The sequence below is a fragment of the Flavobacterium sp. IMCC34518 genome, from assembly GCF_027111095.2.
GTDB classification, from domain to species: domain Bacteria; phylum Bacteroidota; class Bacteroidia; order Flavobacteriales; family Flavobacteriaceae; genus Flavobacterium; species Flavobacterium praedii.
This window is the reverse complement of sequence record NZ_CP114284.2, coordinates 3,246,803-3,362,145: the sequence shown is the minus strand read 5'-3', so window position 1 is coordinate 3,362,145 and position 115,343 is coordinate 3,246,803. Positions and strand designations below refer to the sequence as shown.

Below are 115,343 nucleotides of genomic sequence, written 5' to 3'. Positions count from 1 at the left end.
CGTCAAATTGTACCGGAAGAAAAGTTCTCGCACCATCAGGATGAGAGAACTATGGCAACTTTTTTAACTTATCATAATCCTGACAAATATACATTATACAAACATTCATTTTATCAAAAATATTGTGCCCTTTTAGGAATTAAAGCTAAAAAGAAAGGACAAAAATATGTTCATTATCTTGAATTATTAAATGATTTTATAGATGATTATGTAAAAGATGACCAAGAATTGATCGATTTAGTCAAAAGCAAAATTCCCTTAAATTCATTTGAAGATATCAATCATAAAATGTTAGCTCAAGATATTTTATATCAATCATTAGATAAACAGCTTGGCTCTGAAAAAAAATATTGGAGAGTAGGTACCAAAGACGACCATCAAAGTTATTGGAAAATAATGAAAGCAGATGATAAGATAAGTATTGGTTGGTCTGAAATAGGAGATTTAGATAATACAACAATAACCTCAAAAAATCAAATTATACCATTATTAAAAGGACAAGGTTTTTTTCATAATGATAATTTAAACCTAAGTAAGAAGGCAGGCGAAATTTTTAATTTCTATAGTAATATTAAAATTGGAGATGTAATTTTAGCACAAGATGGGGAAACCATCTTAGGTATTGGAGTTGTCAAGGATAATTATTATTACAATCCGAGCGATAAATTTTCACATCAAAAATTGGTGGATTGGAAAATTTTCAAACCCAATTTAAAAAATAGCCAGGGTAACCGGACAACAGTTTATGAGGTTACGAATTCAAATATGATTAATAAAGTTGAAGCTCTTTTGAATAATACAATTACAACAACAATGACAAATCCTAGTTACCAAAAAGATATTCCATTAAACCAAATTCTATATGGCCCTCCAGGAACTGGGAAAACATATGCTACCATAGAAAAAGCGATAGCTATTGCAAATCCTAACTTTGATTTCAAACAAGAAAGAAAAGAAATTAAAGCTGAATATGATAGGCTAATTGTTGAAGGTCAAATTGTATTTACTACTTTTCATCAAAGTATGAGTTATGAAGACTTTATTGAAGGAATCAAGCCTGAAACTTTTGAAAATGAAGTCGTTTATAACATTAAGAATGGTATTTTTAAAAACATTTGCCAAGCATCACTTACTCCAAATCAACTCGATTTTAATACTGCTTATGACCATTTAAAAAAAGAATTAAGCGAAATAGATCAAATAACTCTTAAAACGCCAACAGGTAAAGAGTTTTCAATTTCTTTAAATTCAAATGATAATCTAACATTACATACTGGTGTTAATAAAGAAAAACAAGGAACTTTAACAAAAGAGAAAATCCAAAAACAAATAAATGGTGAAAATCAATTTGTAGGGTGGGAAGGTTATTTTAAAGGTGTAGTTGGTTATTTAACAGCCAAATACAATTATACATATCAATCAATTAAGAATACTCAAAACTTTGTTATCATTATAGATGAAATAAACAGAGGAAATGTTTCCCAAATCTTTGGGGAATTAATTACTCTTATTGAAGAAGATAAACGTTTGGGGGAAGTAGAAGCTCTGGAAGTTACGTTGCCTTACAGCAAAGATAAATTCAGTGTTCCTGCTAATCTTTATATCATCGGTACCATGAACACAGCAGACAGAAGTGTTGAGGCTTTGGACGCCGCTTTGAGAAGACGTTTTCATTTTGAGGAAATAAAACCTAAACCCCATCTAATCAAAACAGAAAGTAAGTCCGGTAAAGTAAATGGCGTAGTTGACGGGATTGATTTAGAATCTCTTTTAACTACAATTAATACTAGAATAGAAAAACTGATTGATAAAGATCATAGAATTGGTCATTCCTATTTTTTAAAAGTTAATGACTCAGTTTCTTTACTACATTCATTTAAGAACGAAATTATCCCTTTACTGGAGGAATACTTCTTTGGTGATTTCGGAAAAATTGGTTTGGTGTTAGGCTCAAGCTTTGTAGAGAAGGTAAATGGCAATTTTAGTTTTGCCAAATTTGAAGAATATGACAATGATATACAGGAAGATTTAAAGCAAAGAACAGTGTATAAAATCAAAGAGGAATCAGAATGGAAATTTTCTGAAATATAGGTTATGAATAGACTAATCCGTGTTTTTGAGCATGATAAATTAACTTCCAAATCGCACTGTGTCAAAGGTGAAGAATTGGGAGATAAAATCATTGATAAATTGTGGCAATACAATGATGCAAACAAAAATATCTATTTTGATGCAATTAGACACGGTGTGAAATTCAAAAACTATGTTGGGGTTATCCAAATTGGAAATACCACAATTGAAATACTGCCTAAAGCTGATAAAAACAATACTTCTAGCGAAGATGAAAAAGAGATATGGCACAAAGTATTGCTAAAAATGCTAGCCCATTGCAAGAAAATCAAAGTGGATGCGGTATCAGAAGCATCATTAAAAAAAAGGTATCATTCATTACTCGATTTGTATTTTGAAATATTTCTCAATGAAGTCAGTCAATTACTTCAACATGGCTTAATAAAAAAATACGCTAAGAATAGTGGCAATGTTACTGCATTAAAAGGACGATTGGATTTTGCCAAAAACATCCAACAAAATCTAATTCGTCAAGAACGATTTCATACAACCCATCAAATCTATGATTGTGACCATTTGATTAATCAAATTCTATTCAAAGCATTACAAGTTTTGAAAACAATTACGACTAACACTTATCTAATTGATGGCGTTAATAGATTACTATTGAACTTTCCAGAAGTAAAAGAAATTCAAATCAACAAGTCTCATTTCGATAAGATAATTTCCAATAGGAAAACAGTCCCTTATAATGAAGCGCTTAAAATTGCTAAAATGATTTTGCTTAATTATTCTCCTGATATAAAAGGCGGTGATGAAAACATGTTGGCATTGCTATTTGATATGAATAAACTCTGGGAAGAATACATTTACAGAATGCTTTTAAAAGTAGATGATTCAGGTATAAAAGTTAATTTTCAAAATCAAGATAAATTTTGGAATAATAAACTTATCAAACCAGATATTGTGATTTCTAAACCTTTCCTGAATGATGGTGCAATAGAAATCAAACATTTTGTAATTGATACCAAATGGAAAATCAAGGAAGTTGCCGAATCTGATGATGATGATTTAAAACAAATGTATGTTTACAATATGTATTGGGAGTCAGAAAAAAGCATGTTACTCTATCCCACAACCAATATTAAAAATACTTCTTTTGGAAAATTTCATAAAGGAAGAGATGGTGAGAATCTATGTAAATTAGGTTTCGTAAAAGTGATGAATGGAAAGGATCTTAATTTAGAAATTGGAAAGGAAATTTTTCTTTTATTGGATATAAAAAGCCCCCCTTAATATTTTAAACAACTAATCTCTTCATACTACCTATAATATGAAAATCCAATATTGCTCCGACCTCCACTTAGAATTTTTAGACAACCGTAAATGGGTTCTGAAAAATCCGATTATCCCAAAAGGAGACATTCTAATTTTGGCGGGAGACGTTGTACTTTTTAAAGAAATACACCAACATCAAAAATTCTTTGATTATGTTTCCAATCATTTTGAACATACTTTTTGGATTCCTGGTAACCACGAATATTATAATTCGGATATTGCCCAAAGAAGTGGTTCTTTTGAAGAAAAAATCAGAGACAATGTAACTTTATTGAACAATACAGTAAAAACCATCAATGGAGTAAGACTTGTATTTTCAACCTTATGGTCACAGATCTCGGCTGATAAGCAATTTCTAATTGAACAAAGCCTTTCGGATTTCAGAGTAATTCGAAAAAATGAAAAACGATTAACCGTCCAAGATTACAATCAACTCCATCTGGACAGCAGATTATTTTTGGAAGAAACATTACAAACTAAAACAAATAATCCAACTATTGTTGTTACTCACCACCCACCAACTTTTATCAATTATCCTGATAAATATGCCCATAGCAACATCAATGAAGCTTTTGGAACAGAAATGTCATCCGTTATAGAAAACAATGAAATAGATTATTGGATTTATGGTCATCATCATTGTAACGTAGAAGATTTCAACATTGGTAAATCCCAATTAATTACCAATCAATTGGGATATGTAAAATACAAGGAGAATGAAAACTTCAATAACGGTCGTGTGTTTTCAATATAAACTACTAAACACAAATATAATAATCTGCTCTTGAAAATCTCCCACTGCATGAAACTGAAAGTCATCTATTATGCTGAATTTATGACAAGCGTATATGGTATACAAAATACATTTTACATGAATTTTTAATAAAAATACTTGCAACTAAATAGTATTTCACTAACTTTGTAACCATGAATAAGTTACAGGAATTAAAAAAACATTTAAAACGAGGAAAAGTATACCGCAGGGCTGATTTGTCTAAATGGTCCAAATCGGTTGACCGCCATCTTGAAGAGCTTGTAAAGGACGGCACTTTGCAAAAGCTTTCACAGGGACTTTACTTTTATCCTGAGTTAACCGTTTTTGGTGAAACACCTCCCGAAGAAGAAGTACTAGTGCGCTCATTTCTCAAAGACAAGCGCTTTTTGGTTACTTCCTTAAATGCTTATAATGCATTGGGGGTAGGAACCACACAACTCTACAACAGTAAAACCGTTTATAACCACAAACGCCATGGCGATTTCAATCTCGGTGGAAAAATATTTTCTTTTAGGGTAAAACCACATTTTCCACTTAAGACCACACCCGAATTTCTGTTGGTAGACCTGCTCAACAATTTGGATCAGCTCGCGGAAGATTCAAAAGAAGTACTCGAAAAAGTACGGTTTAAGGCTACTACCATGGATACTAAAAAACTGAGGTATTCGCTCAGGGAATACGGGAACGCCAAAACAAAAAGACTGTTAGAACCATTTATAGCAGTCCAGTATGCCTGATTACCTTCATAACCATAAAGATTTCGCTGCATTGCTGCGAATTGTAGGTAAGGAGTTGGGCATTGAACCTGGTCTTATCGAAAAAGATTATTGGATAATGCACACCCTATATGGTCTAAAAAAACAGGGGTATGAGTTCGAACTCAAAGGGGGTACCTCCCTCTCCAAAGGCTACGAAATAATTCAACGCTTTTCCGAAGATATCGACATCCATATAAAACCTCCTGCAGAAATGGACATAGACGAGAATCCAAAAAAAGAGAAGGAACCAAACATCAAAGCTAAAAAACACTTCTATGATTGGCTGGCAGCTGACATAAAAATTGACGGGATTATAGCTGTAAAAAGAGACACTGCTTTTGACGATACCAGATATTATCGCAGTGGTGGTATCAGGTTGTATTATGATGATATATCGGAAGTAATAGAGGGTGTCAAGGAAGGAATTTTACTTGAGGCAGGTTTTGATACAGTAACTCCCAACAATAGTCTCACTATTTCTTCATGGGCTTACAATAAAGCTGTTCAGCAAGAGGTCGATATAATTGACAATCGGGCAAAAGAGATTGCATGTTACCATCCTGGTTATACTTTTGTAGAAAAATTACAAACGATAGCTACTAAATTCAGACAGGAACAGGAAACTGGCGAAGAACGTCAAAACTTAATGCGCCAATATTATGACGTATATAGCCTATTAGGAAATAAGCAGGTTCAGGCCTTCATTGATACAGAAGAATACCAAATACACAAAAGGGCTAGGTTTCCCAAAACAGATTACAATATTCCTATTGCAGAAAATGAGGCATTCCTACTAACTGATAAGGAACGTAGAAATCGTTTTAGACAACGATATGAAAAAACAGCAGCACTTTATTATAATGGCCAGCCGGATTTTGACAAAATGCTCACCGAGATTGGCAAGTGGGTTGAAAAATTATAATAAAGCGCAAAAAAAGCGTAGTAATTTACATCTGAATTATAAATAGATAACATTCAACTGTGCTATAGGATTCATTCCCCTAGCTAATGAGAATTAAGTAAAACGAGCGCTAGAGCAATGCGTTCTACTTCTACACAAGCCGAGTATATACATTTTTATACGCAATTACATATAATTTGCGATTTTTATTCTTTTTTATATGCAAAAACATATAATTAAGTGGTTTTTATTACTTTTATATGCAAAACCATATAAGATGAATGCAATAGCAGATTTTGTAAAAAAGAGACGAAAACAAGCAGGGCTTACACAAGAAGAATTTGCCATGAAATCTGGTGTAGCATTAACGGTTATCCGAAAAATTGAACAAGGTAAGGACAACTTAAGTTTATCTAGAGTAAATCAAGTATTGAAAATGTTCGGACATGTTTTGGGGCCCATAAACGAAAAACAATTAGGTGACAAGCCATAATAAAATACAACAACTTTAAATCTGCATTTTAAGAGAGTTTGATAGCGAAGAATATGAAATTGGAGTATTCTAAAAATTACATTCAAAACTATCTCTATTTATTTATAACGTTCAACAGGCCACTCCATCTCTTCGTGGTCTCCCAACCTCGGATTTCTCTTGTAACACTGCCCATATTATTTTTGTTTCAAACAAGAAACAAAACTCAAATGTTTATTATTTAAAACATATAAGCAATTTATGTTCATCAACAAAAGTATTTATTTTCTAAACATCATTAGGATAGAATCATCTTTCAATAAAATAGTTTCAAGAATTACAGCATAGATAAAATTTATTTCCAGTTGAACTTTTTCGTCAAACATCACTGGTAAACTAAAAAGATTATATCCTGCAATTTCCAGCAATCCACTTCAAAAATATAAAACAGTCGGAAAAAAAAACAACAAGAATATATTAATTTTAGACCGCCTTTTTTTGTCGGAGTAAACCATTACTTTAGCTAAAAATAAACAACCCATTATGGCAAAAGTTGGATTTTACAAACGCTATTTATACATCGTCGACAGACTAAGATCAGTTCCGAGCAATTTTCAGGATTTACAAGAACATGTAATGACTAAATTGGAAAATGATGATTTGTATACTAAAATAAAAAATACTAGTACATTTTTCGAATTTTCAGCTCGTACATTCGACAGAGATAAAAAGGATATTTTAGATTTGTTTGGCATTCTGGTCCAATACAATCGAAAGGACAAAGTCTATTATATCGATGAAGAAGAAATAGAAGACCAATCCGTAACCCGAATGATGGATGCTTTTTCGATTCATCACGCACTGCAAAAAGGAAATAAATTGTCGCCAAGTGTGTTTCTTGAAAAGCGAAAATCATTGGGAACCGAACATATTTATGGCATCATTCACGCCATACAAAATGGTTGTGTTTTACAATTTACGCATCAAAGCCATTGGAAGGATAATAGTACCCAACGTGAAGTAAAACCAATCGCTATCAAAGAATCCCAACAACGATGGTATTTGGTCGCTTTGGACAAAAAAAATGACACTGTAAAAACTTTTGGTTTAGACCGAATCTCCAACTTAAAAATCACCGATACCAAATTCAAACCCATTGTTTATAATGTAGAAAAAGAGTTTCAACACGCTTTCGGAGTCGAGACTTATGAACCTGCCGAAAAAGTGGTTTTGCAATTTCCAAAACAACAAGGGAACTATATTAAAACTTTTCCGTTACACGAATCCCAAAGCGTTCTGGATGAAAATGAGAATATCGTCATATTGGAAATGTACATTCATACCACCAATGATATTAAAATGGAACTTTTGAAATACGGCAGTGATGTAAAAGTAATCTCTCCTATTTCACTTCAAAATGAAATCAAAAATAGAATTTCGGAAATGTCAAATCTTTATAAATAATTATGGAAAAAGAAGAGTTTGTGCGCTTGTTTTCAAAACGCATTGATAAGCTAGAGTGTACTTTTAAGGAAAAATTCCCTGATGGGATAGATGATAGATCAACAGCGTCTATTCCACTGGGGTTTATGAATCGATTAGTAATTGATGGTAGATTATATAAGATAGAAATTACAAGAATGAATATTACAAATTGTAATGAATAGCAATTAAATTTATGGATACTTTTACGGCTTTAGATTTTGAAACGGCAAGCGGATATAGAAACAGTATTTGCCAAGTTGGATTGGTTAGAATGGAAAACGGAATTATAGTCAAAGAAATTAACATACTAGTTCAGCCCCCTGATAATTATTATTGGAGCCGTTTCACAGACATTCACGGAATTACCGCCAAAGACACTGCAAATGCTGCAAAGTTTGACCAAGTTTGGTGTCAAATCGCTCCTTATATCGAAAACCAAAATGTAATTGCTCACAATGGTTTTGGATTTGATTTTCCTGTTTTGGCTAAAACACTAGAATACTATAATATACCTATTTCTAATTATAATAAATTTTGCACCTATAAAATTTATAAGAAAAATTTAGCTAAATTGTGCGAAGAACATAACATTCTGCTGAATCATCACGATGCATTGAGTGATGCTAGGGCTTGTGCGGAGCTGTATTTTAGACATTTAAATAGAAACAAAAGATGATTTATATCAGGATAGGTAGACAATGATTTACTTAGCTTTAAACATGAACTAGAAAATAATATTCCGATGTGGTATTTCAATGCATTGTAGATGTAAAGACATATTCGGAGTTGTATTTAAAAACCTTAAGAAAACAGAAAACTTTTATAAATAACAATATATGACTAATTTATCAGAAAAACCGATAGCAGAACTATTGGGAATTAATTTTTTTATCCCATCATACCAAAGAGGATATAGATGGACAGAAAGGCAAGTTGAAGATTTATTGGATGACATTAATTCTTTCACACCTTTGTCTATTTGTGATTCAAATAAAAAAACTTGGTATTGTTTGCAACCCATTGTTGTAAAGGAATGTGATGAGCAAACAAAAATTGAAAATAAGCTACAAGGAACTTGGTATGAAGTTATTGATGGACAACAAAGATTGACAACAATATTCCTTATTATTCACTATGCAAATGAAATGTGGATTGGAAAACAAAAAATTAATGAATTTAATTTAAAATATGAAACTAGAGATGAAAGCTTTGAATTCCTAAAAAATCAAAAAATTGATGACGAAAAAGACGAAGCTATAATTAACAATAGTAATATTGATTTTCATCATATTTCAAAAGCTTATGATACAATCCATAAATGGGTAAAAAAGTATAAAAAAAGATTCAATATTGAATTTGACAATAATAATTTCCAATCAAAATTAAAATCAGATTCTAAAATAATTTGGTATGAAGTTGCTACCACAAAGGATACTATTGAAATTTTTACACGCATCAATATGGGAAAAATTCCTTTAACAAATGCTGAATTGATTAAAGCTCTATTCTTAAATAGCTCAAACTTTAAAGACTCAGACAAAGAAACAATTAGATTGAAACAACTAGAAATTGCTTCTGAATGGGATAGAATTGAATATTCTTTGCAAAATGATGAACTTTGGTATTTCATAAAAAATTCCGAAAATGAGTATCCAACACGAATTGAGTATCTTTTTCAAATTATGGAAAATATCCAGGATGTTCAAGGCATAAAAGACAAAAATTCTACCTTTCGCTTCTTTTCTGAAAAATTCAAAACAAAATCTAAAGATGAAATTGATGAGAATTGGATAGAAATAAAAAGAATATTTCAAACAATTGAAGAATGGTTTTCTGACAGAGAATTGTACCACAAAGTTGGTTATTTGATTACAACAAATACAAATATTAAAGACTTATTAAAAGAAGTTAAAAGCAAAAAAAAGAATGAATTTAAGACTTTTATTGATGCAGAAATTCAAAAGAAAGCAAATGTTGACTTGGCTAATTTAGAATATAAAAATGGTCCAGTAAAAAACATATTGCTACTCCACAATATCCAAACAATGTTGAATTTAAAAAAAGAAACAAGCAGATTTCCTTTTAATAGATTCAAAGACAAAAAAATTGGGTGGGATATTGAACACATTCACGCAATTGCAACAGAAGTTAAAGTAAAAAAGGAAGAACAAGTAAATTGGTTAAATCTCAATTTTATTAAAACAAGCCTTCATACAAAAGCTGAGCTTAATAAACAAATTGAAAACATAATAACAAATGAGAAGCCTATCGATGAATTTGAAGAAATCATTAACTATGTTTTAGGAGAAGAAGATAACAATATCAGAAATCTTTGTTTATTAGACAGTGGAACAAATCGTTCCTACAAAAATGATTCTTTCAAAGAAAAAAGACGTAAAATAATCGAAAATGAAAAGAAAGGAGTATTTATTCCTATCTCAACAAAAAATGTATTTATGAAATATTATTCTGAAGAACTAAAAGATTTGGAATTATGGAATGAAACAGATAGAACCTCATATTTCAAAAATATAGAAAATATAATTTTTTAAACCAAAAATCTAATTAAGATGAACGAAAATATAATAGAAAATGGAATAGGTTTTTGGCAACTAATTTCAAAAGATAAAATTCAAATTGAAATCCCCATAATCCAACGTGATTACGCACAAGGAAGAAATGATGAGAAAACTAAAAAAATTAGAAATAGTTTTTTATCCAGTATAATTGAAACTTTAGAAAGTGAAAATAATTCTTTAGAATTAGACTTTGTTTATGGAAATATTGAAGGTAATATTTTGCAACCCCTTGATGGACAGCAACGCTTAACAACACTTTTTTTGTTGCATTGGTATCTTAGTTTAGCGACCGATAATCTAGCAAAAAACAAAAGTACTTTGCTGAAATTCACGTATGAAACACGAATTTCATCTAGAGAATTTTGCAATGAATTGGTTAAAAAAGGGGATGATTTAGGAGAAGGGGAAAAATTAAGCGAAAGAATATCCGATTCAAAATGGTTCTTTTTATCTTGGAAAAAGGACCCAACAATCAAAGCAATGTTAACAATGCTTGATGCTATTGAAGAAAAATTAAAAGATAAAAAGCAAGAAAATTTAATGCTGTTTTTACATAAGTTTATCTCAGAAACCCCACCAGTCACATTTCATTTCAAAGAACTCAAAGATATCGGTTTAACTGATGACCTTTATATTAAAATGAATGCTAGAGGTGTACCATTAACTGATTTTGAAAACTTTAAAGCTAGATTTGAGAAACATATTGAAGAAAACAAATGGCAATCAAATGACCTTAAACCTACAGAAAAATTCTCGCATAAAGTTGATACAATTTGGACAGACTTATTTTGGAAACATCGTGGTAATGATAATTTAATTGATAATGAATTTATTAAATTTATTTCTGGCATTGCAATAACTAACTATGCTAAAAATAAAGAGATTATTGAGAATGAAAATGATATTCAAGAAACTAAAAAATCACTTCACGAAAAAGGGAAATCTAGTTCTGTCGACGCAATTAATAGTGAAATAATTGAACGTAGAATTCAACAACTTTTTAATAATCCAAACGAGGTAAATCCGAAAGATTTTCCAACAAAAAAAGCTTTTGATTACTTAACTAGCTGTTTAGATATTTATTCAAAAAATAATAATGACGAAATTACATCATTTAACTTACCTCTTTGGGATTATTGCAAAAAAGGAATCGTTGAAATAAATAGTGACACAAAAGTAGAAAACAATTTATTTGTAGAGTTTGTCAAAAATAGCGAAACAACATACAAGCAAAGAGTTTTATTCTTTTCACAAACATTATATTTATTGAATTCTAAAGAGTTTAATCACGAATTTTTCTCGGAATGGATGAGAGTAATACGAAATATAGTCCAAAATGAAACAATTGATAGCGCTTCTAGATTTATTCGTGCCATAAATTTGACAAATGAATTATCACAAGGAGTTGAAAATATTTACAAATATTTAGTTGAAAATAAAATTGAATCAGATTTCGCTAAAACTGAAACTATAGAAGAGGTTTTAAAATCTTCAATTATTACAAATTTTTCAAATGATAAAACATCTATTTTCGCAATCGAAGATTCTAATTTCTTTAAAGGTAAAATCAAATTTGCGCTATATTGTATAGGCTATGAAAACAAAGAGAACGTGTTCGATGCTGTCAAATTAAAGTCGATTTATAAAGTTGTTAGCGAACATTTAAACTCTGATAACATATCAATCAAGTTTAGATCTGCTATGCTTACAGTTAAAAATAATGATTTTTACGATTATTGGCGTACATGGAGTTATGGGACGGATTCTCATAAAAGATGTTTAATAGAGGATACTTCAGATTTAAAGAGGAATTTTACAAAAGGTTATTATATTGACTACCTGAAAGAATTATTACTAAAATTGGTTGACAAATCTTTAGATGAAATCATAAATGAATATTCTTGCCCTGAAGAAATGCCTAATTGGAAACGTAGGTTAATTAAAGAGCCTCAATTACAAGAAAAACATTGTCAATCACATTATTTTGGTTTTACAAATGACCACAAATCCGCTTTGCTTTTTTATAATAAAAAGCGACCAAGTAGTCGTCAAGAATGCAAAAAAATTGAATAAAGACTACCTTTAAATTCATTAAACGACACTCCCACCTGAGTGTCGTTTTTTTTATGGAGATATTTTCTACAACGACACATATTGACATCATCGATTAATTACTTTGTATAATACAAAATAATCCAGTTATGAAAATAAACAAAGAACTCGAAATAGATTTAGGGTTTTGCAAACGTTTGGTGGCTGAATCAAGCTTTAACAAAGAGGAAATAACTTTTGCATTAGCTATGACATTAATCGAAAAACTAAAAAACTAATATGCACGCTGAAGTAATACTTATTGAAGTAAAAAATGCAGTCACTAAACAATGGGAATTTCTCCCAGATTCAAATTCTGCATTCGGGAACAACAATATGGGTATCCCGGAAAAAATAAACCAGAAGCTTAATATTTGTGATTGCGAACTATTTGATTGCTGTAGTTCTTATTTTCATGAATTGTTTTCTGCAATAGAAAAGAAAGCTAATACCTCATCCATTTTTAAAGGCTTACCGGTTGATGTTTCGAAAAAAACAGCTTTTCAACATAATATATGGTTCGAAGATATCAAAATGGGACAGGATGCTTCTTATCTATATTTACAGGATTTAATGGCATTTGAATATAACCAAACCATCGATAAAAAATCAGGTTGGGAAGAAATTAGCGGCGTACATTGTACACAATCTTGGTCAAGAGTAATTAAAAATTCACATGATGAGAATCTTACATACAGAAAAGTACTTGGAGAAAAATTCTTTACCGATTTGGGCTTTTTGCAAACCATTGGCAAGCCCGATCAAGTAAGAATCGTTTATTGGTTTTGGAACAATACTAATAATGATCCTGAAATAGAAGATATCCTGAAGGACTGGACATGTTAGCTTTATCTCAAAAAGCTTCTAGTTTATAAAATTCTATCGGCAACAACTTGGCTTTTTTATAAAAACAAATTTCAGCCCGACACATTCTGGCGTTGACTACTGATAAGTTTGTATATCTAGTAAATTAAAAATTAAAGAAAGATGACCACAAACGAAATTAAAATCATAGGAGTTGGCGGATGCGGAATCAACGTCTTGAAGTCCATTGCACCAGCTAATATCAAAAATGCAGATTACATTGTATGTAATACCGATGCCCAGTCTTTGGAAAATAGCCAACTGCAACATAAACTACAGATAGGGACTGCAACGACAAAGGGGGCCGGAACTGAGGGAAAAATTGAACTCGGAAGACTTTCAGCAATAGAAAGTAAACAGCAAATTAAGCAGTTGTTTGATGAGAATTCGAAAGTGGCCATTTTTATTGCTGGCTTAGGAGGAGGAACCGGAACCGGAGCCACTCCACTCATGGTACAGATTGCCAAAGACAAAGGGCTATTTACCATTATAATCGTTTATACACCATTTACGTTTGAGGGCAAAAACCGTGATAAAATAGCAGAAGAAGGAATTGCAGAACTACAAAAACAGGCTGATTTTACATTTGTCATACACAATAATAAAATTTTAAAAGCCTATGGTAATCTTGGTTTTAAAGCAAGTTTTGGCAAACCAGATAGAGCTATTGGACAATTACTAAAATTGTTGATACCATCTGGCTCTTCAAAGATTGATAGTATTGATTTGAAAATCATTACAAAAAAAATACAGCAAGGCCAATCTGTTTTCTTTGGATTTGCAGAAGCTCATGGGGAATACAGGGAGAGAAAAGCAATTGATGAAGCTTTGAAAAATGCTTTATCTGATAGAGAAAATATTTGTGGTGTCAAAAATATCTTTGTCAATTTTGGTAGTGGCACAACCGAAATCACTATTGATGAAATAGCTGAAATCAACGAAGTTATTCAGCACAATGTAGGAAGCAACGCCAATATAAACATGTCGGTTGAAGAAGATATCACTCTCGGCGATTCTATTTCAGTGGCGATAATTGCTTCTTAATTGCGTTCAATACTTGAATCTTTTTAGAAAAAAGTTCTTTGTTTTAACCACCTAACACAATTAAAACAAAGATTGCTTTGTAGAAAGAGATAGAACAAACGAGTTTTTCACAACGTAATCTTTGAATCTTCACAAAGCTTCTTTCTACTCTACGACTTTCAATTTTTGACTTATATTTTTTCTCTCTGTCCTCTCTTGGCAGAGTAACAAGATACTTTTGCTGTACTAATAATTTAAAAACACTATTTTATGGGACTTATGATTTCCAGGGGAAAGGAACTAATCCGAATTAACCCTGCCAACAGACAAAAATTGGAGTATTCAACCAATGAAGGTAGAAGCTGGATGCTTCGTCATTCTGGTTCCTCCAACGGAGATTTTATCGAACTAAATGACAACGGCAAAGAAATTCTGGCAACCACCACAAAGGGAGTTTACTATTCCACTAACGACGGTAGAAGCTGGATGAGGAGAGGATAATCCAATATTCTTTTGAGAGAATATGTTATTGTAATAAAGTCCAAATCGTCATAATATGCTATTGCGGCGGTTTGGCTTTTATATGATTTTTAAATAAATCATTGACTACCATAACTAGGCCAGCATCACTATAATATTTAGTTTTATAAAGCCTTTTTTATTTCAACCCATAATTTCAATGCAAAACCTCAAAATCAATCTTCACGGGGAAAGTTGGACTCTAAAAAAATTCGAGTGCAGTGCAGATGATTTAAACGAGTGCTTAAAAGTAGCATCTAGAATGAAAGTTTCTTTGGCAGAAGCTTTATTAGACCCATTTTTCTATTACAATCTTAAAATTAATACCATTCCATCGGTTGAACATTTACCGGGTAATATAATTAGTGGCTTATTAAACTCTCCTAAAAACCAAATCGAAATAGTACTAGATGGCAAAAAAATAAAAAAGCTTCACTTCAAAGACCTAAACCAAGAATTATTGCTTTTTCCATTGTACAATATCCACAAAACTGAAATTATAGAAAATTACAGTCCTGGAATGTATGTAGAACAAAAAGCTATTGGGTTTATTGCCAGCTATGAAATAAAACTGGATAGTTTTGATATTGAGAATTTGCAATTTAATTTGTTACAATTCAAGGACAAACAGTTATTGCAACAACCAACCTATCAAAATAAAAATTTCCGCTTTAGAAAAAAGGAAACATTACTTATTTATCAAAACAGTTTTGAAATCCTATAAATAACAAAACACCATCACGTATAACATCACGGGCAATCAAGCGGTCTCTCTCCGGTCCTTCGCTTTGTTCCGTTCGGCTGTTCCAGTCGGTCGTCGGCAGAAAAAGCCTCCTCCCTCCATTCCACTGTCCACTTGTCAGCATAGCATCGGCCAGCCCGGAAAAAGGGCAGGCCGCCACTACGCTTCCTCGCCCTCATCTCCACACGCTCTCTTCCTGCGTTCGGCGGGGCTATCACATCCACAATACAGCTTCATTCATTCCGCTTCACTCCGCGTGCCCGCTTCGTAAACTACGCAGTCACACTCCGTTCAGCTCCATTCATTCAGCAGTATTATGTCTGTCGCCCCTAGTTTTTTCAGCGGTTGCTCCTTCGCACAGCCATCGGGGTTGGCTCCACTCCCTACGACTGCGTTTTTATTATCTCAGGATATTATTGCAAAAATAAAACCGATTTGAATTCAATGATACTTTCGTTCGCAGTCGTAGCTCGCTTTGCCCTAAATCAAGGAACGCCCCGCAGAAAAAGCGGGGCTGATTATATAGTTACCCCGCCGTTTCACGCTCATATCCGCTTCGTTTCGCTCCGTACCTCCGCTGTACTCCCGCGTCTATGGTGGCAGTTCGATTGCCGCAACCCCGCCACTGCGCTCCTCGAAAAATAATAATTTCCGCTATCGCTACAATCATTATTTTCTGCGGTGCTTGGGGGTGTTTGATTGCCGTTTCCATAAGAACCCCCTCGAAAAGTGCTAAACAACAACATGAGTCTTCGAAAAAAAATAAAAAAAGAAAGTAAAGGTAAGTTCCGGTTTTATAAAAAATACAAGTTCAAGCCCTACGGGTTTTAGAAAAAATCTCCACCCTCAATCAAATTTCTGCATTCCATAGTGTCAATCGGTTCGGGTAGTATTTTTTCTAAAAAACTCGATTTTTTAAAAACCTCCATTAGAGCGACGACTTTCTTTTTTTCTTTTTTCTTTTTGAGAAAATTTTAGGAAAGGCGGTTTCGATAGATTCAGCATTTCGAAAAACGGAAAATTGAAGAAAAGCTAATTTTTAAATTCCGAAACCATGCTAAATTTTATTATCAAAACCCACCAAAAAGAAACGATTTATAAAGGGAATCAAATCTTTATTCTCAATAAAGGGATGAATAGTGGGAAACCCCAAAAAGAGCCATTTACGAACAGTTTTGTAATTCAAATTCCAAATGAAGAAGATACAGAAACAATATATTGGTTGGCCTACAGTCTTTGGAAAGCCAAATTCTGGCACCAATCACTTTTCGGTTCAGTAATTCCATTTTTACGAATTCGAGATTTCAAAAAGGAATTTTATTCTAAAGTCAATGAAATGCTACAGGATTTCGAGCTGCACAAAAAACAGATCCAGGCACTGAGGTTACTGGAACAAAAAGAGGACCAGTTGCATAAAAACATATCACTTATAAATGATATGAGAAACATTATTCTACATCGTTACTGTAAGAAATAATTTAAAATAAAAGTTCATACATAAAATAATAAAGATATTTTCTTATTTTTGGTCGCTCTGAAAAATCTTAATTTTGAATTTGAAAGATGAATTATAGGCTCGGGATTTATCATAAAACTAAGTAAAATACGATTATTAATAAGTTTAATAAAGAAAAAAATATGAGTTATATTGTAGTTGATATAGAAGCAGACGGACCAATACCGGGAGATTATTCGATGATTTGCTTTGGTGCTGTTATAGTTGATGAAAATCTTAATAAAACCTTCTATGGTCAGTTAAAACCAATTTCCGAGAATTTTAATCCCGAAACATTAGCAATTTCAGGTTTTAGCAGAAATGAAACTTTAGAATTCAACGACCCCGTTAATGTGATGCTGGCGTTTGAAGAATGGATTCAAAATAATTCCAAAGGAAAACCAATCTTTATAAGTGACAACAACGGATTTGATTGGATGTTTATATGTTGGTATTTTCATCACTTTATCAAAAGAAATCCATTTGGTTATTCATCAAGAAGAATCTCTGATTTATATTGTGGATTAGTAAAAGATACTTTTGCACAATGGAAGCATTTAAGAAAAACGGCATCCACTCACAATCCAATTGATGATGCCAAAGGGAATGCAGAGGTAATACTTCATTTGAGAAATGAGATGGGACTTAAAATAGCTCTAAAATAATAACAAAGGAATTTGTTTTTTATAAAAAATGCCCAATCCAACGGGAAAGGGCATTTTAAAGGTTTAATTCTAGGTCACCACAACTCGAATTAAACTATTTTTTGTGCTTCTTGATAAAAAATTTAAGTGCCATTGATAATGCAAAACTCACTATTGCTCCAATTGAAGCCAATAAAACAGTTTTCAAAATATCTTCCGAATGCAAATTCGGAACAACACTTAAAAACGTACCACCTGCGGTACCAATTAATGTTGGACTACTGGATTGCATTTTTATGATCGTTGATTGTCGTAATCTGACTTACTGCAGATAGTACACCACCAGCAACTGCCAAATAGCCTCCAATTGAACTTACCACAACGGGTAAAGCAATTGGTGCAGCCAAAACAGTTCCTCCTACTGCTGCCAAGGCTAGTCCAATATTTCGAAGCACTTTGAAAAATTTTGGAGTTGGAGCTTTCACTCTTTTAACTATATTCATAATTTATTTACTTGTTTTTCAACCTTGTCATCCTGAGCGGAGTCGAAGGATTAGATTGAACAATTAATGAAACCGTTTCTGAACAGTCCAAAGTTTTATAAACCAAATTTTTTAATTTAATAAAAGCTTGTTTGGATTGAAGACCTAAACCAGGTCCAGAAAGTTTCGTTACGGGAGCAATACAGCCATTCAATTCTTTTTGAGCATTATTGGCAGGATGCAACAAAATAAAACTTCTATTTTTTACATCTACCACCTCAATATGCCACTGAAATTTCCGACTGTAACGCTTTCTTAATAAATATTTCCCTTCTGGAATGCAGGAAACCCTTTTCTCGTTATTTATCCAAGGCAATTCAATAGTACAACAGATGAATTTGCCCTCACATTCGAGTTTTCCGTTAGTTCCGTCAGAGAAATAAGTTCTGGATAGTACTAAAACCATCTTACAATCCGCTTACTTGAGCCAATGCCAATGGATTATAAGATCCATTTTTCAACGGATACATTCTACCATTTACCTCTTGGTAATACTCGACTCCAAGAGCCAAAAACAATGGGCTTACACTGTTTGGTGTTACCGTATTCAAATGATTGATCACAGCAGTTGGAGTCATATCCCAAGGGAGAATAGCCGTTTCAGAACTGGAAACAACAAAGGTTTCTGCCTCAAAATCAATTTCTGCACCTGCAGATATGATTTTGAAATGAGTTGTTCCTCCTGGAGCGGCTATCATATTAGCAGGAACAAACGATGCCAAATCAACTGAGATTTCGCCTGTTACTCTATCAATTGCCCCCACAAAAGGAGCAAATAGGGTAGTACCCAATTTACCTTTGATATTAAAATCAAATCCTGTAAGTAATTCCGCTTCTCCATCAATCACATTACGTAAACCACGAACATTAGTCAAATCCGCCTGGATAACTTTGACCATGGCTTGAGTCAATCGGCTTACCATTCTACTGTCCGCAGAATTCAAAAGCAATGTTCGCAATGCCGTTCTTAAAGTTTTGCCCGCCTTACCCGCTCTACCAAATTCAGAACCGTTTTCACGCGTTCTTTGAAACGCTGGATCACTTGCAATTCTACTCGCGTCTATGCCTCCTTTTTCTCTGGCCAAATGCCCGTCTTTTGTTTTGTAAAAGGTTATATCTCCGATAGTCCCTTTTAATTTAATTATGCCTTTCTGTCTTGCCATAATTCCTAAAATTTAGATTAATTTTTCACTTAAAACTCTTTCAATCATCATCCTGTTGCAACATCTTTCGATTGATTATGAAACAAATTTTAGTCAATTAAACCAGATAAAAAAATACGATTATACTAGATGTCGCGTATTGCCATAAATGACAGAAATAGGTACTTTTGTCACACATAAAAGGGTAAAATAGAAATAAATAGCAGATTAAAATCAAATGAGAATATTTACTATTTTTATTCCTGTAATAGTACCAATCAAAAGTTACTCAAAGCCTACCCATAAGTATAGATAATGTATGAAAACAGAACCAAAGAGAGTGTGCATCTACCCAAAGGACATACAGCGCATAACTGGTAAAAGTTATCGTCAAAGTATCAGATTGATGCAGAATATTAGAAAGGACTTTAATAAGCTCGAAAAAGAGTTTGTGAGCATAGAAGAATTTTGCCAATATACCAGTTTAAAAATGGAACTAGTTCAGCCATTAATTATTGGTTAAATTACTATATCTAATTCATTTTTTGAACCAGTTAATCAGTTAAAATTCTTATATTTGTACTATAAGATTTGTCTAAAAAAGAACGTCTTTTTTGAGGTTTAAAATCGAGACCCTAGAATATTATTTTGCTAAACCCCTATAAAATATAGGCTGAACGAGGATTTTCGAATCCCTCTTTCTCCGCAGAATAACTTTCAAAAGTTATCAAAACCTCGAAGATCTTATGATTTTTGGGGTTTTTTCTTTTAAGGAACTTTCAAATTAATCATTAAATGACAAAGTTCAAGGAGTCTATCAAGGAGTCACCTAGGATCAATTCTAAAAAACTTTTATTTTTTACATCTACTATCCCAATTTGCCATTGAAATTTCCGTCTGTAACGCTTTCTTAATAAACATTTCCCTTATAGAATGCAGGAAACCTTTTCTATTGAATTGACATGAAATAAATTCAAAACCAATTAAAAAATACTGTTACTTCCTTTTTTTAACAAATCAACAACAAACGATATTCCCCTTCCATTTCTATTGGCGCTCTGTGAATACAAGGTAACACCTGTTGATTGGGATGATCTACCGCCAAACGCCAAAGATGTCCTAATCCTAAATTAATAGGTATTGAATGGGGTTTGGCCTGATAATGCAAATCAAAATAATTTTCCTTCAAAAAGTTTTCAAATTCCTCAACTGGTCCGTTATGCAATTCATTAAGCTTTTTCCGAATTTCAGGTATTAGAATTTTTTGCTCTACATGATCATTTGAAATAATATCACTTGCTGCTCCGTGATACGTACATAAAAAGGTATCTGTAGCGATGGGTGAACGATCTACATGATAGGAATACACATCTGTGGAGATGAAATCAAATTCATCATCGCGTTCATAGCATTTAAGTAAATTAAGAGAGGGAGAAGCTCCAAAATCGGTTAATAATTGTAAATCATTTAAAATAATTTCCCTTGCAATATTCCCCTTTTCTGATAGCTGAAGTGCCACTAGATCTTTAGGATAAACCTCTGTTATATTTTCTTTTAGTTGCAGTTGACCTACGATTTCTTTAAAATCGCCTTCCAAATTTCTGTACCAGCATAGGGCATTCTTTTCTCCCTTAAAATCCGTTTGTACAAGTTCAGAAAAAGTGGAGATCATTCCAATTTGACTGTAGTCAGAAAATGTATTGCTCATAGTATGTTATCAAGAAACTAGTTACTTCGTGTACTACAAAAATAAGGAATTGCAAGCAGCCGCAGCAATTATATAACTATATACTTTAGACTGTAATAGGTTTTCAAAATACCAACACTTTCTAAAACCCACTAGCGATGCCCTAATTTTTTCACACAACGTACACATTACCGAATGGGCACAAGTAAAAATATAAGCTTCAAAAATATTATAATACAAAATAAAATTTGAATTCTAATCACTTTAATAAAATATAAAGAGTATGATTTATATTGTAGTTGATATAAAAAAAACGGAACAACAACAAGAAATTAACTACAATTAATGCAAGCAATCTATGTTTCTTGATAACTATCCATTTTGTTTGAAATCTATATGCAATCTGAAATTTTGAAACCCTTACATTTTAAACTGCAAAAACATTATAATTAATTATATTCCTATCATCCAATCCGAACCAAATTCACAATAAAATTTCAGCAATATAAGTTGGAATTCATATAAAAGTTGGGAAACATTTTAATAATCAAAGAACAATTTTCAATTAAATTTGTATTCATGAAGGAACGTTAAGGAATTACGGGAAAGTGAATATAAAATATCCAAGATGAAAATTGAAAAATTAACTAAAGAATTAAATGATATACTGCAATGTATCATTGAAAATGAGTCAAAAATAGATCAAACCATCTCAGGAATACACGAAAATTATCGATTAAGTGCAAAGAATTTATGTCGTTATTTAATCTTGCGTAGTTTTGATTTAAGAAAATACCACAACAGTCTTTCTGATTATGGAGTGTCCTCTTTGGGAACATCCGAAGGATATGTATATAGCAATCTTTATAATGTAATCAAAAATTTAAAATTAATTCAAGGTCTTCCATTTCAAGAAAAATCAAAAATAGAAATCATTGGCTACCAAAGAAGTAAGAAATTAGTAAAGAAAAATGCCAATAAATTATTTAATGCCGTAAGGAAAAATCATTTTACGGAAATAATGGTTACGCTCCCGAACGAAGCTGCAGAAGACAAATGTATTATTGAACAAATGGTTCAAAGTGGAATGGAAATTGCAAGAATAAATTTGAGTCATGGTGACATTACTATTTGGACAAAAATGGTTCAATTTATTCAAGAAATCAAAAAAGAATCTAAACAAGAAATTAAAATTTACATGGACTTATCGGGTCCAAAATTAAGAACTGCCTCTATTGAAATACCTAAAAAGAATGGTGCTATAAAAAACAGTATTCCAATTAGAGTTGGCGAACATATCATCTTGACCAAAAGAGAAACTTTAGGTAAAAAATCAAAATTCGGAAAAAATGATATTCAACTTTCAAAAGCAGAAATCGGTGTATTACTTCCCGAAATAATCGATGATGTCCAAATAAACGACACCGTCCTATTTGATGACGGCATGATAAAATCGATTGCCATTTCAAAAACTGAAGATGAAATTGAACTTCTTATAACCAATTGTTATAAATCAAAATTATCAGCTCAAAAAGGGATAAACTTACCTGACACTAAATTAAATCTCCCTGCTTTAACCGAAAAAGACATTGAAAACTTACCATTTATTTGCAACAATGCTGATATAGTGGGGTATTCTTTTGTACGAACGGCAAAAGATGTTCACTATTTATATGAACAATTAGATCAAAATAACGCAAAGGATTTGGGTGTTGTTTTCAAAATCGAAAATAAAGAAGCCTTTGAAAACCTACCTTTTATACTACTCGAAGGCATGAAAAGAGACAAAATAGGCGTTATGATAGCAAGAGGTGATTTAGCCGTTGAAATAGGTTTTGAACGAATTTCGGAAGTACAAAATCAAATTCTATGGCTATGTGAAGCCGCTCATATTCCGGTAATTTGGGCAACTCAAGTATTAGATAATCTTGCCAAAACAGGAATTCCTACTAGAGCAGAAATAAGTGATGTCGTTCAAGGATTACAAGCAGAATGCATAATGCTAAACAAAGGACCTTATATAAATGATGCGATCAAAATGTTAAAAAACATTTTGATCCGGATGGAAGCCCATTCTTTCAAGAAAAAAAATGCTCTAAGAGCTTTAAACATTGCAAAAAATGCATTAAATCAAATAATTGGCGATAATAGTTCTACTCCAAAAAGTTAAAAACAATCCTGATTAATTTTAATTATAATTCACTAAACTAGACCCATCTCATAGTAGTATTGTATAAAAAATGGAAAACAGTCAATTTATTTTCTGCCTCGAAGCCGTTCCTGATATAGAGAACACTACCAAAACTGCCGTTATCAAAAACCTCGAAAACCTAGTTTTTGAAGAAGGTATCGCCAGTATTTACAAAACTTGCGATACTATAGAAGGTTTAGTAGATGGTTTAAATGCCTTACTTTATGACGACCATAACTTCAAAGATTATGAAATCATCTATTTTGTTATGCCTGGCGAAAGAGATTCTATTTGCCTGAATGACTATTATTATAGTTTTCAAGAATTAGCAGAGCTTTTTGAAGGTAAACTCAAAGGAAAAATACTGCATTTTGCAAATGCCAAAATTGTAGATTTAAATGAAGATGAAGCCCAATATTTTTTGGATATTACTGGTGCGGCCGCAGTTTCTGGCTATGGAGTGGAATTCAATAATGTTAGCAGTAATCCTTTAGACAAAGCATTTTTTAGTTTATGTCAAGAATATGATGATGTCACCGAAATTGTAGAAGAATTACATCAAAAACACTACGCTCTTTGTAAATTATTGGATTTCAGATTGTATTATTAAAAGGAAAATTACAACGGTCAAATCATCCTTTTAAAGTACCTTTATCACTAATAAACGTTTGAAAATATGATTCTATATATCAAAAATATGGTTTGCAACCGATGTAAAATGGTAGTCAAATCTGAATTGGAAAAACTAGGCATGGTCATTCAAAAAGTCGAATTGGGCGAAGTTACGATTGACAAAGATTTAGATCATACCGAAAAAGAACAACTAGACCATGTACTTAAAGAATTAGGCTTTGAATTAATTGATGATAAAAAAAGTAGGTATATTGAAAAAATAAAATCTTTAATTATCGAATTAATCCAAGAGCAAAACAATAATTTAAAAATCACCTTATCCGATTATTTGAGTCAAAAAGTACATCACGATTATTTCTATCTTTCGAATCTTTTTTCAGAAATTGAAGGTACCACTATCGAGAAATATTTTATTGCCCAAAAAATTGAAAAAGTCAAAGAATTATTAGCTTACAAAGAATTGTCTTTGGGCGAAATTGCATTTCAATTGAACTATTCGAGTGTAGCACACCTAAGCAATCAATTTAAAAAAGTAACAGGCCTTGCTCCTAGCCATTTCAAGAACATACGATTGGGAGGTAGAAAATCTTTGGATGAAGTATAAATGAATAAAAATTCTGCTATTGCCTATTTTTTTTATTACAAAGTATTGCAACACTTTTACAAAAAGCTGTAACTTCTTTGGATAAAAACTCCTGAACTTTGACGTGTAAATCAAATTTATACAAAATGACAACTGATCAAAGAATTACATTTCATATTCCATTGGAGAATGTAGAAAGCGAACATTGTGCGCTTATCGTCGATAAAGGTCTAGATAAAATAAAAAGTATCAGTTCCCATAAAGTGGAACTTAACAATAATAGAGCCATTATTACAGCAACAAAACCCGAAGCGTTGTTTGACGCTGTTGCTGCAATTCGGAATTTAGGATATGGCGTGACTACCCTAAAAAAAAACATCCCCGTTCTCGAAATGAGTTGCGCTTCCTGTGCAATTGGTGTAGAAACGGCTATAAAAAATCAACACGGAATCGTTAGCGCGTCGGTCAATTTTGCCACAGCTACGGTAGCCATCGAATATTTGCCCAACATAATTACTGTAAACGAAATTAAGAAAGCAGTCCAGTTGGCAGGTTATGATTTATTTATAGAAGAAGGAAATAAAGAACAAGAATCGCTGGAAGAAATACACGAAAAAAAATTCAGCCAGTTGAAATTGAAAACCTTTTGGGCTGGATTGCTTACAGTACCATTGGTAATCATTGGGATGTTTTTTATGGATATTCCGTACGCAAACGAAATCATGTGGATTTTATCAACTCCAGTAGTCGTTTGGTTTGGTCAAAACTTCTTCATCAACGCCTGGAAACAAGCCAAACATCGTTCGGCTAATATGGACACCTTGGTGGCATTGGGAACAGGAGTCGCCTATGTTTTTAGTGTATTCAATACTGTATTTCCAAATTTTTGGCACGAAAGAGGTTTACATGCCCACGTCTATTTTGAAGCCTCAGCAGTAATCATTACTTTTATTTTACTGGGAAGGTTACTTGAAGAAAAAGCCAAAGGAAACACCTCTACAGCGTTAAAAAAACTTATGGGATTACAACCCAAATCGGTTACTGTGATAACCAAAGATAATCAACAAATTACAATTGCAATTGATAGTGTAAACGAAGGAGACATTATTCTCGTCAAACCAGGAGAACAAATTGCAGTTGATGGCATCGTAACCAAAGGAAACTCTTATGTAGATGAAAGTATGCTGAGTGGGGAACCTATTCCTATCTTGAAAAAAGAACATGAAAAAGTATATGCTGGAACGATTAACCAAAAAGGAAGTTTTCAATTTTGTGCAGAGAAAGTTGGTTCCGAAACGATGTTGGCTCACATAATTAAAATGGTCCAGGAAGCACAAGGCAGCAAAGCGCCTGTACAAAAACTAGTCGACAAAATAGCAGGAATTTTTGTTCCTATTGTAATTGGGATTGCAATAATCACATTTGTTACATGGATTATTTTTGGCGGTACAAATGGTTTCTCTCAAGGATTGATAGCTTTTGCTACTGTTTTGGTGATTGCCTGTCCATGTGCCTTGGGATTGGCAACTCCTACCGCAATTATGGTTGGAATTGGTAAAGCTGCCGAAAAAGGAATTTTGATTAAAGATGCTGTGAGTTTGGAATTGGCACATAAAGTGAATGCTGTTGTTCTGGACAAAACGGGTACAATTACTGAAGGCAAACCAATTGTAACCAATTCACATTGGATAAACGATACAACAGCTCTAAAACAAATCTTAGTCAGTATCGAAAAACAATCCGAACATCCATTGGCGGAAGCCGTACTACACCATTTTGATGACAACAATAGTATTGATTTAGAACATTTTGAAAGCATCACTGGAAAAGGAGTTGCTGCAACTGTAATGGGCAAAACGTATTTGGTAGGAAACAAAAAATTATTGCAGGAAAAAAATATTGAAATTTCAAATGACCTTATTGCAAAAGCAAACGAATGGAGTGGCGAATCAAAAACTGTAATTTGGTTTTCGGATGATACTCATGCAATTGCAGCTATTGCCATTGCCGATAAAATTAAAGAAACCTCTATAGCTGCTATAAAACAATTACAAGAATCTGGAATAGCCATTTATATGTTGACAGGTGATAATGAAACTACGGCATCGGCAATGTCTAAAAAAACAGGAATTTCGAACTATAAAGCCGAAGTATTGCCCGAACAAAAGGCCGCTTTTGTAAAACAATTACAAAACGAAGGAAAAATTGTAGCAATGGTTGGAGACGGAATTAACGACAGTACCGCTTTGGCACAAGCCGATGTCAGTATTGCAATGGGAAAAGGTAGCGATATTGCAATGGATGTGGCCAAAATGACCATCATTTCATCAGATCTCAATAAAATCCATGAAGCCATTATACTATCCAAACAAACCGTGGCCACGATTAAACAAAACTTATTTTGGGCATTATTTTATAATGTGATCAGTATACCAGTTGCGGCGGGAATTTTATATCCCATCAACGGATTTCTGCTGAATCCCATGCTTGCAGGAGCAGCAATGGCGTTGAGCAGTGTAAGTGTAGTGAGCAACAGCCTTAGACTAAAATGGAAAAAATAATACAGCTTAAGGTCAATAGTAATTATACCTGCTAAAACTAAAAAAATTAAAATAACAATAAATTAAATAGCAATGAACATTAATCTAAACGAAAAAGAAACCACATTTCATTTCAAAACAAATATAAAATGTGGCGGTTGCATAACTACAGTAACACCTTTTTTAAATGCTGCAAAAGGAATTACTAAATGGACAGTAGATACTACAGCTAGTGACAAAATACTTACTGTAACATCCAATGGTATTTTGGAAAGTGAAATTATTGAAATAGTTCAAAAAGCAGGTTTTAAAATTGAAGTTTTAAACTAAAGAATGTTTTTTCTGTTATCGAAAAAATGAATTGGTTTCCGACTCATTGGATTAAAAATAAGTGGTTTTAGGGCTTCACTTGTAGTAAATTCTATTTTAGGAGTTACACGCAATTTGGCTCTAAAATGATCTTTTAATTCCTGCATAAAAACAGGTGTTGGATTTTTAACCACAATCTTTATCAGAATTTCATCTGTTCCCAAATCATTGGTCGAAATTTCGATAATGTAACTTTCAATGTTATCAAAATCGTTCAAAACATCATTCATCGCAGGCGGATACAAAGTTGTTCCTTTGTATTTAATCATTTGTTGTTTTCTTCCAATAACGGGTCCCACTCGCATTGTTTTTCGACCACACAAACAAGGTTCGGTATGCAATTGTACAATATCACCTGTTTTAAAACGGATCAACGGCATGGCTTCTATTCCCAAAGTGGTAAATACTAATTCACCAGATTCACCATTTTTTACTGGATTATTTGCAGCATCCAGTACTTCAATAATAATCAATTCGGGATGATGATGCCCTCCTACTCCATGTTCACATTCTGTAAAGGCTGTACTCATTTCGGTAGAAGCATAGGTTGAAAACAACTTGATGTTCCATTTATCCGTAATTTTTTTGGATAACACATTCATGCTGAAATCTTGATTTCGGAGAGGTTCTCCAATACAGATAGCTCCTTTTACACTCGAATTATTCAAGTCAATACTGTGATTTTCGGCATATTCGATCATTTTTAATAAAAAGGAAGGAACAGTAATTAAATACGTAGGTTTGTATTTCAAAATAGAATCCCACTGCAATTCTGGAATTCCCGCACCAACACGAATCACTCCTACTTTCATTTTTCGAAGACCCAAGAAATAAGCCAATCCTGCCATAAAACGGCGATCAATAGTGGTCATTAGTTGTACAACATCGCCTTCTTTTATACCCGCACAATCAAATGAAATGGCTTCGTTATAAGCCAATCGGTCCAAATCATTATCGGTCAATCCAAAAGTAACAGGATCGCCCAAAGTTCCAGATGTAGTGGCATAATCTATAATTTTATTTGCAGAAACACACAAAAAATCGTCATTATGCTTTTGTAAATCTTCTTTTTTGGTAAGGGGCAAAAGCGATAAATCCTCAAGGGTTTTTATACTGGAAATATCAATATTTTTTTTAGAAAAAAGAGCTTTATAAAAAGGAGAATTGCTATTGACATAGTTTAATATTTCTACTAATTTTTGCTCCTGAAACGATTTTATTTCGGTTGTAGTGGCTAGTTCTATCTTTGGAATCATAATCGTTTTGTTTTTATTTTCTTAATATAATGGCTAATCTTTTCTCTTTCAGGAAGTGTGGAAATCTCTTTGGTCAATGTTTTTTCAAATTGTTCTTTAGCCAAAGTATATTTTTTATTTTGATAAAAGTACAATCCAACTTTATAATAAACAACCCAATAATCAGGATTTAACGATTGATAATAGTTGATATAATCAGGAGATAATTCTTTTTTGTTTTCTAAAAAAAAGTCTATTTTTTTATCTTCTACCCGAAATTGTTCATAGTTTTTGTATTCGACTGTTTCTAAAAAAGGATCAGCAGCAATATTTTTAATTTCATCTTCTAAGGAAACTAAGTTGCCATTTGCATTGCTGTTTTTAAAAATAGCAGACAAATCATAACAGACAAATTCTCCCAATTGATAAGGACTAGACGAAACCCAAACTAATTGTTTTGCAGGCTGAAAGACAATTCCATGATGAGCTAATAAATGATTTAAAGCCTTATCATTCCCGAAGCCCAAAGGTATATTATTTAGTCCCTCTTTGTTTCGTAATATATCCACTGCAATTTGAGGAGTAATTTTTGAACTTTGATCCAATAACTGGTTCATTCGATCAAAACGATATTGGGAATGACTATTTTTAATTTGATTTTTATTACGTTTATTCTCTTTTAAAACATCACTTTGAAAATGATTGGTACTAACCAACTGTGCGCCATTTGACACTTCAAAAACTTCCAAATTATCAGGTGCAATTTCAATCAAAACAGCCTTATTATCTATGGCACTGCCCACCATAATTGATTCTGATACAAATACTTTTTTCTTTTTTGCAATTGCAATTGCTTCATCAATGCTTTTAGCATATTGCACTATTTCTCGAGTCAAAATAGAGATTGGAGTTTTGGCAATCAATGGAATTTTTGACTTACCCGCATTTATGGTTACTGTCAAACCTTCGACATTCATACCAGAGCAGACTCCTATCATTCCAGGCCAAGTTAGCATCATAAAAGGGTAGCCGTCTTTTGGATTGACAAATGCCACTATTTTATCTTTTGCGAAAGCATCACCAACATAAAAATCAAAATTTCGTCCAAGAATTAAATTTCCATCTTCGGTTTTATCTCCCCAAGCAGCAAATGATGAACAACCTACTAAAGCTAAGTCCTGAACAGCATGACCAATATCATGAGCACCATGCAAATACAAATCTCTTAAAAAACTTGGAGCAATATAGTTTAAATCCTGAGGTGAATATTGTGAAAGCCCATAAATTTCGGCTTGAAATTCATTTTCTACATTTAAGAATAACTTCCGATTGTACCAATTTAAAAAGTCAACCATTACACGTTTTTTAAAATTGGAAGGAACCAAATCATTTACTTTTTCAAAGAAAACATACTCTTGTTTTTTTAATAAAGAATCCGTCAAACTGCCAATAGCCAAACCACGCTCCAGAGGATCTCCTTCAACGTAGAGTTCCCACAATTTTTGTTTGTTTTTAAGTAAAAAATTATGACCTGTATAAAAAGCAGTATTGGACTTTTTTTCAACAATGGGGATGGTGCTGTTGTAATTTGCGATATTAGGTTGGTGTCGCATCGATTTTGAAGTGCCACAAGAAGCAACCATAAAAAAGAGAAATACAATATAACAAAGATGTTTTTTCATGCACTTTAAACTAATGTCATTAGGCGTTTTGATTGATTTTATTGACCAAATATGTTTTTCCTAAAATCTCTGAGCAAGTAACAACAGCACCTATTGTGACTCCCAAAACACCGTGCATATTAACACTTTGACCTGTAAGATAAAGATTATCTAACTTTGTTTTGGAAGGAATAAAAGTTTTCATCGGATTATTGGAATCCTTTTCGTAACCATACATATTTCCGTTATGCCCTCCTATATAATCTCTATAGGACAAAGGTGTCGAATTATGTACTGATCTAATACAAGTTTTAATTCCAGGAAACTTTTGTTCTATTGCTTCCAAAAAACGATTTGTTTTTCGAGTTTTGAAAGCTTCATAACTCTCCCCTCGGTCATTTTCATTTGCAACAGTATTGAATGTTTCTTTCCAAGAATCCATCTCAGAAAATTTCATATAAGTTATAAATGTCATTCCCTCTGCCCAACCATCATCATTTTTTGAAGCATTCATCGAAGCCATAAATGCTTTTGGCCAAGTATCCTCCGTATAGTCCTGTGCTGTCCAAACCTCGTCACTATGTGTAAAATGGTAATAATTTCGATTGGAATACTTAAAAGTTTTTGGTTTAAATACGATATACAAACTAAAGGCTGAAACTCCTCCTTCTAAACTAGAAATTCTATTAACGAAGGCTTTCCTAAAATGATCTTCACCTGCCATTTTCAAGGTGGTTTTAGGATCCACATTAGATATGAAATACTTTGCAGAAACACTCGTACCGTCTTTTATTATAGCTTTTGTAACAGCATTATTCTCAATGGCCAATTCTTGTACTTCTTTATATTTAAAAACTACTCCACCGTGTTTTTTGAGTTGTTTTAATAATTGTTTTGTTATTTGGCTACCTCCATTTATACAACGCCATGCACTTTGCATATAACTATTCACCGTCAATGCATGTACATAAAATGGGGATTTATCGCCACTCCCGGCATATAGAAAATTACTCCCCGAAAAAACGGATCTCAACAATTTATTTTCAGTTAATCCGTCAATAAACACTTTGGCATTTACCCCCAAAATATCAGTATCATATTGCCCTTCCGATCTTAAATTATAAAGTGGAAAAGAATTACAGGTTGCTATTATAGCATCACAATATTTGCGTATTGCTTCTTCTTCCTCAGGAAAAAAATGAGCCAATTGTTGTATAAAATTTTGATAGCCTTGCGCATGAGGAAACTCCTGACTTACATCACCGAAAGAAATCATATCATGTCCATTCTCGTCTAATTTCTTTAAATTTAAATCATCCATTATTCCAATATATTTGAAATAGCGATACAGATTCTGACCTTCACTTAAACCACCGATGTAATGAATACCGGTGTCAAAAATAGTTTTGTCCCTTACAAATGTTTGCAGATTTCCACCATACTGATTGTTTTTTTCCAAGACACAAACACTATAACCTTCTTTGGCCAAAATGATAGCCGAAACGAGCCCGCCCAATCCGCTTCCAATTATAACGACATCATAGTGTTTCTTTATTCTCATTCTACTTTTTTCTTAAGAATAATTAAATTTTCCATCTCAAATTCAATGCTAAAACCAAATTTCAATATTGTCGGTTTTAGATTATCTGCTTTTAATAATAGGACTGTTGATGCTAAATTGCAAATGGTTTCCAAATTGTAATTGTCAATTGAACTTTCATCTGAAATTAAAACAATATCATATTTCTTTAGAACAATTAACTCCATTGGCGCCCCATAAAGTATCTTTCTTTTCCCTACAATATAATTGGTTTGGGCAACAGCACGATTTTTATCCGAAACGAGTATCGCATCAATTTTTCTCTGTGGTTCCTGCAAAGCTAATAAAACGTCTAATTGCCCATAATCATTGGAAAAATGAACTATTTTAGCTTTAGCATCAATCCATTTATTTAGATCATAGTATAATTCTAAAAACTGATCTAAGTCTACTTTTACCGCTTGTATAATTTCAGATTCTTTGAAAGCATAACTATTGATTAACTTTGCTCTAAAATAATCCTTTCCTTCTAAATCCAAACGTAATTGTTTATAATGTAACTTAAAAAAAGTACTTATTTTTTTGGTACGTTCTGCCAAATTATTTCCAAAACTGGTATCATTAAATGAAATACGATCCAAAATAGTCACAGTTGTAACACCTCCGTTAATTACAAAATCCCCTTTGGGCAAAACCTCCGAATAGCCATGAATAACTATCGGTACAATGTCTAATTGCAATTGTTCTGCCAAATAAAAGGCTCCTTTATGAAAACGTTTAATCGAATTATCTTCAGATCGTGTCCCTTCTGGAAAAACCATAATAGAAAATCCTTCGGCTACTTTGGTTCGTAAATGTTCTATTCCATTATCCATTCCGCTGGACACTGGATAAAATCCTGCCAATCGAACTCCTTTGCCAAAAACAGGTGAGTTATACACCCAATCACTGACCAAAAAAATGATTTTTGGGTTCAACATACCAATGGCTAATATATCCAGAAACGAACTGTGATTGGCAATAATTACAGCTGGTTTATCAAACTTTTCGTTAGAAGCGTTTGTGATTTTGCGTTTTATCGAAGGATAAGTCATCAAGACTGAATGCATAAACTTGGATAAAACAAAATGAAAGCCTCTGCGTTTTGTTTTATCCGAAAAAGGAATAATTCGCATCAAAATCCAACTGACCATTGACAATAAAAACCCACCTAAACCAAAGTAAGAAAATGACAAAACCGAATGTAATAATCGTCTGATTTCAAAAGGTGCTTTTCCTTTTTTTACTTGATTGGTAACAAAAAAATGAAACACCAAAGGTTGTAGAATAAAGGTAATCATCAATGCCGAAAATATTCCAATTATCGCAATTAAAGAAATGGATTTTAAGGCGGGATGATGAGCAAAAATAAGTACACCAATCCCTAAAATTGTCGTAGCTACCGATAATAAAATTGAGGTTCTATAACTAGGCAATTCAATTTTTCCAAAAGTATATTCCTTTTGCAAAGCCGAAGTCATAAAAATGCTGTAATCAACTCCTATTCCAAATATCAAGGTACAAACAATGACATTGACCACATTAAATTGCAAACCAAAGATTCCCATTAGCCCTGCTGTAAATATCCAACTTATCAAGATTGGAATAATGCTAATAATAGCCAATTCTACTTTTCTAAATGCCAACAACAATACAATAAACACGGCAATAAAAGAATAATTAACCAAATCTTCAAAATTTGTTTTTAGCGTACCCAGAAATGTTTCATTGGTTTGTTGTCTATCAATAACAACTAGATTGGGTTGTTTTTTAACTTCGTTTACAAACCAATCCCTTTTTTCAACAGGAACTTTCACCAAGGTAGAAATGGTATAAAATCCATTCTTTTGAGCTATAAATTCATCCAAATAAAAAGATTTCACTCTAAGATATTCTTCAATGGTTATTGGCTTAAAACTTTTATTCAATAACTCATAAAAACCATCAAATGTAGTGGCTTTAAAACCATATCGACTGCCTTCGCTTTGTAACGATTGAGTTAAACTGGCTTTTTTTTGGGTGTCCCAGAAAGTATTCCACTCTACAATTTTTTGTTTTTGCACTTCGGCCGAAAAAACAATTCCACCTATCGAGCTAAAATTTAAAATTCCGTTTGCTTGTTTGTCTTTTACCAAAACTTGGAAAAGAGTATTATTATTGGCTACGACTTCATTATAACTTTTTCCATATGTTGCTAAATAAATGGATTTTGAGGAGTCACTATTGGCAATATGGTCCAATTGTTTCTCAGCCATTTTCAATTTAGGTGTCATAAAATTCAAAGCAGAAAGATCATTATTGAAAGTCACTTTTGAATAAGTAAAAAGCGACACAACCAACAACAATAGCATGGAACCAATCAATACTTTATTTTTGTGATAGGAATACCCTCCCAATGTATCAATTATATTTTGCCCTTTTGCCTCTGAAAATAAAAATTGATGAACTGAATTAGAATTTGATAGCTTTACAGCTGTTTCGATATTTTGTTTTGAAGATTGCGGACGATACAAAATTGGTATCAATACCAATGAAAACACAGATGTTGAGACCACGCTTAAGGCTGCAAAAATCCCTAAATCTTGTAAAGCTTCCGATTTGATAAAAAACAAACACAAAAAAGTAATCGACGTTGTGATTCCGCAAAGCAACAATGGTTTTGTAATGTCTTTATATAATAATTTGACATCTTTATTATTTCTCAAATGTGTCAAAACATAAATAGAATAATCTGTAGTTTCTCCTAATAATATCGAACTTATTCCCAATGAAATTGCCGAAATACTACCTTTGCAGAAATACAAAACAGTCAAAGCAAAAAGAGCTCCGAGTAATGATGGAATGAAAATAATTATTGGCGTAGACAAACTTCGATAGAAAAAAGCCAAGAGCAAAATCAATGTAATTCCAGCAAAAATGGAAGTGTTTTGCACATCAGCTTTGATTTGAGTGGCGTTGGCAACAGCAACAGGTGTTGACCCAAAATAAGTCATTTCAACTTTGCCTTTGAAATGTTCATTCAAATTTATTCTAATTTTTTCCAGTTTTGAAATGAAAATGGAATTTTTATCTGTTTCATTTGTAGCCAATTTTGGAGTTAGAAAAAGTAATAAATGCTGTTTATCCTTGGTTAACACAAAACCATTTTCAATTGCAAAATTATCTCCAATGCTGAGTTGTTGCATTTTCTTCAATGCAATAAACGAAATACCAAGCGGATCACGAAGAATAAAATCTTTGGAAACCAATCCCGCAGGAGAAATTAATGATTTATAATCGCTGGCAACGCTATTTGCAATACTATCCTTTTGCAATTTATTTTGAATTGCCACATAATCCTTTTGATCTAAAAATAACGGCAAATTGGCATACACAAAATCAAAAGTCTCTTGTATATTTTCTTCTTCAATTTTACCTTGCACTTTGGCCACAAAAGGCTTACAATTTACATCTAGACTGTCTTTAAAAGTATTGGCAAATGCTGTTAAATCCTCGGTCGAACCCTGCTTCTTATTGGAAATAATAACAGTGATTTTATCAGCAAAATTAACCTGATCCAATACTTTTGTAGTTATACCAGATGTATCGTTCGAAGGAATTAATTGATTTATATTCTCCTGAAATGAAATTTGGGAAGCAAAGAATCCCAAAAACAAAACTATAGCAACTGCTATACCAATTGAAAATAATTTTCTCTTGGCGATGAATGAATTTAAAAAGAATAGATATTGGTGCATACTGCTACTTTTTATTTTTTAAATTATCCATCAAAGTGAGTAACAAATAACTCGTTAAGCCGAATAAAATAGCCATAAAAGTAGCTAGAACAAAACTACCAACAACGTATTGCATAATATTCTTTTGAATATCTGCCAATGTCATATTCATATTAAGAATCAATGGTTTTTCATTTGTTATAAAATAACTGCCGATTGTTAACGATGCATAAATAATAAATGGAATGAAAGGCGGGAAACTCACATTGGAAAAAGCAAAAGCAATTGCTTTATTCAACTTTAACAAAACAGCCAAAAACAAAACTAGAATCGTTTGAAATCCCCAAAAAGGTGAAATCCCAATAAAAACGCCTAATGCTATTGAAAATGATTTACGGGCATTTGAATCATTGCTTTCTAGTACATTTTCAAGGAAAAATTTCTTAAGTCCTTTTTTTTTTAATTTCTGAACAAAATTTCGCGGTTTTATATAAATCAAAGTAATAGTTACCAAAACAGTATTGAGAATACTAATTCTCGTAAAATCCTTGAAAGGTCTAAAATGAGAAACTCGTTCTACGGGGTCATACAAAACCTGTACCGGTATGTTCTTGACAGGAATATTTTTCCAAGCTGAACGTACGATTATTTCTATTTCAAACTCAAATTTATTGGTAAAAAAACGATTTGGGATTTTTTGCAAAGGATACAATCTAAAACCCGATTGGGTGTCTTCTAACTTATTACCAGTTTCAAACCAAAACCAAAAATTAGAGAACTTATTACCAAAACTACTTTTTTTGGGTACATTTTCCTGAGTCATATTGCGACTTCCTATCAAGAGTGCATCGGCATCTTTTTCAAGAGCTGCGATAAAACTGGGAATATCCGAAGCAAAATGCTGACCGTCTGAATCTATAGTTATGGCATAATTGTACTTCAATTCCAATGCTTTTTTTATACCATTCCGTATCGCCCTTCCTTTTCCAGTATTTTTAGTATGGTGAATTTGTTCCAAATGCGAGTAAACTTCCAAAATTTCATTCGTGCTATCGGTAGAGCCATCGTTGACCACAATAACATTTGAAGTATATTGCAAAACCGAATCTAAAACACGTTTCAATGTTTTGTGATTATTATAGGTCGGTATAATAACACAAACTTTTAATTGCTCCATTCGTTCTGTTTCTGGAAAACTAGCACTCATTTACTCTTTCTTTAAACTTTTTAATCCAATGTTGTTTAAGTTACAATTTTACTTCTTTTGTAAACAATCAAAATATCTGCTAAACCTAGATTGCGATCCATTTGAAGACTTCAGCTATTTATCAAATAATTATTTTACCAAAAGTTTTTCGGTAGCTGTAAAACTTTTTGATTGCGTAATAAAATCACCAATATAGGTTTTCAAAGCTCCTGATTGTTCTTTAAAATGGTCTAATAGGAACTTTTTATCTTCCTTTTTATTTCCTCTATAATTTACAATCTTAGGTACATTTTCCTGAACACTCAATCGGATCATTCTAATTTCTATTGAATTTGGCTCATTTGCAACAGCATATGCAATTAAACTTGAACCTTCTTTAAACTTCTTAGATTTATCTGAAATCTTTTTTTCTAATTTAGAAATAATTGCCAAAGAAGCTCCTTTGTATGCAACCATCGTTTTACTATCTTCTTTGCCTACCTCATTTAGTTTTGCGGCAAACTCTTTAGCATTAATTTCAGAATCAGTAGCGGTTGTATATAATTTCCTGATTTCAGTTATAGAAGGAGTACTGGAAAGAAATAAAAAAAGAAATAAAAAAATAGTTTTCATATGTAGATCATATTTGTTTTTTATAGGAATATGGTATCGCCAGATCTTCATAGGTGTTTGAGACAGCTTCTGTCATGGCGATTTCATTTTTATAAATTAAAATTTCATAAAATTATACATTGATGACCAATTATTCTCTAAGACAAAAAAAAGTTTGTTATTTATCTCGAAATAACGAAATGACATTAAGAAAAAAAATCATTACTACATAAGTATCGAGAGGTTATAAAACTAAACTTTTCTATATACACTGCTTAATTTCAAAGCCACAGTTTCACCAAAATAACTCACATTTTTCACTTTTATCAAATTATCTTCTGTAGCGGTGACATCCAAATCCAAAAGTAATTCTGGTGTATTAAATGGATTAATCAAAGCCATGAATTTAACATTTGATAATGATTGCATAAATAGTGCACTTCCTGTAATTTGCTCTGTCAGTTCTTTTATAATTTGCATCATACAAACTCCAGGCATTATCGGATTTCCAGGAAAATGTCCTTTGAAAACTTCATGCTTTTCATTGACTAAAATTACAGCTTTGTATTTAGAATCTGCAATGTTTTCCAACGAAATTATAGTATAAAAATCTTTTAATAACATAGCTTATTTTACATCAAAAGTATAAGTTCCTCCTAAAGAAAAAACGACATTAGTATGGTTCTCATTAAAATCAGCAACTGGAATAATACCTTTTTTTACTCTAGCTTCTATTCCAAAATTGGGTGTCAAATTTAATCCCACACCTAATACAAAAGCCATATCAAAATTGGTATCTGTATCAAAGTTTTTATTTGTAACAAAATCAAGTGTTGGACCTAAATGCACGTTGAATCGATCTGCAAATGTAAATTTATTTACTACTCCTATCGATAAATAATCAACATCTAAAGTAGTATTCGTATTTATTGATCTATACTTTGATCCTTGAGCAGAATAATTGATTTCTGGCTGTAAAGTATAAAATCTTGAAAGTTTTATTGCACCATAAAAACCAATATAAAAATCTGTTTTTGTATCAAACTGAATATTCGTTGTACCTAGATTTGATGGATTATTAAGGTCAGTATAATAATTGTCTCCTTTTGTGAAGTGGCTAAAATTGGCTCCTCCACGTAATCCAGGTCTGAAACTCACTTGAGCATGCGCTTGAATTGTTCCAAAAAAAGTAAAAAGTAAAATTAATAATCCTTTGGCAATTTTCATTTTAGAATTCATAGTAGTTAATTGTCTTGTTGGTTAAAATAATTTAGTGCAATTGTTAATTTAATATTTTTATGTTGGATGCTAATTTTTTCAGCAAAAATATTGTTTTCCGAACTAAAAAAAAGGTTTATTATTTCTTTTCTTTTAGATGCATGTACAATTTTACTTAATTTATTTGTTGATTTGGAAAAGAACAGATAATTCATTTTAGTTTTATCTAATGATAAATAAACACTATTCTCAGCATTTTCATATTGTTCGCTAATCGTGTAATGACATCTTAAAAGCAATCTAAAATCAGTTATTAATGTATTTATCACAATATTTCTATCCAATTCCTCCAAAATATAATTGACTTTGAAATCATTCTCTGAAATTTCAAAATCCATGAGTTTATTGCCAAATTCTGTTGTAAAAACGACTCTGTGCGTACTGTCATCAATTTTTTTTGCGATAAAAATACCGGTTAATTCTTTTCCATAAACTGTTATATTAGCCTTGTAAACATAATCCAATTGAGAATTAGAAAAATAAGGCACTTCCAAAAAAGTTTTTTCTAAAGCTACAGTTTTATATTCCTTCAACACTTTATTTGTAGAACAAGACGACAATACAAGAACCAGAATACTACTAATTTGTAAAAGAAGCTTCATCTACTTTGGTATTGATTATTTTGTTCTTAAATACAATTCGGGTAAAATCTGCTGAGGATTCCAATAACTTAACTTGTATAACCGTTGCATCGCCTTTGTTAAAAGTCAATTCTATTTGTTTGATATATTTCTTTAGTGTCGCCTCTTTTGGAATAAACTTGGCTGTATTTTGGTCTTTATTTTTAAAGTATGAAATAGAAAATTCCTTATCATCAAATAAATCTCCACTCACACTACCCACAATTAGCTTATTTATTTTTCCGAATAATTTACTGTTTCCAATATCTACGGCGCTTTTCTTTCCTTCATCATTAATCAATATTTTTCCGTTTTTAAAAACTATCGAATAATTATAGGGTTTTTTGTACTGCCAAAGCAATAAATTAGGTTCTTTGAAAACCATTTTACCAGATGTTTCAATGTCTTTCGAAAGAAAATCAAGATGCTTGTATTGAATAAAATCTGTACTTAAAGTGTTGATTTTTTTAGAAACAACAGCAACAGATTGTTTGAAAGCAGCAATCTCACTTTCGCTCATTTTTTGCTCTTGCGCCAATGATTTAAAAGGACTGACACTCAAAAATAGTAATAGCAGAAAAAATTTAGTTCGCATAAGCTTTTATATTCAGGAGTTCCTCTAAGGGAACAACAGTGTAATTATTTTTTTGTAAAAACGACAACAATTCTTCTAAGACGCTTACCGTTTGACTCGACGTATCGTGCAAAAGTACAATTCCTCCAGGTTTAATTCTTTTTACAATTCGATCCAAAAGAAACTTTTCGTTTTTGATAATTCCATCCAATGATCGAATATTCCAACCAATCGTTTGGTGCTCGGTTACCTTCAATGCTCTTCGAATGGAAGGATTGGTAACTCCATAAGGCGGTCTGAATAATTTTGGTTTCAAACCCGAAACAGATTCAATCAAAGCATCGGTTTGTTTGATTTCTGAAATTACTTGATTTTTTCTGTAAAAATCAAAAAAAGGAGAATGACTATAGGAATGATTCCCAATGGCATGCCCTTCCTTTATCGTCTTTTTTAAAATATCGGGGTGATTTGCTATATTTTTTCCAATACAAAAAAAAGTGGCTTTAGCATTGTACTTCCGTAATACATCTAAAACCGTAAGTGTCATTTCATTTGGGCCGTCATCAAAGGTAAGTGCAATTTTCTTTTCGTTTTCCAATGGATTACTGCAGTAGGTTTTGACATGATAATTGGAAGCCACAAACGTAGAGCCACAAAATACAATCAAAAACCAAAAACAAGCAACAATAATAAAAAAATGGACATCTATTACTACAAAGAAGCTAATCAAAGTGAGTAGTATTAGAAACAAAATAAAAAAAACAGTTACAATTTTATGTTTCAACAGCTTGATATTAAAGTAAAACTATGATCTTTTCCATTGCGTTGATTGTACAAAAGTATAGTTTTATACGTTGCTTTATCTAGTGCATTTATTTTTACAATATCGGGAATATTTTGCGTTTGGATAATTTTTGAACCAACCCATAACCCAAATGCAGAAGCAGTATCATACTCCCCACTTAAATGTTTGTAATATACTTGTGGGATGTTTGCAAAAGTAATTTTTGAAAGATTTTTATAATACAAATCAGATTCAACATCGCCATTATATCCTAAAATTATAGCGTCCATTTCATTAATTTTCAGATCATTTGAAGCTAAAAAAGAAATAATCTTTCCTTCAACCTCGGATACATCCAATTTATTCAGGATTTCTACATCTAAAATTTCGGCAATTGTATTTTCTTTTATTTCATTTTCTAAAGCAAAAAAAGTAGCCCCTTCCCCAAAAACAACTCCATTAGTGGTTGATTCTAAAACGGAATAAGGTCCTTGATTTTCCTTCTTTAAAAATCCAGCCAATTTAAACAAAGACATCGTATAATCAGCAGTTTCATCAATTCCTCCAACTAATATAGAAGATGCTTCCTGTTCTTCAATCTTCATTTTTGCATCAAAAAGAGCAGATTCAAAAGATACAGAACCGTTTACATAGGTCAAATTATACGATTTGCATTGCAAGCCCAAAGCAATTTGTCCTCCAACCGTATTGTGTGTCGATTGGATAAACGAAGTGGGTGTTAAAAACTGTTCATCATTATCTAAAATAGCTTTCAAAAATTTTTCAGAATCTTCAATACAACCCATTCCGGTTCCAGTTATTATGGCATCAACAGTTTCTAACTTGGCTTCACGCAATGCAAGAGTCGAAGCTACAATTCCGTTTTTGACTCCTTTTGCCATTCTTCTAATCGCAACAGGAGGAATAAAATCTTTATAAATGGGACCTTTTAAAGCAAGAACAATGTCATTCTCGTTTAATTCTGCTTCTTCCAAAAAAATAGTATCGAACGTTTTTTGAGCCGAAATACAACCTAGTCCGTTAATATATGTCTTTTTCATATTGAAATACTATTCGCTTTTTGAAAATATAAGAGTCGAACAATTTCCTCCAAATCCAAAAGAATTAGAAAGAACATGTTCTATCTTTTTATGTTTTAAAGTAGTTTGAGGTATCAAATTGAATTCCTCCATTGGTGTTTTAAAATTCAGATTTGGAAAAACCACATTGTTTTGTATTGCCAATACGCTATAAACCGCTTCAACAGCCGCTGCGGCCGCTAATGTATGTCCGGTAAAAGGTTTGGTTGAACTAAAATCTGGAGCGTTATTTTCACCAAACAATCTAACAATCGCTCTTCCTTCGGATAAATCATTATTGGGTGTTGCAGTACCATGAACATTGATATAATCGATTTGTTCTGGTTTTAATTGGGCTATTTTAAAGGCTTTTTCCATTGCCAAAAAAGCACCGTCTCCATTTTCGGAAGAGGCAGTTTGATGAAAAGCATCATTTGCATTTCCATAACCAGAAACTCTAGCCAATACTTTTTTATTTTCTTTTTTGACCAATTCCTCCGATTCCAAAACCAAAAAAGCAGCAGCCTCGCCTAGATTCAAACCCGTTCTTTCATTATCAAAAGGTTTGTTGTAACCATCTGATAAAATCATAAGTGTTTTAAAACCATTAATGGTAAATTTGGATAAAGCATCGGTTCCTCCAACAATAACACGATCGAGTTTTCCAGACTTTATCAATCGAGCGCCTAACATAATTGCATTTGCGGCAGAAGAACAAGCTGTACTTATCGTAGTTACCATGCCTTTCAATCCCAATTCATGCGCCATTTTATCGGTATTATCTCCGGCATTGTGACTGCTAATGTATTTTACAACTTCTGGATTTTCAAAGTATTCATGATAATAACGTTCCGTCATATCCATTCCGCCGACACTCGTAGCCGAAATCAATCCTGTTCTATATTCATTTATTGAAGTTATACCAGCATTTTTCAAGGCTTGTTTCGCTGCGATTGTACCCAGCATAGCCGTTCTTGTAAAATTATTGTCTTTGTCTAATTGCAATTCTTCAATTAACTCCTGATTGCTTTTTTTTATTTCACCAACCTTTATTACATCAGCATGCACTGTAGTAATATTTTCGATAGTGGTGATCCCAATTTGACTATTCAATAATGCATTGTAATTCTCCTCAACCGTATTACCGATTGAAGAAATAATACCCATTCCTGTTATGGCAACTCCTTTAGACATTTTAGATTTTAGATTGCAGATTTTAGATTAATTTTAGACTCCAATTGATCTAAAATCTATACTCTAAAATCTTAAATTATTACTTAACTCTGTTTTCAGAAATATAAGCAGCCATAGTTTCTATAGACTTAAAAATAGTTTTCCCTTCTTTTGGGTCAACCAATTTGATCCCGTAATCTTTATCCAACATTACAATAAGTTCCAAGGCATCAATAGAATCCAGCCCCAATCCGTCACCAAATAAGGCATCATCATCATTTATATCTGCTATTGCAATATCTTCCAGGTTTAAAACTTCAATGATTTTACTTTTTAATTCTTGCTTTAATGCTTCCATAATTAATGTTTGTATAATTTTTTTAATAATTCTTGATTGTGTTCTAATTCACCTTTGGTATCTACTACATACAGAAAGGCTTTATACTCTTCCTTATAATATTCAACCCAACCGCACAAAACTTTATCTGCTTTTTGGGTTTTCAAAAGTATGTTGCTGTACTTTTCCATAAATTCAGGATTGTAATCCGCAAATATAAAGAAAGAATTTTCGCTTTTCAATTGATGTTTGATACTAATTTCGCCTAAACAAATATTCGGCAATGTATAAACAAATACCGCTGGACTCGGATAATAATTTTCGGTGTCAGAAATTGAATTTTGATATTTCACATCAGTATCCAAACTTGATGATTTGTTGGCAAATACCAATGCCGTATTATTCTCTTTTGACGATTCAACTTCAGTTCTCAAAAGCAATTCTGCTCCTAAAAAAGCCAATTTACTCAAATTATCCATTTTAAAAAATTTAGGATAATTCATTTCCAAAAACTGATAGGCTTTCTTTGAAAAATCGGTAAACACAGTCTGTTCCGTACCGAAAACAGTTTCACCATTCAGTGAAATTTGATTATTCTGAATCGTACAAAAGGATTTTATATAGGTTTTGTTTGCTGCCATTAGTTTACTTTTTCGAATAAAACTGCTGTATTGCAACCACCAAAACCCGAAGCTGTTTTTAGAAAATAACGAATATTTTTATCCTCATTTTTTTCAATAATATGAATTGGCTGACTCACTCCAATAGTGTCAAATCCCAAGGAAACAAACAATTTGCTTTCCTGTACCGATTGAATTCCGATAACGGTTTCTAATAATCCCGAAGCTCCCAACGTATGTCCATAAAATCCTTTCAGACTATTGACTGGAACATTTTCTAATCCTAATATGTTCAAGGCTATAGCTTCCATTTCATCGTTAAAAAGAGTTGCTGTACCATGTGCTGAAATATAATCAATTTGACTGCTGTTTATTTTGGCTTCCGCCAAAGCACTTTGAATGCTTCTAAAAAGACCTTCGCCAGTTCTAGATGGTCCCGAGATATGATTCGCATCATTGATAGAGCCATCTCCTATTACTTTTATTTTGGCGTTTTCTTTATTCGAAGAAACCAAAACCGCAGCAGCAGCTTCGCCTAATGTAACTCCAGTTCTGTTTATTGAATAAGGCTTACACGGCAAATCACTCATGGCCTGAAAAGAGTTGAATCCTGATAAAATAAATTTCGAGATTTCATCACCTGCAACTATGAACACATTGTCATAGGCATCCGCCTGAATTATTCTTTTGGCTACCGAGACCGCCAATATTCCGGAAACACAAGCATTGGAAACCACAATAGGCTCTGTTTTGAATTCAAAAAAATCAGCAATTGTTTGGGCTAATTGATGTAAATAAGCAGATTCTATATTTTGATTTTCTAAAGCCGTAATATTGCCTTTTGTAGTTGATAATATAAAAGCCGTTCGCTTATTTAAATCAACTTTGGACTTTTTAACGATTGGTTCCAAAGCCAAAATCATCATTTTTTCCAATCTTGAATAGTGAGTGGCTGTGGTAATTTTGGCGAAAGCTAAATCCAAATCGGCATCATCAATTATAGAAGCGTAAAATGGCACATGAAACAACTTTGGTTTATCATGCAATTGAATACCAGAAACTTCATCACCAATATTTTTTATATTGGAGGTCACATCAAACCCTATGGGTGTAATGCAATTCGTTTCGGTTATGTAAACTTCTTTTATCATTTTATTTTATAAGGCCTACTTTTCGTTTCCACTCTTCAAAAAAAGGAGGATTTGTTAGCATTAATTCTCCATCTTTATCCAAAAAAACCTGAACAGTTTCTCCTGAACAAGCAATTTCGTTTTTGGCATCAAATATTTTGTATCTGTAAATCATTTTTGCTGCAGGAGTATCAACAATAGTAGTTTCTATTCTAGCGACATCACCATAACGCAATGATAGTTTATGTTCACAAGTCGATTTTACAATTGGTGTTGTATAGCCACTATCAAAAATATCCAAATAGGAAATCCCGTGATGACGACCAAAAGCCTCTCTCCCATCTTCAAAATAGGTAATATAATAGCCGTGCCAAACTATTCCAAGCGGGTCGGTTTCATTGAAACGTACTCGAATCTCTTGTGAAACGGTTAAAGCGGTTGCTTCGTCAAACTGCTCTTTTCTTCTTTTCATACAGCAATGCTATCGTTGTGGTAACTATAAAAAATAAAAATAACAAACTCAATTCTGGAACTAAATCCCAAAAGGATGCGTTACGCAAAAGTACATCATAAAAAGCTTCAAGTCCCCAGTTCATTGGTGAGGATTGCGCAATAACTTGCATTATTTTAGGCATGGCAAATACGGGAACCCAAACGCCACCTATAGCTGCTAAAATAATCACGGCTGTAGCACCAAAAGGAGCCGATTGCTCTTGTGTTTTGGCAATAGTACCCAATAAAATACCAAAACCAATTGCCGCTAATCCAGAAAATAAGGCTACAACACTCATCAATAATAGATTTCCTTCTACATTCAGAGCCGGTAATCCCAAATGAGGAAATAAAAATATAGCAACTGCAATCATCATATAAAACTGAATCAAACAAATGATTAAATACATAACTGTTTTACCTCCCAAAACAATCATATTAGAAACTGGATTGGTTCTTAAGCGAATAAAAGTTCCTTGCGTTTTTTCCTTTACTATATTGATTGACAATGGAATAACAATGAAAAATATAGCAAAAAGTGTCCAAGCTGGAACATTGTGTTGCACAGAATTTGGTTTATTATCTTTATTGTTGATTTTAGGAACGATTTCTTTGAATGTAATAAAACTCTTTTGTTCAAATTTACCATCTCCTTCTCCTAATTGATCTTGAAAAGTACTGTAAATGGATTTGGTTTCAATTTGAGAAATCATTTTATCAATGCCATTCATAACGCCATTTTTAAAACTCAATTGCACTGCTGGATCAAAATAGAGTTTGACTTCTTTTTGATCAACTAGTTTCCTTTTTGAATCGGTTGTCAAAGAATCGGTAAAACCCAAACTACTGACAATTTTTTGAACATTTTGATCGATCTTAGCTTGTAAATCAATACTTAAATGGGATGGAATAATAATTGCCATCTGATATTTTCCTTTAAAAACAGCTTCTTTGGCTATAGCCTCAGTAATCGGAATTTTATCTATGGTTGTAACTACACTAAAAACGTTGTTTTTTTGTAAATTATCAAAAATCGTTTTGGAAACATTTCCTTTGTCATAATCAACCAATAGTATTGGGATTTTAACCTCTTCACCTTTTTTATAAGTACTATCCTGAATAAGTGTAACTGTTATAATTAATACCAACGGCATCAAAAACAATGTCACAACCCCTCCCATATCTCGTTTCAGCAACAAGAATTCTTTATAAACTGACATCCAAATTTTATATAGCATCTCTCAATTCTTTTCCGGTTAATGAAATAAAAACATCTTCCAGATTTCTGGCATTTGGTGTAGCAGTAATTAAATCCTTTGGCGTTCCCTCAGCATATATTATACCTCTATCTACTATGGCAATGTTGGTACAAAAATCCTGCGCTTCGGATAAATGATGTGACGTATAAATAATGGTTGTACCCGTTTTATTAAGTTCCTTTAAATAATCAATAATAACATTTTTAGAATGTACATCAACGCCTACGGTAGGTTCATCCAGAAAAAGAATCTTGGGATTGTGTAGAATTCCAGCAATCAAATTGACGCGGCGTTTCATTCCTCCCGAAAAAGTTTCGATTCGTTTATCTGCAAACTTCAATAATCCTAAAAAATCAAGATTGTTAATTACTTTTTCTTTAAGGTCATTCCCTTTTAAACCATACATACTTCCAAAATACAGTAAATTTTCCCTTGCGGTTAATGTTGGATATAAAGCATATTCCTGTGGTACAACTCCAATTATTTTTTTTATACCATTGGCATTTTTTGCATACGTCAAATCATCAATGGTAAAAGTACCCGAAGTAGGTCTAACCAATCCACAAAGAATTGAAATCAGAGTGGTTTTACCAGCTCCATTTGGACCAAGTAAACCAAAAATCTGCCCCTCTTTTATATCCAAAGAAAAATTATCCAAAGAATACATTTCGGCATCTTTGTACATTTTGGATAAATTTGATATTTGAATGATGGATTTCAAAATGATATTTTTTTAGCTTATTGCATTTTTCAACTTCTTAAAAAAAACTTCTTCTTTATCGGCAATAGCCAAAAGCTCGTCCGAAAGTGTATTGTAAACATCAACTTTGGTGCTTCTATTTTTATAAACACGAGACGCTTCTACAGCAAAATCCCTCCACATATCACCAATAGCAGTCATTTCCAATGATAGGGTTTGGAGTTCGTCGTTTTCTAATATAACAGCAGCTTCTTGTAAAAAAGCGGCATATATAAATCGAAAACCACCACCACCAGTTCCTATTTCTTCCTGCATTCGAACAATTTGCGCCAAGTAATGATTGGCTTTCTTAGTTCCTTCTTTTACTGGCCATTTCTTAATTAGTTTGGCCACATATCGAATGCCTCGCACTCCAATTATTGGCATTGGTGCCAGCATATCGCGACAAGTATTTTTTATACCTTTTAAAATTGCACCTTTCAAATCTACATTAACAGGAATCTGAATAGGATAATACATTTGGCCTCTTGGAGCAAAGGCCCCTTTTGCAAAACGTACTTTATTTAATTCGGCATGCGTAAGTGTCGTTACGTTTTCCATAACGGGATCGCTAATCAAATAATCGGTTTCCGTTTTACCATAAACCACTAAGTTGTGGGCATTGAAATGAAAACGATATTCATCTGGAAAATAAGTCAAATTATACACTCCTACCTGCAATCCAGAAGGAATATTATTCTTTAAATTTTCGTCTAATGCTTTGATGGCATTGGTTTCGCTAGAGAATTTTTGTCTTTTGATTTTTAATCCCAAACGTTTCGCCAACTTATTAAAAATTAAACCTGGCATGGGTCTGTAACTGATAGCAGGAGCGTAATTTACTTTTAGAAATGGGATATAAACAAAGAAAAGTCCTGAACCGATTCCAAAAACCATTGGTTCACTAATATTCAATCCATTATGTTTTAACAAATTGGAAGCAACTCCATTTTCACAATGAGCCGATTGATGATGTGTAAAATTTGTTTCCATTAACTTGTTTTAATCTGTTTTAATTCTGCAATAGTGATATTGAAAGTTTCGGCATATTTTTTCAAAACAGATTCGCTTAAACCAGCAAAAACTTTGGGTTTGAAGTGTCTTTTCACCCGCCATTGCCACATCCCCACATAACTGGAAAGTACACCAATATCCATTCTACATAATTCCATATAGTAACAAATAGGGCTAACTTCATTATTCTCGACTTGTAATTTTGCAATTGCAATTCGCTCACTTATCTCTTCAATAGAATTTGATAACGCAATAGTTTTGGGCTCCCAACCTGTACTCAAAGCAGTTGTATAATTGCCTTTTTCGTCTGTGGCATATACCAACTCTTTCATGTTTTTGTTGGAAAGATTGCCTTTATCTTGGGGAACTTCTTCTGTTTTCATGGTATCTGTCTATGATTTATTTTCTTGAATAAACAAAGTAATCTCGCCTTCTAATAGCAATTCATCTTTATTAAAACTTTCACATTTCATCGCACATAAACTATATGAATCAGTAATAAATTTTGAAACCAATACTGCTTTTGTAAAAATAACATCATTCACTTTAGGTGAAGAATGGATTTTTAATGTTTTGATACCACTAATGAAACCAACAACGTATACACCTGTTTTGTCCTTCTTATTTTCATCAATAAAATAATCTTTTGCAACAACAGAGGAACATGTTTGCGCCATATTTTCTACCAAACCTGATTCAGTAAGAAAACCATTTTTAAGAAAAATATTATCTTCTTTAATTTCAAAAATAGTTTCGACTTTTTCGTCATCCATTTCCAAAATCATATCCACCATAAGCATTGGTGCACGATGAGGCAAATATTTTTTTATATCAACCAAATTTGAAGTTTCTTTATAATTCACGTTGTTCTAATTTATTTAGCCAAAACAGTCTTCATTTGACCTTTGGCTATTTCAACATCGTTTAACGTGGTCACAACATCAACCAAAGTAATACCGGCAAACTCCTGTAAAATAGAAACCGTTGTTCTTATTTCATCCTGAACTTTGGGCAAAGCTATAATTTCGATACTTTTTATGGAACCAATGTAACCAGTAGGAGCTTGTTCTTTTCTTAAATAAAACTGATATCCAGTATGTAAGGCTACTGATTGCGCCATGTGTTCTATTATCCCAGACTCAACAAAGGATTTATTTTCGAAAAAAATTGCCTCTTCTTGTATCGTAAATCCAGAAACCAATTCTGTTTCGGAATAGGAGTACAATTTATCAACCATTACAAATGGAAACTGTTGCGGAATTAAAGATTCGACAAAATCTTTATCTCCTAATAAATTATTTCCAACCGTTCCCATTAACAAACCGTTAAATAAGCATACGCATACGAGAAACGTCCACTTTCTGGAACCGATAAAAGAATTTTATTTCCTTTTATTAATTTACCTGAATTCATCAATTCCTCTAAAGCTAAATAAATGGATGCTGCACCAACATTACCAACATGTGCCAAATTCATAAACCATTTTTCCATAGGAATATCCATTCCTCTTTCTGCCAATGATTTTCTTAATCCTTCAACAAAATAATGTGATGATACGTGTGGCAAGAAGTAGTCAATTTCATCTGATGAAATATTGTTTTTGGACAAAGCATCACGCATACTTTCGGCTCCTTTCACCAAAATAAATTCGTCTAATAATTTAACATCTTGCTTGAAAGCAAATAATGATTCATTCAGCCATTGATCTGGTTCGTAGTCATTCCAAGGTTTTATTTCGCCATTTTCTAATTTATCCCCACCAGCATACATACAAGTTTCTAGTTCGAAAGCATATGAAAAAGCTTCCATCCATTCCATCTTTAAAGAAATAGTACCACTTGGTTTATTTTCCAACAAAAATGCGCCAGCACCATCAGATAACATCCATCTCAAAAAATCTTTTTTGAAAGCTAGAATTGGTTGTTCTTCTAAATTTTTTAAATTAACCACTTCATTTTCATACTTTTTGGCTAACATCCAATTAGATATTTTTTCTGAACCTGTACAAACTGCATTTTGAGTATTACCAGACTTTATAGATAAAAAACCAAATTTTAAAGCATTCATACCTGCACAACACACTCCTGAAGAGGAATTTAATTCTAAGCTTTTATTTTTCAACAATCCGTGCACCATTGCAGCATGAGAAGGTGCTAAAACATCTGGAGTGGTTGTACCACAAGATAATAATTCCATGTCTTGTGGCCCAAAACTATCATCAAACAATCCTTGAATAGCATTAGTAGTCAATTCCGCATTATTATGAGTACTTTTCCCTTTTTTATCTAGAGCATAATACCGGCTAACAATCTTGTTGTTTCTTAGTATTAGTCTTCGGGCTTTGGACGCGGTTTCATTTATTAACCCTAAATAACCTTCCATTTCATCGTTAGAAACAGCGTCATTTGGTAAACATTTAGCCGCTTTTGTAATATATACATCAAACATAATAATCTAATTTACTCCTTTATAATATTCTAATTCTTTTCTTATTTTTTGGATCTTTAATGGATAAGTAAGAATGTGCAATATATAAACTATTGGTGAGATTAACCAAATAGCTAGTAACAAATACACTTTAAAAACTTTCAACCAAGTTTTTCTAGATTCTCCCTTTTTTATGATCAAATTAGACCATTTATTAAAAATCTTATTTGCAGTTCTATCAACCGTTACCAAATAAGAACTAACCCTAACTGCATCAATACTAATTAATTCTGATTGTAAATTATCTAAACTATTTTGTTTCAAATTCGATAAAATTACAGCTCCAAACTTCGAAGATTCATTAATATCTTTATCTGAAACTCCAGGTAAAGGAAAAATACCAAGATATTTCTTTTTTATTCCTGAAAACATCCACTCTACAATAGTAATAACACTAATTAAATTACCCGCTCTATCGACCAATGCTATATTTCCTTTAAGCGATGCATTGTTAAGTTTTAATAATCCTTTCACTTTTTCCTGAGCCATAATCCACATGTTTCTTGAACCATTTATGGTAACAACTGGGGTATTATTCAATAAAATTTTAGCTTCTGAACTTTTCAAAAAAGAATTTATAGGAATAGATGGTGTTAAATACCAAACTTGATAATTCAAAAGAATTAAGTCAAATTTTGTGTTCATTATTTCTTTGGAAACTGGCAAAAGTGGCGCAGGAATTTGCAAAAATGTTTCAGGAAAAGCACCAAAAAAAGCTTCATTATCCCATGGAAATGGAAAAGGCTTTTCTAATTGAATTTCATGAAAAAAAACATTTACGTTGTCAGAATCTAAAAGTGGTTTTGCAATATTTCTAGCAATAGACTCCAATTGTCCCGATTGAGAATAGTAGATTACGAGGACGTTTTTCATTGCGGTTTTCGATTTAAAAAAGCGAAAATAACCTAAATTTATAATTTATACTAATAGTCTATTATTTCTTTAATGACAAAAACTAGCCTAGTTAAAAATAAAAAAAGTATCATTTTACTTTAACTATCTGTATATCAAAAATAAATAAAATAAAATCAAAAATTAGGTAAATAAAAATTGAGTTCCATTTACAAATCAACCTTTTTGTTTTTATTTATAAAACAATAAAAATCAAACTGTTAGCATTACAAACTTAACAACCTCCCTTAAAATGAAATAAAATGTAAATAAATTGTTATTAATCTTCGATTTGATTCCAGAAATCAAAATAATTAAACCATTGCAATGGGTATTTTTTAATCATACTTTCAAGGCTTTGAGTATATTCTCTCAACAATCCTTTTTCATCACGATGTTTAACTTTGGCTTCAATCGTATAAAGATGATAATGCAAATTGGGTTCCTTCATGACATATACAAAAACAACCGGAACTTTTAATCGAGAGGCAATTAGAAACGGACCTGATGGAAAAAGAGCTTCCTCACCTAATAGATTGTCGCTTAATGCTTTTACTCCCTCAAAATATCTGTCTCCTGTAAAACAAACTAATTCGTTTCTTGCTAGAGCCGAATTAATTTCAAAAATATGAGACATATCATTACTAATGAGTATAAAATTTATTGTGGGCTTTTCGGTAATACTTTCTAGATATTTTTTAATGGTCGAATGTTCCAAATCGGTAGTGACCAGATTTATTTGAAAATTAACATCTAACTCACTAAAAAAATGTTCTGCTATTTCAAAATTTCCAATATGGGCACTAATAAGAACACCTCCTTTTTTTTCTTCCAAAAGTTTGATTAGAATTTCTCTTCCTTCATGCTCATAAGTAAACTTACTTTTCAATCCGGCACCAATAGCAATTTTATCTATAATCGTTTGCCCAAAAGTGTAATAACTATTAAAAACCATTCTTTTTGATTTAAAATAGGAATACCCCAGTCTTTTCCTAAAGTAATAAAAGATGGAGGCATTACTTTTTTTTAGAAAAATAAAATAATAGCTAGCAACAAAATAAAGAATGAGATAAGCTGATTTGACTCCTACATTTTTTATAAAAAAAACAAAGATTTTATATCCTAAAACAGTGCCTTTAGATTTCCCATCCCATTGACTCATTTTAAATTTTAGATTTTAGATTGCAGATTTTAGATTAATTGTCACATCTAAAAAATATAAATTATGCTTTAAGTTTTAGTTTGTTTTCTATTACATCATAAAAAGTTTGAAATGTAGAAACACCAACAAAATCAGCCTCTACTAATTTTACACCAAAGTTCGATTCTATCGAAACAACTAGATCAACATAGTCTAAACTATCCAATCCTAAAGTATCTTTTAATATAGCATCTGACTGAATATCATCACCATCCACCTCAAATTCATCAATTAAAAAACCATTAATTTTCGCTACGATTGCTTCCTTGTTCATTACTTTTTTTATACTTTTTAACTACTAATGCTGAATTCGTTCCTCCAAAACCAAAGGAATTCGACAAAAATATGTCAAATTTTTTATTTAAAGTGGTTTTAACTAAATTTAATTTTGCGGCATCTTCATCTGGAGTTTCCAAATTTATATTTGGAGCGATAAAATCATTTTGCATCATTAAAACGGAATAGATTACCTCACTGGCTCCAGCCATCCAACATTCATGACCCGTCATTGACTTTGTAGAACTTACATAAGGATTGCTTTCGCCAAAAACTTGAAAAATAGCTTTCGCTTCGTTTTCATCACCTACTGGAGTCGATGTTGCATGTGCATTGATATAGTCTACTTCACTAGGCTGCAATCCTGCTTCATCCAATGCCCGTTGCATTGCAATAGAAGGACCATCAACATTTGGAGTAGATATATGCCCCCCATTTGATGAAAATCCATACCCAACAACTTCGGCCAAAATAGTTGCCCCTCTCTTCATAGCTGATTCGTAGGATTCTAAAATCAAAGTAGCACCACCACCACTTGGAATTAAACCATCACGATTAATATCAAAAGGTCTCGACGCTTTTGTAGGTTCATCTTCTCTAGCAGAAAAAACACCCAAACCATCAAAACTACTCATGGCATATTTATTGATTTCTTGTGCACCTCCACAAATTATGATATCCTGAAACCCACTTTTTATCAAAAAATAAGCCAATCCTATGGAATGAGATCCGCTAGCACAAGCTGCACTAACTGTCAAATTAATCCCCCTTAACTTAAAAATTGTTGAGAGATTCATCGTAACTGTAGAATTCATGGATTTGAAAATAGCTCCTGAACCTATCAAAGTAGTATCTTTTTTTTCACGAATAATATCTGTGGCTTCAATAACAGCCTTAGAAACACTATCGTTGCCATACATAATTCCTACTTCGTTTGTTTCAAAAAAAGCATCGTCGATATTCGCATTTTTTAATGCCTCTACCGTCGCCATATAGGCATATTCTGTTTCTTCCCCTAAACTTATTCTTTGTCTTCTGGTAAGTAAATTTTTTAAATCTGGTTTTGGAACCATACCGGTTAAAGCGGATCGAAATCCGAATTCTTTGCGTTCTGTATCAAACGAAATACCAGATTTTCCTTGGTACAAAGACTCTTTTACCTCATCTAATGATGTTCCTATACAAGAATAAATTCCCATTCCTGTGATGACAACTCTCTTATTCATTCTCTTTATACTATTTTATGAATAAATTCCACCATTTATATTTATAATCTCTCCCGTAATATAGCTTGATTTTTTGGAAACTAGAAAACTAACCAAATCCGCCACTTCTTCTGCTTCTCCAAAACGATTTACAGGTACCATCTTTATTAATTCTTTTTCGTCTAGAGCACTAGTCATATCCGTTCGTATAAAACCTGGCGCTACCGCGTTTACAGTAATATTTCTTTTGGCCACTTCTTGTGCCAATGCTTTGGTTGCAGCGATTACGGCTCCTTTTGCAGCAGAATAATTAGTTTGTCCAGCAGTTCCTTTTACCCCTGAGAGCGAAACGATATTTACAATTCGACCGTATTTATTGCGTAGCATTTTTTGCATAAAAAAGTTGGTCACATTAAAAAATCCGTTCAAACTCGTATTCACAACACTAGACCAATCTTCTGGACTCATCCACATGAACAAACCATCCTTTGTTATTCCTGCATTATTTATAATTGCTTCAACAATTGCTTCTGGATTTGCTTCTTGCCATTGTGTCAATACCGATTGTACTTCATCAAAATTGGCTACATCAAATTGAATGATTTCACCAGTAGCTCCATTTGCGATTACTTTCTCTAAAGTTTTTTCGGCAGCTTCTTTATTGGAATGATAATTAATCAAAATATGATAACTGCTATCATGTGCTAATTTTTCACAAATAGCGCTACCAATTCCTCTAGAACCTCCTGTTATCAATGCACATTTCATACTTTTATTTTAAATTACTTCGTCAGTTCACCCTTTGGATTCCTGTCTAGATTTTAGATTATTATGGAGGGATTAGTTATTAATCAAATATTCTTTTACTTTTTGTACAAAAGGATACATAACCTGATCTTTTTCAAACTTTGGAATAATGACACGAATATCATCGTATATTTTTCTGGTTACAGATGAAATTTGATCTTTTTGTTCCAAACAATCGATTGCTTGAACAATGGTTATCAATTCGATAGCTAAAACTTCAAATGCATTTTCAATCACTTTTGATGTAATTACGGCAGCATTGGTTCCCATACTTACAATATCCTGATTGTCATTGTTATTTGGAATACTATGAACATACATCGGATTCGACAACATCTGATTTTCTGCTGTTGTTGAAGTGGCTGTAAATTGCACACCTTGCATTCCAAAATTAAATCCTAAAGTTCCCAAATTCACAAAAGGAGGTAGAATTTCGTTTATTTTTGAATTCAGCAAATAATTCAATTGACGTTCAGCAAGCATTGTTAACTTGGTAATTACGATTTTCAATTTATCCATTTCCAAAGAAATATAATCACCATGGAAATTTCCACCATGATAAACGTGCTGATTTTTTACATCAATAATTGGATTATCATTTGCAGAATTGAACTCTTCTTCCAAAATAGAGGCTACATTATTTATGGTTTCAAGCACTGGCCCCAAAATTTGAGGAACACAACGCAACGAATAATACTCCTGAACTTTTTCTTTAAAAATATCTTCGGTATTTTCTCCAGAATACAAATGATCTTCTCTCTTTCTGATTAGAGTACTGTCTTCAAGGTTTGTTCGCATTCTTTGCGCTACTTCCCGCTGACCATTATGGCGTTTTGTATTGTTTAATTCTTCTGAAAAATGATCGTCATACGCTTGCACGATTTCATTTATTGCGCAAGAAAATTTAATCGACCAATCTAATAATTTATTAGCATGATACACATTAACAACACCAATCCCTGTCATTACCGAAGTTCCATTCATTAAAGCCAGCCCTTCTCTAATTTCAACTTGAATTGGTTCTAATTTTTCTATGGCAAAAACCTCTGATGTTGGTCTTCGTTCTCCTTTATAAAAAACTTCTCCTTCACCAATAAGAACCAAAGCCAAATGAGCCAATTGCACCAAATCACCACTTGCGCCTACTCCACCATGTTCAAAAATTAAAGGAGTAACATCTTTATTAATTAATTCTTTCATCAACAGAATCAATGAAGGATGAACTCCAGAATTACCTAAAGAAAGTGTATTAAGTCTAGCTAAAATTGCTGCTTTAACACAAGTTGCATTCAAGGGTTTTCCTGTGCCAGAGGCATGACTTCTAATTAAATTATATTGTAATTGTATGCGATCTTCATCTTTTATGCGGTATTGAGCCATTGGTCCAAAACCTGTATTTACACCGTAAATAATTTTATTAACTGAAAATGCTTTTAGAAAATCAAAACTTTCATTAACTCGATCTAAAACAGCTTCACTTATAGCTATTTTTTCATTATTAAAAATTACAGTTTCAAACTCTTTTAGACTTAAATATTCGTTTATAGTATTCATTCAATTCGTATTGTTTTTTTACAACTAAATAAATTAAAAATTTATTTTTATTTAGAATATAATTTGGTTAATTTGAATAAACAAATGTAGCATAATATCGCTAAAATTTGTAATTCAAAATATTTTTGTTTTCCTATTATCAAATACACATTTAACTACAATAACTACAACAACTTACAACACAATTTAAAATAACAAAATACGAATGAAAGATTTTGGTTCTGACAAAAAAAATGTTATTCAAGCTAATTTAGATGCTCAAAAAATTGCTTTTGCCCCAATTATGTTTCAAGCAGCAAAGTCGCTAAGAAATCTTGGAATTTTGGAATATTTATTCAACAACAATAAGGCAACTATTGAAACTATCGCAACCGAATTGAATTTATCTGTTTACGGTGTAAAAATTCTACTCGAAGCTGGACTTAGTCTAGAGATGGTGTACTTAAAAGACAATGAATTCTTACTGACAAAAACGGGCTATTTTATCTTAAGAGATAAAATGACCAATATTAACATGAATTTCACGCAAGATGTCAATTATCTAGCAATGAATCATCTTGAAGAATCCATTAAAAATGGAAAACCTGAAGGATTAAAAGAATTAGGAAATTGGGATACCGTTTATATTGGCTTATCTGAATTACCCGAAAAAGTCAAAAAAAGTTGGTTTGACTTTGATCACTTTTATTCTGACTATACCTTTCCGGAAATTATGCCTATTTTATTTGGAAATAACCCTAAATCGCTTTTGGATGTTGGGGGAAATACCGGAAAATTTGCATTACAATGTGCCAAATACGATCCAAATGTAAAGATTACTATTCTGGATTTGCCTGGACAAACAACAGTGGCGCGAAAAATCATTGCCGAGGCTGGTTTTGAAAACAGAATTAATACAGTAGACATCAATTTATTAGACAATTCATCAACAATTCCAAAGGATTTTGATATTATTTGGATGAGTCAGTTTATTGATTGTTTCTCAATGGATGAAATTTTCACTCTTTTTAGAAAAACATACGATGCTATGAATGCCAATACCAGTTTTTATATTTTGGAAACATTTTGGGACTTACAAAAATTCCAAGCTTCGACATACAGTTTACATGCCACCTCTTTATATTTTACAGCAGTTGCCAATGGAAACAGTCAAATGTATCATTCTACAGATATTATAAAAGTTATCGAAAAAGCTGGGTTTATAGTAGATGAAATTCACGAAATGATCGGCATGAGTCATACTTTGATTAAATGTAAAAAAAGAATTATATAAATTGATAAATCTCTAAATTTGCATTTTATACAACGTATTTCTAGTATTGACTATAAATCATTGTTCAAATCTTTACAAAACTTTAATTGCAATACATAAATGTTACAAGAATTCGTAGATGTTTTAATCATAGGGGCTGGACCATCAGGATGTGTTTCTGCTTCTTATCTTCATAAAAAAGGAATCAAAATTAAGGTCGTTGAAAAAACAAAATTCCCTCGAATTGTTGTCGGCGAAAGCCTAATTCCCAGAGTGATGGATCATTTTGCAGAAGCCGAATTGTACGATTGTTTGAACGCCATGAATTACGAGAAAAAACTGGGTGCACGATTTATACGAGGCGAAGAAATTTGTGTATTTGACTTTAGCAATAAATTTTCCGAAGGTTGGGACTGGACATGGCAAGTACCAAGAGCCGATTTTGACAATACAATGGCTCAAGAAGTAATCCGAAAAGGAATTGATTTAGAATTTGAATCGGAAGTGATTTCGGTTACTTTCGAAGGAAAAAATTCGACAACAGTTGTAAAAGACAAAGACGGGAATTTAAAAGAAATCCACGCTAAATTCATCATAGATTCTAGTGGTTACGGAAGAGTACTCCCTCGCCTTTTAGATTTAGACACCCCTTCAAAACTAGATCCCCATTCTTCTATTTTCACTCATGTTGTTGATATCAATCGTCCCGCAGGCGAAGAAGGAACAATGATTTCTTTTGACATTCTAGAAACCGAAGTTTGGTTGTGGGTAATTCCATTTTCGAACGGCAATACCAGTCTTGGAGTTGTGGGGCCTACTCATTTCATCAATTCTCTTTCAGAAAATAAGGATAATGCCGAAGCATTAAAAAATGCCATTCAACTTTCAGATTATTATATCAAGCGATTTGCGGGAGTGGATTTTTTATTCGAACCTATCAAATTAGAAAATTACTCCAGATCTGTAAAAAAAATGTATGGAGATGGTTTTGCTTTAACAGGAAACAGTTCTGAGTTTTTAGATCCTGTATTTTCATCGGGTGTAGCATTTGCCACGGAATCAGGAATGCTTGCTGCCAAGTTATACTTCAAGGAAACACAAGGAATCGCAGTAGATTGGGAAGCCGAGTTTACAGCATACATGAAGAGAGGAATTGCTGTTTTTACGACTTATGTAAAAGAATGGTACACAGGAAACTTACAAACTTTATTCTTTCACCAACCTGAAAATCCAGATGTAAAAAGAAAAATATGTGCTGTTCTTGCTGGGTATGTTTGGGATGAGAGCAATCCTTTTGTAAAAAAACATGATAATCTAATCAAAAATATGGCTCACATACTCCAAATGGGAGGCGAATAAACATTAAGACTCCTAGTTCTGCTAGGAGTTTTTTTATTTAAATTGTTTGCTTTTCTTTCAAATTGCGTTATTTCATCAATTCATTGGCTATTAAATAGTTAAATAGACATAACCATTTAAAAATCGTCCATTTTTTTATATCTTTATATTTCGTACAAAACAAACAATTAAATACGATCATTTATGAAAAAGAAACTTTTTATCACAGCCGTTCTTCTATTAGGAAGCTTTTCATTTGCCAATGCACAAAGCTTAGGAGACATTACAAAAGCAGCAAGCACCGCCAACAAAACAGCTGCAGCAGCCTCAGCCACTTCGTTTGATGTCGGTAGCATTTCCAATCAGGTAATGGGAGTATTATCACCAAAATTGAAATTAACTGATGCCCAAAAACCAGCAGTGAATTCACTGGTTAGTGAAATGCTAAACAAAAAGAAAAACATTTTACCGACTATGGCTACAGACAAAGCAGGCTACACTTCAAAAATGACAGCCAACAGAGAGTCCTTTACTACCAAAATAAAAAAACTAATTACTCCAGCTCAATTCAAAACACTTACACCTTTGTTACCTAAATCGGCTCAATCTCTTTCGCCTTTAGCACAAATGTTATTTTAGCACCAAGAAAATACCTGATACTATTTCTTGAAAAGCAAAATTTATTCGATTTTGCTTTTTTATTATCAATCTATATCGTAATATTGCAATATAAATATATAACAATGGGCGCGACTAAAACAGAACATTTTACAGACGAGCAAAACGAATTGGCAATTTTAGCAAAAGCATTAGGTCATCCTGCCCGAATTTCCATTATTGAATACCTGATTAAAGTCGAAAGTTGTATTTGTGGAGACATAGTAAACGAATTGCCTCTCTCACAACCAACCATATCCCAACACCTGAAAGAATTAAAAAATGCAGGTTTAATAAAAGGAAACTTCGAAGGAAACGCCATCTGCTATTGCTTGAACGAAGTGGGATTCGATAAAATAAAAGGCTTTTTTCTAAATGTAAACACATATCTCGATAAAAGAAAAGACCGTTGTTGCTAAAAACTTTAAACTATTAAACTTTCTTCATCATGAAACTATCAGAAATTAAAAAACACTTAAGCACTGCTACGGGAGTAACTTTTCAGTTGCCAAACGGCACATTTGTTCCAGAACATTTCCATGTAACTGAAGTTGGAATGATTACCAAAAACTTCATCGATTGTGGTGGAACCGTTCGCAAAGAATCGGTTGTGAATTTTCAATTGTGGGATGCCAATGATTTTGACCACCGTTTGAAAGCTCAAAAACTATTAAATATCATTGCTCTTTCCGAAAAAGTATTGGGACTTGAAGATCTTGAAATAGAGGTCGAATACCAAGATACTACTATCGGGAAATACGATTTGGATTATAATGGTGAGACTTTTTTACTGTTGAACAAACAAACTGCTTGTTTGGCATTAGATCAATGTTGTCCTCCACAAGAAAAACAAAAAATACAACTCTCCGAAATAGGAAACGAAGCCAACTGTTGCACTCCTGGTGCAGGTTGTTGTTAGAACACTTCCTCCTACAAGGTCTTTTTCCAGACCTTGTAGGTGTTTTTGCACTTAGCAATATCCACAAGTTAAAAAATAGCCGACATATGACGCGGATTAAACGGATTGGCGCGGATTTTTAAAAAAGATATTTAATCTGTGTGAAATCAGTTCAATCGGTGTTATCAGTGACAAATATCCACCTTACAAGTAATAAACCAATAACCAATTCCAAATGACCCAAACCAAAAACACCCTATTCGCTCCCATCCAGAGCACCATCAATACTCTAGATTTCAAAAGCATTTCAGCCGAACGCTTAGTCATTTTGCAACCGCTTATCGATTTTATCCAATCCAAAGTAACAGCAGAACAAGATATTCGACTCAATTTTATCTGCACCCACAATTCGCGCAGAAGCCATTTGTCCCAAATATGGGCACAAACCGCAGCCGCTTTTTACAACATCAAAAATGTATTTAGTTATTCGGGCGGAACCGAGGCCACTGCTTTATTTCCAATGGTAGCACAAACATTAACGAATACTGGTTTCCAGATCAAAACCCTTTCTGAAGGTAACAATCCAGTCTACAGTGTAAAATACAACGAAAACGATCATCCGTTAATTTGCTTTTCCAAAACGTATGATGATGCTTTCAACCCACAAAGTGAGTTTGCAGCGATTCTAACTTGCTCTTCCGCCGATAGCGGTTGTCCGTTCATAGCAGGAGCCGAAAAACGAATTCCAATCACCTTCGAAGACCCAAAAGCCTTTGACAACACCCCACAACAAGCCGAAAAGTACCAGAAACGTAGCATCCAAATCGCAACCGAACTGTTCTATGTATTCTCTCAAATAAAAAAATAAATTTAAAATTATAACCATTAAGATATTAAGAAAAATAAGTTTTAGAGTATTGTAAACCAATACTTAACTAATCTTAATATCTTAATGGTTCAAAAAAAAATAAATAGTAAAAAAGATTAACCATTAAGAAATTAAGAAAAATAAGTTTTAGAGTAGTGCAAAACAATACTTAACTAATCATAATCCCTCAATGGTTCAAAAAAAAATAAATGGTAAAAAAGATTAACCATTAAGAAATTAAGAAAAATAAGTTTTAGAGTATTTCAAAACAACTTAACTAATCTTAATCCCTTAATGGTTCAAAAAATAAATGGTAAAAAAGATTAACCATTAAGAAATTAAGAAAAATAAGTTTTAGAGTAGTGCAAAACAACTTAACTAATCTTAACCCCTTAATGGTTCAAAAAATAAATGGCAAAAAAGATTAACTATTAAGAAATTAAGAAAATTAAGTTTTAGAGTATTGGAAACCAATACTTAACTAATCTTAATCTCTTAATGGTTCAAAAAATAAATGGTAAAAAAGATTAACTATTAAGAAATTAAAAAAATAAGTTTTAGAGTAGTGCAAAACAACTTAACTAATCTTAATGCCTTAATGGTTCAAAAAATAAATGGTAAAAAAGATTAACCATTAAGAAATTAAGAAAAATAAGTTTTAGAGTATTTCAAAACAACTTAACTAATCTTAATCCCTTAATGATTCAAAAAAAAAAATGGTAAAAAAGATTAACCATTAAGAAATTAAGAAAAATAAGTTTTAGAGTAGTGCAAAACAATACTTAACTAATCATAATCCCTCAATGGTTCAAAAAAAAATAAATGGTAAAAAAGATTAACCATTAAGAAATTAAGAAAAATAAGTTTTAGAGTATTTCAAAACAACTTAACTAATCTTAATCCCTTAATGGTTCAAAAAATAAATGGTAAAAAAGATTAACCATTAAGAAATTAAGAAAAATAAGTTTTAGAGTATTTCAAAACAACTTAACTAATCTTAATCCCTTAATGGTTCAAAAAATAAATGGTAAAAAAGATTAACCATTAAGAAATTAAAAAAAATAAGTTTTAGAGTAGTGCAAAACAACTTAACTAATCTTAATGCCTTAATGGTTCAAAAAATAAATGATAAAAAAGATTAACCCTTAAAAATTAAAAAAAATAAGTTTTAGAGTAGTACAAAACAAATTAACTAATCTTAATCCCTTAATGGTTTAAAAAAATAAATGGTTCAAAAAAAAATAAATTATGTCTGCAAATAATTGTGCTCCCGCTTTAGAGCGAAAAAAATTAGGCTTCCTTGACCGAAATCTTACGCTTTGGATATTTCTGGCCATGGCTCTAGGCGTTTCCATCGGCTATTTCATTCCGTCGAGCAGTGGATTCATCAACTCGTTTTCGAGCGGAACGACCAATATTCCTTTAGCCATAGGACTAATCCTAATGATGTATCCGCCACTGGCCAAAGTCAAATACGAACAAATGGGCGAAGTTTTCAAAAACACCAAAGTTCTGGGGGCTTCTCTCTTTCTAAACTGGATTGTCGGCCCTATTTTAATGTTTACCCTCGCTTTACTTTTCTTAAACGGTTATCCCGAATACATGATCGGCGTTATCCTCATCGGCCTCGCGCGTTGCATCGCCATGGTCGTAGTTTGGAACGATCTAGCCGACGGAAACCGAGAATACGCCGCGGGTCTAATTGCCCTCAACAGCATCTTCCAAGTATTGCTGTATAGTGTTTATGCCTATGTTTTCATCACCATCCTCCCACCCTATTTTGGCTACCACGGTTTTGAAGTCAACATCAGTATTGGACAAATTGCCGAAAGTGTCGGAATCTACCTGGGAATCCCTTTTGCACTAGGAATCATCAGCCGCTATGCCTTGATTGCCATAAAAGGAGCCGAGTGGTTTGAGACCAAATACGTGCCATTCATTTCTCCTATCACCTTAATATCCTTGCTGTTCACCATTGTATTAATGTTCAGCCTCAAAGGCGAATTAATCGTTCAAATTCCAATGGATGTGGTGCGCATCGCAATTCCGTTAGTGATTTATTTCGTCATTATGTTTGTCATGAGTTTCTTCATTGGCAAGTATTTTGGTGCCGATTATTCCAAGTCAACCGCCATTGCTTTTACGGCTACGGGTAACAATTTTGAGTTGGCAATCGCTGTAGCCATTGGCGTTTTCGGTATCAATAGCGGCCAAGCTTTTGCAGGCGTCATTGGCCCCTTGGTTGAAGTTCCCGCATTAATCGCCTTGGTCAATGTCGCCTTTTGGTTCAGAAAAAAATACTACGGAAGCAAAGAGTAGTAATATTGGGAGCTAATTCCTGCTATCCGCTTGTATCTTTTTTAAAGCGATGGAAAAATCGCTTTAAAAAAGGATACCACTTCTATCAGGGCTCATATCTTTGACTATGTTAAAAATATGAAATGTATCTTTGAAATACAACAATTGATAAGCAAAACGAAATGGCCAAATTCTATCGGGGCGAAATACATCTTTTGATGATATTGTAGACATTAGGTTAATCCATTTCGTTTTTATTACATTTCGAGTCACAATAGTACTTAAAGACCAGAATTTAATTTGGATCTTGTATAAAAAATGAGCAAAGATTTATGTAATATTTTGTTTATTGATTCTAAATCAAAGAGTTATGAATTTAAAGTATTCTGTTGGATTAGACGTTTCAAGCAAAAAAATTAATGCTTGTATTAGTGTTATTGATGAAAAACAAAAGGTAACTGTAAAGTCAAGTACCATTATTTCTAACACATTAAAAGGATTTTCTTCTTTGGAAGAGTGGATTTTAAAGCATAAAAAGGAAACTATTCCTGTGGTAATTTGCATGGAAGCTACAGGGATTTATCATGAGAATTGTGCTTATTGTTTGTTTGGGAAAGGATTTGATGTTTCTATAATTTTGCCTAATAAAGCAAAAAAATATTTGGAAGCTATTGGGCTCAAATCAAAAAATGACAGCATTGATGCCAAAGGATTATCACAAATGGGAGCCGAACAGTGCTTAGATTTATGGCAACCAATGGGATCCTTTTTCTATGAATTACGATTGTTGACAAGGCAACATCAAAATGTTACCGAATTGAAAACGGTTTTAAAAAACCAATTAGATGCGTTGAGTTTTGCAATGCACCATTTGGATTCAGTTACAAATCAATTAGAGCAAACCATAATTTTATTTGAGACACAGCTCAAAGAGTTGGACAAAGAAATAAAGATTCATTTGAAATCTAATAAAGAAGTTTATGACAAGACTGAAAATATATTGAAAATGAAAGGATTAGGAATTTTAACATTGAGTACTATTTTGGCTGAAACCAACGGTTTTACATTATTTACGAATTACAAACAGTTAGTGTCTTATGCGGGTTATGACGTAGTTGAAGCACAATCAGGAAAGCGTGTTGGTAAAACCAAAATATCAAAAAGAGGGAATTCAAGAATAAGACGCGCCTTACATATGCCGTCATTGGTAGTTATTCAATGCAAAGTTAAACCCTTCAAAGATTTATATGATAGAACCTATGAAAAACATGGAATAAAAATGAAAAGTTATGTGGCGGTTCAAAAAAAGATACTGACAATGATTTATCATTTATGGAAAAAGAATGAAGCTTACGATGCTATTTATCAGCTAAATATCCAAGAAGAGGAGCAAAAGTTGACCTCTCGGGCAATTGGCTTCGAAGAAGACACAATAGCAAAAAATAGCCCCAACATAAAAATTGAGGCTACACAAGGTAAACATCCAGTGAATAATCGCAAGAAGCTTCCTCTCGGTGTAACAAATATATAAAAATTAACCAAAATAAATTAGGTATTGAAGATAGTACCTAGGGCATCCGTTTTCATAAAAACATTTGTTTTTAAAAATCACACAAACTGCAATTCCGTTTTTTTTCGGAGTTGCAGTTTTTTTATACAATTAAAAAAAAGACAAATCCTTTTCAAGCTCCCATAATCTCATTTTTTAACTTTAGAAAACCATCTTTATAATGCTCTTGATTCAATGTTATAGAACGAAACAGATATTCGCAACTCCTTAATATTAAATAGTATACGATTTTTTTTTTGTAACTTTAAAAAAGTGTAAATGATATAACTCTTTACAACAATTATATAAGGTATGATTAGTCAAAAAGAATAACCTTTAACCTATTGTGAAAACTCATTCACAGGTTGAAAAAATATGCAATGGAAAATAATCAAGAGTTAGTGGCCAACATTCAAAACACTATCAGAAAAGAAAAGTTATGGAATGCAACAATAAAAAACTTTGAAATCAAATCCTTAGTCAAAAAAATTGAAGTTACATTTCTAAGTCAATTGACAATCGTTTTTACTGAAATTTCAAACAAAGTCATGGTCAATTTAAAATCCAGCTGGTTACTCCCCGAAAACAAAGCTACCGTAAAGGTTCAAAATGGATGGTATACTTTAGAAAATGAACTGATAATTATATACAATTATGCTACTCCTTACTAAATCTGACCTAAGCAAAGAAAGCAAAATGCCAATGCTTTCTCTCGGTAACAAAAAATTATCTTCCTTTTTGATTTTTATATTCTTCTTGTCTACAACAATCGCTATGTCACAATCCCTTCAAACAGTACCTTATGTCGATTTGAAAAAATATGCAGGAAAATGGTATGAAATTGCAGCATTTCCGCAATGGTTCCAAAAAGGCTGTTATTGCTCAACAGCTGAATATACTTTGACCGACAAAGGTTTTGTAATTGTTGAAAACAACTGCAACAAAAACAGCATTAACGGAAAACAATCAAACATTAAAGGCAAAGCATTTGTTGAAGAAAATAGTGGAAACGCAAAACTAAAAGTACAATTCTTTTGGCCGTTCAAAGCCAAATATTGGATCATTGATTTGGCAGACGATTACAGTTATGCGGTCATTGGTCATCCAAACAGAAAATACTTGTGGATCCTTTCAAGAACGCCAACTATGGATGATGCAATCTATCAACAAATCATTTCTAGAATAAAAGAGAAAGGATTTGATATTTCAAAAATTAAAATGACCAAACAACAATTAAAAAAGGCATAAAACAATGCTATGAAAGCTAAAAAATTGGACTAATGAAACGATTAGAAAACAAAATTGTATTTATCACTGGTGGTAATTCGGGTATCGGAAAAGCATCAGCTCTCGAAGCAGCGAGAGAAGGGGCAACAATTGTAGTGGCAGATTTAGAAAAAAACAATCACGAACAAACAATCAAAGAAATAAAGGCTTTAGGTGCTGAATGCCTTTTTGTTCCAATTGATGTATCGGATGTAAATACTGTAAAACAAGCAATAACAACAACAGTTGAAAAATTCGGAAGGTTGGATATTGCTTTTAATAATGCTGGTATTGGTGGTGTTTATTCTGGAATTCATGATTTGCCAGAATCCGTTTGGGACCGCTTAATTGCTGTAAATCTTACTGGCCAATTTTATTGTGTGAAATATGAATTGCAACAGTTTTTAAAACAAGGTGGTGGGGTTATTGTAAATATGTCATCACTCGGTGGCCTGAAAGCGGAACATGGTTTAGTACCCTACACTGTTGCTAAACATGGCGTAATAGGAATTACAAAAAACATTGCGGTTCAATATGGTGCTCAAAATATCAGAGCCAATGCAATTTGTCCTTATTATGTCGAAACACCTCTTTTGAGTGCTGCCCCCGAAGAAGTGCACAAAGCCTGGATTGAAGGAACTCCTGCAAAACGTCTTTGCACACCCGAAGAAGTGGCAAAGGCATTTATTTATTTGGCCTCAAGTGATTCAAGTTATTGCAATGGAACGCAACTCATTTTGGATGGTGGTGTAATGGCGTAATTAAAAATGGTTCTACCATGAATTGTGTTGGTAAGAAAAAAATAAAGAAAAATTTTTACCATTAAGAGATTAAGAAAAAATAAGTTGTCTAGGACTTAATGAACCTTAATGACTTAATGGTTTAAAGAAAAATTAAATTTTTAATTTTTAAAACCCAAACGATTGAATGTAGAACCTCAAAAACAAACAAAAATCGAATATTTTAAAAAAATCATAATCATGAATAAAGTAATTCTATTAAACAAGCGTCCTTTTGGAAAACCAACACTAGATGATTTTAAAATCGTTAATGAAGAGATTCCCATTGCAAAAGATGGTGAAATTTTACTAAAAACAACCTATGTGTCGGTTGATCCTTATTTGCGAGGCAGAATGAATGACAGCAAATCGTATGTACCTCCATTTGAATTAAATAAACCCATACAATCTGGTATTATAGCAGAAGTTGTAGAGAGTAAACATGCAAAATTTAAAACAGGTGACTTTCTAACAGGCAATTTAGAATGGAAAGAATACCAAGTTACCACTGGACAAGGACTTTATAAAGTGGATGAAAACGAATTTAAACTGTCGGCTTATTTGGGCGTTTTAGGGATGACGGGACTTACCGCTTACTTAGGACTTACAGAAATTGGATTACCAAAAAAAGAGGAAACCCTTTTTGTTTCTGGAGCTGCTGGTGCTGTTGGAACAATAGTGGGTCAAATCGGTAAATTACTTGGTTGCAAAGTTGTTGGAATTACTGGCTCTGATGAAAAAGCTGCACTACTTACTTCAAAGTTTGGCTTTGATCATGCCATCAATTACAAAACATCACCGGATTTAAAAGAAGCAGTCAAAAATGCAAGTCCAAATGGTATTGATATCTATTTTGACAATGTGGGTGGTGAAATTTCCGATGCTGTATTAGCAAACATAAATAAATATGCACGATTACCTGTTTGTGGAGCCATATCTCTTTACAATACCACTACGATAGATCTTGGCCCTCGATTACAACCTATTATTTTAACCAAAAGTGCCACAATGCGTGGATTTATAGTAGGCGATTTTTTTGAAAAATTTCCAACAGCTACCAAACAATTAACACTTTGGTTAAAAGAGAATAAAATCACCTTTAGCGAAACTATTGTTGAAGGTTTTGATAATATTCCTCAAGCATTCATTGATCTATTTGATGGAAAAAATGAAGGGAAAATGATTGTAAAAATTTAATAATTATTATAAAAAATAAAAAAATGAAAATACTAATTGTATTGACTTCTCATAGTGAAATGGGAAATTCAGGTGAAAAAACCGGTTTTTGGATAGAAGAATTCACAACACCTTATTATGTATTGTCCGATGCAGGAGCCGATATTACCATCGCTTCTCCAAAAGGAGGTCAGCCACCAGTTGATCCAAAAAGTGAATTAGCCGATGCGCAAACTCCCTCAACAGAAAGATTTTATAAAGACAATGTCCTTATCGACAAAGTGGCGTATTCCTTCAAACTGAGTACTATAAAACAAGAGGATTTTGACGCCGTTTTTTATCCGGGCGGACACGGACCGCTATGGGATTTGGCAACAGATAAAGACTCCATCCAATTAATTGAAGCCTTTTACAATCATCAAAAACCAATTGCATTTGTGTGTCATGCCCCTGCAGCTTTAGTAAATGTAAAAACAAAAAATGGAGAATCCCTTGTCAAAGGAAAAGAACTAACTGGTTTTTCAAATACCGAAGAAGAAGCTGTCAAACTAACAAAAGTGGTTCCTTTTTTATTGGAAGATGAACTTAAAAAACACGGTGCTTTATATTCAAAAGGGAATGATTGGGCTTCATATGTAAAACAAGATGGGTTATTAATTACCGGACAAAATCCTGCTTCTTCGGGAGCGGTTGCCGAATTACTTTTAAAAACACTAACCGATAAAAAATAAAATCATGGCAATTCAAACAATCAATCCAACAACCAATAAAGTTGTAAAATCATTTGATGAAATGACTGTGACTGCTGTAGATAATGCAGTAGCAAACGCAGCAATTGCATTTGACGAATGGAAGCAAACAGACTATCAAACAAGAGCTCAGCTATTATATACTGTGGCGGGCTTATTGCGAGCAAAAAAGAAAGAGCTTGCCAAAATGATTACATTAGAAATGGGTAAACTCCTTTCTCATGCCGAAGGAGAAATAAAATTGAGTGCAGAAATATTTGACTATTACGTCAAAAATGCTGAATCTTTTTTAGCTGATAAAATGCTAAATCCGGTACATGGAAAAGCTTTTATAAGATATAGTCCCATTGGTGTCCTTCTGGGTGTACAACCTTGGAATTTTCCGTTTTATCAAGTGGCTCGTTTTGCGGCACCAAATATTATGATTGGAAATACCGTATTAATCAAACATGCTTCCAATGTGCCACAATGTGCTATTGCCATTGAAAAAATATTCATAGAAGCAGGAGCACAAATAGGGCTTTATACCAATCTGTTAGTATCTGGTCAAAGGGCTACTGAATTAGTAGCCGACAAAAGAATTAGAGGAATATCACTAACAGGAAGTGAAACCGCAGGCGCCAGTGTAGCTTCTGAAGCGGGGAAACATATCAAAAAATCAGTTCTAGAATTAGGAGGAAGCGATGCTTTTATTATTCTGGAAGATGCGGATATAGACAAAGCCGTAGAATGGGCAGTGGTTGGACGAATTAACAACAACGGTCAGTGCTGTGTCGCCTCAAAACGATTTATAGCCGTAGAAAGTATTGCCGATTCATTTCTTGAAAAATTCAAAGCAAAAATGGCGGAACTGGTAGTTGGCGACCCTATGGATGATACTACAAACTTAGGTCCTCTTTGTTCAGAAGCAGCTGCGGTAAATATAGCCGACCAAGTGAAGAGAGCTGTAAATGGAGGAGCAAAAATAGTGTTGGGAGGCAAAAGAGTGGACAGAGAAGGCGCTTACATGGAAGCCACTATCTTAACCAATATATTGCCCGAGAATCCTGTTTTTTATGAAGAATTTTTTGGTCCAGTCGCACTTTTCTTCCAAGTAAAAGATGAAGCAGAAGCCATTGCATTAGCCAATAATTCTCCATTTGGTTTAGGCGGTTCCGTGTTTACAAAGGATATTGAAAGAGGTAAAAGAATTGCCAATCAAATTGATACCGGTATGGTTTTCATCAATCACCCAACTTGGACTCAAGCCGATTTGCCTTTTGGAGGTACAAAAAACTCGGGTTACGGAAGAGAAATGGCCGAATTTGGATTGGATGAATTTGTAAACAAAAAATTGATCCGAATAAGTGAATTGAGTGATCCATTTTGATTAAAAAACAATACCAATGAAAGTATTTATCACTATAGCGTTACTGCTTATCGGAATATTCATTCTATTTCAAATCTACATTACTATGTCTAGCAATAAAACAGAAACTCAAGCATACAAAGTTATTCGGGTAGAGGAAAATTTTGAAATTCGATACTATCCATCTGCAACGATGGCAATGATTTCTTCTACTGCAAAATCATATCGCGATTTGGGACAATCAGGATTTGGAAAATTGGCAAAATATATTTTTGGAGGAAATAGCGAAAAGAAACAAATTGCGATGACATCGCCCGTGCACATGGATATTGGTGATGCCAAGTCTACAATGGCATTTGTACTTCCATCGACATACAACGAAACTAATTTACCAACACCAAATGATTCGAGTATATCCATTGTAACTTCAGAACCTGAATATGTTGCTGTCATACAGTTTGCAGGTTTCGCTTCTAATGAAAGTATTAATGAACATCGGATTATACTAGAAGAATCCCTAAAAACTAAAGGATTGTCCTACTATGGTGATTTTCGCTACTTGGGTTACAATCCTCCTTATCAACTGTTCGACAGAAGAAATGAAGTGATTGTGGCTTTAAATGCAAATCAATTTGACTAAAAAAAGGTTAATCCAATGTACTTTAATTGTTTATAAAAGCGTTTCATTAAAAACTAAGTTTAAAATTCTAATAAAATACAAATGAAAAAATACAAATTATTTAGTCCGATTAAAGTAGGTGCAATAGAATTGAATAATCGCATCGTTATGGCGCCAATGACGCGTTGCAGAGCTATTGATGCTATTCCAAATGAACTCATGGCAACCTATTATCAGCAACGCGCTTCGGCTGGTTTAATAATCACCGAAGGTACTTCTCCTTCTCCAAATGGTTTGGGTTACGCACGTATTCCTGGCATTTTTAGCGAGGAACAAATACTCGGTTGGAAAAAAACAACAACCGCAGTGCATAATAGCGGTGGAAAAATAATAATTCAATTGATGCACTCGGGAAGAATAAGCCACAAGCTGAATATGGCTGAGGGAACGCAAATAATAGCCCCTTCTGCCATAAAACCAGCCGGTCAAATGTGGACAGATGCCAAAGAAATGCAAGACTACCCTACTCCCAAAGCAATGACTGCCGAAGATATAGTTTTGACCCAAGCCGAATATGTAACTGCTGCAAAAAACGCAATTGCAGCCCATTTTGATGGTGTTGAACTACACAGCGCAAACGGTTATTTGCTGGAAGAATTTTTGTCACCCGTGAGCAATGTGCGAACTGACCATTATGGAGGCAGTATTGAAAATCGCTGTCGATTTGTTCTTGAAGTGACAAAAGCAGTCGCATTTGCCATTGGAAAAGAAAAAACAGGTATTCGTTTATCGCCTTATGGTGTAGCGGGTGATATGGCCAATTATCCAGAAATAGATGCTACTTATGATTATCTCACAAAAGAGCTCAATAAATTGGGGATTGCTTATATCCATTTAGTCGATCATTCTGCAATGGGAGCCCCAGCAGTGCCTGTTGAAATAAAAAAAATGATTCGCAAAAATTTCAATAACATCCTTATCAGTTGTGGTGGCTATACCAAAGAAACTGCTGAAACCGATATTGAGAGCGGTATGTGTGATCTTGTTGGATTTGGACGTCCCTTTATTAATAATCCTGATCTCGTAGAAAGATTAGAACACAATCAAGAATTAACACAAAACCTCAAAATGGACTTATTCTATTCGGCAGGCGAAAATGGGTATACCGATTATCCCAATTTTAAAACATCCGATGTATATTAATAAAATAAATCATTAAAAAAATCATATTTTGTTTAGCAATAATGAAGGCTGATTTCAATTTTTTACTGCCAATATAAAATTGATTTATTATGATGTAGCATTCCGTGACAATGATTTACGAACCAGTAAATGGTTTGATGCGGATAAATTTTCAACACTGAATTTTAAAAGCACTTCATTTACCAAAATCAAAGGAAAAGTCTATAAACTCAAAGGCTTTTTAACAATGCATGGTATCACAAAAGAAGTGGCCTTTGATGCAATCTTTAACGGTTGGGCGGTTACAATGACCAAAAAAAATACCGCTGGATTTACAATAAAAGGAAAGTTACTTCGCAGCGATTATAACTTAAGGAAATAACCGTTTTATAAGGAGCTATTTCCTGCTATCCACTTGTATCTTTTCTAGTCCCGTTAGAAAAAAACGGGACAAGAAAAGGATACCGCTACTATCAGGGCTAGGGCATTAGTTTTCATAAGAAGATTTCAATACTATCAAAATAATAGAATAATTAATACAACAACTTCTTTCAGAAAAAACCTCATCGTAAAAGATATTATTTTGGCTCAAAAATATTCTTGTAAACAAGTGATTTTTGATTCTTTCTATTGGCAATCATTTCGTCTAAAGTCTTATCATAATTCATTTGCAATATAGCTGGTTCTAAAATTCGAACATTATACATCCATTGAAAAAGCCATCCCATTAATTCTCTGTTAATACCGCATTTCATTGTCATTATCCAATTCCCTTTTTTCTTTTCAAAATGTTGCGAATGATGCCAAAAATATTTTGAAACCAATGCTCCAGTGACAGAAGTAAATTCCAAAACAATTTCATACACATCATCAGTCATATTTTTTGTAATACCAAAACGTTTGTCAAATTCATTTTTTATCCTATTTGAAAATTGCTCATAATTATACCCTTTATCAAGTATCTTAAAGTTCTTCAATTGTCCGATTTCATAAATTACAGCTTCTTGATTTTTGCTTTCAATTCCAGCAATTAAAAATGCTCCACGATGATATATTATTGCGACTGGAGCAAAATTAACACTATCCGTTTTAAACTGATGGTTGTCTACAGTATAGTCATTAATCAATTCAATTATTTTTATATATTTTCTATTGGTTACAGCACTAATTAATTGATTTATGTTGGCATTAAAAATAGTGTCCTTTGTAATTTCATAAAAATGTGTATTTATTAATTGGCTTTGATTTTGAGTGATTGACAATTGATTTTCGCTCTTATTAATTGCCTTTTGGAGTAATTCACGAAACAATTCAATATCAGGCAATCTATTTTCCATCAAGATATTTGGACTTACCAACATTGCCAAATACAAGGTATTTATAGTGCTTTGATTGAATTTAATTTTTTTATCCGAATTTACAATTTGCCATATTTTTTTTCGATGTTGTCCTATTTGAACAAAAAGCTCTTCATTGGGCTGTATGAAAATTTTCTCAACCTCATTAAAATCACGTTGTAATTGCCTAAGACTAATTTCAGCATCATTGGTTTGTAGAAATTCTAAAATGGCTCTTGCATCAGCAGGAGTTTGCTTTAAAAAGGTATAAATAACTTTAAGTCTTTCGGTTTGTTTGAGCATAATTTATAGGTTGAAATACGAATATACTGCTTTAACACGACATAAAACGCCTATACAATTATAGATTACCACAAATTGATAAAATTTTTTAATATGTTTGAAGTAATAAAAAATTAATCATTATATGGAAAACATATTCGAATCAATTATCCAACATTTTAATAAAAATGATTTAATAACTCTGGAAAGACGAGGTCATTTTTACACATTTATAGGAATTTCAACAACCAAAATAAATGGAAAAGAATATAAATCGATAACGTATAAAATAAGCGATATTAATCAAAAAAGGGTTACAAAAGAATTAATTGAAAAAACTTATAGGTATTATAAAATTCATGAAGAGTTTCCTGATATTAATTGGTACAGAAGAGAATTTTCAGATGAAATAAAATCGAGACCTTGCAATAAATCTGTGTCAATAGGATTAATAAAAATTATCATTAATACCAAACATTGAATACAAACAACGTTATTATAGCTTAAATTTATAATTATTATGAAAATCCCATCCTATTTATCATTACTAATCACTTTTATTTCTTTTTCCACATACTCACAAATAATTGAAGAAAAAAAGGAAGGAGATATTATAATAAAAAACTATCTAAATAATGATTTAGAAATTATTAAGATTGAAAAAATAAAAGAATCGAGAATTATAGAAAGTTATGAATACCTACCAGGCGGTAAAATAAAAAACGGAAAGTTTTTTAATATAATTGATGGTTCGGGAACATATGAAAATGACAAAGTTAAGGAAGGTACAGTTTTCTATTACGCTGATATTCCTAATTTGTCTGGAGCATATTTCTTTTGCAATTTAAATATATCAGATTTTAAAATTAAAGGGGAAGTTGAACTGTTATATGATTTTAGAAAAAAAGGATATATAAGTGAGAGAGAAAAAAAAACAACAACACTTGCTTCGTTAAATTTTAATGAAAATGGATTATTAGATGGAAAACAATTTTACGATGATACTAAATATATATATTATTTAGAATACAAAAATGGCAATCCAATTAAATATGTTAAAAAAGATAACGAAACATTTGTTGATAGTATTACTTTTAATAAAGACATAACTAAAAATGTTACTTATCTTTTAGATAGAAATGTTTATAATAGGGAACAACCAAGATTGATTTTTAACCCATTTAATTTCTTTATTCGTCTTAATGATGATTGTTACAACCAAACAATAAACAATTCAAATTATGAAGATATACCTAATTCAGGATACTCTAATAATTTAAAACAAATATCTTTAAATTATAACATAAATGCAGATTGTGAAAACCGAAAAACTATTCTTGAAGGAATAAATGTAGTTTTTGATTTAAACAGCGTAAATTTTATTGACAAAATATCAAAATCAGATTATTCATTTCTTCCTGTTAGACTACAAGATAAAACCCCAAAGAAAGACATTGCAAGCATTGAATATTTGTTTATTTCTGAAATATTATTAGGACGAAATAAACATGAAATATTAGGAAACAATTATGGCACTTTTGGTACTGTATCTACAGGAAAAAGATATGATAACAATAATTATTTATTACATTATTACCTAAGAAAAAACACTGATTCGGAACACTCTATTTTATCAAATTTCATTTTTAGATTAACAACAACAGGTTTCCCTATTAACTATGGCTTAATCAATTATGATACAAGGCAAGAGTATTCAGAATCAATAACCGAAAACATAAATCTTTTTAAAGATATCAGTTATTATTTTAACAGTGATTTATTTTACAAAATAAACTTCGAGAATTCTGATTTAGTAGAAATAAAAAAAATCACTGATTTAATGGAAAAACATTCTAAAGTATTTAAATACTTCAATACATTAACAAATGTAATTTTAGATAAAATCAATCCAGACTTACTAGTTATTAAAGAAGATGAAACTGAAGAAGTAGATATTAATAATGAAAAAAATAAAAAATTCTACCAAATAAAAAAGGGAAAGCCTAATAAGTATGAAATAATAACCTTTTTAAAATCGGTATCAAATGATACTTTAATATCTACTGATACTGATAAACAATAAATCATATAAAAAGAATTCCCTCATGAAAATCAAGACCCTGCAATAAAGTTGTAAAAGGATTAATAAAAAGCATCATTTTAAACCAACTAAAACAATGAAAAAAAAAAAAAACATTATTATCAAAACACCTACATGCATAGTATTAGTTTTTAGTCTGTTTTTTGTAATTACAGGTTGTAAAAAAAATGAAAATTCTTCAAATGATGGATTGGACTTTAGCAGTATTTTTAGCAAAAAAAGAATTCTCCAAAAAGAATTAGTTAAAGAAGGAGGTTTATTCTATTATGATGGCAAACCATTTAATGGAATTGTTTATAAAATGTATGATGAGAAACAATTACAGTCAGAAGTAAATTATACAGATGGAAAGGAAGATGGTTTGCGAAAATTTTGGTACAGTAACGGACAATTAGGAGAAGTGGTTTGTAGAAAAAACAATAAAAAAGAAGGAAAATATACTTCTTGGTATGAAAATGGTCAAATTGAAAAAGAAATTAATTATTTGGAAGGAGAAAGAAGTGGTTTAGCTAAAGGTTGGTATGAAAACGGAGTGCAAAAATTTATTGGGAATTATATTATTATCAAGGAGAAAAATTTAATAATAGCAGAAACTAGTGCGAACGACGGCCCTATAAAAGATACAGTTATTGATACAGGCACTTTTTATAACTTAAGTGTAAATATTGGAGAATACAAAGAATGGTATAAAAATGGTCAATTAGCTTTAAAATGCAATTATAATAATAAAGGGGAATTAGACGGCCTACAAACAAGGTGGTATAAAAATGGTAAAATTTATGAGAAGATAAATTTTAAAAAAAATAAAGAAACAGGTGTAGTTCAAAGATGGTATGATTCTGGACAAACTGCATATGAAAAAAACACTGCAAATGACAATCAAGCTAAAACTTCTGAAGCAAAAATCGAAAATAAAAAATTACCAGCAAATTTAATTGGAGATTGGGGCAACGACGATGTAAATGGGACTTTACATATTTCTAAAGAAGAAGTTTCATTTTGGGGAGGCCCTTTTTCGGAAAAGTTGACAACCAAAATGGTTAGCAATACTATAGAGTTATATTTTCATTCAATAGAGGGTACGAATAGTTTTAATGCTGCTACAAATAATGATGAACAAAAAAATCTAAAATGTAAAAAAATAGTTGGCAAATGTTATTTCAAAAACAATGTTTTGATTTTGGAAGGTTTTGGAGATGATTGTGGACAACTACCGAAAGGTACCTTTAATTTAGAAAAAAGATAAAAAAATGACATATAAAGAAATTCAGAAATATTATAAAACCAGCTCCGCATTCTATGATGACTTTTGCTACACGCGCTGAGCATCCATCACAGATCAGCAACTCACTTAAATGAACTTATATTTCTTATATGGTTCAAAAAAAGTCCATTTTCTCAACGCAAATTATGTTTAAATTTAAGTTCCATACCCATCTCTTCGAAGTATACAATAGTCCTTGGTCCCAGCTCCTCGAAGTATACAATAGTTAATGGTCACGCTGCGCAAACGTCTCTGACTTTGCGCCACACGCTGAGTAAGCAAAGTAAATCTACAATCAAAAACCAAAAAGTAAAGCTCTATTTATTTTGTAGTTTTATACTATTTGCTATACAGCCAAAACATTTCTAAATCCCTCCCGAATAGCTACTATTGCAATTATACCAACTATTTCCAAAGTGTTACTATATTTCGAACCTGATATATAACCATAAAAAAACCGTCTTTCTCGGACGGATTAATATTCAATTGGTTCTCTACTGGTATGCCTAACTCTTAGTATCCTAATTTGTGTTTCGGTAATTTTGTAAGCCTCTCTATATTTAAATTTTACAAAAGCCCTAAAACTTCCATCATTATCATACTTAAATCGATCTTGCTCAAAAATATAAGGATTGTCCAATAATTCTTTTGTCGTTTTCAAAACCGAATTTTTTATTCGATTAGCATAACTTAAATTGCCTCCCATTTTTAACGAATCGTACATTTCTTTTAATTGGTCAAATGCAAGTTTATCCCATACCAAAATTCTATTGTCTACCATTGACCAGTAATTTTGTCCACTTCTTCACTAGAATAAAAATCTCCGTCATCAATTCTTAAGTTCGCTTGATTTAATTCGATGTTGTATTGCTCTAAAGATACTGATTTTGAGCTTTTTTTGGACTCTAAAATCTGCTCCAACTTGTCAAACAAATTTTCATCTACATCAAATAATCGTTGTATAAAATTATATTTTCTTGTTGCTAAATCCATAATGCGATCCTTTTTAGTGTTCTACAAATGTACAAAATCTGTTCCAAAAATTTATGTTTTATGACATCGGATGAAAAGTACGGATCATTACATGCAGGTTTTCCAAATCACCAGACCCTTCAAAGTTCACCATAATTCCTACTCACGCTGCACAATCCCGAAAACTTTTGGAATTAAATTTGAGTCATTCCCTACTATCCATATTCATAAGAAAGTTGATTTTCGCACATACGATAAACTGTAATTCATATATTTTTGGGATTAAAGTTTTTTTTATGACTAATAAACAAACAAAAGTTATTCAAAATGATTTAAAAATAAACTCTTATAAAACAAAAAAAGAGAGCCAAAAGCCCTCTTCAATCATATGTTGCATATTATAACTAAACCGTTTCGGCTACATATTCCGGATCAAATTCCATTGTGTCTTCAACGGCAACCGCTACAGGTTTTGAAGCTTTCAGTGCATTGAATCGTTCTAGTTGTTGTGTTTCTCCTTCTTCACCACTGAAATAAGGAAAAACATCCATAATTGGAGATTCTGATATTGCTGGTATAGAATAGTCTCCCATAGTAGTGCTCATAACATGAGTCGTGTTGTCATACGCTTCTTTCACATCATTGGCTTGTACCAAAAGATACATATTTGACCTGCGTTCTTTACCACTTTCTTCGTCATACGCCATTAAGGAAACTTTTGATTTAAACCAACGATCCGCATTTTCAAAAGGGTGAATCTCAGCGTAATTAGCCACTTTTATATTCGTAATTTTAAATTCTTCACTAATGTAAGCCGACATTTCTTCATTGATTCTGCTTTCTGCTTCTGTATAAGACAAAGCATCTACCAAATACGGTTCTGTCGTAACCTTTTGTCCACCAGTTTCATCTGTTTTTCTATATTTTACTTTGCATTCGTACCAAATTGTGCTCATCTGTCTTTTTTTTAAGGAAGCCAAAGATAGATTTTACAGCAAATAAAAATCACAATTTAGAAAATAGATATTCACAATTTATTTCTGCCGAACCCAACATTCTGTAATTCAAATAGGTCTTCGAATTCTACAACTATTTTTTTATGCTGTCAAATGCGTGAGATCAATGTCATTACGTTAAGCTTTGTTTTTTCTCGCCAAGACGCAAAGGCGCAAAGTTTAGAGCCGATTTCTTTGGGGCTTCGCGTCTTTGCGAGAGTTCCATTTTGAAAAAGCGTAGTGAGAATTCCTTAACATAATGACATTTTGCGTGAAGGATGGAAGCGGCATCTCCCGATTTAGAAAAACAAGGCACTTTCTGCCGTAGTTTTTGTTAATCGGGAATATAGCGGACAGCCTGACCTCGTTGCTCCTGAATTGTTGTTGCAAACCCAAATGCTGTGCAACGAGGGCACGCCCAAAACCAACTACTTATGCAATACCGCTTTGTCAATGCAAAAATCCTCTCTATCTTTGCTTGTAAAAACCGAATATAAATTAAAATCCTATGGCTACATTTAGCAAACAGCTGTCCTTTCGTTGGTCTGATTTAGACCCCAATTTTCACTTGCGTCACAGCGCTTATTATGATTTTGGAGCGCAACACCGTGTGGAGATTCTGGCACAATTGGGATTGACCCTGAGAGTCATGCAAAAGGAACATGTTGGTCCTATATTATTTAGAGAAGAATGCGTTTTTAGAAAAGAAATCAATCTCTCTGACGAAATAATCATGCAAACCAAAATGGCCAAAATGAAAGATGATGCTTCACGCTGGTCTATTGTACATGAGTTTTACAGGGAAGAGGTTTTGTGTGCCGTGATCACTGTTGATGGGGCTTGGATGGATACCAAACTTAGAAAACTTGCCTCTCCCACTCCACAAATTGTGGTTGATGCGTTGAGTACTTTTCCTAAAACAGCCGATTTTATCGCGTTATAATTAATCCAAATTTTATCTCATTATGTTTACCATTGCTCAAATAAAAGAAGCCCATTCTAGAGTTCAATCGGGAGCCGACTTCCCGATTTACATTCAGGAATTAATTGCATTAGGTGTTCTTGGCTATGACACTTTTGTCAATGATGGTCACGTAGAATACTTTGGTTCCGATAACTTTCGAGCGGTAGCCACCGAAACGTATCCCAATATCTCTATTGCTCCGTTTGCCAACAAAGAACGCTTCATTGAATTTCTGGTAATGCACCAAGGCGGTCAAACCGATTACCTTACATTCTGCAATCATGCTGGACAATGTGGTATTGCAAAATGGAGCGTGAATATTGTTGAAATGACTTGTACGTATTTGGATCATTCAGGTGCTGCAGTTTTAATTGAAAAAATTCCGAGTTAGATTTGCAAAAAAAACAATAAAAAAGGTGATCTGTTTCGAGATCACCTTTTTGTTTTTAAAATAGTCGTATTAAGCTAAATCAAAGCGATCCAAATTCATCACTTTGTTCCAAGCGGCTATAAAATCGGTTGTGAATTTCTCTTGCGAATCCGCACATCCATATACCTCAGCGATAGCGCGAAGCTCTGAGTTGGAACCAAAAATAAGATCGACACGCGTTCCTGTCCATTTCACAGCTCCAGTTTTACGATCACGTCCTTCGAATACTTCTTGTGATGCTGAAGAAGCTTTCCAAGTTGTACCAAAATCAAGCAAATTAACAAAGAAATCATTCGTCAATGTTTCAGGACGATTGGTAAATACTCCATGTTTAGACTCATCGAAATTAGCATTCAGAACACGCAAACCACCTACCAATACAGTCAACTCAGGTACCGTAAGTGTTAAAAGTTGTGCTTTATCAATCAGCATTTCCTCTGCCGAAACGGTGTATTGAGTTTTTGCATAATTTCGGAATCCATCAGCTTCTGGTTCTAGAACAGCAAAAGACTCCACATCTGTTTGTTCTTGAGTTGTATCTGCTCTTCCTGGTGTAAAAGGAACGGTACTATTTCCCGCTTTCTCAATTCCAGCAACTCCTGCCAGAACAATCAAATCGGCTAGTGAAACTTGCTTTCCGCCAGATTGAGCGCTATTAAAAGCTTTCTGAATTCCTTCAAGAGTTGCTAAAACTGTTGCAAGTTGAGTTGGATTATTGACTTTCCAATCTTTTTGCGGAGCAAGACGAATACGAGCACCATTGGCACCACCTCGTTTATCAGACCCACGGAAAGTTGATGCCGAAGCCCAGGCAGTAGAAACCAATTGAGACACAGACAATCCTGAAGCCAGTATTTTGGATTTTAATTCGGCAATATCATTATCATCAATTAATTGGTGTGTTACTGCAGGAATTGGATCTTGCCAAATCAATTCTTCTTTAGGAACTTCTGGACCCAGATAGCGCGCAATGGGTCCCATATCACGATGCGTCAACTTGAACCAAGCACGAGCAAAGACATCAGCAAATTCATCTGGATTTTCAAGAAAGTGTCTTGAAATTTTTTCATAAATAGGATCGGCTCTTAAAGCAAGGTCAGCGGTAAGCATCGTTGGTGCGTGACTTTTTGAAGGGTTGTGAGCATCGGGTACCGTTCCCGCACCGGCTCCGTCTTTGGGTTTCCATTGATGTGCACCGGCTGGACTTTTTGACAGTTCCCATTCGAATTTGAACAGGTTTTCAAAATAATTATTGCTCCATTTATTGGGTGTTGTTGTCCAAGCGCCTTCAAGACCGCTGCTGATGGTATATTCTCCATTTCCAGTTCCAAAGGTGTTTTTCCAACCCAAACCTTGCTCCTCAATTCCAGCAGCAGCGGGTTCTGGGCCAACGTAAACATTTGGATCGGCAGCACCGTGGGTTTTACCAAAAGTATGACCACCCGCAATAAGCGCCACTGTTTCTTCGTCATTCATAGCCATACGGGCAAAAGTCTCCCGAATGTCACGAGCCGATAAAAGCGGATCTGGATTACCGTTTGGCCCTTCCGGATTCACGTAAATCAATCCCATTTGGACAGCTGCCAACGGATTTTCCAATTCGCGATCACCTGAATAGCGTTTGTCGTCCAACCACTTCCCTTCGGACCCCCAATAGATATCTTCATTGGGTTCCCAAACATCGGCGCGTCCTCCACCAAAACCAAAAGTCTTAAAGCCCATGGACTCTAGCGCACAGTTTCCGGTAAGAATCATTAAATCGGCCCACGAAATCTTCTTGCCGTATTTTTGTTTAATAGGCCACAATAACAAACGAGCCTTGTCTAAGTTCACATTGTCTGGCCAACTGTTGAGAGGTGCAAATCGTTGCATACCTGCTCCCCCGCCTCCACGACCGTCTGCAATACGATACGTGCCGGCGCTATGCCACGCCATTCGGATAAAAAACGGTCCATAATGGCCATAATCTGCCGGCCACCAATCTTGAGAGTCGGTCATTAAATCGAAAAGATCTTTCTTCACCGCAGCTAGATCAAGGCCCTTGAAAGCGGCAGCATAATCAAACGCCTCACCCATCGGGTTCGACAATGAAGAATGTTGACGAAGGACACCTAACTTTAACTGATTGGGCCACCAATCTGTATTTCTTGTACCAGATCCAGCACTTGGTTTTGATCCACCTCCTGAAAACGGGCATTTGCCTTCCCCGTTAGCAGTCGTTGTGCTTTGATTTTCATTATTTTCCATAATATGATGATTTTTAAAAAGTTACCTACGAATTTACCACATTAAATCTTATCTAAATTATTTTTTCAATAGATAAATTCTATAGTTGTAGTAAAAAACCGCAGTTTAGAATAGTTCTTTACTTGACTGAAATATCTTTTTTTAGTTGTATTTTCGTTTAGCAGAAAAAAATCAAATTCTAAATATTCTGATCTAAAAAAGTAAAAATAGCAGCTACATACCAATTGAAAATTGACCCATGAAAACTGATTTTAAAACCGTTGACGAATACATCACCACTTTTCCAAAAGAAACGCAACTTCTTTTGGAAAATGTTCGCGCTGCAATTAAAAACAAAGCTCCCGTAGCCATTGAAAGCATATCGTATGGAATGCCAGCCTACCAAACAAACGGAAAACCATTGGTCTATTTTGCAGGCTATAAAAACCACATCGGATTCTACGCCACTCCAACTGGACACACCGAGTTTGCCAGTGAACTATCGAAGTACAAACAAGGAAAAGGCTCAGTACAATTCCCTATTGACCATCCAATTCCATACTGGTTGATTGAGCAAATCGTTGTATTTAGAGTAAAAGAAAACGAACAGAAATTTAAGAAATAATAAAAAACATGGAACATAAAGCAAAATCAATCAGACCATTTATAGGTTCCAAAGACTTTGGAATATCACGACGTTTTTATCAAGACTTGGGTTTTAAGGAAATTATCTTGACACCCAATTTCTCCTATTTCGAAACCGAAGGAATTGGCTTTTATCTACAAGATGCCAACGTCAAAGATTGGGTAGACAACACTATGCTTTTTTTGGAAGTCGAAGATGTAAATCGGTATTGGGAAGCACTCACGAAATTAAATTTGACCGCCAAATACAAAAGTGTAAAATTGGTCCCCGTTCGCGAAATGGATTGGGGCAAAGAATGCTTTATTCACGACCCATCTGGAATCCTTTGGCACATTGGGGAGTTTTACAAATAATTAGGAGCTAGTTCCTGCTGTCATTCCAATCTTTTTTTAGGCTAAAAAAAATAGCCTAAAAAAAGGATTTTCCCTTCCATCAGGGCTAGGGCATCAGTTTTCATTAGAACATTTGCTACAAAAGAACTATAAAAGTTTAAAAACAAAATTCTGCTTAAGTATAGTCGCAATAAAAAAATAATTTAACTAAAATCAATACCAATTATTACAACCCCTAATCCTTTTTATAATTACTAATTTAACCTTAAATTTATAGTATAATACTGAAATATAACACAAAAAACACATGATAGATAACCTTTTTTTGTATGTTTATAAAAAAATGAAATGAAAAAAATACTAGTTGCATGTTGCATTCTATATACATTTATCTCCTGCGACATTCAATATGATGGAGAAACAAAACTGGTGGTCACTGGAAAATTAATAGATAACAAGGGAGTTCCCATTCCTGAAACTAATGTGGACATTCTTATTAACGGATTGGGAACATATTCCAATTCAGACATAATAAGCTACGGAAAAACAGATATAAATGGTAATTTCACCTATATCTTTCCTGCTCCAGGCTCAGAAAATGAAATCAATATTTCAATTAATAATTTCATTTTAAATTACAATACCAAAAACGCAACAAATGAATTTCAGAGTAAGCAAATTATTGCACTCCTAAAAAACTTCAAGAATTATAAATTAAATTTAAACACTATTACATTATATCGTAATGAAGATATTACACAGTTGCAAATTATTTTAAATCCAAAAACAGATAAAAAACAATTATTAGACGTTACTTTAGATGGAATTATTATTACTGATTTTTCTAACTTAAATCCACTCGCAACTCCAAACTACACTCCTCCTATTGAAACAAATTATTCAATATTAAAAAACCAAACCTTAATTTTAAAATATAAAGTTGTTGATTACTCTTCGGGAACATCAATTACAACAGAAAACAATATTTCCATTCCTGTTTCCAATGAAAAAGTAATCTTTACCTTAACCTATTAATTATGAATAAATTATTTTTAGTTATTGTATTTTGCATTCAATTTTCATACAGTCAGGAAAAAAAACAGCAATTGAAATTTCATTTTGAATCTAGAGTAAGTGCAATACTGCCATTTAATGTAGGTAACAATTATTTAGCAAAATCTAATGAGGCAAGTTTAGGTGTAGATTTGTCTTTCAATTTTATAAAAATGTACAATTTTAAGCTTGGTGGCGGATATAATTTCATACCATATTCAATTACGGATATATCAACTGGCGGCAATATTAACAGCAGTCGATATAATTCAATCTTTGCAAATCTAGCTTATGAAATTCCTATATTTAAAAAAGTGAAATTAGAACCTAATATTGGAATAGGTTCTTCAAAAATAAATTTAAAAACCGGTAATCAAAGATTTGGACATCAAACTGGAACAGATTTTCGAATTGGCTTTAATTTAGATTATGAACTTAACGACTATTTTGCTTTTTTTATTGGAACTGCTTATGTCAAAACTAAGTATGACGTAAACACCTCTCCAGAATTTGTGTCTTTTTATGATAATTCCAGCTTAATTCAGATAAACTTTGGAATGAAATTTAATTAATCTCCTTTTCAGTAATGATGGCATTCATTTAATAAAAAATTTAAACAAACAAAAAGAAGCAATTGATAACATTGTTTCATAACCCTCATACATGTATTCGCTTGCAACTAGTACAAACTTATTACGCATGCACACTAATTTAAGTGTATACAAAACGGCTATTTTACGACAAGATTTTAATATTTGCATTTCAAAAATTCAACATTACCTGACTTAATGCAAATTCATTTTCGAAATTGAAACGATTTTGAAAATCCGATAATCGAGCTCAATTTAGTCGCAAAACTACATTAGTAATAGAACCTTTACATTCAGACTATGACATCTAAAATGTTAAATTTAACTTTGACAAAATGCTAAATAGAAGTTTACCACCAATAATACTCTCACATAGGTACGAAAAAACCCAATAAATAATATCTTACTTGCACCATACCAAGAAAAAAAACGATTTTGGAGTTTTGATGGTATGGGGTGCGATATATCTACTAGTTAGCGGTAATAATTTGACGAATCGATTTTAAAAGATATTTTTGTTTAAATTTGTGGTATGGAGATTATTGACAACAATATAGATAACTTAAAAAAGCTTTGTGTAATATACAACGTGGAAAAAATGTATCTATTCGGTTCATCCCTCAATTCCAGTTTTAACGAAAAAAGTGATGTTGATTTATTAGTTAAGTTTAAGCAAATTGAACTTTCAAAATATTTTGATAATTACATAAACTTCAAAGAAAAACTAGAGTCTTTATTTGGTAGAGAAGTTGACTTACTTGAAGAACAGACTTTAAAAAATCCAATCTTAATTAAATCAATCGACAACTCAAAAGAACTAATTTATGGATGAAAGGATTCTTAAATGGTTGTTTGATATAAAAATGTCCATTGATGAAATAAACGAGTTCTTCCATAATGAAGAGAAAGATTTTTTCAAATATCGAAACAACTTAATGCGTAAAAGGGCTATTGAAAGAAATCTTGAAATTATAGGTGAAGCAATCAACCGAATTATTACTCGAGATGATTCTTTTGTTAAGAAAATATCAAACGCAAAAGCAATTATTAGTCTCAGAAATCATGTGATTCATGCTTATGATAATGTTTCTGACGAGAATATTTGGTCAATCTTAATCAATCACTTACCGAAATTGGAAATAGAAATTGATAACTTAATCCAAAAAGAAGAAAAATAACTACTGCCAACAGACGCTACAAGCAATTTGGGTATTAGACTTAATTTGAAGTTGGTTTTGTATTTGGAATATTTGGCAAATCCGAAAATAGGGCTTAATTTAATCCCAAACCCGCTTTAAATATTCAACGTTAAAAAGCAACTACAATGAAAATAATATTTTTCACTTCAATTATACTTCTTTCTACAATCTTAAATGCTCAGGTAAAAATTTCATTGAAAAACATTACCGGAGAAAGGATTGACTCTCTTAAAGTTGAAAATAGGTTTTTAGGCATAATTGAAAAAGATTCCACAAAAATCGTAACACTTCAAAGAATTGCCAGTGATAGTGGAATTCCAATAATTGGCATTTCAGGGAATATAGGCATTACAAGGTATAAAAACGAGAACTTTCTTATTTGCGGAACTTTTATGAAGAACATAACTGAGGGAGAATATAAAAGGAATATTATTTTACTTCCTATTCCAAATGGGAACAATATTTTAATAGTTACCGAAAAATAAAAGATGCAAACAACTAATACAACAGATTTGGGCAATTGACTTATTGAAAAAGTGGTTTAGTTTTTGGAAAATCCGATAATCGGCTTAATTTAGACTCAAACTCGGGCTATTATACCCGACAATTTTGACGAATTTAACTATGACAAAATGGTAAATAGTAGTTTCAAATCTTTCCCTATTTTGACAACCGAAAGGCTAACTCTTAGACAATTATCTAGTGAGGACGGACAAGCTATTTTTACTTTGCGCTCTGACACAGAAATAAACAAATATCTTAACAGACAAGCAAGTAAAACAATTGAAGATGCCATAAACTTCATCAACATGATTAATGATGCTATTAAAAAAAACGACTCGATTTATTGGGCAATAACTTTAACAAATAGCAAAACTTTCGTTGGTACAATCTGTCTATTTGACTTTTCAAAAAAAAATAGTTGTGAAATCGGGTTTGAACTTATAACAAAATTTCAAGAGCAAGGAATAATGAAAGAAGCAGCACAATTAGTCATTGACTATGCTTTTCATACTTTGAAGTTTCAAAAAATACTTGCTGTTACTCATTATGACAATCAGAATTCAACCAAACTTTTGACAAAATTTAATTTTGTAAAATCAAATGAAACGGATGTAGAAAACCCTGACTTAAATATTTTCACTTTGACACCATAAATTGGCAACAAGAAATCAAAACTTATTAGCAACAAAGACCGAATACACAATAGCTATTCCTGATTTGGTCAATTGTTTTTTCCTCCCTGAATCTCATTCGCAACGATCACCAATTTCAATCTACTTTAAAACACAGCTTTTACAATCTGTATACTTTATACGTACTGCTAAAGTTCTCTTTAAATACTTAGATTTCAATCCACAAAATTCTCTTTCATGAAGTCACTCGCGTGAAGGATGGAAGCGGCATCTCCCGATTTAGAAAAACAAGGCTTTTTTGCCGTAGTTTTTGTTAATCGGGAATACAGCGGACAGCCTGACCTCGTTGCAACAATACTGCTCTTGCTCACCAAAAATACTGTGCAACGAGGGCACGCCCCAATCCAACTCTATATATTCGAAACCGAATTACTGTTTATTAAAAATGAATCTATTTTAGAAAAAAAACAAATAATTAAGTACTGTAATTAAGTATTTATACGTATGTTTGCGTAGTAATACTTAATTAAAAGCTTATGATTAATGTGATAGTAGTCGGAAACGGCATGGTAGGTTATAAATTTTGCGAGAAATTCATTTCGAAATCTAGGCAAGAAAAGTATCAAATTACAGTATTTGGTGAAGAGCCAAGACGCGCGTATGACCGCGTTCACCTGAGTGAATACTTTGCTGGCAAGACCGCCGATGATTTATCGCTATCCACCACATCATGGTATGAAGAGAACAATATCATTCTCAACACGGCTGAATTAGTTTTAAAAATTGACACTACAAACAAAATCATAAGTACGCATTTGGACAAAACGTATGCGTATGACTACTTAGTTTTAGCTACAGGATCGGCAGCTTTTGTCCCTCCGATTAAAGGAGTCGAGAAAGAAGGCGTTTTTGTATACCGAACCATCGAAGATCTAGATGCCATAATGAGCTACGCAAAAAAAATACGAGCCAACGGTGCTACCGAAGCTGCAGTTCTTGGTGGCGGTTTATTGGGACTTGAAGCTGCCAAAGCCGTTCGTGACTTAGGATTAAATCCTCACGTAGTAGAGTTTGCGCCTCGCTTAATGCCAAGACAACTCGATCAAAGCGCGAGCGATATGCTGCAATCCAAAATAGAAGAATTGAATATCGGAATCCATCTCAATAAAGCAACACAATATATCGATGGTGAAGAAAGTATAAAGGGAATGATGTTTGCCAATGATGACTTGCTGAAGGTTGATATGTTGGTTATATCTGCAGGAATTAAACCGCGTGACGAGCTCGCTAGAGTTTCAGGATTAGTTGTTGGAGAGCGTGGTGGAGTTGTTGTAAACAATCAAATGCTAACATCAGACCCTTACATCTATGCCATAGGCGAAGTAGCCTTGTACACAGGAATGATTTACGGACTTGTGGCTCCTGGCTACGAAATGGCCGATGTGGCCGCCGAACAAATCTTGAATGGGGATAAAACGATGAGAGATACCATCGATATGTCTACTCAATTGAAATTAATTGGAGTTGAAGTGGCGAGTTTTGGTGATCCCTTTATTGAAAATGAAAATGTGACCGCCATTGTTTACGAAAACAAATTCAGCGGCATTTACAAAAGAATCAATGTCACCAAAGACGGAAAAACATTATTGGGAGGAATCCTTGTAGGCGATTCATCGGATTACAATGGATTGTTCCAAATTTATGCCAATGCGCTAGCTTTACCCGCAAATCCAGAAGACTTAATTCTAGGTTCTCGCGGTGGCGAAGGATCAACTTTAGGTAGTGCAGCCGACTTGCCTGATACTGCCGTAATCTGCTCTTGCGAAAACGTAACTAAAGGTGCTCTTTGTTGTTCACTTATTGACGGAACAGCCAGTACTTTTGGCGATGTGGTAAAATTAACCAAAGCAACAACCGGTTGTGGAGGTTGCAAACCAATGGTGGTGGATATTGTAAAAGCCACGCAAAAATCACTTGGAAAAGAAGTCAAAGATACTATTTGTGAGCACTTCCATTATACCAGACAAGAATTATTTGATATTGTAAAAATCAATAAATACAACAATTTTTACGAAGTAATTGATCATCACGGAAATGGTGATGGTTGCGAAGTATGTAAACCAATTGTAGCTTCTATTTTCTCGAGCATCTACAACGATACGGCCAATAAACACGTTACCACCCAAGATACCAATGACCGATTCTTGGCCAATATTCAAAGAAACGGAACCTACTCGGTAGTACCAAGAGTTGCCGGTGGCGAAATCACTGCCGAAAAATTAATCGTGATTGGTGAAGTAGCCAAACAATTTGATTTGTACACTAAAATCACTGGTGCGCAACGTGTGGATTTATTTGGCGCTCACTTGGATGATTTGCCAAAAATTTGGAAAATATTAATCGACAATGGTTTTGAAAGTGGTCACGCTTACGGAAAATCGTTAAGAGCTGTCAAAAGTTGTGTAGGTAATGCTTGGTGCCGCTACGGAATGGACGATAGCGCTGGTTTTGCCATCGAACTCGAAGATCGTTACAAAGGGATTCGCGCTCCTCATAAAATTAAAGGCGGTGTTTCGGCCTGCATTCGTGAATGTGCAGAGGCTAGAGGAAAAGATTTTGGTTTAATCGCCGTAGAAGGTGGTTGGAATCTTTACATCTGCGGAAATGGTGGTGCCAACCCAAAACACGCTGTATTATTGGCTGAACAAATCGACAAAGCTACTGTCATTAAGTATTTAGACCGTTTCTTGATGTACTACATCCGTACTGCAGGGCCATTGGTTCGAACAGCCACTTGGTTGGACAAACTGGAAGGCGGAATGGATTACTTAAAAGAAGTTATCATCTTTGACCGATTGGGAATCTGCGAAACACTGGAAACCGAAATGGAATCGCTAGTTGGCACTTTTGAATGCGAATGGAAACAAGTATTGGAAAAACCAAGATTATTGAAACGTTTCAGTCACTTTGTCAATACTGACGAGAAAGATGATAACATTGCGTTTGTTCCGTTAAGAGAACAAAAAATGCCGAGACCTTGGTAAAATAAGACCCGAGCGAAGCGAATGGTCGAAATAAATTAGCAAGAATTAAAAACCTGATTTCATTTATAAGTTTGGAGCAGAAAGATTTGGCTTTTTTGAAAATATCGTCCCGCTATTCGTTGCAATCTTTTTATTTTTAAAGGAAAAATAAAAAGGATTTCCACTTTTATCGGGGCTAAGAGCTAGCATTCTGTCTTATCAGTCATTATCTAAAAAAGAAAAAAAATTAAATAATATTTCTAAACTTGGCTTCGCTACTCCTTATGGTGGGACTGGGTCCAGAAAACAAAACTAAATCCCATGGAAGAACTATTAAATCAATACGAAACCGTAAATGCAACCGCAGTAAAAATTTGGTTCAAAGCCGGAACCATAAAAGATTTCCCAAGTAATAGAGGCGGTTGCATCAAATACAAAAACAAGCAAATTGCTATTTTTAACTTCGAACGAAGAAATGAATGGTATGCGTGTCAAAATGCCTGTCCGCACAAAATGGAAATGGTTTTATCAAGAGGAATGACGGGTTCTGCAGATGGCGTTCCAAAAATCGCTTGTCCGATGCACAAAAAAACATTTTCGTTGGTAGATGGTTCCAATCTAAATGGGGAGGATTATAAAATTGCCACTTATCCCGTAAAAATTGAAGGAGATGAAGTATTCGTTGGCTTTTTAGAATAATCTACGTATATTTGAATATATACTATTCCAAATGAAAACTATACCATTTTTAAACGCCAGCGCGTGGATTGATGCCGAAAACGAAGCCGATCCAAACAACGAAATATACCAAGATGTAACCTATCCAAAGGAATTATTATATTCGGATAGAATGTACGAAAGGCTAATGACCTTTCAGCCTTCTGCTTCAGAAGCAGTTCAAATTGCAACCAAAGCGCAACACATTTGCCGTTGGAAAATGCCAAGGGAATCCTATCCAATGGATCGCGTGGGGTATTTGAAATGGAGAGAAGATTTAAAAAAATTCCACGCCAAAACCACAGCCGAAATTCTAACAAAAGCAGGTTATGACCAAACCTTTATAGACCGCGTTTCCTTCTTGATTGAAAAAAAATTACTCAAAAAAGACGAAGAAACGCAACTTCTGGAAGATGTTATTTGTTTGGTGTTCTTAGAGTTTTATTTCGATGCTTTTGCCTCCAAACATGATACCGATAAAATGAAAAATATCATTCAAAAAACGTGGAACAAAATGTCAGACAAAGGGCATCAGGAAGCATTAAAAATAGACTTCTCACCAGAAAACCTTCAGTTGATAAAAGACGCATTGGGGCTTTAGTTAAAAAAAACGCTTAATCTATAAGGTTGTACCTTGAATTGTGTGGGTAAGAAAAAAATAAAGAAAAATTTTTACCATTAAGAGATTAAGAAAAATTAAGTTTTCTAGGACTTGATGAACCTTAACGACCTAATGGTGCAAAGAAAAATTAAATTTTTAATTTTTAAGACCCACACGATTGAATTTAGAACCATCTATAACAGCATCATACACTTAAATGATCTTATATTATATGGTTAAAATTTAATGCAGTTTTTTATAAAATAAAGCAAAAAAACGAAGACAAGAATTCAAGTTAAAAAAATTTGCGCCCTTTCGCCTTTGCAGTAAAAAAAATTTTGATTGTCCGTAATCACTCATAATTAATAAAAAGTGTTATATTTGATAAAAAAAAGCGATGAATTTATTCAGTTTTACAGCAAATTTCGGGAGTGAAGAATCTTGTAGACTTCATTTTAAAGAGGAAAGAGATAAAATCGGAGTTCAATGTAAATGCGGATGCAAAGAACATTTTTGGATAAAAAGCAGATGGAGTTATGAGTGTAAAAAATGTAGAAGTAGAATATCATTACGAAGTGGTACGATAATGCAAAGCTCTAATTTGTCATTTTTGATTTGGTACAAAACCATGTTCTTATTAACGGCAACTAAAAAAGGTTTTTCAAGTAAAGAAATTCAAAAACAATTGGGATTGAAGCGATACGAACCGGTTTGGTCTATGGTTCATAAGTTGCGAAAAGCAATGGGCAATAGAGATGCGCGTTATACTTTGGAAGGGATGATTGAATTTGATGAAGGATATTTTACAATTGAATCTACCGAAATAGAACAAGAAAAAGGAATTCGTGGACGTGGTGCTGTTGGTAAATCTAACGTTGCAATTATGGCTGAGTCGACTGTTTTAGAAGATATTGAAACTGGTAAAAAATCAAATCAATGCAGGTATTTTAAAGCAAAAGTTTTGACTGATCACACATCAGAACTGATAAATCAAACAATTCAGGAATCCATTTCGGAAAAAAGTATTCTTTTTACAGACAAAAGCACATCATATATAGATATTGCAGATTACGTGGAAATTCATATTACTGAAAAATCGAATAAAGAAACAACTACGGAAACTTTAAAGTGGGTGCATATTGCAATTAGTAATGCTAAAAGGAATTTTCTAGGAAATTATCATAAAATTAAAGGCAAATATCTTCAACTGTACCTAAATGAGTTCGTCTACAAGCTTAATAGAAGATATTTTGAGGAACAATTATTCGATAGGCTAGTAATAGCAAGTATTACAGGGTTATGACTAAAAACGGACAATCAAAAAAAAATTAGTTTTGAAAAAAAAATCCAAAGTATCTTTTGATAAAATTTCATTCATAAAATTAAGGCGGATGTATATATTCGCCTTAATTACCATTGCTGTAACCGTACTTTTGAGTCAGCTCTTAATTCAATACAACCTCTACAGTCAACTGAGCGATTCGAGAATTATAAATACTTCTGGAAAACAAAGAATGCTCAGTCAAAAATTAACCAAGGAAGTTTTAATTCTGAATTTCATTACTGATTCTTTGCAAAAAAAGAACCAAATAAATGTTATATCCAAAACCATTTTACTCTGGAAATTCAATCATTATTCATTGGTAAATGGAAATGACAGTTTGGGTTTCCCCAAAGAAAAAAATCCGATCCTTACAAAGCATTTCGAAAATATAAAACCCAATTTTGATATTATAATTAAGGCTACTCATTCTTTTTTGGAGAACAAAAGTAAAAATCAAAACGAGCAGGAAAATCAAAAATTAGTTCAAACTATACTCAAAAATGAAACTGTTTTCCTTTCGAAAATGAATCAAATTGTTAGCGAATATGATTCTGAAGCACTAGAAAAAGTAACCCTGCAACGCAAAACAGAATATGCCATTCTAGCCTTTACATTATTAGTATTGTTATTGGAATTTTTATTCATTTTCAAACCTACCAACAAAAGGATTGAATTACTCATTCACAACCTTTTATCTTCCGAAAGAAAAGCGTTGAAATTGGCGCAAGACACTGAAATTATTAGCGAAGCAAAAGAAAATTCGGTAAAAGAATTGAAATCCCTCAATTATGCAATGGAGAATACTCTACTCTATTGCCGAATTGCGACTGATGGAACCATCATTCACATTGGTGAAAAATTCGCCAAACTACTGCAATATAACCCCTTTCTTTCTGATAAAAAATTTGGACAAGTACTAACTCCTATCGAAAAAGAACAACACATTATCGATCGGATCGTTCTCGAAAACCACGGCAGAGGCTGGCAGGGGGAACTAAATATTACCACCCGAAACGAACAATCGCTTTGGTTGGATTTGTCGATGGTTCCAGTTACGATAAAAAAAGACGAATCGGAACTTTTGATTATCTGTTTTGACATCACCGAACGTAAAAAAGCAGTAAAGGAAGTGGAGCGTTTGAATGCCGCCAACATCGCCAACAAACTGAACCAACAAAAAGTAATATCGAGTAAAATTGTCGAAAACCAAGAAAACGAACAAAACCGAATTGCCCGAGAAATTCACGACGGAATAGGACAAATGTTGACTGGATTAAAATTCAGTCTCGAAAGTATCAATCTAGATGATAAAGAAAAAGCCGCATTAAAAATTGATTATTTAAAACAATTATCCCTCGACATTATCAAGGGAGTTCGTACCGCAACTTTCAACTTAATGCCACCGGAATTGAGCGATCACGGCATCAATTCGGCTCTTGCCAAATTAACTTCAGAACTTTCTAAACTCACCGGAAAGAACATTCTTTTTTACAACAAAACCGATTTCAACAACCGATTGGATTCGTTAATCGAAATCAACATTTATCGATTGACACAAGAAGCCATAAACAATGCCATCAAATACGCCGATTCGACTCATATCATAGTGCAACTTTCACATAGCGCCACACTCTTGAGCATCACAGTTGACGATAACGGAAAAGGATTTGACATCAATGCCGTGGAGAAAAAGCGCAACAGCGAATCTGGAATGGGACTGCTCTTTATGAAAGAAAGAATCCAGTACATAAACGGTCGTGTTTTCTTTAATTCTATTCCAAACGAAGGTACGAGAATCACCTTTAACGTGCCTATTTAAAAAAAACAATGGCAATGGCAAAGGCAATAAAAAAATAATAAAAAGGAATTTGAGTACTGCTATTTAAAATACAATTCTACAAAAGTATTACCGTAATATTCTCAACCTGAAAAAAGAAGGATATTGGTGAAAATATTTTACGCAGTTTTTCTACAATTCTATCACAATCTATATACCTCTATAATGATATTAATCAAGTTCTGGAACTTCGAATTTTCACATTGAAATTAGCATTGAACTTGATTTTTACAATTGAAATTACAATTGAAATTGAAAATTACGTATCTTAGCATCTTAAATTAGATGAATCTACGTAAAAAGTAGAATTGAACAATACGTATATTATGAATAATACAATTCGAGTAGTTCTTGCAGACGACCATGTATTTGTGAGAGATGGTATAAAATCATTATTAGAGAACGAAGCCAATATTACTGTTGTAGGCGAAGCTACTGACGGTCTTGAGGCCTTAACTTTAATAGACAGTCTCCAACCCGATTTATTAATTCTCGATATCAGAATGCCAAATCTCACTGGAATTGAAGTGGTTGAACAACTTCGCAACAAAAATAATTTGGTAAAAATTGTTATGCTTTCGATGCACGAATCTGAGGAATACGTATTAAAATCGATTCAAGCTGGAGCTGACGGATACTTACTTAAAGGATCCAGCAAAGAAGAATTTCTAAAAGCACTTCATACCGTTGCCAACGGCGGAAAATATTTTAGCGGAGACATTTCATCTATATTAATTGGACAACTAACTAATCCAACATTTACTGCAGAACCGAAACACTCATTGGGCGAAGAACAATTAATTACCAAAAGAGAAAAAGAAATTCTAAAACTTTTGCTAACCGGAAAAGGAAACAAGGAAATTGCAGAAGCATTAGACATTAGCAAAAGAACTGCCGAAGTACATCGATTCAATTTGATGAAAAAATTAAAAGTAAAAAACCTAATGGAACTTTCGAACAAAGCTACAGAGTACTCGCTTTTGTAATGCTTTCTATCTAAAAAAAACAATTAGTCGCTCCAATAAAGGAAGGTGGCGACCATACTTTTACTTCAATTTCATTACTTTTTAAAAAAAATCACCTACATTAAAAAATTCTCTTAATAGGATAGTGCTTTACCACCACACCAACTATCAAATCTAGTCTAATATCCCACCTTTTTATCTTTTTCAGTTTGTCAGATGCTGATTCTGATAACCTTAGCAAATACAGGCTGTTCGTACTGAAAAACAACTCATTTGCAAACCGATATTCCCATCTCATTTTACTATTTTTTTTATCTTTTATTACATTATTCATACTATTTGTTTGTTCAAAAAAATACAAATCTATTACTAAACTTTTTGAAAGAATTTCTCTGTATTTATAATACTAGTTTCCAATAAATTACGTAAATTCGAAGGTTATATTATAAAGCATTTTTTACATTATTTTTCAATTTAATTATTCTTAAATATATATTTTTATGAAAAACAAGGTTCAAAAACAAATCGTTACAAAATTAGCTTTCATTGCAATTGCATTCCTGTTTGCCTCTTTTGCTTCAGCACAACATAAGGCACCTTGGAATGCTCCCAAATCTGCAATTAATATGAAAAACCCATTTCCAGCAGATATCCATTCGCTTGAAAGAGGAAAGCATTCCTATCAGATAGATTGTGTACGATGCCATGGAAAAGATGGTAATGGAGATGGATTAAAAGCTGAAAAAATTCAAAAAAAAGTTACCGATCTGGGTTCTGAAGCAATTCAGAAACAAACAGATGGTGAATTGTTTTGGAAAATATCTGAAGCTAGACGACCTATGCCATTAAAAGACATTACAGATGATCAGAGATGGGACATTGTCAACTATATTCGTACTTTTAAGAAAAAGTAATAGTATCCGACAAATAAACCAAAAGCAGGCATTTTAACCTACTAGCAAATGCCTCTAAATTTATACAACAAGTAAACTATTCAAAAACCTTGCTAAATAGGAGGGCACTGAAAAAGTCCCTATTTTCAAAAATCATTAAAAAAAGCGATTAAATAAGGCTTTGATTTTATTTAATCGTCTTTTTTTAGTCAAATTTAATCTTCTTAGATTACAAGGGGCTTATAATAACTAAAAGGAGCGAAACCATAGTGTTTTCGCTCCTTTTCAGTTATTTTCATTTTCCTTATTCGAGAGACTTTTTCAGTGCCCTCGCTAAATAGCGAGGTTTTTTTTTGATAATTAGCTTGCATATAAAACCTATGTCATTATCCCAAGACTTTTTAGAGCTATGGAAAAGAATTAGTTTTATGCCTTTTTCAAAACTTAAATCAACATTTTGAAACACAATTAAATTCCACTTTTATAATTGTAAATAGAAATTTGACTACCAAAAATACTTAGCTAAAATAATTAAATACGTATTTTTACTTAATTTATTTCTAAAAACTGCGTTTTCGCAGGTTTTAAATACGATATACTACTTAATTTTGTAAAAAAAATAAGATTTATGTCAATAACAAACTCCCTTTCACAATCCCACCGTATTTTATTTTTAAATACATTAGCATTTACGGTATGCTTTGCCTGTTGGACGCTCAATGGCGTTTTGGTCACTTTCTTGGTAGATAATGGAATTTTTAAATGGGACGTTGTCCAAGTAGGATGGCTATTAGGAATTCCAATATTAACAGGATCCATTATGCGCTTGCCAATTGGAATCCTAACCGATAAATATGGAGGTAAATACGTATTCTCATTGTTACTTCTACTCTGCTCTATTCCATTGTTCTTGTTACCCTTTGCAGATAGCTTTTTCATGTTTGCATTACTTAGTTTTCTGTTTGGTATGGTTGGAACCAGTTTTGCTGTTGGAATAGGCTTTACCTCTATTTGGTATCCAAAAGAATGGCAAGGAAGAGCATTGGGAATATTTGGAATGGGTAATGCTGGTGCTGCTATCACCACGTTTTTGGCACCATCTTTATTAAATGAATTCTCTATTTCAGATCCTCAAAATGGTTGGAAATTACTACCTGTAATTTATGGTGCTGCATTAGTCGTAATTGGTGTTATCTTTTTAATTTTCACCAAAAACAAGAAACAAGAAAACCAAACCAAGAGTGTTCCTCAAATGCTGCAATCCTTAAAAAATGCCAGAGTTTGGAGATTTGGCGCCTACTATTTCTTAGTCTTTGGTTGTTTTGTAGCTTATTCGCAATGGTTATTGCCCAACTTTATGAATGTATATCAAACTAGTTTGGTCATGGGCGGAATGTTTGCCACTATGTTCAGTTTGCCATCAGGAGTGATTCGTGCTTTTGGCGGTTACTTATCGGATAAATTTGGGGCTCGAAAAGTGATGTATTGGGTACTGAGTTCTTCTGTAATCCTAAGTGCTTTATTAATGGTGCCAAAAATGGACATTACAACCTCAGGTCCTGGAGTTATGGCTACCAAAAAAGGAATCATCACTGCAGTAACAAGCACATTGGTGAAAGTGGGAGAAAAAGAATTTCCAATCCATTTAAAAACTAATAAACCAATAGAAAACACCATATTCCCAACACGTAATTCTTGGCAACAAGTTGTAGTAAGCCAAAATCAAGAAGTAAAGAAAAAAGAATTGATTGCCAAAGGAGTTACCGCAATTCATTTTAGCGCCAATATGTGGGTGTATTTAGTTTTGGTGATCCTTATTGGAATTTCTTGGGGAATTGGTAAAGCAGCGGTTTACAAACACATTCCAGAATATTTCCCAACCGAAGTAGGTGTTGTAGGCGGAATGGTAGGAATGATTGGCGGTCTAGGCGGTTTCTTTGGACCAATCATCTTTGGTTATTTATTAACCTGTACTGGAGTTTGGTCTAGTTCTTGGATTTTTATACTTCTTTTATCTGCTGCATGCTTGATATGGATGCACATGACCGTTACCAAAATCATGAACGAAAAACAATCTATCTTATCAAAAGAAATGGATAGAAAATAAAAATCTCCTCAATTTAATTACTTGTGTATTACTGCTCTTCAAATTGCCATTTGGGGAGCAGTTTTTTTTATAAAATCCAAAATTTCTTTTAAAACGAATAAGTTGAATGATTACGGTTTTGCGTGAGTGATGGCAGTGGAGCTCTTTTTTGAGAGGCTTTTTTCTAGCCTATCAAAAAAAGCGGGAACGTACAGCACGACCCGCAGGGACACGCCCAAACTTGCAAAAACACAATTATTAATCCACAATTGCACCCAATACTTGTAATAATTCAAAAAAAAGAACTGTTTTTTAGCATTCTAGTTTTTGTGCTCAAAACATCAAAATTAAATTAGTTCTATACGTATTTATACTTAATTATTACTTATTTTTGTTTTCGTACAATTTTTATTTCATGCTTTCAAGACTACTTTACCAATAAAGATATACCTAATGCAAAATACAGAAATCAAAACTACGTGTTCCTATTGTGGAGTAGGATGCGGAATTATTGTGAAAAATGATTCTAAAAATGGAGTGACGGTTACAGGTGACAAAGACCATCCCGTAAACAAAGGAATGCTTTGTTCTAAAGGGATGAACCTGCATTATGTGGTTAATGATACTTCGGATAGAATTCTGTATCCGGAGATGCGATGGAGCAAGTCTCACCCAAAAGAAAGAGTGAGTTGGGATACTGCTTTGGATCGTGCAGCCGCTGTTTTTTCTTCCATTATAAAAAAACACGGGCCAGACAGCGTTGGGTTTTACATCTCAGGACAATGTTTAACCGAAGAATATTATTTGGTTAACAAACTCGTAAAAGGTTTTCTGAAAACCAACAACATAGACACCAACTCCAGACTTTGTATGAGTTCAGCCGTTGCTGGTTACAAGAAAACCTTTGGTGAAGACTCGGTTCCTGTTGCTTATGCCGATATCGAACTTGCCGATACTTTCCTGATCACAGGGGCCAATCCTGCTTTTTGTCACCCGATTTTATTTAGACGAATTGAACAACACAAAGAGAAAAACCCAAAAACTAAAATCATTGTTATCGACCCGAGACGCACCGACTCGGCTATGGCTGCCGATTTACATTTGCAAATACTACCCGGAACGGATATCGTTTTGTACCACGCCATCGGGAAACGCTTGATCGAAAAAGGCTATGTGGACTCGGATTTTGTAAAAAACCATACCGAAAACTACCAACTGTATAAAGAAATGGTCTGCAACAGTTCGTTCGAAAAAGCGTCCAAATTATGTGGCGTTTCAGTACCAGATATCCATTTGGCAGCAGATATTATTGGCAGAGCCAAAGGATTTATATCGATGTGGGCCATGGGATTGAACCAAAGTGCTATAGGAGTTGATAAAAATACCGCTTTACTAAATCTTTCATTGGTAACGGGTCAAATAGGTAAACCAGGATCAGGACCTTTCTCTTTAACTGGACAACCCAACGCTATGGGCGGACGCGAGGTAGGCGGAATGGCAAATTTACTAGCGGTTCACAAAGAATTAAACAATCCAGAGCATCGCAAAGAAGTTGCCGACTTTTGGGGAGTGGAATCCATTTCGGAAAAACCCGGATTGACGGCAACCGAAATGTTTGACGCTTTAGAATCGGGCAAAATGAAGGCCATTTGGATCATTTGCACCAATCCGATAGTGAGTTTGCCTGATGCTCGAAGAGTAGAAAAAGCTTTGGCTAATGCCAAATTCGTAGTCGTTCAGGACATCTCTCACAATGCCGATACAGCTAAGTTTGCCGATTTATTATTACCCGCAGCTGGTTGGCTGGAAAAAGAGGGAACGATGACCAACTCGGAGCGACGTATTTCGTATCTGCCAAAAGGAATTAACGCTCCCGGTGAAGCATTATCAGACGTGGAAATCTTGTTGCGTTTTGCCAAAAAAATGAAGTTTTCCGGTTTCAATTTTAATAACACCGAAGCGGTTTACAAAGAATACTGCCTGATGACCAAAGGCACCAATATTGATATATCGTATTTAAATTATTCCAGACTTAAAAACGAAGGTACTTTTCAATGGCCAGTTCCCGATTATGGGCACCCGGGAACACCCCGATTATTTGCTGATAAAAAATTCTTTACACCTTCGCAAAAAGCAATTTTTAATATTCCGACGAGTATCGAAAACACTTCGGCACTACCTTCGGAAAAATATCCTTTTATATTGACCACGGGGCGTATTCGCGATCAATGGCACACCATGACCAAAACAGGAAAAGTATCCCGATTGATGACGCACACTCCTAGCCCAGTTCTGGAAATCAACCCTATTGATGCATACAAATGGAATATAAAAAATGGTGATATTGTTGTGGTAAGCAGCAAAAATGGTGAAGTTCGGGTGAAAGCCAAAGTAACTGAAACGATCAAAGAAGGCGTTTTATTTTTACCCATGCACTGGGGAAAACAATTGGATAACGATTTGAACAGAACCAACAATCTGACCAATACCATTGTCGATCCAATATCCAAAGAACCCGATTTTAAATACACCACGGTTACGGTTGCCAAATACGTAAAACCATTCCAGAAAATTGCTGTTGTAGGCGCTGGTGCTGCTGCTTTCCGTTTTATTCAAAATTATAGAGAAATCAATACTACCGATGAAATTATAGTGTTTTCCAACGAGGAAAATCCATTTTACAATCGCGTTTTATTGCCCGAATATGTTACAGCCGAATTGTCGTGGGAAAGCCTTTTGAAAATAAAAGACGAAGCGCTAGGCCAATTAAATATCACCATGAAATCGGGCGTTGCCATTGAAAATGTAAATGCAACCGACAAAGTAATAACCGACAGTCAAGGAAATATTCATCTATTTGATACCTTAATAATGGCAACCGGAAGTCGTCCTTTTATACCCGAAAATGCCCAGTTGCATCTTCCGGGACGTTTTACCATCCGAAAGAAAAATGATGCTGATCGATTAAAGGACTACTTAGACGGAACCAATTTACCCTCCGAAGAGCAACACGTAGTAATTGTAGGTGGTGGTTTATTGGGACTGGAACTCGCTGCAGCGCTGAAACACAAAAAAGTCAAAATAACGATTATACAACGAGCCTCCCGATTAATGGAACGCCAGTTGGATCGTATTTCCAGTAAATTATTGGCCGAAGAAGTACAATTGCGAGACATTCAAATCTATTTTGATAACGAAGTCAGCACTGTATTCGAAACTGAAAATGCCAACGAACTGGAAATCGCTCTAAAAAGTGGCCGAATCATTACCGCCAATGCTATTGTTTACACCATTGGAACCATTCCAAACATCGAATTGGCCAAAGAAACAGGACTCGCTTGCGGACGTGGCGTAAAAGTCAATCAATATTTACAAACCTCCAACCCCGATATTTTTGCCATAGGTGAAATAGCCGAATTCAACAATATGTTATTCGGAATCACCTCTGCAGCCGAAGAACAAGCCGATGTTTTGGCTAATTTTATTGCCGGTGACATCAGCAGTTTTTACAAAGGATCGGTTTTGATGAATATTTTAAAACTAGAAGACATCAATCTCTGTTCTATTGGTCAAATCGAAGTGCCGGAAAATGACTATTCCTACGAAGAAATTGTTTTTGCCGACTTAGGAAAACGCTATTACAAAAAATGTATTGTCAAGAACGATTTACTCATAGGCGCTATCCTAATGGGAGATAAAAATGAGTTTGCCGAATTCAAAACGATGATCGAAAGTAAAATCGAATTGGCCGACAAACGAAATACTTTACTAAGAGGAAGCAGCGCCGAAGCCAAACCGGTACTAGGAAAACTCGTTTGTTCCTGCAGCCAAGTCGGAAGCGGCAACATCGAAGATTGCATCAAAAGTGGCGTCACCAACTTTACCGAATTGTGCAAAACCACCGGAGCGGGACTCGGCTGTGGCAGCTGCAAAACCGAAGTGAAGGAGCTATTGGCGAAGGTGAAGTAGGTTGCAGAAGGCAGAATTCAGAATTCAGAAGGCAGATTTTAGAAAATAGAAAAACGGAAATTCATAATTCACCACTAACGACTCACCATTGACTATTCACTACTAACTATTCACCACTAACTATTCACTTCTAACTATTCACTTCTAACTATTCACTTCTAACTATTCACTATTAACAACTCAAAAAAAATGGAATTAACAAGACTCATAGTAAAAGGTGGAGTATTATCACCAGGGGAATTACGAGAAATTGTAAATATGGGACTCGAGCAAGGTCTTGACGCTATCTCTTTTGGTTCCAGACAAGACATTATATTTCCAAAAGGATTTAAAAACAACACCCCCGAGAAAATCGGAAAACACCATTTTGTTTTACCCAACGAAAAAAGCGGTAACAACATCGTTTCCTCCTATGTTTCGACCGATATTTTCAGAAATACGCCTTGGCTTACCGGAAATAAATTTCTGTATATTTTAGAACAATTCAAGGAACAACCCCAATTAAAGGTCAACATCACCGACCCCAAACAGCAGCTCGTTCCCCTATTCACGGGGCACATCAACTTTATCGCTTCGCACCACGAAGACTATTGGTTCCTGTATGTGCGCTTACCAAAGTGGGACAAAATGGAACTTTTCCCAGTATTGATCTACAGTTGGGACATTGGCAAAGTGTATTACGAAATCGAAAAAATCCTTCAAGAAGAGCCCGATTCTACCGAAATGATTTTCCAACTCATCAGCGATTTGGACACCAACAACAGGACAATCGACCAACCCCTCAATATTCCTTTCTACCCATTTCCGTATTACGAAGGAATGAACCGACTCGGCATCGACCAATACTGGCTTGGGCTATACTGGCGCAACAACATGTACGACCTCGAATTCCTAAAAGAAATGTGCGATTTGTGTTTTGATTGCAAAATCGGAAAAATATGCATCACGCCTTGGAAATCCTTCATCATCAAAGGAATCCCCAAAGAACGCAAACTCGATTGGGAAAAATTCTTGGGCAAAAAAGGAATAAACGTACGTCATTCGCTGCTCGAACTCAACTGGCACTTGCCTGTAGCGATGGAGTGGGCTTTGAATCTGAAAACCTTCCTCGTGCGTACCCTCGACCAGTTCGACATCAGCACTTATGGACTTACTTTTGGTTTATCCGACTATAATCGCGAAGGTCATTATTTCACCTCGGTTATTGTCGAAAAAAACGAATCACCAAAGGATCTCGAATCCATCAAAATCCGAGACACATTCAACGTTTTGTACGCCAAAAATTTCGACCCCAACACCAAAGAATACATCGTACACGCACAAGATGTCGACAAACTCGAATTACCCAATATCCTGATCGAATTGAGTAAAAAGTATTTCGAAGAACTCGGTAACAGCGTACTCGAATTTGAAAATACCGCTACCAAAAAAGAAACCAAAGCACAAGACATTCACCAATGCCCAGAATGCTTGACAATTTATAATTCAGATTATGGCGACGTCATTCAAGGCATCGAAAAAGGAACGCTTTTCAAAAACCTTCCAGCCGATTACTGTTGTTCGTTATGCGAAGCCCCCAAAAGCAGTTTCACACCACTGACAGAAGCTACCGTTTAACCAATTCCTTTTGCATCATCGGTTCACCAAAGATCTTTTGGGCGAGCCACCATAAAAAAAATGGGCCTACTTATCGTTGTGGTGAGTCGGCCCATTTCCTTTATGCTGTCGGGTCATCCGTGCTACTTCGGTAGCTTACTCCTACCCCTCTCGCGCAATGTCATTAAGTTAAGAGTTTCTCACTACGATTTTTCAAAATATAACTCTCGCAAAGACGCGAAGACGCCAAGAAATCGGCTCTTAACTTTGCGCCTTTGCGTCTTGGCGAGAAAAAAAAAGCTTAACTTAATGACATTGCCCTCTCGCGGGCTTCACGATACATCAGAACATATTTCATTAGTAATTTCAAATTCATCAAAACAAAAGCATATAAAATTCACTCCTCAAAACACAAATAAACTAGCTAAAAATAATAATCTTTTAAACTAAATTAACAAGTAGTATTGAGTAAATTAGCGATTATAAAATTTTGAAATATATTAGATTTATTTGCTGTTTAGTGATAATGCCCTATTAGTTCTCGTGCCTAATCCTCCAAAGCAAACAGCAGAAAGTTAAAGTGTAATTAATATATAAAGGAAAAACAATATATTATAAAAATTTAATTTTCAAAAAATAATAAAAGCGCTAGTTTGAATCTTAAATTTAACTAATATAAGTGACATCTTACAACTATGAAACAAAAAAATCACAACCAAGTTCTACGTTTAACAATAGTAGTACTTTTAATTTTAATTTTTGCCACAAGATTTCTATTATCAAATAGGTTTTCTCTAGAATATGGAGAATTGATTTTTTTAATTATTGTAGGCTTATCGATGATATTTCTTTATAACTTATTTAAAAAAAAGTACAGTGGAATGTGTTTTTTCTTTACTCTCTCTTTTCTACTAATTGGTTTATTTCCCTTTCTCCATTATTTATGCTATTCATCTAACAGAAATAATTATAGTTTTAATACTGATTATTTAAATCAAAGAGTTCTTGTTTACAAACAAGAACTTAAATACTATAAAGATTCAACGGAAATAAAAGAATTGTTTAATAAAGTTAATAAAACTGAAATAAATCTAAAATTGGATTATTCATTTATTGGTAAAAAACAAACTATTGGAGAGTATACTTTCATTTTAAATAAATTTAATAAAAAATGGTATCAAATCTCAGGTTTACCAAGACCTCCAAATTATCCAGAAGGCACAACAAATAAATTTGAAATTTATAAGGGAAATAAAAAATTCAACTTTGAAATAATAAATGACGACCTGAAAAGTGAAGTAATTTATTTTCTTAGTCAAAAAAAACAATTAGAAAATAAAATAAAAAAACCAAAACAATTTGTTCCTTTTTCTGATATTTGGTTAGATTCAGTTACAGGTTTCATATTTGCTTTTATAAAACCTTTATCAAAAGTTTCGCAAATAATAAGAATATTCCAATTGATAGTAGCATATTTTCTTTTTCACATGATTTCTAGTTGGATAAAACAATCAAAAGGATTAAATATTGAAAAAATAGAAAAAGACTATTCCTAATAGTTGTACTAGTGATCTAGTCAATTGCCTTAATTTGAAAATGGTTTTGTATTTAAGATAATTTGTTTCGCCTGTTCGCTATCGTTCGCATGGCAAACCCCAGAATAGAGCTTAAATTAATCTCAAACCCAATGCAGTACTGGGAAGTCAAGAGTGACTTTTACACAAAAAAAAATTGATTTCAATACCAATTATTGGTATATTTGGTAAAAATAAAAATTATGGCACGAAATACATCAATCTTATTAGGAGACTATTTTGAAAACTTTATTAATGAACAAATTTCTACAGGAAAATATAGTTCAGTAAGTGAAGTGGTTAGAACTGCTTTAAGAGTTTTTGAGCAAGAAGAAAACAAAACAAAATCTCTAATCAATGAACTAAAAATTGGCGAAAAGAGTAGTAAAATCAGCAATTTTGACCGCAATAAAAATCTTGAAATGCTAAAAGCTAATTTTCAAAAATAATGCCAGAGTATATAATTAGTGAAAAGGCATTAGAAGATATTAATACCATTTGGATTTATACTGCGGAAAATTGGTCTGTTGAACAAGCTGATCGATATTATAACTTAATCATTGACGAAATTGAATATATCGTCAATAATTTAGATATGGCTCATGACTTTGGGAGAATTCGAAAATCGTATAGATATTCAAAAGTAAAATCACATTTAATTTTCTTTAAAAAAGAAAAAACAAATGAAATTGAAGTCGTTAGAGTTTTGCACGAAAGAATGGATATTGAAAACCGATTAGCGGAATAAATAAAAATCAACTACTAACAGCTAGCACAGCTACTACAACGGATTTTGGCAATTGGCTTAATGGAAAGTTGGTTTTGTATTTTTAATGATTTGCTTCGCTTGTTGACTAGCTCTCGGGTGGCAAGAAAAAAACAGGGCTTACTTTAGTCTAAAGCCCAATATTCCCAAAACATAAAATAATTATAAAACACCACTTTTCAATAAAAGACCAATACCAAGTTTACTATTTTTAAATGCAAAACATGAAAACAACAATTCTAACATTTACTCTTTTTATCTTCTTTTATACAGCACATTCACAAACCAATCCTGAAATAACCAAAATCGGAATTCCTATTGAAATGCTCTTTCCGGAAGGTAAATCCAAAGCACTGATTTTAAGTTATGACGATGGTCGTTCCGAAGACAGACGGTTGGTAAAACTAATGAACCAATACAAACTAATAGGAACTTTTCATCTCAATTCAAACAAACTGGGACTTCCAAATTACCTCAACAAAACAGAGATAAAAGAGCTTTTTACAGGACATGAAGTTTCGGTTCATTCGGCAAATCATCCGTTTTTAAATACATTATCCAAAATTGATATTGTTTACGAAATTGCCGAAGATCGCAAAGAATTAGAACGACTCGTCAACTATCCCGTAAGAGGAATGGCGTATCCCTTTGGTAATTACAACGACTTTATAGTTGAAACCATCAAAGGATTAGGCATTGAATATGCAAGAACGGTTTATGATTCTTATACTTTCAATATTCCTGAAAATTTCCTGCAATGGCGGCCTACGATGCATCAATTTTCCAAAGCCTATTATGAACCGAATAAACCCGAAAATGATAAAAAAGAATTGGACCTTTTTTATCAAACCATAAACACCTTTATTCAAACCAAAGATTTGGCTTTAATGGATATTTGGGGACATAGTTATGAAATGGGATCTGATGAATCTAAATGGATTGAAACAGAAAAATTTTTCAAGATGCTAGCCAACAATCCAAACATTCATTATGCCAAACAAATAGACATCGTGGATTACATCAATGCCTTTAATAATTTAAAATTTTCGGTCGATAAAAATAAGGTTTTCAACACCAGCTCATTGACTATTTATTTCAAAAAAGAAGGAAAAACATATTCGGTGCTTCCGGGGAAAATGTTAATTATTTCAAATTAAAAATAGCATTTCGCTGTAAACCAACAAAATACCGTAATTTTATATCTGATTATCAATTCATTAGATAGTTTTAAGTTTCTAAAATATGGTGTTAAATGAATTTCAGCCCAGTCCCCATTTAAAAGAATTTGTACGGGTTTACAGAGTGATTCGTTGTGTCTTTGATTCTAATTCATCTTTGCCATTCAAACCGTATGCACCAAAACCAGAACATTGCCTTAGTTTTTACCCCAGAGACACCGAAACGGTTGATTATACTAAAAGTAATAACAAAATATCCAATCTTTCCGCAGTTATTTTTGGCCAACAAAGTGAAGTAACCCATCGATTTATTGGCAAAGACTTTTTGGTTTTTCAGATTGTCTTTCGACCTGGAGCTTTATACCGTTTGACTGGAATACCATCCTCTGAATTAACCAATAGTTTCCTTGATGCCGAAATGATTTTTTCGAAAAATTTGATTCAAGAGGTAAACGAGAAACTTTTTTATACTGAAGACTATCCAAAAATGATTGCTATAGTCGAAGATTTTTTAAAAAATCAATTTTCGAAAATCAAAATAGAGAAACATAAAATCGATTCCATTTGCGATATTTTGTTATCAAATAAAGAAAACATTTCCTTAGACTGGTTTGCCAAAGAATCCTGTTTGAGTATGCGACAATTGGAACGTAAATTCCAAGAACGAATGGGAGTTTCTCCAAAATATTACAACAAAGTGGTGCGTTTTGAAAATGCCTTTCGGATGAAAAATGCAAACCCCAATTTGGATTGGCTGAGTATTGCCATTCAATGTGGTTATTATGATTACCAGCATTTGGTCAAAGATTACAAATCATTTACCCAACAAACCCCCATTGAATTTCACTTATTGGATCTAAATTCACCAGAGCGAAAATTTGGTGAAGCGGACACCTACTAAAATGTCGTTTTTTTACCAATACCAATTTTCATAATTATTACAATTTTGTATATCAATAACTTAAACAACTTTTAAGATGCAAAATGTAATTAATAACCCAGCGAACATTGACCTAAAAAAAGGTTTTGTAGTAAAAACAAATGAAAGTCGATTTTCTGAAACTACCAAAATTGGAGGTGTAAATCCAAATGATATTAAAATTTCATCAAAAGACACTAGTGGAAATCTCAGCATGTTTGAATACCAAGGCAATGAAAAAGGAGGCCCACCATTGCACGTACATCCCTATCAAGACGAAGTGTTTTATATTCTAGAAGGAGACTATCTTTTTCAAATTGGGACCGAAAAATTCAGTTTAAAGCAAGGTGACACCATTTTTTTGCCACGGCAAATTCCACATACATTCGCTCAACTTAGCGAAAAAGGTAAAATGGTATTCTTTTTTAATCCCGCTGGAAAAATGGAAGACTTTTTTAGAACTCTTGGAAATCTTCCTGGCCCTCCAACTCCTGAAGAAGGTGCCCAAATATTTGAAGCCCATGAAATGATTGTTGTAGGACCACCATTAGAGTATTGAAAAGTATCAAAACGTAGACTAAAACTTAAAACCCTATACAAATGAACAGAAAAATCATTTGTACAGGGTTTAGTAGCTTTTTAAAACAACAATTTAAATTTACCTCAATTGAGCAGTATCAACTCTTGAAGGAGTATCTTTCCCACTTATAATACTAGAAGAACTTATAGCTATAGCTTTAATAATTTGTGTCATATTGTTTATGTCTAAAGTTCCAATTTCGTCACTGGCTTTGTGGTAATTGGCTTCATTATCCATTTTTGAAGTAGAAATAGTGTGAGCAGGAACACCCAATTTTGCAAGCGTAGCATTATCCGATCTGTAAAATAATTCTTGCTCTGGATAAGGATCAGGATAAAATTTAAAAGCAGAGCCTTCTAAATTTTTCTGTAAAATGGAACCCATATCCGACTTCTCAAAACCAGTAATATATGCTGAATTCTTTCCCCATTTGGATTCTGTTCCAATCATTTCTAGATTAAACATGGCGATAACTTGCTCAGGAGCTAATTGTTTAGAAAAATATTTAGCACCATAACCTCCTAATTCTTCGGCTACGAATGTGGTGAAAATGATAGTTCGCTCATTATTATTCTTCTTTTTAAAATACTTGGCCAACATAATTACAGCTGTACTTCCTGCTGCATCATCATTGGCACCATTATAAATAGAATCGGTTGCATCATGTGGCACCCCTTCTTGTGGAGAACCTATTCCCAAATGATCATAATGCCCAGAGAAAATTACATATTCATTCGGTTTGCTTTTACCAGGCAACACTCCAACTACATTATTCAATGATTTTTTGGTAATGGTATTGGTCAGATTGATTGTAAATGTAGTAGCATCGATTACCCCAAATACAAACAGAATCGTGTTTTGACCAGGATTTGCAGTAATTCTATCAATCTGTTGAATATTAGGTAATACATTTTTAAAAGAATCATCAACTAAGACCAATAGACTTTTGGTACTGTTGTAATATTCGTTGAATTTTTTACCAATATTATCACCTTTGTTGATACTAACAACAGTAATATCACTCTTTTCGGTCAACGAAACTTCGGGCAGATATGAAAAGGTTACAACTTGATTATTAAATATTTCCTCACCGTTAATTGTAATTTTTGATGAAACTGCTTTGGAGGCCGTCATAAAAAACTCTTGTCTAAAATTGGTTGCTCCATTAAAAGGTTGCAATCCAATCCCTTTAAATTCGGATTCTATAAAGGCTGAAGCTTTGTCAATCCCAGAAGTAAAGGTTCTTCTGCCTTGCATATCATCTGCAGATAGTACCGTTTCTATTCGCGTTGCTTCTTTTGGAGTAATTAATTTATCTATGCTTTGAGCTACAACAGTAAACTGAATCGACAAACTAAGAACAAGAAAACTTAATGCTTTTTTTTCCATATTTTTCGTTATATTAAAAACTATATATTGAGTAAGACAAAATTTCAATCATTTTGTTACACATTAAAATTAGCATTAATTTCAGAAATGGTCATCAATATAATGAAACAAATTGGCAGAGTGTTAATTTCTAAAGTTCGTCTTTTCTTTTTACAACCGCAAAATCAAAACTATCCAGATTTTGCAATATAAATTCATCCTCTAAAAAAGAGTCCTTTGGGAATTCATTTTTTAAATATGAAGTTAGTTTTGAAATAGAATGAACCACTTCACCAATGATGATAATCGCTGGAGAAGCCAATTCGTTGTCTTTTACCAATTGTGCAATTGTACTAATAGTTCCAATTACTTTTTTCTCCGTATTTTTTGTTCCATTTTGAATAATAGCAATAGGCAAATCATCGGTTCGATTACTTTGATACAGAGAAACAATTTCGTCCAGTTTGTTCATTCCCATCAAAATCACAACAGTGGCTGAAGATTTAGAAGCCAAAGCAACATCCTTGGACAATTTATGATCCGAAGTTGTTCCGGTGATTACCCAGAAACTTTCGGCAATTTTACGTTGGGTTAAACTTATCCCATTAGATGCTGGCACTCCCAAAGCAGAGGATATTCCAGGAACAATGGCCGTTTCAATATCAAATTGTTGTGCAAAATCAATTTCTTCACTACCTCTTCCAAAAACAAAAGGGTCTCCCCCCTTTAAGCGAACTACATGTCCATACTTTTGAGCCATCGATACAATTAAGTCATTAATTTGGTCTTGAGAATAGGCATGACAGCCAAAACGTTTCCCTACAAAGACAATTTCAGCCTGATTGGCATATTTTAGTAATTCTTCATTGACTAAAGCATCGTACAATACAACATTTGCATTTTCAAGTGCTTTTATAGCTTTCAAAGTAATTAATTCTGAATCTCCAGGACCCGCTCCTACTATTGTTAATTTTGGCTTATTTACATGTTTCATATTTACAACAATAAAATTACTTAAGTATTTTTACTTATTGCAAATATAAGTATTTTATTGTTTAAAATATTTTTTTAAGGCTAAATTCATAGATATTATTATTTACTGTATTATAATTAAAATTAAACTCAAAATAAATGTTAATTAATTTTATATTCTTTAAAACTACAAATTAAAGACAGCATGAAATGAAAATATTAACTTTATTTTCCGTTTTTTTTAGTTAAATTAAACTAAATACAAGTTTATTTTAGTCATATATAACTTTTCATTCGTTTTTTTCAATATTAAAATAATAACAATTTATTATTTTTTATCATTAATTAGTTAATATAACACATTTATACAGTGATTAAAATAAATTATTCATAATAATTAAGCTATAAAAAGATTTTTTATAAAATAATATTTTTTATTTAACAATATATTATGATATTTGACCCAACTAATCATAAAAAATCTAAACATGAAAATTAATTTTAAGTGTTTTTTTAGCCTTTTATTTGTACTTTTTGTGCAAATTGCAAGTGCTCAAGAAATTAAAGTGACCGGAAAGGTTACGGACCAAGCTGGAATTCCAATTCCTGGAGCAAACGTTTTAATAAAAGGAACCAAATCAAGTGTTGAAACTGGATTTGATGGAGAATTTACTTTAGACGCCAAAAAAGGAGACAAACTTATTGTAACTTTCATTGGTATGAAAACTGTTGAAGTAGCTGCTGCTTCTACAATAACTGTAAAATTGGCAAATGCTACAAATGAATTAGAATCTGTTCTTGTAGTAGGATATGGTACTTCTACAAAAAAGAAATCAACTGATGCAATTGTTAGAGTTACAGCCAAAGACATTCAACAAGTCCCTGTAGCGAATGTTCAAAACGCATTGGTTGGTAAATTAGCTGGGGTACAAATTACTCAAACCAACGGTAAAGTAGAGGGCGGTGTAAGTATAAGAGTTAGAGGCGCTGCTAGTATAAGTGCTGGATCAGAACCGTTATATGTTTTGGATGGTATGCCTTTGATTACTTCAGACGAATCCAGCAATGGAGCACCAACAAATCCTTTATTAACTTTGAGCCCGAGTGAAATCGAATCCATAGATGTATTAAAAGATGCATCATCGGCAGCAATTTACGGAGCACGTGGAGCAAACGGTGTTGTAATTATTACCACTAAAAAAGGAAAAACAGGAAAAGGCACTTTTTCTGTCAATCTATCACAAGGTGTAAGCCAAGCAACACACAAAAGAAAATGGCTAAATGCAGCACAATATATTGAATTATTTAGTGAAGCTGCTATAAACGGTGCAGATGGAGATGGAACTGGTGACATTACAGATGTAACAGATGAATTTGATTATTTAGCCCAAGGAACAGATTGGAAAAATGGTGAAGTTGATACTAATTGGCAAGATCTTGCTTTTCAAAATGGAACAACTACAGATGCCGATTTTTCAGTTTCTGGTGGTGATGCAAAAACAAAATATTTCTTTTCGGCAGCCTACAACAATACCAAAGGAATTATTGTAACCAATGCATTAGAAAGAATTACTGCAAGAACCAATATCTCACATCAAGTCTCTAATAATTTTACTGCAGGTATGAATTTAAGCTTTTCAAGAGCTCAAATTGATCGAGTTCAAGATGACAATGCATTTGTAACTCCATTACAAGCTGTTGCTCAATCTCCTTTATCTCCTGCACGATTAGCTGATGGAACAGCGAATCCAAATACAGAATATGCAAACTTTTTGTTAGCAATTGACAACTCTTATTGGAAAACATTAGTTAGAAGAGTAACAGGAAAAGTATTTGGAGAGTTAAAAATTGTACCGTCGTTAAAATTTAACTCAGATTTTGCATACGATTTAATGTCCCAAACAGAAGATAGTTGGACAGGAAGTAAAGCACCTTTTCAATCAACAGATGGAGAAGTATTCGCTTCATCAGTAAATAATGAATCTTATATTTTTAGTAATTATTTGACATTTGACAAGACTTTTTCTGAAAAACACACTATTAATATAGTTGCAGGTACTGAGTTTAACAAATACAATCGTAGATACCAAGATGTAACAGGAATAGGTTTTCCAAATGATTCCTTTCAGACAGTTGATGGTGCTGCAGAAATATTAAATGGTGCAGGAAGTGAAACAGACTATACTTTTGTATCCCTTTTTGGAAGATTCAACTATTCATTTGACAATAAATATTTGTTTAAAGCAAGTATTCGTAGAGATGGATCTTCTCGTTTTGGAAAAAATGAAAGATATGGAATATTTCCAGCTTTTTCTGCTGGATGGATTATGTCACAAGAAAATTTCCTAAAAGACAATGAAATTGTATCCTTTTTAAAACTAAAAGGTAGCTGGGGACAATTAGGAAATGCTGAAATTGGAAATTTTGCATCTCGTCAATTATACGCACAAAATTCATACAATCTTAAAACTGGACTTTCTTTTACTCAGGCAGGAAATGATGACCTTACATGGGAGA

At 33.2% G+C, this 115,343-nt stretch carries 113 protein-coding genes (2 of these 113 running past the window's edge); 70 read left to right on the top strand and 43 right to left on the bottom strand.

Going from position 1 to position 115,343, the window contains the following annotated elements:
• The 18 genes from OZP06_RS14490 to OZP06_RS14405 form a co-directional block, all read left to right on the top strand.
• Positions 1-2,091: the 3' portion of an AAA family ATPase gene (locus OZP06_RS14490; protein ID WP_281323895.1), read on the top strand. Its footprint begins 567 nt before the window's first position; only the last 2,091 of its 2,658 coding nucleotides appear in the window; its start codon lies beyond the left edge, outside the window; it ends in the stop codon at positions 2,089-2,091.
• A 3-nt stretch (positions 2,092-2,094) separates the two neighbouring features.
• Positions 2,095-3,366 (top strand): restriction endonuclease, encoded by a 1,272-nt coding sequence (locus OZP06_RS14485; protein WP_281323894.1) that lies wholly within the window; start codon positions 2,095-2,097, stop codon positions 3,364-3,366.
• A 37-nt stretch (positions 3,367-3,403) separates the two neighbouring features.
• Entirely contained in the window at positions 3,404-4,162 is a 759-nt protein-coding gene (locus tag OZP06_RS14480; RefSeq protein WP_269222491.1) for a metallophosphoesterase, read from the top strand.
• A gap of 173 nt (positions 4,163-4,335) precedes the next feature.
• Positions 4,336-4,920: a DUF6088 family protein gene (locus tag OZP06_RS14475; protein ID WP_269222490.1), complete on the top strand. Its 585-nt coding sequence runs from the start codon at positions 4,336-4,338 to the stop codon at positions 4,918-4,920.
• A complete protein-coding gene (locus OZP06_RS14470) occupies positions 4,913-5,863 on the top strand; it encodes a nucleotidyl transferase AbiEii/AbiGii toxin family protein (RefSeq protein WP_281323893.1) in 951 nt (316 codons plus the stop codon). The genes OZP06_RS14475 and OZP06_RS14470 overlap by 8 nt, the downstream gene beginning before the upstream one ends.
• Before the next feature lie 256 nt (positions 5,864-6,119).
• Positions 6,120-6,335 (top strand): type II toxin-antitoxin system Y4mF family antitoxin, encoded by a 216-nt coding sequence (locus OZP06_RS14465; RefSeq protein ID WP_269222489.1) that lies wholly within the window; start codon positions 6,120-6,122, stop codon positions 6,333-6,335.
• Positions 6,336-6,857: 522 nt separating this feature from the next.
• Complete coding sequence (locus OZP06_RS14460; RefSeq protein ID WP_269222487.1) at positions 6,858-7,778, top strand: WYL domain-containing protein; 921 nt, start codon at positions 6,858-6,860, stop codon at positions 7,776-7,778.
• A 2-nt stretch (positions 7,779-7,780) separates the two neighbouring features.
• The gene (locus tag OZP06_RS14455) at positions 7,781-7,981 is read left to right on the top strand and encodes a hypothetical protein (RefSeq protein WP_269222486.1); all 201 of its coding nucleotides are present in this window, start codon (positions 7,781-7,783) and stop codon (positions 7,979-7,981) included.
• A gap of 11 nt (positions 7,982-7,992) precedes the next feature.
• Complete coding sequence (locus tag OZP06_RS14450) at positions 7,993-8,475, top strand: 3'-5' exonuclease (RefSeq protein WP_281323892.1); 483 nt, start codon at positions 7,993-7,995, stop codon at positions 8,473-8,475.
• A 196-nt stretch (positions 8,476-8,671) separates the two neighbouring features.
• A complete protein-coding gene (locus OZP06_RS14445) occupies positions 8,672-10,351 on the top strand; it encodes a DUF262 domain-containing protein (RefSeq protein ID WP_281323891.1) in 1,680 nt (559 codons plus the stop codon).
• 18 nt (positions 10,352-10,369) lie between these two features.
• Positions 10,370-12,451, top strand: a complete 2,082-nt coding sequence (locus tag OZP06_RS14440; RefSeq protein WP_269222483.1) for a DUF262 domain-containing protein — start codon at positions 10,370-10,372, stop codon at positions 12,449-12,451.
• 128 nt (positions 12,452-12,579) lie between these two features.
• Positions 12,580-12,708, top strand: coding sequence for a hypothetical protein (locus tag OZP06_RS14435; RefSeq protein ID WP_281323890.1), 129 nt, complete (start codon positions 12,580-12,582; stop codon positions 12,706-12,708).
• A 1-nt stretch (position 12,709) separates the two neighbouring features.
• On the top strand, positions 12,710-13,315 hold the full coding sequence (locus OZP06_RS14430; RefSeq protein WP_281323889.1) for a hypothetical protein: 606 nt from the start codon (positions 12,710-12,712) through the stop codon (positions 13,313-13,315).
• 141 nt (positions 13,316-13,456) lie between these two features.
• Positions 13,457-14,377 carry a cell division protein FtsZ gene (locus OZP06_RS14425; protein ID WP_281323888.1) on the top strand — a complete coding sequence of 307 codons (921 nt, stop codon included), beginning with the start codon at positions 13,457-13,459 and terminating at the stop codon, positions 14,375-14,377.
• Between the two features lie 249 nt (positions 14,378-14,626).
• Positions 14,627-14,857: a hypothetical protein gene (locus OZP06_RS14420; protein ID WP_281323887.1), complete on the top strand. Its 231-nt coding sequence runs from the start codon at positions 14,627-14,629 to the stop codon at positions 14,855-14,857.
• A 178-nt stretch (positions 14,858-15,035) separates the two neighbouring features.
• A complete protein-coding gene (locus tag OZP06_RS14415) occupies positions 15,036-15,599 on the top strand; it encodes a hypothetical protein (protein ID WP_269222478.1) in 564 nt (187 codons plus the stop codon).
• A 1,072-nt stretch (positions 15,600-16,671) separates the two neighbouring features.
• Positions 16,672-17,094 (top strand): hypothetical protein, encoded by a 423-nt coding sequence (locus OZP06_RS14410; RefSeq protein WP_269222477.1) that lies wholly within the window; start codon positions 16,672-16,674, stop codon positions 17,092-17,094.
• 161 nt (positions 17,095-17,255) lie between these two features.
• Positions 17,256-17,777, top strand: coding sequence for a 3'-5' exoribonuclease (locus OZP06_RS14405; RefSeq protein ID WP_269222476.1), 522 nt, complete (start codon positions 17,256-17,258; stop codon positions 17,775-17,777).
• A 94-nt stretch (positions 17,778-17,871) separates the two neighbouring features.
• On the opposite strand, the gene OZP06_RS14400 is transcribed toward OZP06_RS14405, so the two are convergent.
• From OZP06_RS14400 to OZP06_RS14375, 5 genes are all read right to left on the bottom strand, one after another.
• Complete coding sequence (locus OZP06_RS14400; RefSeq protein WP_269222475.1) at positions 17,872-18,048, bottom strand: hypothetical protein; 177 nt, start codon at positions 18,046-18,048, stop codon at positions 17,872-17,874.
• On the bottom strand, positions 18,035-18,259 hold the full coding sequence (locus OZP06_RS14395) for a hypothetical protein (protein WP_269222474.1): 225 nt from the start codon (positions 18,257-18,259) through the stop codon (positions 18,035-18,037). The genes OZP06_RS14400 and OZP06_RS14395 overlap by 14 nt, the downstream gene beginning before the upstream one ends.
• A gap of 7 nt (positions 18,260-18,266) precedes the next feature.
• Positions 18,267-18,704 (bottom strand): DUF5675 family protein, encoded by a 438-nt coding sequence (locus OZP06_RS14390; RefSeq protein WP_269222473.1) that lies wholly within the window; start codon positions 18,702-18,704, stop codon positions 18,267-18,269.
• A gap of 1 nt (position 18,705) precedes the next feature.
• A complete protein-coding gene (locus tag OZP06_RS14385) occupies positions 18,706-19,461 on the bottom strand; it encodes a hypothetical protein (RefSeq protein ID WP_281323886.1) in 756 nt (251 codons plus the stop codon).
• Between the two features lie 988 nt (positions 19,462-20,449).
• Positions 20,450-21,148 (bottom strand): DUF1826 domain-containing protein, encoded by a 699-nt coding sequence (locus OZP06_RS14375; RefSeq protein ID WP_269222471.1) that lies wholly within the window; start codon positions 21,146-21,148, stop codon positions 20,450-20,452.
• Between the two features lie 607 nt (positions 21,149-21,755).
• Between OZP06_RS14375 and OZP06_RS14370 the strand changes: the two genes are divergently transcribed.
• The 5 genes from OZP06_RS14370 to OZP06_RS14350 all read left to right on the top strand — a co-directional run bounded on the left by OZP06_RS14370 (position 21,756) and on the right by OZP06_RS14350 (position 27,404).
• Entirely contained in the window at positions 21,756-23,297 is a 1,542-nt protein-coding gene (locus tag OZP06_RS14370; RefSeq protein ID WP_281323885.1) for a pyruvate kinase, read from the top strand.
• A gap of 70 nt (positions 23,298-23,367) precedes the next feature.
• Positions 23,368-23,928, top strand: a complete 561-nt coding sequence (locus OZP06_RS14365; RefSeq protein WP_269222469.1) for a DUF6642 family protein — start codon at positions 23,368-23,370, stop codon at positions 23,926-23,928.
• Between the two features lie 66 nt (positions 23,929-23,994).
• A complete protein-coding gene (locus tag OZP06_RS14360; RefSeq protein WP_281323884.1) occupies positions 23,995-24,555 on the top strand; it encodes an AraC family transcriptional regulator in 561 nt (186 codons plus the stop codon).
• A gap of 125 nt (positions 24,556-24,680) precedes the next feature.
• A complete protein-coding gene (locus tag OZP06_RS14355; protein ID WP_281323883.1) occupies positions 24,681-27,095 on the top strand; it encodes a heavy metal translocating P-type ATPase in 2,415 nt (804 codons plus the stop codon).
• Between the two features lie 72 nt (positions 27,096-27,167).
• Positions 27,168-27,404, top strand: coding sequence for a heavy-metal-associated domain-containing protein (locus OZP06_RS14350; protein ID WP_269222468.1), 237 nt, complete (start codon positions 27,168-27,170; stop codon positions 27,402-27,404).
• On the opposite strand, the gene OZP06_RS14345 is transcribed toward OZP06_RS14350, so the two are convergent.
• From OZP06_RS14345 to OZP06_RS14200, 30 genes are all read right to left on the bottom strand, one after another.
• Positions 27,401-28,699, bottom strand: coding sequence for an AMP-binding protein (locus tag OZP06_RS14345; protein ID WP_281323882.1), 1,299 nt, complete (start codon positions 28,697-28,699; stop codon positions 27,401-27,403). The two genes, OZP06_RS14350 and OZP06_RS14345, sit on opposite strands and share 4 nt — an antisense overlap.
• Positions 28,696-30,360 (bottom strand): C45 family peptidase, encoded by a 1,665-nt coding sequence (locus tag OZP06_RS14340; RefSeq protein ID WP_281323881.1) that lies wholly within the window; start codon positions 30,358-30,360, stop codon positions 28,696-28,698. The genes OZP06_RS14345 and OZP06_RS14340 overlap by 4 nt, the downstream gene beginning before the upstream one ends.
• A 19-nt stretch (positions 30,361-30,379) precedes the next feature.
• Positions 30,380-31,900, bottom strand: coding sequence for an NAD(P)/FAD-dependent oxidoreductase (locus OZP06_RS14335; protein WP_281323880.1), 1,521 nt, complete (start codon positions 31,898-31,900; stop codon positions 30,380-30,382).
• Positions 31,897-35,655: a 1-acyl-sn-glycerol-3-phosphate acyltransferase gene (locus OZP06_RS14330; protein ID WP_281323879.1), complete on the bottom strand. Its 3,759-nt coding sequence runs from the start codon at positions 35,653-35,655 to the stop codon at positions 31,897-31,899. Before OZP06_RS14330 ends, OZP06_RS14335 begins: the two co-directional genes overlap by 4 nt.
• Before the next feature lie 4 nt (positions 35,656-35,659).
• Positions 35,660-36,841 carry a DUF2062 domain-containing protein gene (locus tag OZP06_RS14325; RefSeq protein ID WP_281323878.1) on the bottom strand — a complete coding sequence of 394 codons (1,182 nt, stop codon included), beginning with the start codon at positions 36,839-36,841 and terminating at the stop codon, positions 35,660-35,662.
• A gap of 129 nt (positions 36,842-36,970) precedes the next feature.
• Positions 36,971-37,453, bottom strand: coding sequence for a hypothetical protein (locus OZP06_RS14320; RefSeq protein WP_269222463.1), 483 nt, complete (start codon positions 37,451-37,453; stop codon positions 36,971-36,973).
• 231 nt (positions 37,454-37,684) lie between these two features.
• A complete protein-coding gene (locus OZP06_RS14315; RefSeq protein WP_269222462.1) occupies positions 37,685-38,056 on the bottom strand; it encodes a 3-hydroxyacyl-ACP dehydratase in 372 nt (123 codons plus the stop codon).
• 3 nt (positions 38,057-38,059) lie between these two features.
• Entirely contained in the window at positions 38,060-38,671 is a 612-nt protein-coding gene (locus OZP06_RS14310) for an outer membrane beta-barrel protein (protein WP_281323877.1), read from the bottom strand.
• A 5-nt stretch (positions 38,672-38,676) separates the two neighbouring features.
• The gene (locus OZP06_RS14305; RefSeq protein ID WP_281323876.1) at positions 38,677-39,312 is read right to left on the bottom strand and encodes a hypothetical protein; all 636 of its coding nucleotides are present in this window, start codon (positions 39,310-39,312) and stop codon (positions 38,677-38,679) included.
• Complete coding sequence (locus tag OZP06_RS14300; RefSeq protein ID WP_269222459.1) at positions 39,290-39,925, bottom strand: outer membrane lipoprotein carrier protein LolA; 636 nt, start codon at positions 39,923-39,925, stop codon at positions 39,290-39,292. Before OZP06_RS14300 ends, OZP06_RS14305 begins: the two co-directional genes overlap by 23 nt.
• Complete coding sequence (locus OZP06_RS14295; RefSeq protein WP_281323875.1) at positions 39,915-40,688, bottom strand: polysaccharide deacetylase family protein; 774 nt, start codon at positions 40,686-40,688, stop codon at positions 39,915-39,917. Before OZP06_RS14295 ends, OZP06_RS14300 begins: the two co-directional genes overlap by 11 nt.
• Positions 40,685-41,749 carry a beta-ketoacyl synthase chain length factor gene (locus OZP06_RS14290; protein WP_269222458.1) on the bottom strand — a complete coding sequence of 355 codons (1,065 nt, stop codon included), beginning with the start codon at positions 41,747-41,749 and terminating at the stop codon, positions 40,685-40,687. Before OZP06_RS14290 ends, OZP06_RS14295 begins: the two co-directional genes overlap by 4 nt.
• 9 nt (positions 41,750-41,758) lie before the next feature.
• Complete coding sequence (locus OZP06_RS14285; RefSeq protein ID WP_281323874.1) at positions 41,759-42,961, bottom strand: beta-ketoacyl-[acyl-carrier-protein] synthase family protein; 1,203 nt, start codon at positions 42,959-42,961, stop codon at positions 41,759-41,761.
• 79 nt (positions 42,962-43,040) lie between these two features.
• Positions 43,041-43,298: a phosphopantetheine-binding protein gene (locus OZP06_RS14280; protein WP_219318555.1), complete on the bottom strand. Its 258-nt coding sequence runs from the start codon at positions 43,296-43,298 to the stop codon at positions 43,041-43,043.
• Between the two features lie 2 nt (positions 43,299-43,300).
• Complete coding sequence (locus tag OZP06_RS14275; RefSeq protein WP_269222457.1) at positions 43,301-43,918, bottom strand: 3-oxoacyl-ACP synthase; 618 nt, start codon at positions 43,916-43,918, stop codon at positions 43,301-43,303.
• On the bottom strand, positions 43,918-45,048 hold the full coding sequence (locus OZP06_RS14270; RefSeq protein WP_269222456.1) for a beta-ketoacyl synthase N-terminal-like domain-containing protein: 1,131 nt from the start codon (positions 45,046-45,048) through the stop codon (positions 43,918-43,920). The genes OZP06_RS14275 and OZP06_RS14270 overlap by 1 nt, the downstream gene beginning before the upstream one ends.
• 1 nt (position 45,049) lies before the next feature.
• Positions 45,050-45,499: an acyl-CoA thioesterase gene (locus OZP06_RS14265; RefSeq protein WP_269222455.1), complete on the bottom strand. Its 450-nt coding sequence runs from the start codon at positions 45,497-45,499 to the stop codon at positions 45,050-45,052.
• Positions 45,474-46,757, bottom strand: a complete 1,284-nt coding sequence (locus tag OZP06_RS14260; RefSeq protein ID WP_269222454.1) for an ABC transporter permease — start codon at positions 46,755-46,757, stop codon at positions 45,474-45,476. Before OZP06_RS14260 ends, OZP06_RS14265 begins: the two co-directional genes overlap by 26 nt.
• Positions 46,747-47,445: an ABC transporter ATP-binding protein gene (locus OZP06_RS14255; RefSeq protein ID WP_281240368.1), complete on the bottom strand. Its 699-nt coding sequence runs from the start codon at positions 47,443-47,445 to the stop codon at positions 46,747-46,749. The genes OZP06_RS14260 and OZP06_RS14255 overlap by 11 nt, the downstream gene beginning before the upstream one ends.
• 66 nt (positions 47,446-47,511) lie before the next feature.
• Positions 47,512-48,510: a BtrH N-terminal domain-containing protein gene (locus OZP06_RS14250; RefSeq protein WP_281323873.1), complete on the bottom strand. Its 999-nt coding sequence runs from the start codon at positions 48,508-48,510 to the stop codon at positions 47,512-47,514.
• On the bottom strand, positions 48,510-48,914 hold the full coding sequence (locus tag OZP06_RS14245) for a hypothetical protein (protein ID WP_269222453.1): 405 nt from the start codon (positions 48,912-48,914) through the stop codon (positions 48,510-48,512). The genes OZP06_RS14250 and OZP06_RS14245 overlap by 1 nt, the downstream gene beginning before the upstream one ends.
• Positions 48,915-48,923: 9 nt before the next feature.
• Positions 48,924-49,394 carry an ABC transporter permease gene (locus OZP06_RS14240; protein ID WP_269222452.1) on the bottom strand — a complete coding sequence of 157 codons (471 nt, stop codon included), beginning with the start codon at positions 49,392-49,394 and terminating at the stop codon, positions 48,924-48,926.
• Positions 49,395-49,405: 11 nt separating this feature from the next.
• The gene (locus tag OZP06_RS14235; protein WP_281323872.1) at positions 49,406-49,846 is read right to left on the bottom strand and encodes a hypothetical protein; all 441 of its coding nucleotides are present in this window, start codon (positions 49,844-49,846) and stop codon (positions 49,406-49,408) included.
• Positions 49,846-50,979, bottom strand: coding sequence for a beta-ketoacyl-ACP synthase III (locus tag OZP06_RS14230; RefSeq protein WP_269222451.1), 1,134 nt, complete (start codon positions 50,977-50,979; stop codon positions 49,846-49,848). The genes OZP06_RS14235 and OZP06_RS14230 overlap by 1 nt, the downstream gene beginning before the upstream one ends.
• Before the next feature lie 6 nt (positions 50,980-50,985).
• Positions 50,986-51,891, bottom strand: a complete 906-nt coding sequence (locus OZP06_RS14225; RefSeq protein ID WP_269222450.1) for a dialkylrecorsinol condensing enzyme DarA — start codon at positions 51,889-51,891, stop codon at positions 50,986-50,988.
• Positions 51,892-52,189: 298 nt separating this feature from the next.
• The gene (locus OZP06_RS14220; RefSeq protein WP_281240067.1) at positions 52,190-53,071 is read right to left on the bottom strand and encodes a lysophospholipid acyltransferase family protein; all 882 of its coding nucleotides are present in this window, start codon (positions 53,069-53,071) and stop codon (positions 52,190-52,192) included.
• A gap of 61 nt (positions 53,072-53,132) precedes the next feature.
• The gene (locus tag OZP06_RS14215; RefSeq protein ID WP_269222449.1) at positions 53,133-53,384 is read right to left on the bottom strand and encodes a phosphopantetheine-binding protein; all 252 of its coding nucleotides are present in this window, start codon (positions 53,382-53,384) and stop codon (positions 53,133-53,135) included.
• Positions 53,353-54,612, bottom strand: a complete 1,260-nt coding sequence (locus OZP06_RS14210) for a beta-ketoacyl-[acyl-carrier-protein] synthase family protein (protein ID WP_281240068.1) — start codon at positions 54,610-54,612, stop codon at positions 53,353-53,355. Before OZP06_RS14210 ends, OZP06_RS14215 begins: the two co-directional genes overlap by 32 nt.
• Positions 54,613-54,627: 15 nt before the next feature.
• On the bottom strand, positions 54,628-55,359 hold the full coding sequence (fabG, locus tag OZP06_RS14205) for a 3-oxoacyl-ACP reductase FabG (protein ID WP_269222448.1): 732 nt from the start codon (positions 55,357-55,359) through the stop codon (positions 54,628-54,630).
• A 72-nt stretch (positions 55,360-55,431) separates the two neighbouring features.
• Positions 55,432-56,952, bottom strand: a complete 1,521-nt coding sequence (locus OZP06_RS14200) for an aromatic amino acid ammonia-lyase (RefSeq protein WP_269222447.1) — start codon at positions 56,950-56,952, stop codon at positions 55,432-55,434.
• A gap of 205 nt (positions 56,953-57,157) precedes the next feature.
• Between OZP06_RS14200 and OZP06_RS14195 the strand changes: the two genes are divergently transcribed.
• The 7 genes from OZP06_RS14195 to arsB all read left to right on the top strand — a co-directional run bounded on the left by OZP06_RS14195 (position 57,158) and on the right by arsB (position 64,284).
• Positions 57,158-58,225, top strand: a complete 1,068-nt coding sequence (locus tag OZP06_RS14195) for a methyltransferase (protein WP_281323871.1) — start codon at positions 57,158-57,160, stop codon at positions 58,223-58,225.
• Between the two features lie 99 nt (positions 58,226-58,324).
• Positions 58,325-59,563, top strand: a complete 1,239-nt coding sequence (locus OZP06_RS14190; RefSeq protein WP_269222444.1) for an NAD(P)/FAD-dependent oxidoreductase — start codon at positions 58,325-58,327, stop codon at positions 59,561-59,563.
• A gap of 183 nt (positions 59,564-59,746) precedes the next feature.
• Entirely contained in the window at positions 59,747-60,181 is a 435-nt protein-coding gene (locus tag OZP06_RS14185) for a hypothetical protein (protein WP_269222443.1), read from the top strand.
• A 104-nt stretch (positions 60,182-60,285) separates the two neighbouring features.
• Positions 60,286-60,618, top strand: coding sequence for a metalloregulator ArsR/SmtB family transcription factor (locus tag OZP06_RS14180; protein ID WP_269222442.1), 333 nt, complete (start codon positions 60,286-60,288; stop codon positions 60,616-60,618).
• A gap of 29 nt (positions 60,619-60,647) precedes the next feature.
• Positions 60,648-61,118: a DUF6428 family protein gene (locus tag OZP06_RS14175; protein ID WP_269222441.1), complete on the top strand. Its 471-nt coding sequence runs from the start codon at positions 60,648-60,650 to the stop codon at positions 61,116-61,118.
• 214 nt (positions 61,119-61,332) lie between these two features.
• Positions 61,333-61,965: a protein-tyrosine-phosphatase gene (locus OZP06_RS14170; RefSeq protein ID WP_281323870.1), complete on the top strand. Its 633-nt coding sequence runs from the start codon at positions 61,333-61,335 to the stop codon at positions 61,963-61,965.
• Between the two features lie 1,248 nt (positions 61,966-63,213).
• A complete protein-coding gene (gene arsB / locus OZP06_RS14165; protein ID WP_281323869.1) occupies positions 63,214-64,284 on the top strand; it encodes an ACR3 family arsenite efflux transporter in 1,071 nt (356 codons plus the stop codon).
• Positions 64,285-64,347: 63 nt separating this feature from the next.
• On the opposite strand, the gene OZP06_RS14160 is transcribed toward arsB, so the two are convergent.
• Positions 64,348-64,497, bottom strand: coding sequence for a hypothetical protein (locus tag OZP06_RS14160; protein ID WP_269222438.1), 150 nt, complete (start codon positions 64,495-64,497; stop codon positions 64,348-64,350).
• A 136-nt stretch (positions 64,498-64,633) separates the two neighbouring features.
• On the opposite strand from OZP06_RS14160, the gene OZP06_RS14155 reads away from it, so the two are divergent.
• The 10 genes from OZP06_RS14155 to OZP06_RS14110 all read left to right on the top strand — a co-directional run bounded on the left by OZP06_RS14155 (position 64,634) and on the right by OZP06_RS14110 (position 73,313).
• Positions 64,634-65,794 (top strand): IS110 family transposase, encoded by a 1,161-nt coding sequence (locus OZP06_RS14155; RefSeq protein WP_269222240.1) that lies wholly within the window; start codon positions 64,634-64,636, stop codon positions 65,792-65,794.
• A 398-nt stretch (positions 65,795-66,192) separates the two neighbouring features.
• Positions 66,193-66,483 carry a hypothetical protein gene (locus OZP06_RS14150; RefSeq protein ID WP_269222437.1) on the top strand — a complete coding sequence of 97 codons (291 nt, stop codon included), beginning with the start codon at positions 66,193-66,195 and terminating at the stop codon, positions 66,481-66,483.
• Positions 66,467-67,060 carry a lipocalin family protein gene (locus OZP06_RS14145; RefSeq protein ID WP_269222436.1) on the top strand — a complete coding sequence of 198 codons (594 nt, stop codon included), beginning with the start codon at positions 66,467-66,469 and terminating at the stop codon, positions 67,058-67,060. Before OZP06_RS14150 ends, OZP06_RS14145 begins: the two co-directional genes overlap by 17 nt.
• A gap of 32 nt (positions 67,061-67,092) precedes the next feature.
• Entirely contained in the window at positions 67,093-67,839 is a 747-nt protein-coding gene (locus OZP06_RS14140; protein WP_269222435.1) for a glucose 1-dehydrogenase, read from the top strand.
• Between the two features lie 219 nt (positions 67,840-68,058).
• Entirely contained in the window at positions 68,059-69,054 is a 996-nt protein-coding gene (locus tag OZP06_RS14135; RefSeq protein WP_269222434.1) for an NADP-dependent oxidoreductase, read from the top strand.
• Between the two features lie 23 nt (positions 69,055-69,077).
• Positions 69,078-69,764, top strand: a complete 687-nt coding sequence (locus OZP06_RS14130) for a type 1 glutamine amidotransferase domain-containing protein (RefSeq protein WP_281323868.1) — start codon at positions 69,078-69,080, stop codon at positions 69,762-69,764.
• Positions 69,765-69,768: 4 nt separating this feature from the next.
• Entirely contained in the window at positions 69,769-71,151 is a 1,383-nt protein-coding gene (locus tag OZP06_RS14125; protein ID WP_281323867.1) for an NAD-dependent succinate-semialdehyde dehydrogenase, read from the top strand.
• A 16-nt stretch (positions 71,152-71,167) separates the two neighbouring features.
• Entirely contained in the window at positions 71,168-71,770 is a 603-nt protein-coding gene (locus tag OZP06_RS14120) for a heme-binding protein (protein ID WP_269222432.1), read from the top strand.
• 81 nt (positions 71,771-71,851) lie between these two features.
• Positions 71,852-72,952: an alkene reductase gene (locus tag OZP06_RS14115; RefSeq protein ID WP_269222431.1), complete on the top strand. Its 1,101-nt coding sequence runs from the start codon at positions 71,852-71,854 to the stop codon at positions 72,950-72,952.
• A gap of 79 nt (positions 72,953-73,031) precedes the next feature.
• The gene (locus OZP06_RS14110) at positions 73,032-73,313 is read left to right on the top strand and encodes a YceI family protein (RefSeq protein WP_281323866.1); all 282 of its coding nucleotides are present in this window, start codon (positions 73,032-73,034) and stop codon (positions 73,311-73,313) included.
• Between the two features lie 196 nt (positions 73,314-73,509).
• On the opposite strand, the gene OZP06_RS14105 is transcribed toward OZP06_RS14110, so the two are convergent.
• A complete protein-coding gene (locus OZP06_RS14105; RefSeq protein WP_281323865.1) occupies positions 73,510-74,571 on the bottom strand; it encodes a WYL domain-containing protein in 1,062 nt (353 codons plus the stop codon).
• Between the two features lie 124 nt (positions 74,572-74,695).
• Here OZP06_RS14105 and OZP06_RS14100 point away from each other — a divergent pair, with 124 nt between their 5' ends.
• From OZP06_RS14100 to OZP06_RS14090, 3 genes are all read left to right on the top strand, one after another.
• Positions 74,696-75,031 carry a hypothetical protein gene (locus tag OZP06_RS14100; protein ID WP_269222427.1) on the top strand — a complete coding sequence of 112 codons (336 nt, stop codon included), beginning with the start codon at positions 74,696-74,698 and terminating at the stop codon, positions 75,029-75,031.
• 39 nt (positions 75,032-75,070) lie between these two features.
• Entirely contained in the window at positions 75,071-76,633 is a 1,563-nt protein-coding gene (locus OZP06_RS14095; protein WP_281323864.1) for a hypothetical protein, read from the top strand.
• Positions 76,634-76,727: 94 nt separating this feature from the next.
• Complete coding sequence (locus tag OZP06_RS14090) at positions 76,728-77,897, top strand: toxin-antitoxin system YwqK family antitoxin (RefSeq protein ID WP_281323863.1); 1,170 nt, start codon at positions 76,728-76,730, stop codon at positions 77,895-77,897.
• A 493-nt stretch (positions 77,898-78,390) separates the two neighbouring features.
• On the opposite strand, the gene OZP06_RS14085 is transcribed toward OZP06_RS14090, so the two are convergent.
• The 3 genes from OZP06_RS14085 to OZP06_RS14075 all read right to left on the bottom strand — a co-directional run bounded on the left by OZP06_RS14085 (position 78,391) and on the right by OZP06_RS14075 (position 79,843).
• The gene (locus OZP06_RS14085) at positions 78,391-78,696 is read right to left on the bottom strand and encodes a type II toxin-antitoxin system RelE/ParE family toxin (protein ID WP_269222423.1); all 306 of its coding nucleotides are present in this window, start codon (positions 78,694-78,696) and stop codon (positions 78,391-78,393) included.
• On the bottom strand, positions 78,690-78,908 hold the full coding sequence (locus OZP06_RS14080; RefSeq protein ID WP_269222422.1) for a hypothetical protein: 219 nt from the start codon (positions 78,906-78,908) through the stop codon (positions 78,690-78,692). Before OZP06_RS14080 ends, OZP06_RS14085 begins: the two co-directional genes overlap by 7 nt.
• Before the next feature lie 383 nt (positions 78,909-79,291).
• A complete protein-coding gene (locus tag OZP06_RS14075; protein WP_269222421.1) occupies positions 79,292-79,843 on the bottom strand; it encodes a DUF4494 domain-containing protein in 552 nt (183 codons plus the stop codon).
• A 547-nt stretch (positions 79,844-80,390) separates the two neighbouring features.
• On the opposite strand from OZP06_RS14075, the gene OZP06_RS14070 reads away from it, so the two are divergent.
• Positions 80,391-80,825: a thioesterase family protein gene (locus tag OZP06_RS14070; RefSeq protein WP_269222420.1), complete on the top strand. Its 435-nt coding sequence runs from the start codon at positions 80,391-80,393 to the stop codon at positions 80,823-80,825.
• 22 nt (positions 80,826-80,847) lie between these two features.
• Positions 80,848-81,237 carry a DUF1398 family protein gene (locus OZP06_RS14065; protein ID WP_269222419.1) on the top strand — a complete coding sequence of 130 codons (390 nt, stop codon included), beginning with the start codon at positions 80,848-80,850 and terminating at the stop codon, positions 81,235-81,237.
• Between the two features lie 69 nt (positions 81,238-81,306).
• Here OZP06_RS14065 and katG read toward each other — a convergent pair whose 3' ends face one another.
• Complete coding sequence (katG, locus tag OZP06_RS14060) at positions 81,307-83,523, bottom strand: catalase/peroxidase HPI (protein ID WP_281323862.1); 2,217 nt, start codon at positions 83,521-83,523, stop codon at positions 81,307-81,309.
• A 238-nt stretch (positions 83,524-83,761) separates the two neighbouring features.
• On the opposite strand from katG, the gene OZP06_RS14055 reads away from it, so the two are divergent.
• From OZP06_RS14055 to OZP06_RS13940, 24 genes are all read left to right on the top strand, one after another.
• A complete protein-coding gene (locus OZP06_RS14055) occupies positions 83,762-84,127 on the top strand; it encodes a DUF1801 domain-containing protein (RefSeq protein ID WP_269222418.1) in 366 nt (121 codons plus the stop codon).
• 8 nt (positions 84,128-84,135) lie between these two features.
• Complete coding sequence (locus OZP06_RS14050) at positions 84,136-84,501, top strand: glyoxalase (protein ID WP_269222417.1); 366 nt, start codon at positions 84,136-84,138, stop codon at positions 84,499-84,501.
• Between the two features lie 327 nt (positions 84,502-84,828).
• Positions 84,829-85,515 carry a hypothetical protein gene (locus tag OZP06_RS14045; RefSeq protein WP_269222416.1) on the top strand — a complete coding sequence of 229 codons (687 nt, stop codon included), beginning with the start codon at positions 84,829-84,831 and terminating at the stop codon, positions 85,513-85,515.
• A 2-nt stretch (positions 85,516-85,517) separates the two neighbouring features.
• Positions 85,518-86,105 (top strand): outer membrane beta-barrel protein, encoded by a 588-nt coding sequence (locus tag OZP06_RS14040; RefSeq protein WP_281323861.1) that lies wholly within the window; start codon positions 85,518-85,520, stop codon positions 86,103-86,105.
• A 550-nt stretch (positions 86,106-86,655) separates the two neighbouring features.
• Positions 86,656-86,955, top strand: coding sequence for a nucleotidyltransferase domain-containing protein (locus OZP06_RS14035; protein WP_269222414.1), 300 nt, complete (start codon positions 86,656-86,658; stop codon positions 86,953-86,955).
• Positions 86,948-87,301 carry a HepT-like ribonuclease domain-containing protein gene (locus OZP06_RS14030; RefSeq protein ID WP_269222413.1) on the top strand — a complete coding sequence of 118 codons (354 nt, stop codon included), beginning with the start codon at positions 86,948-86,950 and terminating at the stop codon, positions 87,299-87,301. Before OZP06_RS14035 ends, OZP06_RS14030 begins: the two co-directional genes overlap by 8 nt.
• Before the next feature lie 146 nt (positions 87,302-87,447).
• On the top strand, positions 87,448-87,807 hold the full coding sequence (locus tag OZP06_RS14025) for a hypothetical protein (protein WP_269222412.1): 360 nt from the start codon (positions 87,448-87,450) through the stop codon (positions 87,805-87,807).
• A 147-nt stretch (positions 87,808-87,954) separates the two neighbouring features.
• Complete coding sequence (locus OZP06_RS14020; RefSeq protein WP_281323860.1) at positions 87,955-88,479, top strand: GNAT family N-acetyltransferase; 525 nt, start codon at positions 87,955-87,957, stop codon at positions 88,477-88,479.
• 515 nt (positions 88,480-88,994) lie between these two features.
• Positions 88,995-91,502: a nitrite reductase large subunit NirB gene (gene nirB / locus OZP06_RS14015; protein WP_281323859.1), complete on the top strand. Its 2,508-nt coding sequence runs from the start codon at positions 88,995-88,997 to the stop codon at positions 91,500-91,502.
• 300 nt (positions 91,503-91,802) lie between these two features.
• Positions 91,803-92,180 (top strand): nitrite reductase small subunit NirD, encoded by a 378-nt coding sequence (gene nirD, locus OZP06_RS14010; RefSeq protein WP_269222409.1) that lies wholly within the window; start codon positions 91,803-91,805, stop codon positions 92,178-92,180.
• Between the two features lie 31 nt (positions 92,181-92,211).
• Positions 92,212-92,799 carry a DUF4202 domain-containing protein gene (locus OZP06_RS14005; protein WP_281323858.1) on the top strand — a complete coding sequence of 196 codons (588 nt, stop codon included), beginning with the start codon at positions 92,212-92,214 and terminating at the stop codon, positions 92,797-92,799.
• A gap of 397 nt (positions 92,800-93,196) precedes the next feature.
• Positions 93,197-94,102 (top strand): IS1595 family transposase, encoded by a 906-nt coding sequence (locus tag OZP06_RS14000; RefSeq protein ID WP_269222159.1) that lies wholly within the window; start codon positions 93,197-93,199, stop codon positions 94,100-94,102.
• Positions 94,103-94,190: 88 nt separating this feature from the next.
• On the top strand, positions 94,191-95,942 hold the full coding sequence (locus OZP06_RS13995) for an ATP-binding protein (protein WP_269222408.1): 1,752 nt from the start codon (positions 94,191-94,193) through the stop codon (positions 95,940-95,942).
• Between the two features lie 344 nt (positions 95,943-96,286).
• The gene (locus OZP06_RS13990) at positions 96,287-96,946 is read left to right on the top strand and encodes a response regulator transcription factor (protein ID WP_281323857.1); all 660 of its coding nucleotides are present in this window, start codon (positions 96,287-96,289) and stop codon (positions 96,944-96,946) included.
• Between the two features lie 479 nt (positions 96,947-97,425).
• Positions 97,426-97,839: a cytochrome c gene (locus tag OZP06_RS13985; RefSeq protein WP_281240096.1), complete on the top strand. Its 414-nt coding sequence runs from the start codon at positions 97,426-97,428 to the stop codon at positions 97,837-97,839.
• 607 nt (positions 97,840-98,446) lie between these two features.
• The gene (locus OZP06_RS13980; RefSeq protein WP_269222406.1) at positions 98,447-99,925 is read left to right on the top strand and encodes an MFS transporter; all 1,479 of its coding nucleotides are present in this window, start codon (positions 98,447-98,449) and stop codon (positions 99,923-99,925) included.
• A 432-nt stretch (positions 99,926-100,357) separates the two neighbouring features.
• Positions 100,358-103,873: a nitrate reductase gene (locus OZP06_RS13975; RefSeq protein WP_281323856.1), complete on the top strand. Its 3,516-nt coding sequence runs from the start codon at positions 100,358-100,360 to the stop codon at positions 103,871-103,873.
• A 189-nt stretch (positions 103,874-104,062) separates the two neighbouring features.
• A complete protein-coding gene (locus tag OZP06_RS13970; protein ID WP_269222405.1) occupies positions 104,063-105,490 on the top strand; it encodes a rubredoxin in 1,428 nt (475 codons plus the stop codon).
• Between the two features lie 674 nt (positions 105,491-106,164).
• Positions 106,165-107,025 (top strand): hypothetical protein, encoded by an 861-nt coding sequence (locus tag OZP06_RS13965; protein ID WP_281323855.1) that lies wholly within the window; start codon positions 106,165-106,167, stop codon positions 107,023-107,025.
• Between the two features lie 221 nt (positions 107,026-107,246).
• Entirely contained in the window at positions 107,247-107,492 is a 246-nt protein-coding gene (locus tag OZP06_RS13960) for a type II toxin-antitoxin system ParD family antitoxin (RefSeq protein WP_269222403.1), read from the top strand.
• A complete protein-coding gene (locus tag OZP06_RS13955; protein WP_269222402.1) occupies positions 107,492-107,791 on the top strand; it encodes a type II toxin-antitoxin system RelE/ParE family toxin in 300 nt (99 codons plus the stop codon). The genes OZP06_RS13960 and OZP06_RS13955 overlap by 1 nt, the downstream gene beginning before the upstream one ends.
• Before the next feature lie 242 nt (positions 107,792-108,033).
• Positions 108,034-108,966: a polysaccharide deacetylase family protein gene (locus OZP06_RS13950; protein ID WP_281323854.1), complete on the top strand. Its 933-nt coding sequence runs from the start codon at positions 108,034-108,036 to the stop codon at positions 108,964-108,966.
• An 85-nt stretch (positions 108,967-109,051) separates the two neighbouring features.
• The gene (locus tag OZP06_RS13945) at positions 109,052-109,888 is read left to right on the top strand and encodes an AraC family transcriptional regulator (protein WP_269222400.1); all 837 of its coding nucleotides are present in this window, start codon (positions 109,052-109,054) and stop codon (positions 109,886-109,888) included.
• A 76-nt stretch (positions 109,889-109,964) separates the two neighbouring features.
• Positions 109,965-110,465 carry a cupin domain-containing protein gene (locus tag OZP06_RS13940; protein WP_281323853.1) on the top strand — a complete coding sequence of 167 codons (501 nt, stop codon included), beginning with the start codon at positions 109,965-109,967 and terminating at the stop codon, positions 110,463-110,465.
• Between the two features lie 99 nt (positions 110,466-110,564).
• On the opposite strand, the gene OZP06_RS13935 is transcribed toward OZP06_RS13940, so the two are convergent.
• The gene (locus OZP06_RS13935) at positions 110,565-111,875 is read right to left on the bottom strand and encodes a M20/M25/M40 family metallo-hydrolase (RefSeq protein ID WP_281323852.1); all 1,311 of its coding nucleotides are present in this window, start codon (positions 111,873-111,875) and stop codon (positions 110,565-110,567) included.
• 130 nt (positions 111,876-112,005) lie between these two features.
• A complete protein-coding gene (gene cobA / locus OZP06_RS13930; protein ID WP_281323851.1) occupies positions 112,006-112,848 on the bottom strand; it encodes a uroporphyrinogen-III C-methyltransferase in 843 nt (280 codons plus the stop codon).
• Positions 112,849-113,314: 466 nt separating this feature from the next.
• On the opposite strand from cobA, the gene OZP06_RS13925 reads away from it, so the two are divergent.
• Positions 113,315-115,343, top strand: partial view of a TonB-dependent receptor gene (locus OZP06_RS13925; RefSeq protein ID WP_269222397.1) — the 5' portion only. The gene runs 971 nt beyond the window's last position; 2,029 of the gene's 3,000 nt are visible here — the first part of the coding sequence; the start codon lies at positions 113,315-113,317; the stop codon falls past the right edge of the window.

What these genes read in the sequence shown, in the direction of transcription:
- OZP06_RS14390 (WP_269222473.1), bottom strand. Translation starts at nt 18,704, where the DNA reads ATGGTTTTAGTACTATCCAGAACTTATTTCTCTGACGGAACTAACGGA.
- OZP06_RS14310 (WP_281323877.1), bottom strand. Translation starts at nt 38,671, where the DNA reads ATGAATTCTAAAATGAAAATTGCCAAAGGATTATTAATTTTACTTTTT.
- OZP06_RS14045 (WP_269222416.1), top strand. Translation starts at nt 84,829, where the DNA reads ATGAAAAAAATACTAGTTGCATGTTGCATTCTATATACATTTATCTCC.
- OZP06_RS14485 (WP_281323894.1), top strand. Translation starts at nt 2,095, where the DNA reads ATGAATAGACTAATCCGTGTTTTTGAGCATGATAAATTAACTTCCAAA.
- cobA (WP_281323851.1), bottom strand. Translation starts at nt 112,848, where the DNA reads ATGAAACATGTAAATAAGCCAAAATTAACAATAGTAGGAGCGGGTCCT.
- OZP06_RS14340 (WP_281323881.1), bottom strand. Translation starts at nt 30,360, where the DNA reads ATGAAAAAACATCTTTGTTATATTGTATTTCTCTTTTTTATGGTTGCT.
- OZP06_RS14130 (WP_281323868.1), top strand. Translation starts at nt 69,078, where the DNA reads ATGAAAATACTAATTGTATTGACTTCTCATAGTGAAATGGGAAATTCA.
- OZP06_RS14220 (WP_281240067.1), bottom strand. Translation starts at nt 53,071, where the DNA reads ATGAGTCAATGGGATGGGAAATCTAAAGGCACTGTTTTAGGATATAAA.
- OZP06_RS14000 (WP_269222159.1), top strand. Translation starts at nt 93,197, where the DNA reads ATGAATTTATTCAGTTTTACAGCAAATTTCGGGAGTGAAGAATCTTGT.
- OZP06_RS13960 (WP_269222403.1), top strand. Translation starts at nt 107,247, where the DNA reads ATGGCACGAAATACATCAATCTTATTAGGAGACTATTTTGAAAACTTT.
- OZP06_RS14440 (WP_269222483.1), top strand. Translation starts at nt 10,370, where the DNA reads ATGAACGAAAATATAATAGAAAATGGAATAGGTTTTTGGCAACTAATT.
- OZP06_RS14105 (WP_281323865.1), bottom strand. Translation starts at nt 74,571, where the DNA reads ATGCTCAAACAAACCGAAAGACTTAAAGTTATTTATACCTTTTTAAAG.
- OZP06_RS13945 (WP_269222400.1), top strand. Translation starts at nt 109,052, where the DNA reads ATGGTGTTAAATGAATTTCAGCCCAGTCCCCATTTAAAAGAATTTGTA.
- OZP06_RS14190 (WP_269222444.1), top strand. Translation starts at nt 58,325, where the DNA reads ATGTTACAAGAATTCGTAGATGTTTTAATCATAGGGGCTGGACCATCA.
- OZP06_RS14090 (WP_281323863.1), top strand. Translation starts at nt 76,728, where the DNA reads ATGAAAAAAAAAAAAAACATTATTATCAAAACACCTACATGCATAGTA.
- OZP06_RS14065 (WP_269222419.1), top strand. Translation starts at nt 80,848, where the DNA reads ATGTTTACCATTGCTCAAATAAAAGAAGCCCATTCTAGAGTTCAATCG.
- OZP06_RS14005 (WP_281323858.1), top strand. Translation starts at nt 92,212, where the DNA reads ATGAAAACTATACCATTTTTAAACGCCAGCGCGTGGATTGATGCCGAA.
- OZP06_RS13965 (WP_281323855.1), top strand. Translation starts at nt 106,165, where the DNA reads ATGAAACAAAAAAATCACAACCAAGTTCTACGTTTAACAATAGTAGTA.
- OZP06_RS14460 (WP_269222487.1), top strand. Translation starts at nt 6,858, where the DNA reads ATGGCAAAAGTTGGATTTTACAAACGCTATTTATACATCGTCGACAGA.
- OZP06_RS14020 (WP_281323860.1), top strand. Translation starts at nt 87,955, where the DNA reads ATGGTAAATAGTAGTTTCAAATCTTTCCCTATTTTGACAACCGAAAGG.
- OZP06_RS14465 (WP_269222489.1), top strand. Translation starts at nt 6,120, where the DNA reads ATGAATGCAATAGCAGATTTTGTAAAAAAGAGACGAAAACAAGCAGGG.
- arsB (WP_281323869.1), top strand. Translation starts at nt 63,214, where the DNA reads ATGTCTGCAAATAATTGTGCTCCCGCTTTAGAGCGAAAAAAATTAGGC.
- OZP06_RS14345 (WP_281323882.1), bottom strand. Translation starts at nt 28,699, where the DNA reads ATGATTCCAAAGATAGAACTAGCCACTACAACCGAAATAAAATCGTTT.
- katG (WP_281323862.1), bottom strand. Translation starts at nt 83,523, where the DNA reads ATGGAAAATAATGAAAATCAAAGCACAACGACTGCTAACGGGGAAGGC.
- OZP06_RS14405 (WP_269222476.1), top strand. Translation starts at nt 17,256, where the DNA reads ATGAGTTATATTGTAGTTGATATAGAAGCAGACGGACCAATACCGGGA.
- OZP06_RS14435 (WP_281323890.1), top strand. Translation starts at nt 12,580, where the DNA reads ATGAAAATAAACAAAGAACTCGAAATAGATTTAGGGTTTTGCAAACGT.
- OZP06_RS14210 (WP_281240068.1), bottom strand. Translation starts at nt 54,612, where the DNA reads ATGAATAAGAGAGTTGTCATCACAGGAATGGGAATTTATTCTTGTATA.
- OZP06_RS14070 (WP_269222420.1), top strand. Translation starts at nt 80,391, where the DNA reads ATGGCTACATTTAGCAAACAGCTGTCCTTTCGTTGGTCTGATTTAGAC.
- OZP06_RS14100 (WP_269222427.1), top strand. Translation starts at nt 74,696, where the DNA reads ATGGAAAACATATTCGAATCAATTATCCAACATTTTAATAAAAATGAT.
- OZP06_RS14150 (WP_269222437.1), top strand. Translation starts at nt 66,193, where the DNA reads ATGGAAAATAATCAAGAGTTAGTGGCCAACATTCAAAACACTATCAGA.
- OZP06_RS13950 (WP_281323854.1), top strand. Translation starts at nt 108,034, where the DNA reads ATGAAAACAACAATTCTAACATTTACTCTTTTTATCTTCTTTTATACA.
- OZP06_RS14175 (WP_269222441.1), top strand. Translation starts at nt 60,648, where the DNA reads ATGAAACTATCAGAAATTAAAAAACACTTAAGCACTGCTACGGGAGTA.
- OZP06_RS14200 (WP_269222447.1), bottom strand. Translation starts at nt 56,952, where the DNA reads ATGAATACTATAAACGAATATTTAAGTCTAAAAGAGTTTGAAACTGTA.
- OZP06_RS14360 (WP_281323884.1), top strand. Translation starts at nt 23,995, where the DNA reads ATGATTCTATATATCAAAAATATGGTTTGCAACCGATGTAAAATGGTA.
- OZP06_RS14410 (WP_269222477.1), top strand. Translation starts at nt 16,672, where the DNA reads ATGCTAAATTTTATTATCAAAACCCACCAAAAAGAAACGATTTATAAA.
- OZP06_RS14280 (WP_219318555.1), bottom strand. Translation starts at nt 43,298, where the DNA reads ATGGAAGCATTAAAGCAAGAATTAAAAAGTAAAATCATTGAAGTTTTA.
- OZP06_RS14140 (WP_269222435.1), top strand. Translation starts at nt 67,093, where the DNA reads ATGAAACGATTAGAAAACAAAATTGTATTTATCACTGGTGGTAATTCG.
- OZP06_RS14185 (WP_269222443.1), top strand. Translation starts at nt 59,747, where the DNA reads ATGAAAAAGAAACTTTTTATCACAGCCGTTCTTCTATTAGGAAGCTTT.
- OZP06_RS14055 (WP_269222418.1), top strand. Translation starts at nt 83,762, where the DNA reads ATGAAAACTGATTTTAAAACCGTTGACGAATACATCACCACTTTTCCA.
- OZP06_RS14120 (WP_269222432.1), top strand. Translation starts at nt 71,168, where the DNA reads ATGAAAGTATTTATCACTATAGCGTTACTGCTTATCGGAATATTCATT.
- OZP06_RS13940 (WP_281323853.1), top strand. Translation starts at nt 109,965, where the DNA reads ATGCAAAATGTAATTAATAACCCAGCGAACATTGACCTAAAAAAAGGT.
- OZP06_RS13935 (WP_281323852.1), bottom strand. Translation starts at nt 111,875, where the DNA reads ATGGAAAAAAAAGCATTAAGTTTTCTTGTTCTTAGTTTGTCGATTCAG.
- OZP06_RS14040 (WP_281323861.1), top strand. Translation starts at nt 85,518, where the DNA reads ATGAATAAATTATTTTTAGTTATTGTATTTTGCATTCAATTTTCATAC.
- OZP06_RS14355 (WP_281323883.1), top strand. Translation starts at nt 24,681, where the DNA reads ATGACAACTGATCAAAGAATTACATTTCATATTCCATTGGAGAATGTA.
- OZP06_RS13970 (WP_269222405.1), top strand. Translation starts at nt 104,063, where the DNA reads ATGGAATTAACAAGACTCATAGTAAAAGGTGGAGTATTATCACCAGGG.
- OZP06_RS14255 (WP_281240368.1), bottom strand. Translation starts at nt 47,445, where the DNA reads ATGTATTCTTTGGATAATTTTTCTTTGGATATAAAAGAGGGGCAGATT.
- OZP06_RS14325 (WP_281323878.1), bottom strand. Translation starts at nt 36,841, where the DNA reads ATGAGTGCTAGTTTTCCAGAAACAGAACGAATGGAGCAATTAAAAGTT.
- OZP06_RS14305 (WP_281323876.1), bottom strand. Translation starts at nt 39,312, where the DNA reads ATGAAGCTTCTTTTACAAATTAGTAGTATTCTGGTTCTTGTATTGTCG.
- OZP06_RS14320 (WP_269222463.1), bottom strand. Translation starts at nt 37,453, where the DNA reads ATGAAAACTATTTTTTTATTTCTTTTTTTATTTCTTTCCAGTACTCCT.
- OZP06_RS14235 (WP_281323872.1), bottom strand. Translation starts at nt 49,846, where the DNA reads ATGGGAACGGTTGGAAATAATTTATTAGGAGATAAAGATTTTGTCGAA.
- OZP06_RS14285 (WP_281323874.1), bottom strand. Translation starts at nt 42,961, where the DNA reads ATGTCTAAAGGAGTTGCCATAACAGGAATGGGTATTATTTCTTCAATC.
- OZP06_RS14425 (WP_281323888.1), top strand. Translation starts at nt 13,457, where the DNA reads ATGACCACAAACGAAATTAAAATCATAGGAGTTGGCGGATGCGGAATC.
- OZP06_RS14025 (WP_269222412.1), top strand. Translation starts at nt 87,448, where the DNA reads ATGAAAATAATATTTTTCACTTCAATTATACTTCTTTCTACAATCTTA.
- OZP06_RS14230 (WP_269222451.1), bottom strand. Translation starts at nt 50,979, where the DNA reads ATGTTTGATGTATATATTACAAAAGCGGCTAAATGTTTACCAAATGAC.
- OZP06_RS14030 (WP_269222413.1), top strand. Translation starts at nt 86,948, where the DNA reads ATGGATGAAAGGATTCTTAAATGGTTGTTTGATATAAAAATGTCCATT.
- OZP06_RS14375 (WP_269222471.1), bottom strand. Translation starts at nt 21,148, where the DNA reads ATGAGCAATACATTTTCTGACTACAGTCAAATTGGAATGATCTCCACT.
- OZP06_RS14480 (WP_269222491.1), top strand. Translation starts at nt 3,404, where the DNA reads ATGAAAATCCAATATTGCTCCGACCTCCACTTAGAATTTTTAGACAAC.
- OZP06_RS14470 (WP_281323893.1), top strand. Translation starts at nt 4,913, where the DNA reads ATGCCTGATTACCTTCATAACCATAAAGATTTCGCTGCATTGCTGCGA.
- OZP06_RS14270 (WP_269222456.1), bottom strand. Translation starts at nt 45,048, where the DNA reads ATGATAAAAGAAGTTTACATAACCGAAACGAATTGCATTACACCCATA.
- OZP06_RS14160 (WP_269222438.1), bottom strand. Translation starts at nt 64,497, where the DNA reads ATGTCTACAATATCATCAAAAGATGTATTTCGCCCCGATAGAATTTGG.
- OZP06_RS14275 (WP_269222457.1), bottom strand. Translation starts at nt 43,918, where the DNA reads ATGGCAGCAAACAAAACCTATATAAAATCCTTTTGTACGATTCAGAAT.
- OZP06_RS14300 (WP_269222459.1), bottom strand. Translation starts at nt 39,925, where the DNA reads ATGCGAACTAAATTTTTTCTGCTATTACTATTTTTGAGTGTCAGTCCT.
- nirD (WP_269222409.1), top strand. Translation starts at nt 91,803, where the DNA reads ATGGAAGAACTATTAAATCAATACGAAACCGTAAATGCAACCGCAGTA.
- OZP06_RS14095 (WP_281323864.1), top strand. Translation starts at nt 75,071, where the DNA reads ATGAAAATCCCATCCTATTTATCATTACTAATCACTTTTATTTCTTTT.
- OZP06_RS14370 (WP_281323885.1), top strand. Translation starts at nt 21,756, where the DNA reads ATGAAAATTGAAAAATTAACTAAAGAATTAAATGATATACTGCAATGT.
- OZP06_RS14365 (WP_269222469.1), top strand. Translation starts at nt 23,368, where the DNA reads ATGGAAAACAGTCAATTTATTTTCTGCCTCGAAGCCGTTCCTGATATA.
- OZP06_RS14225 (WP_269222450.1), bottom strand. Translation starts at nt 51,891, where the DNA reads ATGAAAAACGTCCTCGTAATCTACTATTCTCAATCGGGACAATTGGAG.
- OZP06_RS14215 (WP_269222449.1), bottom strand. Translation starts at nt 53,384, where the DNA reads ATGAACAAGGAAGCAATCGTAGCGAAAATTAATGGTTTTTTAATTGAT.
- OZP06_RS14315 (WP_269222462.1), bottom strand. Translation starts at nt 38,056, where the DNA reads ATGTTATTAAAAGATTTTTATACTATAATTTCGTTGGAAAACATTGCA.
- OZP06_RS14450 (WP_281323892.1), top strand. Translation starts at nt 7,993, where the DNA reads ATGGATACTTTTACGGCTTTAGATTTTGAAACGGCAAGCGGATATAGA.
- OZP06_RS14420 (WP_281323887.1), top strand. Translation starts at nt 14,627, where the DNA reads ATGGGACTTATGATTTCCAGGGGAAAGGAACTAATCCGAATTAACCCT.
- OZP06_RS14250 (WP_281323873.1), bottom strand. Translation starts at nt 48,510, where the DNA reads ATGGAAACAAATTTTACACATCATCAATCGGCTCATTGTGAAAATGGA.
- OZP06_RS13980 (WP_269222406.1), top strand. Translation starts at nt 98,447, where the DNA reads ATGTCAATAACAAACTCCCTTTCACAATCCCACCGTATTTTATTTTTA.
- OZP06_RS14145 (WP_269222436.1), top strand. Translation starts at nt 66,467, where the DNA reads ATGCTACTCCTTACTAAATCTGACCTAAGCAAAGAAAGCAAAATGCCA.
- OZP06_RS13955 (WP_269222402.1), top strand. Translation starts at nt 107,492, where the DNA reads ATGCCAGAGTATATAATTAGTGAAAAGGCATTAGAAGATATTAATACC.
- OZP06_RS14180 (WP_269222442.1), top strand. Translation starts at nt 60,286, where the DNA reads ATGGGCGCGACTAAAACAGAACATTTTACAGACGAGCAAAACGAATTG.
- OZP06_RS14335 (WP_281323880.1), bottom strand. Translation starts at nt 31,900, where the DNA reads ATGAGAATAAAGAAACACTATGATGTCGTTATAATTGGAAGCGGATTG.
- fabG (WP_269222448.1), bottom strand. Translation starts at nt 55,359, where the DNA reads ATGAAATGTGCATTGATAACAGGAGGTTCTAGAGGAATTGGTAGCGCT.
- OZP06_RS14385 (WP_281323886.1), bottom strand. Translation starts at nt 19,461, where the DNA reads ATGGCAAGACAGAAAGGCATAATTAAATTAAAAGGGACTATCGGAGAT.
- nirB (WP_281323859.1), top strand. Translation starts at nt 88,995, where the DNA reads ATGATTAATGTGATAGTAGTCGGAAACGGCATGGTAGGTTATAAATTT.
- OZP06_RS13985 (WP_281240096.1), top strand. Translation starts at nt 97,426, where the DNA reads ATGAAAAACAAGGTTCAAAAACAAATCGTTACAAAATTAGCTTTCATT.
- OZP06_RS14350 (WP_269222468.1), top strand. Translation starts at nt 27,168, where the DNA reads ATGAACATTAATCTAAACGAAAAAGAAACCACATTTCATTTCAAAACA.
- OZP06_RS14085 (WP_269222423.1), bottom strand. Translation starts at nt 78,696, where the DNA reads ATGGTAGACAATAGAATTTTGGTATGGGATAAACTTGCATTTGACCAA.
- OZP06_RS13995 (WP_269222408.1), top strand. Translation starts at nt 94,191, where the DNA reads ATGTATATATTCGCCTTAATTACCATTGCTGTAACCGTACTTTTGAGT.
- OZP06_RS14075 (WP_269222421.1), bottom strand. Translation starts at nt 79,843, where the DNA reads ATGAGCACAATTTGGTACGAATGCAAAGTAAAATATAGAAAAACAGAT.
- OZP06_RS14265 (WP_269222455.1), bottom strand. Translation starts at nt 45,499, where the DNA reads ATGAAAAGAAGAAAAGAGCAGTTTGACGAAGCAACCGCTTTAACCGTT.
- OZP06_RS14245 (WP_269222453.1), bottom strand. Translation starts at nt 48,914, where the DNA reads ATGAAAACAGAAGAAGTTCCCCAAGATAAAGGCAATCTTTCCAACAAA.
- OZP06_RS14155 (WP_269222240.1), top strand. Translation starts at nt 64,634, where the DNA reads ATGAATTTAAAGTATTCTGTTGGATTAGACGTTTCAAGCAAAAAAATT.
- OZP06_RS14115 (WP_269222431.1), top strand. Translation starts at nt 71,852, where the DNA reads ATGAAAAAATACAAATTATTTAGTCCGATTAAAGTAGGTGCAATAGAA.
- OZP06_RS14455 (WP_269222486.1), top strand. Translation starts at nt 7,781, where the DNA reads ATGGAAAAAGAAGAGTTTGTGCGCTTGTTTTCAAAACGCATTGATAAG.
- OZP06_RS14195 (WP_281323871.1), top strand. Translation starts at nt 57,158, where the DNA reads ATGAAAGATTTTGGTTCTGACAAAAAAAATGTTATTCAAGCTAATTTA.
- OZP06_RS14400 (WP_269222475.1), bottom strand. Translation starts at nt 18,048, where the DNA reads ATGCAATCCAGTAGTCCAACATTAATTGGTACCGCAGGTGGTACGTTT.
- OZP06_RS14395 (WP_269222474.1), bottom strand. Translation starts at nt 18,259, where the DNA reads ATGAATATAGTTAAAAGAGTGAAAGCTCCAACTCCAAAATTTTTCAAA.
- OZP06_RS14290 (WP_269222458.1), bottom strand. Translation starts at nt 41,749, where the DNA reads ATGAAAAAGACATATATTAACGGACTAGGTTGTATTTCGGCTCAAAAA.
- OZP06_RS14125 (WP_281323867.1), top strand. Translation starts at nt 69,769, where the DNA reads ATGGCAATTCAAACAATCAATCCAACAACCAATAAAGTTGTAAAATCA.
- OZP06_RS14415 (WP_269222478.1), top strand. Translation starts at nt 15,036, where the DNA reads ATGCAAAACCTCAAAATCAATCTTCACGGGGAAAGTTGGACTCTAAAA.
- OZP06_RS14475 (WP_269222490.1), top strand. Translation starts at nt 4,336, where the DNA reads ATGAATAAGTTACAGGAATTAAAAAAACATTTAAAACGAGGAAAAGTA.
- OZP06_RS14260 (WP_269222454.1), bottom strand. Translation starts at nt 46,757, where the DNA reads ATGCTATATAAAATTTGGATGTCAGTTTATAAAGAATTCTTGTTGCTG.
- OZP06_RS13990 (WP_281323857.1), top strand. Translation starts at nt 96,287, where the DNA reads ATGAATAATACAATTCGAGTAGTTCTTGCAGACGACCATGTATTTGTG.
- OZP06_RS14035 (WP_269222414.1), top strand. Translation starts at nt 86,656, where the DNA reads ATGGAGATTATTGACAACAATATAGATAACTTAAAAAAGCTTTGTGTA.
- OZP06_RS14430 (WP_281323889.1), top strand. Translation starts at nt 12,710, where the DNA reads ATGCACGCTGAAGTAATACTTATTGAAGTAAAAAATGCAGTCACTAAA.
- OZP06_RS13975 (WP_281323856.1), top strand. Translation starts at nt 100,358, where the DNA reads ATGCAAAATACAGAAATCAAAACTACGTGTTCCTATTGTGGAGTAGGA.
- OZP06_RS14135 (WP_269222434.1), top strand. Translation starts at nt 68,059, where the DNA reads ATGAATAAAGTAATTCTATTAAACAAGCGTCCTTTTGGAAAACCAACA.
- OZP06_RS14330 (WP_281323879.1), bottom strand. Translation starts at nt 35,655, where the DNA reads ATGCACCAATATCTATTCTTTTTAAATTCATTCATCGCCAAGAGAAAA.
- OZP06_RS14170 (WP_281323870.1), top strand. Translation starts at nt 61,333, where the DNA reads ATGACCCAAACCAAAAACACCCTATTCGCTCCCATCCAGAGCACCATC.
- OZP06_RS14080 (WP_269222422.1), bottom strand. Translation starts at nt 78,908, where the DNA reads ATGGATTTAGCAACAAGAAAATATAATTTTATACAACGATTATTTGAT.
- OZP06_RS14050 (WP_269222417.1), top strand. Translation starts at nt 84,136, where the DNA reads ATGGAACATAAAGCAAAATCAATCAGACCATTTATAGGTTCCAAAGAC.